Below are 115,343 nucleotides of genomic sequence, written 5' to 3'. Positions count from 1 at the left end.
TGTGCGCAGCACACGGTCGACGAGGGTGTTGAGTTCGGCCCTAGGCCGTGATGAAGGCGGCCCACAGCAACGCCGTGATCGCGATCAGGACCGGTGTGGTGATCCGCGCGACCCGCGCTCGCTGATGGCGAGCGACAACGAAGGGGACAGCCACCGCGGTGACGAGCGCGGCGGGCACCGACAGCACGGTTCCCGCGACGAGTCCGTATCCATGGGGATCGAAGCCGGGGTCGGTCACGAGGCGAAATGCGAGCACGACGTAGATGCATCGCAACCAGACCAACCCGGCGGCAACACCCACAGCACCGGCCATCAGCCGAACTACCCAGCGCAGAGCGGACGGTGGGGAGGAGGCGGGTGGGTTCATCGGACCGCGACCCGGCCACAGAGATTCTCGTGCATGGTCGCCCTCCCGGTGACAATCACAGCACAGCGCCCGAGTCGATGGAAATAGTGTGGCAGAGATCGGCGTCAGCGAGCGGCCTCGTTCAGAACGACTGCCCAGGTAGCGGCAATAGGCCCAGGTTGGCGTCGAGGCCGCCGTCGACGACGAGGATGGTGCCGGTGATATATCCGGCGGCGGGCGAGGCGAGAAAGCAGATCGCCTCCGCCTGTTCTCGGGGCTCTGCGAATCGTCCGAGCGGAATCCGGCGCTCGATCGCGGCGAGCAGCGCCGGGTCCTGCTGGACCCCTGCGGTGATCCCGGTGCGGGTGAGGCCGGGGCGATGGCATTGATCCGAACGCTTTGGGCCGCATAGTCGATCGCGACCGCGCGGACCAGATTGATCAACGCGCCTTTGGACGCGTTGTAGGCCCAGTTTCCGGCATCGCCCCGCAGACCCGCCACCGACGCTGTCAACACCGCCGAGCCCCCGAATCGACGCAACGGCAGGTGCGCCTACGGCCGGTCGCCCTTACTTTTCGTCTCCGGGATCGGTCGTGTGGTGATGATCCAGCGGCGGGGTGAGTTCGTCGACCACGACCAGATTCCCGCCGGACTGTTTGGCCCGGTACATCGCCGCGTCGGCGGATTGCAGCAGTCGGTCCGCAGTCGGGTGGGGACATCGCGGACAGGCTGTCGCGTCGAACACCGCCACCCCGACGCTGGCGGTAACCCCCACCGCGGCCTCTGCGGGTTCGGCGACCGCACAGCGCAACCGCTCGGCTTCGCCGCGCGCGGCAGCCGCGGCGGCGGGAACAGCGACGACGAACTCCTCGCCCCCTGTCCGGGCCACCACCGCCGTCTCACCGGCCGCATCGCGCAACCGCCGCGCCGTCCGAACCAGGACGATGTCGCCGATGCGGTGGCCCCAGGTGTCGTTGACACTCTTGAAGCGGTCGAGATCGAAACAGATGACACAGATCGAGAGGTTGCGGTCCATCAGCAGCGGGAGTTGGTTCTCGAGGCCGCGTCGGTTCAGTAGTTCGGTCAGCGGGTCCGACAACGATTCCGTGCGCAACAGCCAATAGAGGAACTGGAACGCGGGGACCGCGATGAATACCGACGAGAGCAGCAGCGCGACCGCGACCGCCAGGTGGATGCCTCCGCCGCCGGTGGCGATCCGCACCGACAACACCAGCACCGACAGCAGCGACCAAGCCGAATGCACGGCCAGCGCCCGGGTGTTGTGGAAAAAGCTCAGATAGCTGCCGGTGCCGAGGAGTAGTACCGTGCCCATTGCCCCGAACAGCCGATCCTGCAACTGCAGGAACTCCATCGTGAACAGCACATCGGCACAGGCGATCAGCACCAGCGACTCGGTCCTGCTCGGCCAGGGCAGCAGCCACCAGCGCAGCGCCCACAGGGTCCCGGACAGCACCCCGATCGTCGAAGCGATGCCGGGATGACCGGGCGGCCCCACCGGTGTTCCCGCGATCACCGCGCCCATCACCGCGATCGTCGCTCCCGCGAGGCCGATCAGGAGCTTCAGCGGCAGCAGCGCCGATCTCGCCGCGAGGGTGCGCACCAGCCATCGGTAGTCGGCCTGGTCCACCCACCAGGCCCGCAGCGTCTTGCTGTCATTCATCGACTCACCCTTGGTCCCGACCGCATCGCCCGCCTCGTTTCCTCGTCGAGAGCGAGAACTCCAGGAGATCCCACCAGCTGATCGGCAGTAGTCTAGGTCGGACCTGCGCATACCCGACGCCTGCGTACGTGTCACAGCAGGCGCGGACATGCCCGGGCGCGCTACGTTGCAGCTCGTGACAGAAATTTCAGGAAGCGCATCCCGTGATGAACGGCGACCGGACGTCGAACGACGGCTGATCGCGGCCGTCTCGGATCTCTGCGCTGACGGTGCGCGCTTCGCCGATCTGAGCATTTCGCGGATTGTCAGGGCGGCGGCGATCGGACGTGCGACGTTCTATCTGTATTTTCCGGATCGATCGGCGTTCTCGCTGCGCCTTGTCGATCACGTTCGCGCGGAGTTGGCCGGGAGTGTCGCAGCAGTGTGGCGAGCCGCCGGGGATCGCGGTGCGTTGGAAGCGGCCCTCGCCGATTTCGTCGAGATATTCGCGCGCGAGTACCCGTTGATCACCGCGGTGATGGATGCGGCTGTCACTGATGCACAGGTGGCCGGGCGTATGGAGGACAACGTGCAAGCGTTCATCGCCGAATCCGCTCGCACTATCGAACTCGCTCAACAGCGGGAAACTGTTCGCGGCGATCTGCCTGCCGTCGAGACCGCCTCGGCACTGGTCTGGATGGTGGAGCGCACCTGCTCCCGAATGATCGGTGGCAGCGATGAGCAGGAACGTGCGCGCCTGACCCGAGCGCTGACGACCATTATCTGGCACAGCCTCCATGCGTGAGGATTTGAGGTTGGACAGTGTGTCTAACCCCTGTTAACGTCGTAGTGCATGACGACCACGCGCTTTCTGAACCGAGACCTCGCGCACAACCGTTTCGATCCTCGTCTCGTGCGGCGGTTGGAACAGGGTCTCGAAGAGGCGGACTCGCTCGCCGACGCGGTGGTCGCTTCCTTCGGCTCGAGTCCGCAACACTCGTTCCGCGCCGTCAACGCGTGGCTCGATGATGAAACCGGTGTTCCGGACAGTCTCGCGACCATGCTGGAGCCGATCGCCGAGCTCCCTGATTGGCTCGATGGGGACGCGCTCGAGCGAGGTTCGACGGCGTTGTGGCGCAATGGGATCCTGTGGATCGGGCTGAGTTTCAACTGCGCGGCGCTGGCGGCCGGATATCAATCGGGGGCAGGGGTCAAACCACTCACCTTCACCGGCGAATTGAACTACCGGTCTCGCCGACGAATGCAGGAGACCGGACGGTGGTTTCTCGCGGCGACGTCACCCGGGGCATTGCGACGAAACGGTCCAGGCTTTCGGGAGACCGTGCGCGTCCGATTCATGCATGCCGGCGTGCGCAAACGCATTCTCCAGTCCGGCGAATGGAATCAGGAGGCGTGGGGGGTGCCGATCAACCTCACCGATACCGCCTACGGCGTGTCGGGGGAATTCTCGACGATTCCGCTGGCGGCCATGCGCGATGCGGGAGTGCACTTCACCGAACGCGACCTCGATGACATCCAACATATGTGGCGCTATATCGGTTACCTGCTCGGCGTACCCGACGACCTGCTGCCCTACAACGCGGCACGAGCCAGGGAAATCATCGCGATCAAAGACCTCACGGATACACCCGCCGACGCAGATTCGCGACAGCTGGTGAAGGCGTTGATCGAAAACGGGTTCGACCCGGCTACCGTACTGCCGAAGTCGATGATCGGCATCGGCACCCGCCCTCTCGTCGCGACGCTGTATGCACTGACCCGACGATGGGCCGGCGAGGAAGTGGCCGACAGTCTCGGCCTGCCGAACACGAGTCTGAAGTACCTACCGACGCTCCTGCGCCCCGCGGTGCGGGCCGGCGAGGTCGCGCGGCGATGGGGCCTGCGTGACGAACAGCGACTGGCCCGCCGGACCCGGGCGAGCTTTCGAGAGCTGCTCGACGACGCCCGGGCACCATCGACCGTCGCCGCCGAAGCCGTTGTGCAAGCCGCCCTGTGAAACGTCGGTGGCAGTCTCGGAATAGTCGCGAGGAGGCCCGCGTTGCCTTCGGCATGACCGGTGATGATCTCGGAAAATTCGGTGTGTGGCGGCATTACAAGGGGTTCACCCCAGCGGCGGCCCGCGAGATCGAAGAATTGGGATACGGCGCGTTGTGGCTCGGCGGTTCGCCGCCCGCGGATTTACCGGTGACCGAATCGCTGCTGGAGGCGACGGAGTCGCTGACTGTCGGCACCAGCATCGTGAACATCTGGACGGCACCGGCGGACATCGTCGCCGAATCCTTTCACCGGATCGACCAGCGATTTCCTGGCCGCTTCCTGCTCGGCATCGGGGTCGGCCATCGCGAGGCCAACGGCACGGAGGCGATCAAGCCGTATGACGCGCTAGTGGCCTACCTGGACGAACTCGACGCGGCGGGTGTACCGAAGGAGCGCAGGGCATTGGCGGCGCTCGGCCCCCGCGTCCTGAAACTCGCCCGAGACCGGACCGCGGGCGCACTGCCCTACCTCGCCCCGCCCAGCCACACCGCGATCGCCCGCGAAACCCTCGGCGGGAGTGCGCTACTCGTCGCGGAGCAGAAGGTGGTCCTGGATGAGGACGCGGCGCGGGCGCGTGAGGTTGCCAGGGGCACGCTGTCGATGTATCTGGGCTTGGTGAACTATCTGGGCAATCTGCGCCGCTCGGGATTCTCCGAGGAGGACATCACCAAGCCAGGCAGCGACAGGCTCGTCGATGCCCTCGCCATCCACGGCACACCCGCCGAGGTCGGAGCCGGGTTGGTGGCGCACCTGGACGCGGGTGCCGATCATGTCGCGGTCCAGCCGTTGAACGAGGACTACCTCGCGGCACTCCGCGCGCTGGCCGCGGTGCTGCCCTTCGAGCGGTGAAGTACAGTACGGTCAGCCACGCCGCCGGTCTCGGGGTCCCGCCGACCACGCTGGTGCACCACCCCACATCACGCGGAAGGCGTCACTGCGAGTGGACAGTTCGCCGATCAGGTTCGACAGCTCCCGGTCGTAGGGGTTCTTCCCCGCCTCGATGCGCAACGCGCCCACCGCGAACCGGGCCATCTGATCCCAGTCGGTGTAGAACCGCCAGGCCGCGGGGCTGAGAAACGCGAACCGGGCGACGTTCGCACCGCAGGTCGCATCGGCGTACATCTCCGAGTGCAGGGCCCGCCCCAGCGCGTTGGCGGCCAGCGTAGCGAGGCGGTTGTTCAGGCCAGCGGTGGCGGGAGAGCAGTTGAGGTCCGTCGTCTTGGGGGGAAGTGCTACAGGATCGGTTGCAGATCACCGGGCTTCCACGTCTGGTCGAAGAACTCTTGGCCAGGTCCGTACAGGCGCAGGATCGCGAAGTATCCCTTGCCGGGCACCGTGCGTAGCCAGTTGCTGTCCTCGGCTGCCGCGGGTTTGTCCGGGCCGAAGTAGACGTCGTGGGAGCCGTCGGGATTCGCGATCGGCTTGTCCATGGCATTGATCGAGGGGAAACGCTGACCGTTGTCGAGGCCGGAGGCGGTGACGCTGTCATAGACCGCGATCGACCAGAACAACGCGGCCGGGATGTCCGGCGGCAAGCGCAGGACGTAGGCGCGGGCACCGTCGAGCCAGTCGCCATTGGCGTCTTTCATGGTCGCCGGATACTTCGCGCCCTTGCCGACCAGGTCGACGACCATCCCGGGTGAGTCGGAGTACGCGGCTGTGAAGAACGCGCTTCGCTGTTCGAGGTTGGTGAACGTGGTGCTGGACTGGAATTCGGTGTTCTGCCCGGCGAAGGTGTTGACCCACGGCTGCCCGGGATAGTAGGTCCCACCGGGCTCGAGCGGCAACAGACTCGTCACCGTCACCTTCGAGAGTTTGAACGCGGTGCGAGCCGCCTTGTCCAAGAGCTCACGGTCGGGTGGCGTCGGTGCGAACTTTCGCCCTTTCTCGATTCCCAGGGTGTGCAGGAACCCGCGCAGGTCCAGGTCGTAGGGATCGACGGCCTCCCGCTGGATGAAGCGATCGAGCAGCTCGAAATACGTTCCGTCGCTGGGGAACAGCATGTCGCAGGCGACGCCCGAGGCGTGCGGGAACCGCATCGGTTGTGCGTCGTCGCGAGCGCCCATGGGGTAGACGACAGTCTGCTCGATGCGGGTGACAGCGTCGGACAGGTCGGCAGGGTCGGTGAAGAAGGCACGCCAGAACAGGAAGACGTTGTTGGTCCGCGAGCGGTAGACGTAGCCGTCTTCCGGTTGCGGACCTTGATAGCCGGGTGGCAGCAGGACATAGGTGCCACCGGCCCCTCGGTCCGGTCCGGCCAGGCCGACATCGCCTTTCCAGGTGTGGCCGTCGATTGTCGGGCCGACGATCGGGCGCTGCCAGAAGTCGTCGAACATGCCCTGTACTCCGGCGGGGGCTTCGACCACCAAAGGACCGTATTCGCCGAGATCGAGGTATCCCATCGCGTAGACGACGTCGAAGTTCGGTGTGGTCACCAAGGTCTTGGCGTCGATGCGGTCTTGCCAGATGGGCAGAACGTTGTAGCCGCCGCCGAAGGTAGCCTCCGAGGCTTCTTTCATCGCCCAGATATTGATGGCGGGCAGGGCCCACAGGTAGCTCTGGACCGCGCGCTGGAAGATCAGTTCGTCACGCAGGCTCCGGGTGGTCTGCGCAGTCGGGAAACCGCCCTCGAACGCGGCGTTGGCGAGCTCATCATAATGGTCCACGCTCGGGGCTCCTCCGTTCCAGAAAGTCCGTTCGCTGACCACGCAACCTTCGGCCGCGGCCGGAGTCCTCACCCACAGGGGATGAAATGCGGTCAGGGCCATTGCCGCGCGCCGACCGAGGAGCATAGGCGTTCGGGGATGGGTGGGTGCTGCACTCTTCCATCATGGCGCCTCAGAGTTGTGGCGGTGCGCGGCCCAGCGGGTCGAAGTCACCCCGGACGGGTGATGCGCGGTGGCGCGCGCGGGGTGATTGTCGGGAGACCGTACACCCGAGTTCACAGGAGCGCGCATGTGCCAGGTTTCCAAACCTGCCAGTTCGGCTACCGCGGCTATCAACCGTGCGGCGACGCAGAGCTATGACATGGATAACCGGGACGACTTCATCGACGCGCAACGTGGCCTGATCGCTGCGCTGCCCGTTCCGGTGTACTCCGACGTCGACAGCTCCCACGTAGTCTTCGATCCTGCCGAGTTCGACTATCTGCGCGGTGACCCACCGACCCCGGACTCGGTGAACCCGAGCCTGTGGCGACAGTCGCAGCTGATCAGCCTCGGCGGACTGTACGAGGTGACCAAAGGCGTGTACCAGGCACGCAACAACGATATCGCCAACCTGACCGTGGTCGAGGGCGAGGACGGGATCATCGTCATCGACTGCATGGCCGGAGTCGAATCCGCCAGGCAGGCAATGGCGCTCATCCGTGAACACGTCACCGACAAACCGGTGAAGGCGGTCATCTACACCCACACCCATATCGACCACTACGGCGGTGTGAAAGGTGTGGTGTCAGCGGAGGACGTAGCTTCGGGCAAAGTGCCGATCATCGCGCCGGGTATGCAGTTCGACAAGTACGCCATCGGGGAGAACGTCATCGCCGGAAATGCGATGGCGCGCCGAAGTTTCTACGCCTTCGGCTCCCTGCTGCCGCCTGGTCCACAAGGGTTCGTCACCTGCGGTATCGGTATCGCCTCCACCCACGGCCCGCAGATCTCCTATATCTCGCCGACCGACCTGATCACCGAAACCGGCTCCCGCCGGGAGATCGCCGGTATCGAGTTCGAATTCCTCTACGCGCCCGATACCGAGGCGCCCGAGGAGATGCATATCTGGATTCCACAGCTCAAGGCCCTCACCTGCGCGGAGAACGCGAACCATTCGCTGCACAACATCCAGACGCTGCGCGGCGCCCGCACCCGCGACGCCCGCAACTTCGCCCGCTACCTCGACGAGACTCTGCAACGCTGGGGTGACGAGGCCGAGGTGCACTACGGGCCGCATACCTGGCCGGTGTGGGGCAACGCCAACGTCACCGGTTTCCTCGAATCCCAACGCGACACCTACAAATACATCCACGACCAGGCGCTGCGCCTGGCCAACAAGGGCTACACCCCGCTCGAGGCGGCCGAGGTGATCGAGCTGCCGGAAGAATTGGGACGTAACTGGGCCAACCGCGGCTATCACGGCACCCTGCATCACGACGTGCGCGCTGTGTACACGAAAGAACTCGGTATGTGGGACGGCGACCCGGTCTCGCTGCACCCGCACCCGCCGGTCGAAGCCGCCGCACGGTTCGTCGAATTCGCCGGTGCTGACAACATTCTCGCTGAAGGTCAGCGCGCAATCGACGCCGCCGACTACCGATGGGCCGCGGAGATCCTGCACAAACTGGTATTCGCGCAACCGGACAACCAGCGGGCCAAGGATTTACAGGCCGACGCCTACGAACAGATGGGGTATCAGGCCGAAGGCCCACAATGGCGCGGCATCTTCTTGTCCGCTGCACTGGAATTACGCGAGGGTGCCCAGCCACCCCCGTACGTGACGGCCAGCCAGGACAGCATCCTGGCCATGCCGATCGACATCCTGTTCGACTTCGTCTCGGTGCACATCATCGGTGAGAAGGCGGCGGACGTGGATCTGCGGATCGACCTGGACTTCACCGATGCCGCCGAGCAATGGACGATGTGGATCCGCCGCGGTGTACTCAACGCCCGGCGCGGCAAATCCGGCCGGGCGCAGCTGACGGTGGCTGGGCCGAAGCCGTTCCTGGTCTCGGTGCTGCTCGAGCCCGATACCGCGGCGAAATTGGCCCAAGCCGGCAAGATCGCCCTCACCGGCGACGCGACGGTGCTCGGCACCTATGGTCCGTTGCTCGACGAGTTCGATCCGGCTTTCCCGATTGTCACTCCCTGAGAGGAACGAGCCGGACCAGCTTCCCTACGGCGGCTTACACCATGGCCGCGAGGTATTCGTCGAGTCGATCCTCGGCGCGATGATGGGCTACGCCGGCGTGGCCATCACCGATACCGAGGTGTACGAGGGGCCGGCCGGCGTCATCGGAACCCTCACCGGAACGCTCACGGTCCACACCACCGGTGAGCAGTACCCGCTGACTATGGTAGAGATCCACCAGGTCGACAACGGCACCGTGCGAAAGATCGACGTCTACACCAAGAACCCCGACGAGCTCGCCGCGTTCTACGCACGCGCCGAGGCGGGCACCCACTAGCGCCCGTCAGGGCGACGAGCACGGGGTGGGCCACCGCCGTCAGCGGTCGAGCCGGGCATCAGCCGCCGAATCCGCCGTCGATGTTCAAGCTGGCGCCGGTGATGTAGGCGGCCTCGGGCCCGGCGAGGAAGGAAACGAAAGCGCCGACCTCCGCCGTGGTTCCGAATCGGTCGACCGCCATCACGCCGAGCATGGCCGACGCGGCTGGTCCATCGGCCGGGTTGGCATCGGTGTCGACCGGGCCCGGCTGCACATTGTTGATCGTGATTCCGCGCGGAGCGAGCTCGCGGGCGAGTCCACGGGTCAGGCTGGACAGCGCGCCTTTGGTCATGGCATAGATCGAGCCGCCGGGAAAGGGCATGCGGTCGGCATTGATGCTGCCGATATTGATGATCCGCCCGCCCTCGCCCAAGTGCGCCAGCGATTCTCGGATGGCGACGATCGCCGAGCGCACATTGACCGTCAGCATCGCGTCGATCTGCGCCATCGTCATGTCGGTGATCTCGGTGAAACTGCCGACACCGGCATTGTTGACCAGGATGTCGAGGCCGCCGAACCGGTCGACGGTGTACGCCACCGCGGACACCACATCCTCTTCGGCCAGGCTGTCCGCACGGATCGCGTGCGCGACGCCTCCTGTCGCGGCAACGGCGTCGGTCACGTCTTGCGCGCGCTCCTTGGAGTTCGCGTAGGTGAATGCCACCCGTGCCCCGTCGGCAGCCAATCGGGCGACGATGCCCGCGCCGACGCCCCTGGATCCGCCTGTCACCAGCGCGGTCTTACCTTCGAGCGGTCCTGTCACCATGTGCGGCATCCTTGATTTCGAGTTATGGAGTGATTGATCAAAAATTGCAGACGGTGACGCGTCTTGTCAATTATTGAACGTTCACTCCATAACTGGTACGGTCGAAAGATGGCCAGGCCGAGGAAGTTCGATGAGCAGGCTGTGCTCACTGCCGCGAGATCGACGTTCTGGCGCGATGGCTACGCGGCCACGTCGGTCCAGGACCTCACCGACGCGACCGGGGTCGGCACGCAGAGCCTGTATGGGGCGTTCGGCAACAAGCACGACTTGTTCGTCCGGATCCTGGAGGACTACTGCGCGCGCCAGTCCGCCGGGCTCGAAGCCGCCATGGCGGCCGACCCGAGCCCATGGCACGGACTCGCCTCGGCGGTCACCTTCGAAGACGGCGGCCGTCTGGATCTACCGCCGCAAGGCTGCCTGATGGCCAACAGCGCCGCGGCTCTGAGCTCCCAAGACGAGCAGGTCAAGGCCATGGCCTGCCAGGCATACGCCGGGACGCTCGAACTGTTCGTTCGACAGATCGATCTGGCCAAAGCGGCGGGTGAGATCGATGCGGGCATCGATGCCGAGCAGACTGCCCGCGCACTGATCGCTGTCATGCAGGGAATCGAATTCCTGCACAAGTCAGGCATCGGTGACGACGAGCTACGTCGTGCGAAGAGCGCGGCGCTGCAGATGATCGAGAGCGCCCTCGCGCGCTGACGACTCACCCATCCGCCGACACCATTTCCAGGGAAGAAACCGTGACAACAATCGCCATCATCGGCGCAGGCGAGGTCGGTAGTCAGATCGCCCGTGCGGCCATCGCGAACGGCTACGACGTCGTCATCGCCAACTCGCGCGGACCCGAGACCCTCCGTGACTTGATCGCTGAACTCGGCCCCTCGGCGCGCGCCGCGTCAGCGGCCGAGGCAGCGGCGGCCGGTGAATTCGCCGTGGTGGCCGTGCCGCTCGAGCTGATCAACAATATGCCCGTCGACCAGCTCGCGGGAAAGGTCGTCCTCGACACGAACAACTACATGGCGTGGCGCGACGGCCGGTTCCCGGTGGTCGAATCGGGCGCGAAGACAGTGCACGAGCTGCGCCAGGAACATCTCCCCACGTCCAAGGTGGTCAAGGCATTCACCCATATCCAAGCTCCCCGCATCACCACAGCGGGTCGACCCGCGGGGACGCCGGGGCGGCTGGCGTTGTCGGCGTCGAGCGACTTTCCCGAGGCGATAGAATTCGTGACACGCCTGTACGACCAGTTCGGCTTCGACACCGTCGACAACAGTCCGCTCAGCGAATCCTGGCGCAGTGGTCCCGGCCAGCCCGCATGGGTCGCGCACGAGTCCCAGACTCGTCCGGAGTTGATCGCCAACCTCGCCGCCGCGCGACGAGATGTTGTGGTCTGAAGGCTGACCGACATCTGCGGGTGTACGAGGAGCTATTCCGGGTCCGCGGCAGAGCGGCTCTCGGCGGTGGTGGCGAGGTATTCGCCCAATTCCTGGGTCAACGTGCGGTCGAGCGCTTGGACGAGACTGTGCTGCACGGCGGCAACGGCAACGTCGCGCAGGTGATTGATCATGGTGGTGGTTTCGGCGATCTCGGCGTCGGTGGTCGGTAGCCAGCCGGGGCCGTGCAGTTCGACGAGATGGTCGCGGGTGACGGTGAACATCTGATGGGCGATGTCGTCGAGACGATGCTGGACCACTGCCTGTAGGTCGGCCAGGCGGCGTAGGTCGAACTTGTACTCGCGTAAGTCGACGAAGGTCTCGAGCAGGAGCGGATCGGTGAATTCCACCATGTCGCCGCGGACTCGGAGCACCCCGAGCTCGCTGAGGCGAGTCAGCATCGTCGGGTCGTTCGCCTCGGCGCCGAGGAAGGTCGCGACGAGTTCGAGGGGGACCTCGAGTGAGGCGTCGACCGGGTCGGGGGTCGCCGTACGCGGCAAACCGAGGACATCGACGAGATCCTTGCCGGTTTCCCAGCTGGTGATGAAGTCGGCGATGTGCGCGGTGGTGAAGCCGCGTTGCAGCAGCGCGTCGATGAGTTTCAGGCGCTCGAGGTGGGTGTCGTCGTAGATCAGGGCGCGCCCGGCGCGGGCGGTCGGCACCGGGAGCAGTCCGCGCTCTTGATACGAGCGCACGTTGCGGGCGGTGGTTCCTGCGGCGCGGGCGAGATCATCGATGCGGTACTCCGACACCCGTCTCGTCTCCTGTTCGTCTCGCGGCCACCGAGCAGGCACCGGCTTGTGTCCATGTCCCCGGGATGCGTCCTCGGGGACATGGACACAGGGATCGTTGTCACCCTAGCCGAGCGGGACCACGGCATGGTCGCTGGTTCCGATCACCGATTCCGCGTCGGCGGGGGTGAACAGGAAGTCGTCGGGGTCGACGTCAGCCAGTTGCCGAACGTACTGGGTGCCGAAGCCGGGGAACATCGTCGCGTTGAAGCCGTCCTCGGTGAGATACCAACTGCGGCAGCCGGAATTCCACGTCGTCGCCGTCAGACGCTGCTGTAGCTGCTCGTTGTACCGGTCCTGTTTGTCGCGGCGCACTTCGAGGGTGCGCAGATTCTGCGTCAGGATCATGCCGATGGCGTCGGTCAGGTAGTCGATCTGCGCTTCCATGTACACCAGCGCCGAATTGTGGCCGGGTCCCGAATTCGGTCCGAACGTGAGGAACAGGTTCGGGTATCCGGCCACGGCGACACTCTTGAACGCGTAGGCCCCCTTGCTCCATTCGTCAGCGAGGACCCGTCCGTCGCGGCCGGTCACCGGGATCGGGCTGCCGGTCTTGGAAACCTCGAATCCGGTGGCGAAGACGATGGCGTCGAAACGGTGCTCGATACCCTCGGCGGTGCGGATGCCGTGTTCGCTGATGCGGGCGATCGGCCAGGTGACCAGCGTGCAGTTGTCCTTCTGCAATGCCGGGTAGTAGTCGCTGGTCATCAGCAGCCGCTTGCAGCCGGCGCGGAACCCCGGGGTGAGCTGGCGGCGCAACCACGGGTCGCGCACCTGGGAACGCAGGTGCAGCTTGGCCACCGATTCCACGACCCGGGTCAGCGGCGTGTTCCAGACGACCCCGAGCGCCACCGACTCATGCCCCCAGAACCAGCCTCGGCGGGCGAGGGTCTGGGTGACCGGCAGCCGACGATACATCTGCTTGGTTCGCCGACTGGTCGGTCGGTTGACCCGAGGTAGCACCCACCCCGGAGTCCGCTGGAATACCTTCACCGTCGCGGCGCGACGGACGAGTTCGGGAACGATCTGCACGGCACTGGCGCCGGTGCCGACCACCGCGACCCGTTTACCGGTGAAGTCGTAGTCGTGATCCCAGCGTGCGCTGTGGATCTTGTGCCCCTGGTAGTCCTCGATCCCGGGAATACTGGGAAGACTGGCATTGGACAATGGTCCAGAGGCGATGACGATCGTGCGCGCCTGCACTGCGCGCTTACGCCCTGCCATGGCGATGGTCCACAGGCCGCTCACCTCGTCGAAGGTGGTTCCGGTGACGTTGTGCCCGAACCTGATTCGGGCCCGCAGGTCGAATTCGTCGACCATCGACTCGATGTAGTCGAGTATCTCGGAACTGCCGGAGTAGGTGTGCGACCAGTCGGGATTGGGCGCGAAGCTGTAGGAGTACAACCGCGAGGGAATGTCACACGCGGCGCCGGGATAGGTGTTGTCGCGCCAGGTGCCACCCACCTGTGACCCGCGTTCGAAAATAGCGAAGTCGGTGATCCCTTTCTGGCGCAACCGAATCGCGGTACCGATGCCCGCGAAACCCGCGCCGATGATCGCCACATCCAGCGGCTCGGCGGCGCTCACGCGACCGGCTCGTAGGTCAGTTCCTTGGACCAGGTCGGCTGTGGTCCGAGGAAGCGGTCGGGAACACGTGCGGTCAGTTTCACCAGCGCGTCGGCGAGCAGATGGTAGGGGTGATCGCGGTTGATCACCCAATTGGCGTGCATCTTGACGATGCGGTACATGGGTACGCGGTTGGCGATCGGATTGCGTTCACCGACAGCCCTGAAGCGTCGCATTGCCGTGTACAGGCGTTCCTCGTCCACGCCCAGGTCGACAACATTATCGCGCATCTTGTTCAACAGCGGCACATAGCTCAGAACGCCGATGAGGAACGAGGGCTTGGCCCAGCCGCCGACCAGATCGATGAGCAGTTTGCGGGCGGGGGAGTGGCCGAGCAGTTCCATGACCGCGTAGTCGGTGGCCAAGTGCCGGGATTCGTCGGCATTGATCTTCTTGAACGCGTCCTGCGCGACCGGGTCGGTGACCTCGTCGGTGATGAATTTGATCAGCGCGCCGTCGAGAGCGACCTCGAGCATCGGAATGACCGTGCCGAGGAAGGAAAGCGACATGCCGTCGGCGTGCTTGTCGAGGAAGTCGATCACCAGTTTGACGTTGATATTCGGTTCCGGGATCTCGTCGCCGTCGAGCATTCCCCAGCGGCGCATCAGCGCCAGTTCGGCGTTGGCGTGGCGCTGTTCTTCGGCGTGGAAGTAGCGGTAGATCTCACGCAACGTCTCGGTGGGCGCCTTTTGCGCCATGGCGGCGAATCCGCGGGCGCCGACGTTCTCGATCCACATCAGGTCGGCCATGAACGGCTTCAGTTTGGCGTGCAACGCGGGGTCGACGAGTTCGGCGCCCGGTGCGTCCCAGTCGATATCGGCCAGTGCCCACTGTCGGGCCTTGATCTTGGCCAGCATGTCGTCGAAGTCGAAGGACATCTCAGACTCCTGTCTTCTCGGTGTCGGTGGTCGTGACGGGCTTCGGATTCGAATCTGCTTGCGGGAGCAGGCGATTGAGGGTGCCGAGGCCGCGGGTGTAGAGGGTGGGGAATTGCCGCTTGAGTAGCCAGATCAGCCGTGCGTCGAGCTGGGGCAACACATAGAGGCGGCCTCGGTCGTTGGCATCGAGGGTCATCCGGGCGACGCGCTCGGGGGAGTAGCCGGTCCAGCGCATCAGCGTTTCGGCCAGGTTCATCGCCGTGGCGTCGATGCGGCCGTCGCGGGCGACATTGGTCTTGACGAAGGTCGGGCACAGCACGGTGACCGCGACTCCGCTACCGGTGAGCTCAGCGGCCAGTGTTTCCGACAGCGACATGACCGCGGCCTTGGAGACGTTGTAGGGCCCCATGGTCGGTGCGGCGGCGAATCCCGCCGCCGACGCGACATTGATGATGCCGCCGCGTCCGGCGGCACGCAGTTGCGGGGTGAACAGCTCACAGCCGTGGACCACACCCCACAGGTTGATGCCGAGTGCCCATTGCCAGTCGTCGAGACCGATGTCGCCGACAGGGCTACCGCCGATGCCGACGCCGGCGTTGTTGATCACCAGGGTGGGTGGCCCGCCCAAGAGCAACTCGGTGTGCAGTGCCAGGCTCTCCATGTCGCTGCGGGAGGCGACATCACAGAACAGGGCATGCGCGGTCGCGCCGTGCACGCGTTCGATCAATCGCACCGTCTGCTCGGCCCGGTCTTTGTCGATATCGGCGCACACCACCTGGCCGCCGCGGGCCGCGAGTTCGAGCGCGAACGCCCGCCCGATGCCGCTGCCCGCCCCGGTGACCACGGCCTTGGCGCCATAGGATCGACGGCTGTTGCCCGGTAGATAATCCAGTATTCCCACGGTCAGCTCACTCGCTCTCGGGTCGAGGTATCGGATGCCGCCAGTGCGTCGGCGATGAAGCGGGCCGCTCGGCGCAGCGCCGGTGCGGCCTCTGGCACCAACAGCGGCAGGGCCTGGAAGACATGGACCTGTCCGGGCCACAGCTCTAGTTCGCAGGAGCTGCCGGCCGCAGTCACCATCTCGCGCAGGTGCACGGCATCGCCGACCAGCATTTCCGTGTCGCTGGCCTGCACGAACAGCGGCGGCAGCGCCGTGCCGGGCGGGATTGTCAGCCGCAGTCGCGGCGAGTCGGCCGGTTCCTGCGCCATGTACAGCTCGGCAGCGCTGCGGCCTACGCGCGCCGAGGCCATGGCTTCGGTGCCGTGGCGCTGATGGTGCTCGGCCAACCTGAACGAAAGATCGATCAGCGGCGAGAACAGCACGGCACCGGCGGGCTGCGGGGTGGTGGTCCTGGCGTTGTCCAGCAGGAGGTCCATCGTCAGATGGCCGCCGGCGGAGTCGGCCGCGATGAGCACATCCGTTGCGCGGTAACCGTTTCCGAGCAGCCACCGATACCCGGCCCCGACATCGTCGGCGGCGGCCGGGAACCGGTGCTCCGGCGCGAGCCGGTAGTCGATCACGAATACCGGCAACCCGGTCTCCCGTGACAGTCGGGCCGCCAGACCGCGGTGTGTCCGCGCCGAGCAGAGCACGTATCCGCTTCCGTGGACGAAATAGATTGCCCGGTCGCCGAATTCGACATCCGCGGCCCGAACCCATTCCCCGCGCACCGCGCCGGACCGCACGGGCGTGACCCGGGTTCCACTAGGGGGCGGTCCGCCCACGGCCATGATCGCGGCTGTCATCGTTCTGGCCGCGGCTATGCCGAGTCGATTGTGCGGAAGTGCGCAGTTGATCGGACGGAGCACGTGGTGGCCCGCTGTCAGTGCCAGCCGGGATCGTCGTGAAGGTGGCACCGCCACCACGTTCGCCAACCGTGAGGTCGCCGTTGACCTTGTTGTTGTCATGACCTCAGTGTCATCAGCTTATGTGCCATTTGTCAATGGCACATTTGTGGTCCACGCTGTGGCTGCAGGGGCGCCGAGACTCGATACCCGCCACGAGGGAGTTGCACGACGATGTCAGCCACAGGGCTCGAACAGCACATCTACCAGGTGAAAGTCCGCGATGTCATCCGGGAGACAGCGGATGCGGTGTCGTTGACGCTGGATGCGGTGGCGGGTCCGGAAACCCCGTTCGACTACCAGCCGGGACAGTTCCTGACACTGCGGGTGCCATGCCCGAACGGGTCGCTCGCTCGTTGCTACTCATTGTCGAGTTCGCCGCATCTACCGGCCCGCCCGACCATCACGGTCAAACGCGTCCCTGACGGCCGCGCATCCAACTGGATCTTCGACAATGCCTCGCCCGGAACGGTTTTCGACGTTCTCGCGCCGGCTGGCAGCTTCGTCCCTCGGGACTGGACCGCGCCGTTCCTGCTGGTGGCCGCGGGAAGCGGAATCACCCCGATCATGTCCATCCTGCGGACTGCCCTTGCCCTGCACCACAATCCGATCACGGTGGCCTACGCGAACCGCACCGCCGAATCCGTCATCTTCACTCGCGAACTCGATGCGCTGGCCCGATGCCACCCCGATCGTCTCACCCTCACGCACTGGCTGGAATCGGAATCCGGCCGCCCCACCGAGGTCGCGCTACGGTCCTGGCTCACCGCGCCCGCGGAGTCACACGCCTACCTCTGCGGTCCGGCGCCCTTCATGGCGGCAGCTCGCGGCGCACTGGTCGCCAACGGCCTTGCCGCGCAGCATATTCACGCCGAGACCTTCCTGTCGCTGACCACCGATGCTTTCAGCCCACCCGCCCAGGCTGTCTGCGACAGTGCGTCGAGCTCGACAGCGACGGTCGAACTCGACGATGAGATCCATTCCATCACCTGGCCGACTGACGCCGTGCTCCTCGATGTGCTGCTCGCTCGCGGATTGGACGCGCCCTATGTGTGCCGCGAGGGAACCTGCGGCGGCTGCGCGTACACCCTGCGCCGAGGCGAGGTGCACCTGCGCGAGAACCACACCCTCGACGAGCACGATCTGGCCCGCGGTACCCGACTTGCCTGTCAGTCACTGCCGCGAAGCGAGATTCTCGACGTCGCATTCGACCTATGACCGGGCTCGAATGGGTCGCGCTCGATCGGCGTCAGCGGGCGAATTCCTGGTAGAGCTGCGGCAGGAATCCGGCCAGATGATTCATCTCCTGACCGCAGTGCAGGAGTAGTTCGCGGGCGAGGTCGACATCGAGGACGAGGTCTCGGGGGTCGACGGCAGGCCCGCGTTCGATTGCTTGCGCGGCCTGGGGCAGGTCGGGTTGGTGGAGGCCGTGGATATTGAGGTAGAAGCGACTGCGCATCTCGCATCCCGCGGGTATCGGCCTCACCTGGTGCGCCAGCCAGCCGAGGTCGACCGGTGCGACGATGCTGCCGACCCGTCCGAGAATGATCGTGTGCTGATCGGGGACGTGGAAGCCATGGGCGCGCGGGTCGGTGAAGGCAATCGCCAGTTGCTGGAGTTTCGGGCCGATGTACTCGTCGACGTAGGCGATGTTGCCGATGTACTTGTCGCGGTCGGGGATGCGTTCCGCCGACCGGTCTCGGGCGATGGCGCAGTAGAGGTGCGCGTCGGGGTGCCAGAGTTTGTAGCGTGCGGATTCGACGGTGTGCCAGGCGAACCACCAGTCCCACATGGCGGCGGTGACGCCCCGCATCTCGGTATGCACCGCGACCCAGATCGCGCCGGATGCGGTTGTGCCGTAGCCGGTTTCCACCGCGGCGACGCCGTGCGGTGAGAGGTCCGTCGGAAGTGCGGAAAACTCGGGAATCTGCTCTGGTGGTGTCGGGCCGCCGAGATAGGCCGCAGCCACCGACGGCAGAACGGGAGCAGTTTGCGCGGCCATGAATTTCGCGTACGGTTCGGCGCGGTCCTCGGCGGAGTATCCACGGTATCGAACGTTCGGATCGGCGGCGGCGGAGACCGGGAGACCGGACAGTGCCAAACCTGCGCCGACGACCGCCGCCAACTGGATCGCGCCGCGCCTGTTGGGTTTTGGTTGACTCGGCATCCGTCGACCCTATGGTCACCGAGAACGGGTACCGAGGCCTTGGATCAGGTCTGTGAATTGCCACAATTTGCGGAGGTGGCATCGGGGCCGAGCCGACCTTCGGCCACAGTGAACAGAGGATCATCGATGAAGTTGCGTCGTATTCGGACCGAGGATGGATTGCAGACACAGTCTTTCCGTGATGGGCAGTGGTCTGCGCATCCGGAACCGATGGTGGGCACGGTGTTCAGTGATCAGTGGGAGCTCGGCGTCGCTGACGGGCACTTGCGGGAGTCCGAGCTGTTGCTGCCGTTCAACCCGGCCTCATTTCGGGACTTCATGTTGTTCGAGCAGCACAATATCGACGCCAGCCGCGGTCTGGTGCGCCGATTCCATCCGACGCAGTACCGGTTGGCCGCCGCGGTAGAACGGCTGAGCGGTCGGAGTTTTCCGCTGTTCAAGCCGAAGCCGTTGTTCTATCAGCAGCCGATCTACTACCTGGGAAACCATCTGACATTCGTTCCGTCGGGTACCCCGATCTGCGCACCGGCCTACTCGTCGGCTTTGGATTACGAACTCGAGATCGGATTCGTTCTCGCTGAGCCGCTGTACTGTGCGACGCCGGAGCAGGCCGCCGCCGCGATCGGCGCGTTCGTCCTGCTCAACGACTTCAGCGCGCGAGACATTCAACGAGCCGAGATGGCCAGCGGATTCGGGCCACAGAAATCCAAGCATTTCGCCAGTTCGATGTCGGCGACAGCCGTGACCGCGGACGAAATCCTGCCACGCATCGACAATCTCACCGGGTCGGTCAGAATCAACGGAGACACCGTCGAGACGGTGTCGAGCGCCGGGATGCGATGGAGCCTCGGTGAAGTCCTCGCCCATGCTTCCCACAGCGAACATCTCTATCCCGGAGAGTTGTTCGGAACCGGCACGCTGCCCTGCGGCAGCGGTATGGAAACCGGCCACTGGCTCGAACCGGGAGACGTCCTCACTTTGACTCTCGACGATATCGGCGAGGTCGAACACCTCATCACCGGCTGATAGGTATCCGCTGCGGCGAATCCCACCCGCTCAACCCTGTTCGAGTTCCCCGCGCACGGTCGCGGCGATGCGGGTGAGTGCTGTCCCGAGGTTGCGGCGCTGAGCGGTGGTCAGCGGATCGAACACGAGCCGCTTCACGTGCGCGACGTGCTCCGGGGCGGTCTCGACGAGCTTCCGGCGGCCGCCGTCGGTGAGGGTGGCGAAGGTGTATCGGCCGTCGCTCGGGTCGGGTCGGCGGGTGACCCAGTCGCGGGCTTCGAAGCGGTCCATCGCTTTCGACAAGCGGGGCTGGGTGCTGTCGCAGACCCGGGCGAGGTCGCTCAGGCGCATCGTGTCGTCGTCGGCCATGGACAGCTGGGCGAGCACCCCGTACTCGAAATTGGAGATGCTCGCGTCGCGTTGTAACTGGCGGTCGAGAGCTGCCGGCAGGGCGATGACGACCGTCAGCAGTGCCTGCCACAGCTCCTGTTGTTCGTCATCGAGCCAGGGTGAGGGGGTGTTCATGCGCTCATCGTACTTGCCTGGGAAACCTTGACTTGCTTGGGCAAGTCAAGATGCGCTACATTTTGACTTGCCTGGGCAAGTAAAAACACTTTCCCAGGCAAGCTGAGGAGCTGATTTCTATGACTACGAGCCGAGGGCCTTCCACGAACGACCGAGCTTCCAACAGGCCCGCCGCGGCCTACGCGGATCTCCTCGCTCGCGTTGTGCCACAGGCGCGCGACCAACGCCTGTGGAGTCCGGCCGATGGGCCACTGCCGAGCCTGTTCGTCAGCCACGGCGCCCCGTTCACCCTCGACGATCCGCAATGGCTCGGCGACCTCTACGCCTGGGCTCGATCGATGCCCAAACCCCGTGCGATCGTGGTTGTTTCGGCTCACTGGGAACAGGCACCGGCCGCGATCACCGCAGCCGCGGCAGGTACCCCGCTCTACTACGACTTCAGCGGCTTCGACCCCCACTACAAGACCCTTCCCTACGCGACCCCGGACGGCACCGACCTCGCTCGCCGACTCGCAGGTCTGCTGGGCTCCACGCCCGTGCACGAGTTCGCCGACCGCGGCCTGGACCACGGCGCGTTCATCCCGCTCATGGCCATGTACCCCGCAGCCGACGTCCCGGTCGTGCAGCTGTCGATGCCCAGCCTCGACCCCCGCGCGCTTCTCGAACTCGGCGCACGCCTACGGCCGCTGCGCGAAGAAGGCGTCCTCGTACTCGGCTCGGGCTTCATGACGCACAGCTTCGCCGTCTTCCGCCGACCGGAGCTCGTCACCGAGACAACAGCTTTCGACGAATGGGCAACCGATGCTCTCGCTCGCGGCGACGTCGATGCCCTCACCGATTACCGCGTGAAGGCACCCGGTGCCGCCGTCGCCCACCCGACGGCCGAACACTTCGTCCCGCTGCTGCTCACCGTCGGTGCCGCTACCGACCCCGCCAGCGCGGTGAGCGCGATCGACCGCCTGGTCATGGGCAACTCCATCCGCTCGGTCCAACTGACCTGAGCCGGAACGACTTTCCCTTCCCACTCGATCGCCCATCTCGTGGCGACGACATCGAAACACCCCGGAGGACAGTTCCATGAAGGCAATCCGTTTCCACGAGTTCGGCGCCAGTGAAGTCCTGCGTTACGAAGACGTCGACCGTCCGGTTCCCGCACCCGAGCAGGTGCTCGTGCAGGTCGAGGCCACATCGTTCAACCCGGTCGACGATCACATCCGCGCCGGGCACCTGGCGGAGATGATCCCGATCGCGCTGCCCTACGTGCCGGGCATCGACCTGGCAGGCACCGTCGTCGAACTCGGCGCGGACGTGACGAGCTGGGCAGTCGGCGACCGGGTCGTGGCGATGCTGCCCCTCGACTCCGCTGGCGGCGCAGCCGAATTCGCGCTGGTCCCCGTCGAGTCCCTGGCCACGGCACCGCAGACGATCGAGTTGGTCGACGCCGCTGCGTTGCCGCTGACCGGCCTCGCCGCCTGGCAGTTGGCGTTCGAGCTCGCCGAGCTGAAACCGGGTCAGACGGTCCTGGTCAACGGGGCGGCGGGTGCGGTGGGCAGTCTCGTGGTGCAGCTCGCCGTCGATGCGGGAGCGCAGGTGACCGCAGTGGACGCGCCGGAACACGCCGACCGGCTCCGCGGCTACGGCGCGGTCCGGGTCGAAGGCCCCCTCGACCTCGCCGACGGTCCGGACGCGGTGGGTGGTCCGTTCCAGGTCGTGGTGAACCACGTGCGGGTTTCCCCAGAGGAGCTCGCACAGCTGACGAACTATGTCGCCGACGGCGGGATCGCCACAAGCTCGGCAGGCCCGATTCCCGAGGACACTGCCCGCGGGGTCCGCAGCGAGAGCCTGTGGGTCCGCAGCGACGGAGCGCAGCTGAGCGAGCTGGTCACCAAGGTGGACGCAGGCAAGCTCCACCTCCACATCGCCGAGCGTCGCCCGGTGGCAGAGTTGGCCGACGTGCACGCGGACGCAGGAGCAGGCCGCCTGACCGGAAAGACCGTCCTGCTCGCCCCCTGATCGTCGTCAGCCGAGGTGAGGTGCGCACCCTGCGGGAAGGTACGCATGCTCATGTACCGACCTGCAGAGAGGAGATCCTGGGACGAGCGGCGGTCGCCGGGGGAGAGCCCGTCGGCTCAGGCCGCCACTACCTCGGCGGCGCCGTTGAGTCGGGCGTAGCGTCCCCCGCCGTCGACCAGCGTCGTGTGATCGCCGAGCTCGACGACCCGGCCGTGGTCGAGTACGGCGATCTGGTCGGCGTCGCGGATGGTGCTGAGCCGGTGGGCGATCGTGATAACCGTGCGGCCCTGGGCCACCACGTCGATGGCGGCCTGCACCGCACGCTCGGTCTCGTTGTCGAGGGCACTGGTCGCCTCGTCGAGCACCAGCACGCGCGGGTCGCGCAGTAGGGTTCGGGCCAGGGCGATGCGCTGCTTCTCACCGCCGGAGAACCGGTGTCCACGCGACCCGACCACGGTGTCGTAGCCCTGGGGCAGCGAGGCGATCAGTTCGTGGATCTGCGCGGCGCGGGCCGCGCGCTCGATCTCGGCGTCGGTGGCGCTCGGCGCGGCGAAGCGGAGGTTCTCGCGAATGGTCGTGTGCAGCAGGTACGACTCCTGCGACACCACACCGACGATCCGAGCCAGGGTGCCGAGCTCCAGGTCGCGGACGTCGACGCCGTCGATGCTCACCCGCCCGGCGGTCGCGTCGTGCAGTCGCGCGACGAGCGAGGCGAGGGTGGTCTTGCCGGAGCCGGTCTCGCCGACCAGGGCCAGTGTCGACCCGGCCGGCACGACGAGCGAGACGCCGTCGAGCACGTCGGGGCCCGCCGCGTCGTAGCGGAAACCGACATCTTCGAACCGGACCTCGCCCACGACATCGCGCGGGTCGAGGTCGACCGGGTGGGTGGGCTCATCGATCTCGACCGGGAGGTCGAGGTAGCCGAAGATCCGGCTGAACAACGCCATCGAACTGGTGACTTCGACACCCACGTTGAGCAAGGCCATCAGCGGCCGGAAGAGCCCGGCTTGCAGCGTGGTGAACGCGACCAGCGTGCCGATCGTCATGCCGCTACTGGTCGCCGGAAGGCCGGCGGCGAGGTAGAGCAGGGCGGGGATGGCCGCGAAGAGGATGCTCATGGAGGCCATCCGCCAGCGGCCCGCGAGCTGCGAGCGCACTTCGAGGCCGACCAGATCGTGCGAGGTCTTCTCGAATTGGGCGGAGGCGAGGGGACCGGTGCCGAGGGTCTTGCCCAGTTGCACGCCGCTCACCGAGAGCCCTTCCTCGACCTGACCGTGCAGGTCGGCGAGGTGGCGTTGGCGTTGGGCGGTGATGTCGCGGCGAAGCAGGGCGACGCGTCGGGTCAACCAGATCGCCGGTGGTAGCACCACCAGCGACAGCAGCGACAACCGCCACGACAGCACGGCCATCGCGACGGCGGTGCCGACCACGGTGGTGACGTTGCTCGCGATGGAGGTCGCGGTGCTGGTGACCACCGACTGCATGCCGCCGACGTCGTTGATCAGGCGGGACTGGACCTCACCGCCGCGCGTGCGGGTGAAGAACGCCAGCGACTGCCGCTGCAGGTGGCGGAACACATCGGCCCGCAGCACGTGCATGACCTGCTGCCCGACGGTGGTGGAGATGAGCGTCTGGCCGACGCCGAGTACCGCGGTGAGCACGGTGACGGCGAGCATGCCGCCCACGGCCCAGAGCAACAGCGACACGTCCTGGTGGGGCAGCGCGTCATCGATCACCAGTCGCAGCAGGAACGGTGAGGCGAGGCTGATCGTCGAACCCGCCACGATCAGGACGGTCAGCACGATGAGCTGAAGCCGGTACGGCGCGAAGAGCGCGGCGATGCGGCGCAGAGACACCGGGGACTCGCGCAATTGTGCGCGGTCGGCCGGGTCGGGTCGGCGGGTGCGGCCGCCAGAGACTTTCACTTCCATATGCAACCCCCTTGGGTTGTGTTTATGCTGAGGTTACCTCACTATCTGGTAGGGGAAACAAGGCGAGAGGCGGGTTTATGCCCGACAACGAGAGCGATCTGCTGATGCAGGTGGCCAGGACGCTGCGTCGGCGCTGGTCGGCGATGTACGCGCCGATGGGGCTGACCCCGCACCAGGCCCGCGCGCTTCGGGTGGCAGGCGAGCACGACGGACTCCGGTTGTCGGCCATCGCCGACGCGTTGCGGATCAGCCCCCGGTCGGCCACAGAGGTGGTGGACGCGCTCGAAAAGGCTGAGTTGGTCACGCGCGAGCCCGACCCGACAGACCGCCGCGCCACTCTCGTGTCCGTGACCGCACGGGGTAGGCGAACCCTCGACACCCTGACCGAGGCCCGGACGAAGGACGCCGACGATTTCTTCGGAAGACTCACCGACGTGGAGCGTGCCTCGCTGCGGGACATTCTCGGCAAGCTCGTCTCCTGAGCGGGGCGCGGCGAGAAGTGCAGATGCCCGAGCGGTTCGGCCGCTCGGGCAGTCTCCCTCGAGGATCAGTCGAGCACTTCGTTCAGTTTCCCGGTTGCGACGTCGAAGACGAATCCGCGCAGGGAAGTGGTTTCGGTGATGAAGGGGCTGCGTTCGATCCGGCGCAACGAGTTGCGGACGTCCTCGTCGAGATCGCCGAAGGCCTCGGCGGACCAGGTCGGCTTGATGCCGATCTCGTCCTGGATGGCCCGTTTGAAATCGTCGTCGGTGAAGGTGAGCATGCCGCAGTCGCTGTGGTGGATCAGGATGATCTCGGTGGTACCGAGCAGCCGCTGGCTGATGGCCAGCGAGCGGATCTCGTCATCGGTGACCACGCCGCCCGCATTGCGGATGACGTGCGCCTCACCGTCCTGTAGACCCAGGATGCGGTAAACGTCGAGGCGGGCGTCCATGCACGCCACCACGGCGACGTGCTTGCTGGGCGGCAGGGGGAGCGGGCCCTTGAATTGCGCTGCGTACGCGGTGTTGTTGCTCAGGTATTCGTCTGTGACGGTCATGGCGGCGTCCTCGGGTCGATGGGTTGCGACATACGAATCTCCGCATTCATGGTTGGTGCAGTGCCGGAGAGCGGCCAGAGATTCGCGCAGATCGAGGAGAAGGGTCGTTCGCAGCGATGCGAACGAGTAGAAGCGCGCATTCTGCGGTGCCCGATCTGCGAGTCCGTGCTTCCTGATGGCGCTGCGCCGATCAGTCCGTCGTGACATCGCGGCGGGAAAGCCTCCTGAGTTGACAACGTCGGCCGAACGCTCACCCGGATCTAGAACACGTTCTACAATCCGGCCATGGACCTTGTCGCGATCGAGGAGATCAAGCGTCTCAAGCACCGCTATTTCCGCACACTCGACCTGAAACTGTGGGACGAGTTCGCGGACTGCCTCGCCGAAGACGTCTCCGCGCGCTATGGCACGCAAGCCATGGGCGAGCCGCTGCACTACGACAACCGGGCCGACGTCGTGGCGTTCATGGAGAAGAACCTCGGGCCCGGGATCATCACGATCCACATCGCCAATCACCCCGAGATCGAGGTCGACGGCGATACCGCGAAGGGTTCCTGGGCCTTCGAGGACACTGTCCTCGTGCCGAGCGCGAAGGTTCAGATCCGCGGCGGCGGATACTATTCCGACACCTATCGTCGCGACCGGGACGGGGCGTGGCGGATCGCCTCGACGCGGTACGAGCGCATCTACGAGGCACTGACCTCGCTGGAGGACCTGCCGAGCTTCACACTGCTCGCCAACCGCTGGGATCCCTCGCTCGAGCACTGACTTTCCGAACGTCATGCCGGACTGCGCATGTCGGACATCGTTTCTACAATCTCAGCGTGACGCTCACCCTCGCCGACCTCGTCGGCTACACCGATCGTGGCCTCGATGCCGATCTCGCCCGCTGGTTCCCGGATAGCGAACCGGTTGTCGTCGCCGGCGAAACCCGTTCGGTGGAGCCATTTCTCGAAAGATTGGCTCCTGTCGACGCTGCCGCACTCGCGGCCTTCGATCGCCGGGTCCGCTCCGGTCGGCTGCCGGAGTTCCTCGACATCTTCGACTGGTCCTACGCTTTCGACTTCGCCGACAACGGCTGCAGGATTCTCGATGCCGACTACGCCACCGAGCTGACCGACGAGGACGTGTTCTCCGTCGGCGCCGATGGCAGCGGCAACCTCTATGTCGTGCTCACCTCCGGTCAGGTCGCGGTGTGGTTCCACGAGGAGGAGGTGCTCGAGGGCGGCACCCGCTTCGACAACCTCGACGTCTTCCTCTGGTCGTATGTGCGCTACCGAGCGGTGCGCGCGGGCAAGCTCGCCCTCTCCGACGTCGAGGCCGACTTCACCGCGCTCGGCCAGGACGGCGCGCTGGCCGAGGACCTGGGGTTGCTGAGTCTGATGGCCTAGGGCACGGTTGACCCTGACGTAGGGTAAACCCCGCAGCATGGTCGGCATGACTACGACAACCGATCACTTCACGGTCCGCCACGACGGCGTCACGATCCCGGTGTCTCGCGGTGGCGAAGGACGACCCTTGGTTCTGTGTCCTGGTCTGGCTTCGACACAGGCCGACCTGCACGAACTCATCGACCTGTTGCGGCGCGACTTCGACGTGGTGACCTTCGACCTACGGGGCCACGGCCTTTCCTCTGCCGGGGACCGCTATTCCTTCGAGGCGTTCTTCGGCGATTTCGTCGCCGTGATGGCGGAGCTGGGCCGCCGCGGCCTGCCCGCTGCGCCCGTGCTCGCCGGTCACTCATACGGTGCGGATCTGGTCGTGCACTACGCCGGCGAATATCCCGACGCTGTCAGCGAACTCGTTGTCATCGACGGGGCGAATCCGATCCCCGAACCGTTCATCACCGAGATCGACCTGCCGGAATTTCGCGTGCTCTGGGAGGACCTGGCGGCCTGGCTGGAGACCGTCGAAGGCACTGCGCGCCAAGTGCTGCTCACGGCACAGGAAATCCTCGACCTCAATCTCGAGCTCGATGTGATCCGGTCCGGAATTCTCGACCGGTACCGCCGGATCGACCGTCCGATCCGCGTGATCATGTCGACCTCGATGGCCGGTGACAGCGTCGAGGGGCGAGCGCCGCGGCACAATCGGCTCTGGCGGGCAGGCATCGACCGGCTGGTCCGCGAGCGGCCGGACATCTGCCCCTCCTGGCTCGATGCCGGTCACGCGCTGGTCCTCACGCACGCTCCGGACATCGCCCGGATCATCCGGAGCGAGCGAACTCCCGCCGACCAGGCGGCTTCTTGAACTGGTCTCGGGCCGGGGAGACTGATCCGATGCTGACGATCGGCGAGCTCGCATCGTATGCCGGAGTGACCGTGCGTGCTGTGCGGCACTATCACGCCAAAGAGCTACTGCCGGAGCCTGAACGAGACCACTCCGGGTATCGCAGGTACGACGCGGGCACCGTGGTGGAGCTGATAAGAATCCGGACCCTCGCCGGAGCGGGGGTTCCGTTGGCGCGCGTGCGACAACTGCTCCAGGCCGACGCCGAAGAATTCGCGGCGGCGATCGCGGAGATCGATACGCGGTTGCGGGCGGAGATCTGGCAGCGGCAGCGACACCGCGAACGGATCGCCCGCCTCGCCGCGGGGGACAGTCTGGCGTTGCCGCCGGAGGTGGTGGAGTTTCTCGACCACCTGCGGGCACTCGGTGTCGACGAGCGGATCGTCGAGGTCGAACGCGACGGCTGGATCCCGCTGGTCGCGCACTCACCCGAGCGAGTTCCGGAGTTGATGGCACGCAAGCGGGCGCAAATCGCCCATCCGCAGCTCGTCGACTTCTACCGCACCCTGGGCGAAGCCCTCGACCGAACCGACAACGACCCGATGCTGATCGAACTGGTCGACAATATGGCCGCCTACCTCACACAGCTCGCTGATGAGCAGGGCGAGGACTACGTCGGCGGCGGCTTCGAGCCGTCTCTGGTCGAATTGCTCGACGCGCTGGCATTCGACGCCGCACCACCGACCCGTCGACTGATCGAGTTGCTGAAGCAGCGGGGCTGGACCGGTTGGACCAAGCTCGAGCGCGTGGATCCGAGACGGAGCGGTGTTCCAGCCACTGAGAGCGCTCGATAGGCGGCCGCACAGCGCATCGGAGCCGGTCCGGGCGAAGCTGCCTGTGCCACTTGTGATTGCGCTGGCGCGGCTCCCGTGTTCGAGCCCCTGAAGCGCCTAGAGTGAACCTTGCCCCCGCGACGTGGCGGCGGAGTGTGGGTGCATGGGGAAGGGTTCGCCTCGGTCGGCTGGCCGGTCGAGGCGAACCGCATCGCCCCGCATCGCCATGCGCGAGCGATCAGCTTCGGGTGGCGCGCTCCCGCGCTACTTCGGGGGCAGTGCCGGGTGGGTCTTCCAGCGCCACCGCGCTGATCCAGAGCCCGATCATGTCGGCGGTCTGGTCGATCACCGCGTCGCGGTCCATGCCCTCTTCTTCCATCGGCCACCAGAGCCCGCACGAGTGGGCCGTTGGCCACGAGGATCTCGACCGCGACGCGGATGATCTCGGCAACCGTGTCGCGCCGTGGTCTGTCGACGACCGACATGGTGAGCAGCCGAGCGTATTCCTCCTCCGCCTGCACGAACAGACTGTCGGTGAGCTCGGCGTGGATCGGCATCAGGTTGACCTCGCGACAAAGCGGAACCAGTGAGCGGGAACTCGATACATCATCATCACGCCGACACCGAATCGGTCAATCCCCCATTGTCGCGAGAGCCCCGGGCAGATCGACGCGTCGGCGAAGTGCATGTCGTGACAGATGTCATGCCGCATCCGTGGCGTTATCACTCGAAACGGTGTTGGGGCGCACTGTTTTCCGGCCTCCGCGGCGACGAACGTTGGAACTGTGCCTCGCACAACACCTTTCTCGCGCAACAGCTCGGAGAACACCATGCTTCAGCCCGAATCCCACCGCACACTCGGCAGCGTCGACGAGACCGCAGCCCCACGCGTAGCGCCGACCGATCCGACGCAGAGCCTGATCGACCAACTGGGCGGTACGACAGGCATGATCTACACGGCCATCCCGGTCGTTGCCTTCGTCGTGGCGAACGCGCTGGTCGCACTACCGATTGCCATCGGGTCGGCCATCGCCATAGCCCTCGGCATCATGGGGCTCAGGATCGCTCGCGGCGAGCCTGTGGTGCAGGCGAGCGGTGGGCTCGCCGGGGTCGTCGTCGCGGGTGGGGTCGCCGCGTGGACCGGCTCGGCAGGCGGGTTCTTCCTGGTCGGCATCTGGGCCAGTCTGGCCGGTGCCGTTGTCACACTCGTCTCGCTGCTGGTACGTCGGCCGCTGACCGGGTTGCTGTGGAACGTATTGCACGGCAACAAGTTCGACTGGCGACAGGATCGTCCGTCACTGCGCGGGCACGATCTCGCCACCCTCGCTCTCACCGTGATGTTCGCGGCACGCTACTTCGTCCAGGACTGGCTCTACGACATCGAAGCCACCGGCCGACTGGCCACCGCCAGGATCGTCATGGGCACCCCACTGCTGGCGCTGGCTCTAGTGGTTGTCGTCTGGGCGTTTCGTCGCTCGACCAAGCGACTGACCGCATGAGCGATGCGAACGGTTGACATCACTCCGTTTGTAGTACTACGTTCTTATCACTACAAACGCAGTGGTTTGGTTGACAGCTAGGAGACGCAATGCGAGCCGTGACTATCTGGAGTGAAGAGTTCGGACTGGAAACGGACGCGCCGGTCCTGTTGATCATGGGGTCGATGTCCCAGGGAGTCCTGTGGCCGGACGAGTTCGTGGACCTGATGGTGGCCGGGGGTCGCCGGGTGGTGCGTTACGACCATCGCGACACCGGAGAATCGGAGACCGTCGACTTCGCGGCGCAGCCGTACACCTGGCACGACATCAAGGACGACGTCTACCGCGTGCTCGACGCGCACGGCATGGAGAGCGCGCACCTGGTGTGTCATTCGGCGGGCGGGTTGCTCGGCCAGTTCGTCGCGGTGGAGCGACCCGAGCGGGTGCGCTCACTGACCGTCATCGGATCTTCGCCGCTGGGTGGCGGCGAGGGGCAGGTGCTCATGCGGGCACTGCTGGGTCAGCCGCAACCGGAAGGCAGTCTGCCCGAACCGGCACCGGAGTTCGTGGCGTTCTATCGCACGCTGATGGCCGCCGCTCCGCCGGCGGAGCGAGAAGCACGCATCGAGGGCATGATCGCCGAACAGCGTTTGCTGCACGGTGCCGAGTTGCCGTTCGACGAGGACGCGGCACGTGCGCTGCAGGAGCGGATCCACGATCGGGCCCGCGACCTGTCGGCGGTGGTCAACCACCGACTGGCCGCCGCGGCCGACCCCGACTTCGAACCGGTGGGCGTCCTGTCTCGGATCCAGGCGCCCACGCTGGTCATCGAAGGCGCTCAGGAGCCCGTCAAGCGTGGCCACGGTGTGTTCATCGCCGAACAGATCCCCGACGCGCGCTTGATGATGGTGGCGGGCATGGGTCACACGCTCCCGAGCGAAGTGCTCGCGGAACTGTCCGCCGCCGTCCTCGCGCACACTGCCGGATGATCCATTCTTCGGGCGGCATCAGCGGATCGCTAGGGTCAGTAGCGGGTAGGGGAGCAGGGATCCGGAAGGGCCGAGAACGTGGCCAGATCGCAGATGCCGCCGGTCAGCATGTGGATCGGGGTGATACCGAGCAGGACTATCAACCCGATGATGTCGCCGCGCTCGACGAAACTGCCGGCCGACTGCACTGCCGACGAGCCGTAATCGACTGCCGCCGAGCCGGTTTGCCCTTCGGCGACAGCGGTCGCGGTGCCGACAAGCGCCGCTGCCGCGACAGTGACGGCGGCGATATTCAAGGTGGTACGCATCATGTGGTCCTTGGTTTCAGTGGGTGAGGCGAACGGTGGACGGGGTCCTCGGTCACGGGCCCGAGCAGATGTCATCGGCTAGCGGTGACACCACGGCAAGGATCTGCGCCAGCAACTCCGACCGGACTCCGGCGACAGTCATGGCATCAGCGAGGTGCCCTGCGACGAGATCGAAGTGGACCTTCGTGATGCCGCGGCCACGATGTACCTGCTTCATCGCAGCGCCGATGTAGGGGTCCGGACCACCGAGGGCGGCGGACAAGAACTCGACCTGACGACCTTTCATGCGAGTCATGTTGGTGCCGGCGAAGAATGGGCCGAGCGCCTCGTCGGCGAGTACTCGCGTGTAGAACGCGTCGACGACAGCCTGTAATGCCTCATAGCCGCCGACCTGCTCGTAGATCGACGAGGCCTCGCACGGTTCGGGGGTTTCGGACGGTAGCGGGTAGAACATCATTGCAGCGCCTGCCGTAGTTCAGCGGTGGGGTTGGTTCATGTCGCGGTTCATCGTCGGAATCTCGATGCTGATCGGCATCCGCAGTTCGGCCAGATAGACCAGGGCGGCCTTGCGCAGGAATTCGTCGAGGAGCCAGTAAGGGTCGCCCAGGGGCGGGACCGCGGTCAGCAGACCCTCGCGAACGGCGATGAACGGACCCCAACTGAACCGCAGTAGCGGGTCCCAGACCGGTTCCCGCGGAATCGCGAGTCCGTCGGCGATGGCGTCGCCGAGCAGGAAGCGGGTGAACGCGCCGAGGATCGGCTTGCTCAGCAGCGCGAAGTCGATGTTGGCGCCCAATCCCAGCAGTCGATCGGCGAGCTTCGCCCCTTCCGGCGTTGCCTCGATGATGGGGTCGAGGACCTGTGCCGCTTGGGAATTCGCGTCGGGCCACATCTTGGGGATGTATTCGTTGCGGACGCCGAGCAGATGCGCGGCCACCTGCCACGAATGCAGGAACGCCGCCGATTCGTGCGCCGGGATCGGCACGTTCCAGGCGGTCAGGTGCTTCATGACGGTGGTGGGCAGGCTGTGCCAGGTGACCATGATGTCGTTCTGGCTGATCGGGATGTCCTCGGTGGCCGACTGCACCCAGTGCGGTGACTGCGGCAGCAGGTGGCGCACCGCGGCATGAACGAGCCGGGTCTTGACGCAGGTGACGATCATTTCCCCGTCGGCGGCATAGGCATTCGCGCTACCGATGTCATAACCGAGTTTCGCGGTCTTGGTAATGCGGTCTTTGAGGTCGTGGCCGCCCTTGGAGTAGTAGACCGCTCGCGCTTCCTTCGGGATGACGGTGCTCATCATGCCGCTGGCGAACCCGTAGAGGACACCGAGATACAGTCCGCGCTTCTTGTTGAACTCGATCGCGGTCCCCAGTGCGCCCAGATCGGTCCATTGCGGCAGTTGGCGGGCGTACTCCATGAAGTCGCGCAGCTCTGTCGGTAAACCGTCCGGCAACGTTTGACCGTTTCTGGTCCAGGTCCGCAACAGTTCGTTGACCCTCGGCACTTCCCCGCGATCGATCAGTCCGGCGACGAGCTCGTCGACTTCGGGATCCCACACGGTCATCGGGTCGACGCCGGACCCGCTCCCGGCCACCGACCCTTGTGGAGACCAGGTCCACGGCTCGGCTCGCACGGGCGTCACGATCGACAGCGCGCCGATCGCACCCAGGATTCCGCCGGTTTTCAACGCGTTGCGTCTATTCAGGCCGTCCATGAAATTACTCCTCATTGAGTATGCGCAGGCCCGGCGGTGTGATGAAACTATCCCGTGTCTCAGCTGGTCGAGCCTCAGAATAGGTAGTAACTTAACAAGGTTTATGGATGCGGTCGAGGTTTTTGCCGAACCCGCTGGGCTTCGCTGCTCATGCTGGCGGCATCGTCGCTGGTTGGCAGGGAACTGACTGGACAGCGTATTATTCAGTCCCCTTGCCGTCCGCTGTTCTCCGCTCATATGCGCGGCGCGAGTGTGACCATCGAAGCGATTCGTTGGAGAGTATCGGCAAAATGTTGAGTAACTTACAAGCTGCCCGCCGCGTGGTTGTGGACGGCGCAGCGTGTCCGTTTGTTGGTGCTGCAGAGGTCGCCGGTGGGTCGCGACGAGCTCGCCCGCCGTGGCGCGATCGGCGTCAGCGCTTGTTCGAGGTCACGATGCGCACCCTCGGTCGCGCGCTGTCAGTGCTTTCCGAACGCCGGCGGCTGTATCCGTTCGAGTCGTACCTGGCGGGAATGCACCGCCGCCGTGCCCTCGGTCGGTCGCTGGTGTGATGACCGCGCCAGCTCGAATGCGCGGGCGATCACCGCGGACTTCAGCTGCCACAGACCGGAAGCGTGCATCGCGTCGAGCCCGGTCAGGCTCGCGATGCGGTGCAGTCGGTAGATGATGGTGTTCGTATGGATGTGCAGGAGTCGGGCGGTGCGCTGGCGGTTCATGTCATTGGCGATGAGGATCTGCAGTGTCTGATAGAGATCGGGATGGTTGTCCAGCGGCGCGAGTAGCTCGCCGAGCTTGGTCAGGCCGGGGCCGGGCCGCGTGAGCTGGTATTCGAGCGCCAGGTCTTCGAATCGATAGAGGCGCGGGGCGTAGCCGAGCCTCGCGATGATGTCGAGAAGGTCATGAGCGACCTGTGCGGTGTCCGGGATCTGGCCGGTTGTGGTCGTTATCAGGGTCGCCGTGATGTCGACCCTGGCGGCGCGGGAGAGCGCCTCGATCAGGATGTCGAGTCGGGTGTCGTCGGTATCGGCACCGGGAACCAGGACGGTTCCGCCGTCGACCGACAGCATGGCGAGAGCGTCGTCGCAGTGCTCCGCGAGGGCGGTGTGGACTCTGCGGAGCTTTCGCCGTGCGACGATGTCGTCGTCGATCTGCGGGTCTTGATCGTCGGGGTCTCGGGGGATCGACACCGCCAGCACCGCATAGGTATCGGCGACGCTGACGCCGCAGTCGCGGGCCATGCTGGTCGTGGCTCGGCCTGCGAGGAGGGCGGCGGTCAATGCGCGCGTCGCGGTGAGGTGTTCGCTGACCACCCCGCGGTACTCGCGGAGGTAGGCATTGATCATCGTGGTGGACATGAGGTTCGAAATCGCCATGGTCGTGCGGAGTCTGTCGATCAGCGCGTCGCGATCGTAGGCCGCGTCGGAAGTGCAGATCCGGTCGACGCTCACGCGCAGCGATTCGTAGAAGGCATCCAAGATGGTGTCGATCGGCACGGCTTCGCGGGCCCAGCCCGCTGCGGCAGCCGAGAACCAGTCCAGCTGGTCGGAGACGTTGCGGCCGGCGATGACACCGTCGCCGATCTCCAGGCACTTCTTCGTCACCGTGGCGATGTCTTCGTGGATCGCGTCGCCCAATTGAGTGTCGCGGGTGGCCACATTGTCGATGAAGTGGCTGACGAGCTGGCCTGCGAGGCTTGCCGTATCAGGCAACGGCGCCCGCATCGGCGAGCAGTCCAGTTCGATCGACATCGTGGCTCCTTCGGGTCGCGACCCACACGGCATCGGTCGTCGACCGCCTGTCCCGAGAGCGGCCGTCCGCAGCATCCTTCTTCGTCGAGAGCCCACGGACCCCGATCGTGCGGTCGACGACCTCGTCGGCCGTTGTGCGTGGATCAAGAATGGATAGTAACTTATCAAGCCCGCTTGTGAGTTGTCCCCTGTTCGTCGATCTGAGTACAGTTCGTAATCAAGGGGCTAATCCGGTAAGTGCTCGCCACGCCTGCTGGCTGCTAGTCTTTGCGAAGAAGAACCACAAGTAACTTCTGTTCGTCCTGCAGTGTAACCTCAGCGGCCCGTAGTGGTCGGTCCGGCAGGGCTGGTGGGTGAGGTCGTCGCGTCGGTGCTCGGTGCGGCGGGATTGCCCGGCACCGCCTCGGGACCGTAGAAGGTCGGCAGCATGCCCTTGACCAGCACCAGCGCCGACCCCTCGCCCGACGGCACCGTCGCGAGGTTCGTGGCGACCACGATCGTGAGGTCCGAGGCGGGGTCATGGCCCATGAAGGTCATGAATCCCGGCATCTGACCGTCGTGCCCGAACAGATGTAGACCGAATCGGACGATGCCCAGACCGTATCCGGCGACATCGGGAGCGGCGGGATCGATCGGCTGGATGCTGTCCATGCGAACCCGCTGCATCTCGTCATCCAGGAGGTCGCCCTCGACGAGTGCCCGCACATACGTGGCCACATCATCGACGGTCGATATCGCGGCGCCCGCGGTCCAGGTCCACGACGGGCTCTGGTCGGTCGCGTTGCTGGGTTGCAGCGTGCCCGCGAGCGCGGCCGCCTGTTCTTCGGGCGGCAGGGCGTAGGTGTCGATGGTGGAGACATTGGTGCCGAACGCGTACCCCTGCGGGTGCGGATCGGGGATCGAGGGGTCCGCCGCCGCGGGCAGTGAGGTGTGCTTCAGGCCCAGCGGCTCGAAGATCCGCTTCTGGAAATTCTCGGCGGCCGACATCTTCGTGATCTTCTCGATGACGAGGCCGAGCAGGATGATGTTGGTATTGCAGTAATCGAATTTCTCGCCCGGCGCGAAATTGACAGGGTGCGAGAAGGCGATCGCGAGCAATTCCTCCGGCGTCCAGACCTTGTTCGGGTCACTGTCGAGCAAGGCGTTGAATTGCGGATCGAACGTGTAACTGTATAGGCCGCTTCGCATTTCGGACAGCTGAGCGATGGTGATGCGATCGCCGTTCGGAACGCCGGGCCAGTATTTGTCGATCGTGTCATCGAGGGCGAGCTTGCCCTCCTGCACCAACTGCAGGATCACCGTCGACGTCATGGTCTTGGTGTTACTCGCGATACGGAAATAATCGTCCACCGACATAGGGTCGTCGGTCCCGATGACGCGAGTGCCGAATGTCTCGGTCCAGTTCCCCTTCGTCGGCGATTTGACGACCACGACGGCGCCGGGAATGACATTGTCCTTCATCAGCTGGGTGATCACCGGCCGGAGAGTGGCGGCGTACGCGGGCTCGGCCTGCGAGGGGACCGGCGTGCTCGTGGCGCTGTCACCGGAGTCCGACGACGTGCCGCAGCCCGTGGCGATCAACAAACCCGCGGTCGCGACCAACACTGCGATACTCGTCCGGTGTCCCATGATTCTCCGATCGGCGTTTGCTCAGGAGGGGAAATGCCGCGCGGTGCAACTTTAACTCGGCCCCTACGAATTCGAGGGAAATGAGTGCCTGGGTCCGGCATATTCCCACCGGTCGGCGGTGGGGGAGTCTCACTATTTCACCCCAGCGACCTCAGTTCGGACTGTCGGCCCTAGCGTCCACGTACCCGCCCTCGGCGAGATCGGCGAGCCGTGACAACGACTCGCGATTACGTGGCGCGAGTAGCAGCGCCTGCGCCGCATGCGGAATGAATCGACTCGGTCCGCGAACGGCTCGTTCGGTCATCACGACCTCACACGAGGTGGGGCCGAGGGTGCGTAGCTCCAGCCGAACAATTGCGCTGCCGAATGGCCAGAGCCTGGCATCGAGTTCTATGCTGTGCGGCGAATCGACGGCGCGAACGGCGGTCGTGTCCTGGATCGTGCCCGGCCACGGCCCGACGCTGTGATGAATGCGAGCTCCCACGGCCGGCCAGGCGTCGTCCACTCCGCGGATATGCGAGGCGCCGACGACCCAACTCGCATAGGACCATCCGTCGGCGAGCACAGCGAACACTTCGTCCACCGGGGCCTTGATCGTGCGCGTCACCTGAACCATGTCGTGGATCGTCTCCTCGGTTCGGTCATCCTCGCTGGTCACAACGGCGCTTACCCGGTCCCGCGACTCCGAACCGGCAATCGATCACTGACCTCGCACAGTGCGGGCTCGCCGCGGATCACGGCTGTCCGCGGGCGCGGCCCATCGCGCACCCTATTCCGGGTCGTTTTCCCTTGACGACGGACGGTCCGGCGGCTTTTTGGTGCGGTTGCTTCTGAGCAGGACAACCGCGACGAACACGACCAGGGCGACGATCACGAGGAGTTCCATACGGCGCGCGTACCCACGCTGGGGGAGGTCAATCTCGCGTAGTCCGCAGAAGACGACAGAACCGTACGAGCGCTGCGGTGTATCGAGCGCTCGTACGGTTCTGTGGCAGATACCGAGGTCAGGCGGTGGGGGTCAGCAGCTGGTCGAAGAACGCGCGGTAGCTGCGCAGCGCGCGCCGCAACGACTCGGTGTCCGGGCTCTCCGACCACCGGCCCGCGATGATCTTCTGGCGTTCGGCGTAGGTGCTGGTCAGCTCGTGGATCAGTTCGGCGACCAGAGTGTCGGCCTGGGACACGGCATCACGGGGATCGTCGACGAAGGAGCCCTGCAGATCACGCCAGCGTCCCCGCAGCTGTTCCAGGGACTTTTCGTCGAACAGCGGAACGACGTCGTCCTCCACCTCGGTAGCGGGGCTCTTCTGCGTTACTGCCGGCTGCCCCGCGTGAACGGAGTCGGTCTCATCGGCGACCGCGTCGCGTTCGGTGCCGACCTCTGGCCGGGTACCGGTGAGATCCGCATCGGCCTCGCCTGAGGTGGCGGCCGCCACGGGAGCGTGCTTGCCGTCTGCGCGCTTCCCGGCGGCGGTTTCGTCGGGACGGCGATCCGGCCGCGTCTCGTCCACGGTGCCGGAGGCCTTCGGATCCCGTCCGGAATCCGGATCGATGACCTCGGCGTCGATCACCTGGTGATCGACGTGCTTGCCTGCCGTGAGGCGATCGCGTTCGCCGAGAGGGGCGTGCTCGACGTCGTCGGTGCGCGCATCGGTCTTGATTCGGTTGTGTTCGGTGCTCATGACACTGTGTCCTTCTTGTGCGTGGTGTGGCCGTTCGTCAGATCGAGGAACAGCGCGCGGTAATGCACGAGGGCGGTCCGAAGGTCTTCGGTGCTCGCCTTTCCGTCCGCGTGCTTGATCGCGATGTCGTGGGCGTCGCGGTAGTGACCGAGGGTCGCGGCATGCTCGACGGAGAGGTCGGCGGCCTGCTGGTCGAAACCTTCGGTGGGATAGCCGCGTTCGGCCATCACGGTCGTGACGAGCCGGTCGGCCTCGCTGACAGCGTCGGCGGGCTTGTCGACGAAGCGTTCCTGCACGTTCGTCCAGGCCGCGGTGAGCTCTTGCTTGCGTTCGGAGGTCAGTTCACGCAGCTCGAGCGAGTGGTGCCTGCGCTCACGTTCCACCAGTTCGCGTTCGGCGGCGCGGCGATCGTCGGTCTGTTCGAGCGCCCGGTCGTATTCGGACCCGAAGCGGCCTCGCAGACGCCTCCGGCGTAGGTACGGCTGGGCCAGAAAAGCCGCACCGGCGAGTACGACCACGATGACAATGACAGCTACCAGAATTCCGGAAGTCACAAGTTCTCCTTCTACGAGCCTCTTGTCCCGGAATGCCTCGACAATCGAATCTCAAACAGGCCGAGCATCCGGATGATCACGGAGAGCAGCAGATTCGGGCTCGCCGCCGCAATTTCCGCGGACCGAGATCCCGATCTCGCGGCTGCGTGTGGCGTGCTGCGTATCCTGGTCGAAACCCTTTCGAGCGGAGGACAATTCGTGATCAGCGCGCAGGTCGGATCGTCGCCGGAGTCGGGCGAGCAGGAGATCCTGGATCGGGTGGCCGAACTGGCGGTGGGTTTCGCCGCCGACGCGGCCGACTACGACGAGCGGGCCGAGATTCCGGTCGAGGAGCTGACCGCGCTGCATGATGCTCAGGTCGATCGGGCGGTGCTGCCTCGCCGACTGGGTGGGCTCGGATTGAGCTATCAGTCGTTCGGGACAGTGGTCCGGATACTGGCGAAGGCCGATCCGTCCATCGCCACGATCTGGGTGATGCATGCTGGCGCGGGCGTCGCGTTGGCGGAGTTGACCGGCGATTCGGTCGGGTCGTTCTTCGCCGACGAGTTCCTCGCGGGTAAACGGTTCGCCAACGCCTTGTCCGAACCGGGCAGCGGCAACCGCTTTCTGCAGCCGCAGCAGGTGGCCGAACCCGCGGTGGGCGGCTGGTCGCTCGCCGGTGCGAAGCGGTTTGTCTCCGGTAGCGAGATCGCGGACTACTTGCTGGTGAACGCGCTGGTCTCGGGAGTGCCGACGTTCTTCGGAGTGATACCGGACGAGTCCGTATCGATCATCCCGATCTGGGACACCCTCGGTTTGCGAGCGACCCGCAGTCAATTGCTGGCCTTCGACAACACCGTGTTGCGCGCCGAATATCGCGGTCGCGCACCGGGACCGGGCGATTTCGCGGTGATCCCGGCCGGGTTGCCTGCCATCTCCCTCGGTATCGCCGACGCGGCGCTTGCCGCGTTGGTCGCGCACGCGCGCTCGCGAGTGATCCTCGGCAATCCGCTGGCCGACCAACAGTGGGTGCAGCACGAGGTCGCCGACGTGCAGATCCGGCTCGCCGCCGCGCACGCCCTCTACGACCAGGGTCTGCGCGAAGCCGACAGCGCCAACCCCGCCTTTTTCGCCACTCTGTCGCGGGCGAAGTACCTGGCGAACAAGGTGGCCGTGGACGTCGCGCAATTGGGCGTGCGCGTGGGTGGAGCGTCGGGCTATCTGCGCGGGTCGCCGATCCAGCGACACCTACGCGACGCCGAGGCCGGGCAGCTCATGGCGTACTCGACGGAGGTACTGGCCGGCGAGATCGGCCGGGAGGTGCTCGGCGTCGCTTCGACGCCGCCGAGCCCTTGATCGACGTCGAGCTGTCGGCGGTCACCAGCCCGCCATCGCATCCCTGCGCCGTGCGGTGCGGTAGGCGGCGGGGGTTACCCCGTACTTGGCGCGGAAGGCTCGCGAGAGTTGGTCGACCGTGCGGAAACCGCAGCTGTCGGCGATATCGCGGAGCCCGCGGGTGTCGTCACTGAGCGCACTCGCCGCGGCAGCCAGTCTGCGGGTGCGGATGAGCCGCCCGACGGACATGCCCTGGAGTTCGAACGCCCGGAACAGGGTTCGCCTGCTCACGTGCAACCGAACCGCGACCGCATCCGGGTTCACGGCCGGGTCGGCGAAGTTGCGGTCGATGAAGTCGGCCGCGCGGCGGCGCAGCACATCCTCGGCGGTGAGTTCCTTTGTCGCATCGGTGAGATCCCGTTCCAGCAGAGCGACGACCGCCGCCCGGAACAGGATCTCGTCGATGCGCGCGACTATCCGCAAGCTGCCGGGAATCGTTGCGCCACAAGCTATATCGCGAGCAACCATCAGGGCAGACACTGCCGCCCGCGACAGCGGCCACGACCGGCCGCCCGCCGCGGCGGCGTTCAGACCCCAGGCGGTCAGCGAATCCACCGGGAGATAGAGGTACAGCACGTCGGTGGCCGGGGTTTCGCATCGGGCGAGAGTCGAGCGGAACGGGCTGTCGAGGCACAGCGCGAATGCCTCCCCGGCTACCGCGGTCGATCGATGGCCCCGTTGCTCGAGCGTGGCTCGTCCGGCCAGCACCAAACCCAGTTGTAGGTACTGGCTGTAGTGGTCGTCGTCGACACCGATACCGCGCTCGGCGGTGATGTCCGAGGACCGCAGCCGGGCGACCAATACCGACCCGGTGCTAGAGGTCCACAGTGTGGCAGCGAAATCCTCCCGGGCACGTAGGTCGCAGCCGAACCCCACCCGCTGGAGATCGCGCGATCCGCGCAGGGCCACACCCTGGTCATCGGCGGGGCCGGGGCGTTCCAGCGGACAATTTGTTTCCGGTCGGATCAATTCGCTCGTCGATTGCCCCAATCCGAACAAAGCGGACTTCTTTCGGGTCGAGGTCCTCGGATCGACCTTGGCCCGGGCCGAGCGCTGTCCGCCGGGCTCGGTCGGCCGTCCGGCCTCGATCTCGTGCGCGTCCGTCTCGCTGTGCATATCCCACCTCCGCGCAGGGGTGCGCGGTCGCCGGGAACGGGTAGGACGCGGATCCGTCACCGGTTGCCTGCACCTGTCGACAATCTGGAATCGCTCTCGAAAGATCAAGGATAACAGCGTAATTCGGTGCCTCTGTGCGGTCGGGTCGATCTCGGTATCGACGCGTGGACGACACTCGCATTCCGTGCCAGGTTCGCCGGGATGTCGTGCCAGGACCGTCTGCGAGAGGAGCGCGGTCGACTGCCTCGAAGGAGGGTCCCGCCTGCCGATTTCGGTCATCCGGCGGTCGGTGTGGGAGCTCGTCGACGGTTTGCTTGGTCATTGCGGCACTCGTATCCGCGGCCTAATCTCGACACCGTTGGCTCCCTTGCTATTCCGTGGTTGTCGGTCGCAGGATTCCTCATCGTGTCCTCCCTTCCTCGGAGGTGGTCCACACAAATCTTCAGTGATTTCCGGCGCGCATCATCGCCCACCTCGACGACGAAGGACTACCGAGACATGCTCTGGGAAGCACTGCTGTGGGTAATCGTGGCCGCCGGACTGGCCGGGACCGCCGCCTACTTGCTGCGCAGGCGCGGCAAGGGCCGCGACGGCGAGGCCACCAACGAGTCGGTGGGACAGGTCTTCACCCTCGTCGGCGGTCTGCAGGTGGTGCTGGCGTCGTTCCTGCTCATCGGCGTGCTCGATACCAACGCGAGCGCGGCGAAGGCCGCGTCCGACGAAGCGGACCGATTGCTCGCCCTGCAGTGGGCGGGCGACGCGTTGTCCGAACCTGCCCGCGGCACCGTCACCAGGGCCGTGCATGCCTACACCGGCCAGGTGATCGAGGTCGAGTGGCCCGCCATGACCTCCGGCGAAGATGTCGACGACAAGGCGTGGAACCAGCTGTCGACGGTGCGCACCGCCATTGCCGCCACCCCCGCCGCCGACGAATGGCAACGTTCGCGCCAGATCGCGGCAGCCGATCGGCTGTGGGAGGTCTACGAGGCCAGGCAGTCCAGGATCGAGGCCGCGGGCAGCGCGTTGTCGCCGATGATGTGGCTGGCACTGGCGCTCGGCGCGATTCTGTCGGTGGGTTTGTCACTGCTGTTCTCCGGCACCAGCGCGCGCATTCATGTCGTCGTGGTGGCCAGTTTCGCGGCGGTGGTGACGTTCATGATCTTCACCATCTTCGAGCTACAGAATCCCTACGGCCGCGCCGCTGCGGTCGCACCGACGGCCTTCGACGCCGTGCTGGCGCAGCTGAGGTGAAAATGACTGTGCGGAGGGGGATCTGGGCTGCCCTGCTGTCGGGGGTCGGCCTGTTCGCGCCGGGGTCGGTCGGTGCGACTCCGATGTCCCCGTCGGTCGAGCCGCCGAGTGTCGTCCTACCCCGAAGCACGCCGCGAGCTGGAACGCTCACCACCGCCCCGGCGGAACCCGTTGATACGCCTCGCGTGCCGCCCGGCGCCACGACCGTGCAACCGACGCCGGGCGGGATTCCTCGATCGGTGCCTCGGTTCGAGGAACCGGATGCCCCTGACACCCGGCGACCGTTCGCGGAACCCCTGCTCCCCGGTCACGGTGAACGGCCCGATCGACCGGAGACAACCACGCCGAGAAGGGCATTCGAGAAGCCGGTCGTTCCCCCGTACGACGGGCTGGAGATACCCGTTCCTGAACGCTCGTACGAGGTGCCGGTTGCTCCGGAGCGGGTACCGCCCCGCGGGGGTCTGGAGTTGCCGGCTCCAGCCCGCCCGTTCGATGGACCGGAAGTGCATGTTCCGGCGCCCCGGCCTCCGCTCCCGCTGCCTGTTCCAGCGCCCCCACCCTTTCGGTTGCCTGCTCCCGCGCCGCCGCCGCTGCCCGTACCGATGCCATTGCCCTCGGCCCCGCCGCTGATAGTGCCGCCTGCACCCGAACCGTCACCGGTCCGAGAACCACCTCCGCCACCACCACCGAGCGTGTCGGTCAGTCCCGCGCCGCCGCTTCCGTCGCCCACGCCAGAGGCGCCCAGCCCACCCGTCCCGGTCTCCACGCCGATGAGGTTTCTTCCGCCCCCCGAGCAGGAACCGGAGGCGGTGGTTGCCCAGCCGGTGGCCGTCGAACAGCGGCGCTGGGCGCTGACCGCCCTGGTGCTGATCATGGGAAGTGCGGGTGCGGCCAGGGCGGCGTTGCGACGTTCGTGAGCAGTAACAGCAACTATTTCGCATCCTCGTGGCAGTGTCACGAGGGCTGCTCCGACCTGGGTTGCCGCATGCCGCGAATCAGTCCATGGCTTTGAATCTTATTAGCGCACAACGGAATTCAGCTGAATCGTCCTCGAACATCGCATGCTTTCCGCTACAGTAGTTTTGCCGCTATCGATAGCCGGTGGATAACTGATTCGTTCGTTTCCCCGTGGTGTGTCATCTCGTTTCTCCCATGTCTCTAGAAGCAGGAAGAACTCATGACTGAACTGGCTGAACCTTTCTCTGGAACCATTGCCGCCGCCCAGCTGAGCCTCAGCACTGTGGCCGCGCGAAACCTGGCAACCACCACCAAATCCGTGCCGCAGATGCAAGGCATCACCTCTCGGTGGCTGCTGAAACTGCTGCCGTGGGTGCAGGCCGACGGTGGTGTGTACCGCGTCAACCGTCGCCTCACCTACACGGTCGGTGACGGCTTGATCACCTGCTACGACACCGCGGGTCAGGCCCGGGTTCTCGCACCCGATCTGCGTGAGCTGCGCTATCTGCGCCAGTACTCCGATGACGCTGCCCTGCAGGTGCTTGCGGACTCCTTCGTCGAACGGCAGTACGCGCCCGGCGACGTCATCGCCGAAGCCGGTCAGCCGGCCGAAGAGCTGGTGGTGCTCGCCCACGGCAAGGCCGACAAGCTCGGCACCGGCGCCTACGACGAGTCGACCGTTCTCGAGATCATGACCGACGGCCGGTTCATCGGCGAACGGATCCTCGGTGCCGACGCGCAGCCGTGGGACTTCACCGTCAAAGCCGTCACCGCGTGCACCTGCCTGGTCCTCACCTCCCGCGCTCTGGCCGAGGTCAGCGCCCGGATCGAAGGATTGCGCGAGCACGTGCGGGTGGCCCAGCTCGACGACGCCGTCGCTGATGAGCGGGCAAATCCCTACGGCGAGAGTTCGATCGAGCTCGCCTCGGGCCACGACGGCGAGCCGCAGTTGCAGGGCACCTTCGTCGACTACGACCTGTCACCGCGCGAATACGAATTGAGCATCGCGCAGACCGTGCTGCGGGTCCACAGCCGAGTCGCCGACCTCTACAACAAGCCGATGGACCAGATCGAACAGCAGCTGCGGCTGACCATCGAGGCCCTGCGCGAGCGCCAGGAAGACGAGATGGTCAACAACCGCGACTTCGGTCTGCTGCACAACGCGGCACCACGTCAGCGGATCAGCACCCGCACCGGCCCGCCGACACCGGACGACCTGGACGAATTGCTGGCACTGGTCTGGAAGGAACCCACGTTCTTCCTGGCCAATCCGAAGGCCATCGCCGCCTTCGGCGCCGAGTGCAGCCGCCGCGGCATCTACCCGACGAGCACCGAGCTGAACGGGCATCGGGTGCCGTCGTGGCGCGGCATCCCGATCCTGCCGTGCAACAAGATCGGCACCTCGGCCAGCCGCACCACCTCGATCATGCTGATGCGCACCGGTGAAGCCGCCCAGGGCGTGATCGGCCTGCGCCAGATCGGGATTCCCGACGAGTACGAGCCCGGACTGAACGTGCGCTTCATGGGCATCGACGACAAGGCGATCATCTCCTACCTGGTCAGCACCTACTACTCGGGCGCCGTGCTGGTGCCCGATGCCCTCGCCATTCTCGAGAACGTGCAGCTCGGCGCCGAGGCCTGACATCGTGCAGCCCTTCGAGCTGCCCGAGTTCTACGTCGCTCATCCCGCGCGGCTGAACGCGCACGTGGAACAAGCACGGGCACATACCAAACAGTGGGCCTACGAGATGGGAATGCTCGGCGACACCGTCGGTGGCGACGTGGTGTGGGAGGAGGCGAGTTTCGACGGCATGGACTACGCCGGCCTGTGCGCCTATACCCATCCGGAGGCAAGCGCACCGGTGCTCGACACCGTCACCGACTGGTACACCTGGGTTTTCTACTTCGACGACCACTTCCTCGACGCGTTCAAACGCACCGGTGACATGGACGGCGCACGGCGGTATCTCGACCGCCTGGCCGCGTTCATGCCGCCCGACGGTGCCGCGATGCCCGAACCGACCAACCCCGATGAACGCGGTCTCGCCGACCTGTGGGCGCGGACGGTGCCGTCGATGTCGCAGGGCTGGCAGGAACGGTTCCGCGAAAGCACCCGGAACCTGCTGCTCGACTGTGTCTGGGAGATCGGCAACATCAATACCGCCCGGATTCCCAACCCCATCGACTACATCGAGATGCGGCGCAGGGTCGGCGGCGCACCGTGGTCGGCCGATCTGGTGGAGTACGCCCGCGGCACCGAGATTCCCGAAGCCGTCGTCGGCACCCGGCCGATGCGCGTGCTCAAGGACACCTTCTCCGACGCGGTGCACCTGCGCAACGACATCTTCTCGTATCAGCGCGAGACCGAGGAAGAAGGCGAGGTGAACAACGGAGTCCTGGTGGTGGAGCGGTTCTTCGACTGTTCGCCGCAGCAGGCCGCCGACATCGTCAACGACCAGCTCACCTCGAGGATCCACCAGTTCGAGAACACCGTGCTCACCGAGCTGCCCCTGCTGTTCGACGAGCACAGGCTGGACGCGGTGCAGTGCGCGGCGACGCTGTCGTATGCGCAAGGTCTGCAGGACTGGCAGTCGGGTGGCCACGAATGGCATCTGCGGTCCAATCGGTACATGAACGGCTCCGCGGCGGCGGGACCGATGTCGTTCGGTCCCGCGGGGCTCGGCACCGAGCTGGCCAGACCCGGGTTCTGGAAGGGTCTGGCCGGGCCGGGCGGAGCGCGTAGTCACCGCCAGATTCCGTTGCGCCGCACCGGGCAGTTGCCGCTGCCGGACTTCGATGTGCCGTTCGAACTGAGTCTGTCGCCGCACCTGCCCGTGGCGCGCGCGGCCAGCATCGAGTGGGCGCAACAGGTCGGATTCCACGATCCGCTGCCCGAGCTCGGTGGGCGGCAGTTGTGGGCTCGCGAGGATACGGTCGGGTTCGATTTCGCGCTGTGCTCAGCCGGTTTGGATCCCGACGCCGATATCGAGGCGCTGACGCTGTCGGCCGAATGGCTCACCTGGGGGACCTGGGGCGACGACTACTTTCCCACTGTCTTCCCACCCACCCAGGGTGCCGCCGCGATGGCCGGGGCGAAATCCTGCAACGCCAGACTGTCGACGTTCATGCCGTTGGACCTGAAACCTGTAGGGACACCGGTAAATCCACTGGAACGATCGTTGATGGACCTGTGGTCGCGCACCGCGGGGCCGATGTCGCCGGCAGCTCGGCGTACGTTCCGGCAAGCGGTGGAATCCATGACCGAAAGCTGGTTGTGGGAGCTGGCCAACCACATCCAGCATCGGGTCCCCGACCCGGTCGACTACCTGGAGATGCGCCGTCGCACCTTCGGCTCGGATCTGACGATCGCGCTGTCGAAGATCGCCCGCGGCGGCCTGATACCCGATGCGGTGTTCGAGTCCACCACCATGCGCGGCATCGAACACGCCGCGCAGGACTACGGCTGTCTGATCAACGACTTCTTCTCCTATCAGAAGGAGATCGAGTACGAAGCCGAGTTGCACAACGCGATCCTGGTGGTCGAGTCGTTCTTCGATTGCGACCGCGACATCGCCGCCAAGGTCGTCGACGACCTGATGCGGGCCAGAATGCGACAGTTCCAGCGACTCGTCGACGACGAATTGCCCGTCTTGTTCGAACACCACGGGCTCGACGCCACCGCTCGCGCGGCGCTGACCAGCTACATCGACGAACTGCGTGATTGGATCGCGGGCATCCTGCACTGGCATCGCGGCACCAGCCGCTACAGCCCGGAGAACCTGCACTACCCGGTCGGCAGGCAACCGCACACTGCCGCCCGCCCGGTCCACACGTGGGGACCCTCGGGTATCGGCACCGCCGCCGCCCGCATTCGTCCGCGCGTCGCCACCCATGCCACCTCGCCGGGAAGGACTTCCTCGTGACCAGCACCGCCCAGAACCCACCGACCGCCTTCGGTGTCGCCGCCGCCCGCACATTGGCGACCACCACCAAATCTGTTCCGCAGATGCAAGGAATCACGCCCCGCTGGCTGCTGCGCATGTTGCCCTGGGTCGAGGTCGACGGCGGAACCTACCGGGTCAACCGGCGCCTGACCTACACCGTCGGGGACGGATACGTCACCTGCACGCTGGCCAACGGCCGCTATCAAGTGATCCCGGCCGAACTGCGCGAATTGCGGGCGCTGCGCGATTTCGACGACGACGACACCTTGGTCGAGCTCGCCCGCCTGTTCACTCAGCAGGAGTTCGCGGCGGGGGAGACGATCTGCGAGTTCGGCAACGAAATCGATGCGGCCTATGTGCTCGCCCACGGCCGGGTCGTGCTGACCGGCCCCGGCGAATACGGCCAGCAGGTGCAGCTCGACGTGCTCGACGACGGCAGCCACCTCGGCGCCGCCACTCTTCTCGGTGGACAAGCGATTTGGGAATACACGGCGACCGCGAACACCGCCTGCACGGTACTGGCGTTGCCGCGCGCGGTGTTCGACGCACTGTGTGCCCGTGAACCCCGTCTGGCCGCCCACGTCGCCGACCTCGGGACCGCGGTCGCCGCCGAACGGACCGGTGCCGACAAATACGGTCAGGCGGCGATCGGACTGCTGTCGGGCCAGCAGGGCGAGCCGACCCTGCCCGGGACCTACGTCGACTACGACCAGCAACCGCGCGAACTCGAGCTCAGCATCGCGCAACTGCTGCTGCGCGTACACACCAGGGTCACCGACCTGTACAACAAGCCGATGAACCAGCTCGACCAGCAGCTGCGCCTGTCGATAGCAGCGCTACGGGAACGCCAGGAACGCGACCTGCTGACCCACCACGACTACGGCCTGCTGCACAACGTCGACCCGAGTCAGCGGCTGTGTTCTGCCACCGGCCGCCCGACACCCGATGACCTCGATCGCCTGCTGGCTCGCCGTCGTAAGACCGCGTTCTTCCTCGCGCACCCTCGCGTGATCGCCCAGTTCGGCCACGAATGCACGGCCCGAGGCATCTACCCGGATCCCACCGAAGTCGAGGGAAAGCGGGTGCACGCGTGGCGCAATGTGCCGCTACTGCCTTCGGACAAGATCCCGATCTCGCCGAGCGGGACCAGCACGATATTGGCGATGCGGATCGGTGAATCCGACGACGGGGTGATCGGCCTGCGCCAGACCGGCCTGCCCGACGAAGTCGAGCCGGGCATCAACGTACGCTTCACCGGCATCGATGACCGAGCGATCGCCTCCTACCTCATCAGCGCCAATCACGCTGCGGCCGTTCTTGTTCCGGACGCCCTCGGTGCACTGACCGAAGTGCAGGTGAATCGATGAGCACTCCGCAGGCCGCGAGCACACCGATCCTGGCGCAGGCACCCGTGACAGCACCCGCGGTGTCACCGAGCTCACGCACGGCCGCCGACGTACTCGATCAATGTCGCGAGGCCTGCTCCGCCACCCTGCACGCCGCCGTGCAGATGATGCCTGCCACGGTGCGCACTATCGTCGGGTACCACTTCGGCTGGTGGGACCCGACAGGGCGGCCGGAAAAGCACGACGGTGGCAAGGCGATCCGCCCCGCGCTTGTTCTGTCGGCCGCCCGGTTGACCGGCGGTGACGTGGCGGCTGCCGTGCGCGCGGCCGTCGCGGTCGAACTGGTGCACAACTTCTCGTTGCTCCACGACGATGTGATGGACCGAGACACCACCCGACGGCACCGCCCGACCGCGTGGACCGCTTTCGGTATCGGTCCTGCCATCCTCGCCGGCGACGCGCTGGTCGCCCAGGCCTATTCCCTGCTCGCCGCGGAGCCGAACACACCGATCGTCGAAGCGACGAACCTGATGAGCCGCTCGGTGCTGCACCTCGTCGAGGGCCAGTGCGCCGACCTGGGATTCGAGCGGCGCACCGATGTCGAGGTCGACGAATGCCTCACGATGGTCGACCAGAAAACCGGGGCGCTGTTCGGATGTTCGGCCGCCCTCGGTGGCCTGTTCGGAAACGCGGACTCCGGTGAGCTCCTGCACCTGCAAGAGTTCGGCAGGCGCCTCGGCCGTGCCTTCCAGCACACCGACGACCTGCTCGGCATCTGGGGCGACCCGCACGTCACCGGCAAATCGGTGTTCTCCGACCTGCGCAGTCGCAAGAAGTCGCTGCCGGTGGTGTTCGCACTGCGCTCGAACACCCCTGAAGCAGGCGCGCTCGCCGACCTCTACCTCCGCGAAAAGCCGCTCGACGACAGCGAATTGGTCCGCGCCGCCGAGCTGATCGAAGCGGCAGGCGGGCGGGAATGGAGCCGCCTGCAAGCGCGACAGCTGTACGAGGAAGCGATGTCGGCGATCTCGCAGGTCGGGTCCGACGCAGGAGCCCTGGCAGATCTTGACCTGCTCGCGGCGCTGGCCGCGGACCGAGACTGCTGACGCCACGCGCGATTGTGTTGCATGCCACCGCCCGGCCACGGCTACGGCCCCGGCCGGGCCGTGGCCGGTCTGGCGGCCCGTCAGACCGCCGTAGAGCTGACGGGAGTCTTCGAGGGTGCCCGTGTAGTACTCATAGTCTCGGGCCCTGAGACGGCTGCGGGTCTGTGACGGTTGTGTCCGGGAACGAGTGGTGTTCGTGCGCGACAACCCAGCGTCCGTGGTCCTTGCGAAGGCCAAGAGTGAGACGCAATCGTGTATCCGGTTGTGCGGCAAAGTCTTCTGGAGTACCGCAGCGCAGCAGAGCGTTCGCGTAGGCGACGTCGGCTCCTGCGGTCACGTCGAGTTCGACGATGTCGAACTCCGCGCCGCGCGCCAGCCATTTAAAGAAGGGGGGCCAGGTTTCCCGGTAGGCGTCGATGCCGCGGACCCCGTTCTGCGGCGGCGGAACATCGAACATGACGATGTCGGCGGTGTGGTCGGCCAGTACGCGGTCGAGGTCGCGGTCGCGGATGGCGCTCGCCCACGCGTGTACCAGTGTGCGGATCCGGGCCTGGTCTTCCGACATGTCGGTCTCCCTTCGATGTGCCGAGGCGCTCGGGTCTCGGCCGGTGGGAACGTCCCACTGCCCATATGACCCTGCGATGGGTGCCGAAATAATCGTCGGGCGGGAAATCAGTCGGACACGGTGCACGGAAGGTCGAAACGGGGGAAGAGCGTCGGGTCGAGGAACGACACCACGTCGGTGATCGCGCCGTCGCGCACCACCAGCACATCGAGTGCCATGGCAGTGAAAACGCGGCTCTCGGCATCCCACGAATAGGTGCCGAAGGCTGGTTGGCCATTGGCCACGGTGGGCAGGAAACGCCAGCGCCAGCGCAACGGCTCGGCCACCAGGAAGTCTCGGATGGCCGCCTGCCCGGCATACCATCCGGGTAGTGGTGGCATGGCGTACCTGGCGTCGGCGGCGAGCAGTTCGACGATGCCGTCCACGTCGGCAGCCTCCCACGCGGCCGCGTAGCGCTGGGCGAGGTGGCGAGTCCGCGGATCACCCGGGTCTTGTGACGGAGTGGAAGCGTTTTGTTCGGCGTGCGCTCGAGCGCGTTGCAGGGCACTGTTGGCCGACGCGACGGTCACGTCGAGCAATTCAGCTGTCTCGTGTGCGGTGAAGCCGAGGACATCGCGCAGGATCAAGACACCGCGCTGGAGTCCTGGTAGCTGCTGGATCATGGCCACAAAAGCTAATTCCACGGCCTCCCTCGCCGTGTAGCGAGCCTCCGGTCCCGGCTCACCCGCACCGAGACCAGGAAAGGGTTCGAGCCAGAGCCGTTCGGCCGCAAGCTCATTCGGTGCGCTGTCCATCGGCAGTTCCCGGCGTCCGCGCTGCTCGAGCATGGTCAGGCACCGGTTCGTAGCGATCTTGTACAGCCACGGCCGGAACTTCTGCGGGTCGGTGAGATTCGCGCGGGAACGCCAGGCGCGCAGCATCGCCTCTTGCAAGGCATCGTCGGCGTCGTGCACCGAGCCGAGGAGCCGATAGCAGTGCACGTGCAACTCCGCGCGCAACGAGCCGACGAGCTGATCGAACTCGGCTCGATCGAATGCGAAATCGCCCCCATTGTTCACCTGCCGATCATGGCACACGGCCGCCACCTCGACAGTCTCCGAACGCGGGCTCGGGACAGGCGGCAGTACCGGCTCAGGCGTGGGGCGCTTCGGGGTCAGTCAACAGCGAGCGGGTCCATGCGTCGACAATCCAGTCCCGGAAGCGCTCTGCCGTCCAACGGCGTTCGCCGACAAGGAGCACCCAATATTCGGTCGCGTTCATGCTCCAGAGGATGTCGGCTACCTCGTCGTCGGACAGATCCTCGCGCAGCTGCCCCGTGCTGCGCAGGTCGGCCGCGAACTCGCGCATGTTGGCGGCCCGTCGATCGCCGATTTCCGCCCATACCCGGGCGCAGGACGCGTCGGTCGTCGCGGCATCGCGCAGGGCAAGGAAGATCGGCGCGAGCCGTTGCTGGATCGCGGCCAGCGCGTGGGCGTAGATCGCGATCTTGTCCTCGGCCGATCTCGCCTCACCGATCGCGCGAACGTACTCCCGCTGCCGGGCCGGAATCGCTTGGTCCGTGCCGGAGAGGGCGGTCTCGACGAGCTCTCGGAGCAGCACCGGTTTGCGACCGATGGACGCATAGACAGTGTCGACGGAAACGCCGGCCTCCGTGGCGATCTCGCTCACGGTGGTGGCGACGTACCCGTTCTGAACGAACAAGCGCCGCGCGGCGTCGAGGATCGCATGACGCGTATCCGCCGCCTGCGCGGCGCGCCGCGGAGCGTTGTATCGACGCTTGCCGACCTTGACGTTCTCGTCCATGGACGCTTATCCTACCCACTATTGATCCGAACCAGATTCGGATCAATTCAGAAGGGATACCGCCATGGTCTACGCCTACATTCAAGACGTCCCTATCGGTGAGGAGCTCTACCGCCGGATCATCGAAGAGCTCGGCCCCGAGCCGCTCGATGGCTCGCTCCTCCACCTGTGCGTGCGCCGCGCCGACGGCGGGCTGCGCTACATCGACGTGTGGGAATCCGAGGCGCACTGCTCTCGTGCCTTCGAAGATCGCATCCATCCCGCCGTCGACACCGCCTTCGCCGGCCACCGCCCGGGCGAGCCGGTGGTAGAGCATCTCGATGTCCTACACGCGACCGGCACGCTCATCGACGCGCAGACCATGTGATGAGCAGTCCCTACGATGCGTTGCGATGGTTCGTTGTCTTTGCGGCACTGGGCATGTCGGCCGCGTGCGCGAGCACATCGGACACCTCGACCGGGGTACCGGCATCAGCGTCGTCTCCTGCGAGTCTCCAGCCGACCGGCGACGGGTGCGGCGACGTCGATCAGATCAGGAACGCCGTTTCCGAGTTCGCCATCACCGGAGTCTCGGTAACCGGCCAATGCACCGCCGTCGACATCGAGACGAACCTGGCCGACGATCCGACCGGTGCTCAGACCGCACTCCGAATCTGTACCGCAGCAGCGACTGTCGCCTACACCGAGGACGTGAACAGCGTCTCCGTTGTCTCCGCCGATGGGTCCGAACTCGCCGTCGGTATCAAAGGAGCAAGCTGCATCGGAGACTGATCAGCTCATCGAGCAATACGTCCGGCGACCAACTCTTCTCCATGAGCGTGAACAACTTCTGCGGGCAGCCCGGCTCCGGTTTGCACGCCTTGTGGCCGACGACCCGGGCCCGCCCTGCCGTGGCAGGGCGGCGTTCGGCGGACTGCCGGGGCCCAACGCCGGTCACGGAATCGACTGGTAGGCCAGTCGAAGTGACGCCCGAGGTCACTGCTGAATGGATTCGCGTATCTCATCTGCGAGGGCTCGATTGCCGGCGGCGATGAACTTCCGGCGTGTACCCATCGTCTTGTTGATCTCGGGCGCGCTGTTGAGTCCGCAATCCAGCGGGATCGGATTACCATCAAGATCGATCGCCACGCCCCCGGCTGCATGCAGAATGTAATGTCCGGGCGACAGATCCCAAACGGCAAATCCCTTGGCGAACTCCACGGTTGCATCAGTGAATCCGGCAGCGACGTGGCACAGACTGGCAGAGCCGAAATCAACCCCGATGCGCCCTCTTCTTTTACCATCGTCCGATGCCGCGCTCAGCGCATCAAAAAATCGTTGCTGCTTTGCCAAGGGGTGAAATCGCTCATCTGGGCGCATCATGTAGTTCGTAACCAGCGCATGGGAAAGTCGGGCGTTCGAAGGCCTGTTCAGCGTGTGGCGGTCTCCGCTCGCAGTGACCATAAAGGCGCGATCGGAACCATCGCTTTCTCGCAGGGCCACGTATAACTGAACATGATGAAAAATGTCGCCGACTACCGCAATGATAGGTCGCTTCAGCGACCGTGAGTAGACCATGATGTGGGTGTAGCCGTGCAGGGATCGAACGGCCAATTCGCTTGTATCCAACGGATCGACGAGGACGCACAAGTCTGGTTCCGAGTCACTTCCAATGACTTGCGGATCGGCCTCTTCCGATGCGTATATGAATGACGGTAAATACTCGGACAGAAGTTCCTTGTAGCGTCGGTGCATCCACAAGTCGTACTCCGACAAGAAGTTGTCCTCGTGGCGGACATTTTCAGTCTCCGAGCGGCGCCCTGTCAGTGCGGCTTCCACCAGGCGGGGCCGTATCTCGGCCATCATGGTTGTCACCATGCCGGTAATGTGCTGCGCCAGCTCGGTCGTGTTCTGATCACTCATGCGAAGGTCACCTTTGCTCGAATCTAGCGCAACTCCAATGGTGGTTCAATGCCGGGCGGGCCCATCGTTGCGGCAATGAAAATGGCTTCGAATTCTGCCGCACGCATAATCTTAGCGCCGGTCAGGTCATCGAAGCTATCGACGTCCAATCGGCGGTCTTTGGTCATTGCGCCAAAGACGGCGAAATACAGCTCGGCCTTGGGGTAGCGGTCGCGCAGTTGCCGGGTGAGGTAGCCGATTACGTCGGCGTGCTTGACCTCGAAATCGCAGATGACAATCGTAGGAGCGTCTTTGGCTTCCGGGTAGAAAGATGCACTATCTAGGTCTATGCCGTCACGCATTTTGTTGCACCGCAAGTACCCGATTCGACATCGGGAAAATCGGGATGAAGCAAGGAATGTTGCCATAACCAAACCGGCCTCATTGACTCCGAAGCAGATATCCATATCTAGGCGTTTGCCCAGGTTCTTAATCTGTTGCGACAAGCGTTCCACCCCATACCCGAAGGTCTCCCAAGTGAGATCGATCAATCTGCCTGGCTGAGGATTGGGTAGGGTGAACACATCTACCTCGGGGTTCCCGTATTCGACAGTTGGAACCGTCAATATGAACTCCGGGCCGACTTGACCTCCTCGAATGTGTGGGGCGGGGGACTGACTCCATATCGCACCATGCTCAAGTGCCGATTTTTGTCCACCGGCTGGAACCTTCTCCTGTGTAAAGGTTTTCAGCGCTAGCTGATCTTCGATAGGCAGCCGCTCGTAGGCTTCGGCGATGAGCTCTGTTGGGCTGATGCTCTCCTCCGCGACCCCCAGTGGCCCCCGTCCGTAGGCTGCGCACAAGATCAGCAAACCTGACATCGGAGGCGGAGAACCCTGCCCCCTGCGACGCGCCCAGGACTCCCAGGCATTGACCGATGTGCCACCAAGGCTGGTTTGGTTTCCCGTCACGTCGTTATAGCGCGCTGCCGCCTGATCCTGGGATAGGCCCGCCGCATAGCGGTACGCCTGCAAACTCGGCACGTCTGGGTACCGGGCCATCAGCTCAGCCGCCGCGCCTTTCACCGACCCCAACTCGGTCCACAGCTTCTTGCCCTGCGCGGCCAGCTCACGACCGCGCGCCTGTGGACTCATCTGGTGGCTCATGCGTGCGTTCGCGCCCGGTGACCTCGACGACGTTCCCATGACCGACAGCCCTTCACCCCAGGAGCAGTAGTTGCCAGGAAGATTACCCATCGCAATGGGCAACTTGCGTAATTCACCATATCTTCGCAGGTCAAGCTACCCAAAAACCCGTTGGCGCTTGTACCGCCCAGCAGGTGTGAAGGCCCGTGACCTGCTGGGAGGGTGATTAGCAGCAACCACCTTCTTCATAGGAGTCAGCAGCTATGACGGTCTTCGTGCACTCATCAGCGCCCGACAAGAGGCGGCGTGTTGCCGACCGTTTATGGGCCGACCCGACTCGCAACGTTGCCACCGTGACTATCAAGGGGGGCCGATGAGCAGGGAGGATCTGACCGATGTCGAGCAACGGGTGCTCGATGTCCTCGCCCCGGGTGGTCTGCTCACCGCCGACACGATCGCCCGCAACCTGAACATGTCTCCGTGGCGAGTAGCTCGTGCTCTGAATTCGTTGCGCCGCAACGGTGACGCCTTTCGGAACCGGCACGCCCAGTGGCGGGTAACGGTCGGGCAGTGTCGCTCGGAAAGGCAGGGCTCGCGATGATAAGCCCTGTCCCCGTTGCGCCCGCGGAGTCTTTGCCCGAACTTCGCCGAACACTCGAAGCTATGCGGGAGGCCGGGTGGCTCACGAGTACGCCGACCACACTCGCGGCCGAAGCCAGCGAGCCAACCGCTCCTGCATCCGGGCTGCCCGAGGAGTCCCGATGACCCATACCAGCCTGCCTATCTCGGCATACGCCGAAACCCCCCGATCGCGCTGTGAGTTCTATCGGAGCGTGTGTTGCCTGCCCACTGTGCTCGACCCCTGCACGGGACGGATCACCATGAGGGCCGGGTTGATAGGGGCAGTGATGATGCCGACATCGTTGGCTCATCGGGTCAAAACCAGCCTCGACATTCGTGGGGTTGCTCCGCTGTCGATCATCGGTCATCCACGTGCGGACGTGTGGACCTTCTTGGTCAGGGCTGATATTCGGCCGATCGGTGACCCCGCCGAAGTGGCGCGGTTGTGGGAGGCGCGGGTGGTGGTGATCCGCGATGGCGATATCGCGTTGCCGTCCCCAATGCCGGACCCGCTGATGGTCCGCACGTGGGTGTCTCCAGCTACCAGCGTGTTCCGCCCGTCGGGGGCCGTGGTGATCGAATGCGCGCAATCGACCTCGAGGCAGGCCCGGTGATGAACAACGGCGGTCGGTCACCGTGCCCTGATGAACCCGACATCCATCTCGCGGTCCAGTTTCCCAGTGTGCGAATAGATTTCGCCGCGTGCCTGACTGCCGCGCTGGTGTTCGTCTGCGATGTGACCGCTCGCCGCCCCGGCACCGTCGCCGTCTACGCCGGCCACTGCGGCGGATTGCCCCGCCTGCCCAACGAGCGGCTGTACCTGCAGCCCTGACACTCCCGAAACCCGAACGCTGTCGTGGAGTTCCGCGGGCGACGCACCCAGTTTTTAGAGCTTGCCAGATCAAACGGCAGCTCGAACCCCGCGCATCGGGACGGGCGCGACGAATGCGCGTTTGCTGGATACACCTCTGGTTCTCGGAGTTGCCCGATCCCGCCGACATGGACCCAGGAACTACTTCCGATCGCGCGCGGTGCGGCCGACCGACGAACGAACGGCGATGGCATCGATCCGCTCAGCAGGATGACGTCGACAGTCGGGTGGTCAAGTCGTCGATGTAGGTGCGGAAGAGCTCTGCCATGTCGACGCGCTCGGGGTCGAGGAGCCATTGCAGTTGCAGGCCGTCCATCATGGCCGAGATCTGACGGGCTACGGCGGCGGTATCGATGTCGGGGCGGAAGGTGCCGTCGGTGACGCCGCCATCGAGGGCGCCGGCCAGGTAGGTCTCCAGGATGCGGTAGCGATTGACCACCCAGGCGCGGGCGGGGTGGTCGCTGGTGACTGCTTCGCTGGTGACCACGGTGAAGAGTTGGACGAGGCCGGGGACGTGCATGTTGTGCTCGACCAGCTGGACCAGTTGTTGCAAGGCTTCTTTGCCGCGCAGTTGGCGGTTCATGCCGAGGCGGTCGTAGTCGAGGCGATCGCGGTAATCCAGGACCGCGGCGAGGAGGGCCGCCTTGTTCGGGAAGTAGTGCAGCAGGCCGGGCTGGGAAAGTCCGCAGCGCGTGGCGATGTCGGCGATGGAGGAGTTGTGGTAGCCGTTCTCGGCGAAGCTCCCGAGGGCCTGGTCGATGATCTGCGCGCGGCGGTCCTCGCCCCGTCTCCGGCGTTGGGGATGCGGCGTCATGAGCAGCGACAGTAGTCGAACGGGGGAACCAGCAAAACCAGCGAGATAACGAACAGGTAACAGTACCGAGTGACCACTCGGTAGACTGGTTGTCCGCTGGCACACTCGTGCCAGCCGTACCGAGACGGGACGTGCGAGGAAGGACAGCCGATGACTCAGGGCACCGAGATGCCGATCGAATCGATCACGCTGCGAGGGGGTGCGGGTGCGCTCGCCGGATGGGAGGTCAACCCGCCCCTCGGTACGCCGAACCTCGGCACCGTGGTGCTGGTGCCCGGCTTCACCGGTTCCAAGGAAGACTTCGAACTCATGCTCCCGCTGCTCGCGGCGGCCGGTTATCGCGCGATCGCCTACGACCAGCGCGGCCAATGGCAGTCCGAGGGACCCGACGATATCGCCGGCTACACGATGGCCGATTTCGTCGCCGACCTGCGCGGTGTTGTCGATCAGGTCTCGCCGGACGCGCCCGTGCACCTGGTGGGGCACTCCTTCGGCGGTTACGTCTCCCGTGTCAGCCTGGTCGACGAGCCCACGCGATTCCGCAGCCTCACGCTGCTGGCCTCGGGCCCCTCCTCGGTCGAGGACATCAAGTTCTCGCCGCCACAGCTCGTGGCGCAGGTGGTGGAGTCCGCCGGCCAGGAGTTTCTCTGGCAGCAGATGAGCGATGCCATGGACGCCGCCGGGCAGACCCCGTCGCCCGAGCGCGCCGAATTCCTGCACAACCGCCTCGTGCAGACCAAGAAGGCGAACATTCTCGGCATTCTGAAATGCATGGAGACCCCGCCGCTGGCTGATCCCGCCGCGCTGCGCGATGCCGGCGTGCCGTTGCTCATCGCCTATGGCGACACGAACGATCTGTGGGATCCCGAGGTCCACGAAAACTTCGCTCGCCGGCTGCGGGCCGAGACCGCGGTGTACCCGGGTATCGGACATGTGCCGAACGAGGACGTCCCCGCACAGGTAGCCGCCGATCTGGTGAACTTCTGGAAAGAGCTGGCATGAGCGACAACATCGAAGAGCTGCTGGAAAAGCTGGACCTGGAGGCCAAGATCCGGCTCATCTCCGGATCCAATGTCTTCCGCTTCGCCGGTGACGAGAGCATCGGCCTGACCGAGATGCCTGTGTCCGACGGTCCCTCCGGTGTGCGCGGCGAGACCTGGGACGAGCGCGACCCCTCGGTGAGCCTGCCGTCCGGTTCGGCGCTGGGCGCCACCTGGGATCGCGAGCTGCTCGCCGAGATCGGTGGGCTCATCGCCGCCGAGGCGCGCCGCAAGAACGTGTACGCGGTGCTCGGCCCGACCATCAACCTGCACCGGTCCCCGCTCGGCGGACGGCATTTCGAATGCTTCTCCGAGGATCCGATGCTCACCGCTGAGATGGCCGCCGCCTATGTGACCGGCGTCCAGGATCACGGCGTCAGCGCGTGCCCGAAGCACTACGTGGCCAACGACTCCGAAACCGAGCGCTTCACCGCCGATGTGATCGTCGACGATCGCACCCTGCGCGAGCTGTACCTCTACCCGTTCGAACGATCCGTGGACGCGGGCGCGTGGATGATCATGGACGGGTACAACTCCGTCAACGGCGCCACCATGACCGAAAACCCGTTGCTGGATGAGCCTTTGAAGGGCGAGTGGGGCTTCGACGGTGTGGTGGTCTCGGACTGGACTGCCGTGCGCTCCACCGAGGGCGCCGCCATGGGTACCGACCTGGCCATGCCGGGCCCGTGGGAACTCTGGGCCGCGCCGCTGATCGAGGCCGTGCGCAGCGGTACGGTGCCCGAGACCGCGATCGACGAAAAGGTCCGCCGCATACTGCGATTCGCGCAGCGAGTGGGCGCGCTGAACGGAACCCCGCGGCGAACACCGGCTTTCACCGATGAAGCGGCGCGCCGGTTGGTTCGAGACGCGGCCGCCAAAGCGATGGTGCTCGCCACCAACGACGGCGTGCTGCCGCTGGGCAAGCCCACCCAGGTCGCCCTGCTGGGCGCGGCCGCCGCGGAGCCGCGCTTCGGTGGCGGTGGTAGCTCGACAGTCGTTCCATCACACACGAGTTCGCCGCTGCAGGGCCTGCGCGAGGTGCTGCCGGTGGTGTACACGCCGGGCGTTCACCTCAACGAGAACATGATCGCGGTGCCGCTGGATCTGGTCACCGATCCGGAGACCGGTACGGCGGGCGTGAACCTGCGCTTCCTCGACGGTGAGACGGTCTTGAATTCCGAGCACCGCACCGCGGGCAATCTCATGCTCTTCGGCACACCCTTCGCCGTGCAGGCCAAGTCCTTCGAGATCCGTGGTCGGCTTCGTGCCGATGCGGCGGGGGAGTGGCGGATCGGCTACGCGGGCGTCGGCACGCTGCGTCTGGAGCTCGACGGTGAGACCGTGCACAGCGAGACCGTCTTCCCCGAGGGCGGCGATCCGGTCGAGATGCTGCTGAATCCGCCGCAGCGCTGGGTCAGCCGCACTCTGGCCGAGGGCGAAGAGGTCGATGTGCTCATCGAACTGGTTCCCGCGCTCGACAAGGGTCTGCCCGCCATGGGCCTCACCTTCGGCATCGGTCGCCCGCGCCGCTCCGCCGACGAAGAGTTCGCTGCCGCGGTGGAACTGGCGCGCACCTCCGACGTCGCTGTGGTCGTGGTCGGAACCACCGAGGCGATCGAATCCGAGGGTTACGACCGCAAGGATCTGTCGCTGCCCGGCCGCCAGAACGAACTGGTGGCGGCGGTGGCCGCGGTGAACCCGCGCACGGTCGTGGTCGTCAATTCCGGTGCGCCGGTGGAGATGCCGTGGCGTGACGATGTCGCCGCCGTCCTGCTTTCGTGGTTCCCGGGCCAGGAATTCGGTGATGCGCTCGCCGATGTCCTCACCGGTGCGACCGAGCCCGGCGGCCGTCTGCCCACCACCTGGCCCAAGGTCATGACCGACGTGCCGGTTCTGGACACCAAGCCCGCCGCCGACAACACCCTGCCCTACACCGAGGGCATTCACATCGGCTATCGCGCCTGGCTGAAATCCGGGGTAACTCCGGCCTATCCGTTCGGGCACGGGCTCGGCTACACCAGTTGGGAACTGGTGGACCTGACCGTGAGCGGTCACACCGCCACCGTCACCGTCCGCAATATCGGCGAGCGTTCGGGCCGCCAAGTGGTGCAGGCGTACCTGTCGCGCGCGGACAGCGCCATCGACCGTCCGGTGCGGTGGCTCGCGGGCTTCGCCGCGGTCGAGGCCGACGCGGGCGAAACCGTCACCGCCACCGTCGAATTGCCACAGCGGGCCTTCGAGCACTGGACCGACCAGGGTTGGGACGTCGAACCGGGTGCATTCACCCTGCACGTCGGCACGTCGGTATCCGCACTCCCGCTCACCGCTGAAATCAGCTGATACACCCCTCGTCTCTGTGGCGAGCCACCTCGTCGTCCCGGCCACGCAGTCCCGGGATGACGAGGTGGGCTGAGGCGAGGGACCTTCGCGTCGATCGTTCTCGATGAAGCCGCGGCGAACTTCCTGTTCACGCTTTCTCTCACACCCTGGATTTCACCGTGGCGAACACTGATGCCAATTTCTCTGTCGACGAAACACCTTCTACTGCAAACGCTCCCACCAAGGGCCTGCTGCCTCTTCTCTTCGTCGGCAATGCCGCGATGTACGCGCTGTACTCCGGTGTCGGTGGTGTGCTGCTGCCCCTGCAGATCGAGCACATCGACCCGGCGAACAAGATCGCCAACCTCGGGCTGGTCGCCGGTGTCGCCGCGGTCTTCGCCACCGTGTTCAACCCGATAGCGGGTGCATTGTCGGATCGCTCCGGTCGGCGCAATCCGTGGATTCTCGCCGGTGGCCTCGGCACCATCGCCGCTATGGCACTGCTCGGAAATATGCACACCGTGCTGCTGGTAGCCATCGCCTGGTGCGTGGGGCAGGCGGTGATGAATGTCTATCAGGCCGCCATCACCTCGGTCGTCCCGGATCGAGTGCCCCTCGAACGCCGTGGAACGGCCTCGGCGGCAGTCGGTCTCGGCGTCCCACTGGGGTCGGTGATCGGCGTGGTGCTGGCCTCTGTCGTCGCCGACCGTTACAGCGCCGGTTATCTCGCCCTCGGCGTGTTGGTCGCCGTGGCGGCGGTGATCTTCACCGCCGGTGCGCGCGAACAACGAATGGCACCCAAACAGCCTGTGCCCCTGCGTGATCAGGCAACTGCCTTCTTGAGCGTGTTGCGCGAGCACGACTTCCGCTGGGCGTTCATCGGCCGTGCGCTGCTCGTACTCGGCTACTTCTGCGTGGTCGGCTACCAACTCTACATTCTGCAGGACCATATCCGGCTGCCAGAGGGCATGAGACCCGCTACTGCGGTAGCCATCCTCACGCCCATTTCCGCGGTGGGAATGACGCTGTCGACGATCGTCGGTGGCGTGCTGTCCGACCGGCTGGACCGGCGCAAACCCTTCGTGGCGATCTCCTCGCTGCTGGCGGCGGTGGCGCTGCTCATTCCGGTGTTCAGTCCGACCTGGGGCGGCATGCTCGCTTTCGCCGTGCTCAACGGCGTGGCCTTCGGCTGCTTCATGGCCGTTGACACTGCCCTGGTCACCATGGTGCTGCCCAAGGCCGAGGATGCCGCTCGCGACATGGGCGTGCTGAATATCGCGAGCGCGGGCCCGCAGATTCTCGGGCCGTTCGTGGCGTCGGCGGTGGTCAGCCTGGTCGGCTACGCAGCGCTGTTCGTTCTGGGTGGTGTGCTCTCGGTGCTGGGGGCGCTCGCCGTCGCTCCGATTCGCTCCGTGCGGTGATCTGCGCACGGGCTTTCCGCCGACGCTGCACGTCCCCGACCTCGTGGTGGGCGCGTTCGGCGGCGTCGAACAGCTCGCGAGTCTGAGCCGATTGAGCTCCGTGGAGGCGTAGATTCGGCATCGCTGCTGATCGTGAGCGTTCCTCGACGAAGGGATCTCTGTCATGAGCAAGTCGCCCAGGCATCGCCGATGCCGCAGAGCAGGTGCGGTGCTCGCGGTCGTGCTCGCCATCGCCGCGGGCGGCTGCTCTACGCAGGAGAAGTCCGACGGCTCCTCGCCGGTCGACAATGCCGAAGTGGCGAAAATCGCCGACATCGTGCGCGCCGAGATGAGCGAACTCGACCTCAGTTCCGTGGTCTACGGCGCATGGCGAGGCGAGGATCGGATCGCTCTCGGGGCCCTGGGCGGATCACCGCTCGGTGTACCCGCGACCACGGATATGCGATTGCGGGTCGGCCAGCCGATGGAACCCATGCTGTCCACGGTCCTGTGGCGACTCGACGGACACGGCGTGCTGAAACTCGACGAGCCCATCGCTCGCTGGCTGCCCGAGTTCCCCCGCGCCGACAAGATCACCCCGCGGATGCTCGCCGACAGCACCTCCGGGATCTCCGACTATGTGACCGAGCCGGAGTTCCTGAAGATCTTCGGCGAGAACCCGATCCGCGAATGGACCGCACCGCAACTGCTCGAACGCGCCAATGCCCGTCCACCACTGTTCGAGCCGGGTACCAGCTTCGCCTACGCCCACAGCGACCTGGTCGTGCTCGGCGAAGTGCTGCAGAAGGCGGCAGGCAAGCCACTGGGCGAGCTGATCGCCGAACACATCACCATCCCACTGGGGATGCACGCCAGCACAGTAGTACTCAACCCGCAGATCGATGAACCGATCCTGCACGGCTACACCAACGAACGAAACTTCTTCGAAGACTCCACCTTCTGGAACCCCACCGCCTTCCTGCACAGCGGCAACATGAACTCCACCGTCGCCGATGTCGGCCGCTGGGTCCGCGCCCTCGGCACGGGCGAACGACTCACCCCCGACCAGTTCCAGCAGATGATGGGCCCGTCGACCGCCGGCCTCGGCCCCTTCACCACAGAGAAATACTTCGCCTTCGGCGTGGTCCATCTCGCCGACTGGCTGTTCATGAACCCGTCCTACGGCGGCTACGACGGCGTCGCCTTCTACGACACGAAAACCGAGACGACCGTCGTCGTCTACGCCACCCTGGGCCCGACGTCCAACTCGAACCAGAACAACGCCGTCGGCATCGGCTCGGCGATCAGCACCCTCCTGGTCCCCGAGCGTCCACCGGCGGTTCCCTGAGCAGTCACCTGCTCGGATCCGCGCGCACGGTGGCCAGAACCTTCCACGCCTGCAACGCCGCACCGAGGTCGCGCACCGCGGCGGGATCGGTAAGGGAGCGGCCGGTGAGTTTCTCGATATGGCGAAGGCGATAGCGCACAGTATTCGGGTGCAGATAGAGGCGTTCGCCGGTGGTGGCCGCCGAACCGCCTGCGGCGAACCAGGTTTCGAGGGTTTCCAGCAGGCGGAGGCGGTCGTCGTGGGGGAGGGCGAGTAGCTCGCGCAGGCGCATGTCGACCATGTGCGCCGCCTCCAGTGGCGCGGCGGCGACCACCATGCCCAGCGGATTGTCGTCGAATCGGGCGACACCGGCGGCGCGATCGCCGAGACCGACCACCGCCAGCCGGGCGAAATGTAGGGCCTGCGGAGTATCGGTGAGTGACTCGTACGGTGGGCTCATACCGATCCGCGCCTGGTATTTGCGCAGCGCGGCCAGCGTGGTGGACTCCCGATTCGCCGGGAGCGCGAGAACGCCGATCTGCTGATCCGGCCGGAGCCGCCAGGCGGAGGTGATCTGGGCACGGCGCAGCGTGGTCTCGATGCCGGGCAGCGCCTCCCGGCCCGCGACGCTGACCTCGGCGGCGACCACCACGTAGCGCCCACGCGGCGGCAACCCGAGGACGCGCGTGGCCTCACCGAGCGTGGTCGGATCGGCGATCACGCCGGTGAACAACGCCTCGACCAGCACCGACCGCTCGTGCTCACGCTGCAGCATGAGCTCCGAGCTCATCTCCCGGTACGCGGCCGCGACAGCGACGGAGTACTCGCCCGCCAACGCCCACACCTCGGCCGCCAGGTCGACCAGGACCGCGTCGGTGACCGCCGGATGACGTCTGGCCTCGGCGACCAGCTCCGACCACAGGAATTCGAACCCGATCCGGAAGGCGTGCAGGGTCTCGGCCAGCGGCACGCCCTGCTGGGCGCGCAACCTGCCGGTCTCTTTCGGCGGCTCGGGATCCACTGGTTCGGCGGTGGTGAAGTGCTGCACCATCAGCGTCAGATTGCGGGTGCAGGAGGTGCGGATCGTGTCGAAGGGCACCTGATTCTCGTTGCGGTAGGTCTCGAGTTCGTCGAGGAAGCGCTCGGCCAGCTGGAGCCCGAGTTCGTCGATGCGCGCGAGCAGCGCCGCGGCGACGTCGACGATCGGGCCTGGCGGCGACTTTCGAACCATTTCCGCAGCTTACCGGGGGTGCGATTGTTCCCGGGGACAATGCTCTCGCGGCGATGCTGTCCGGCGATCCATGGGATCGGCGTCACAGCGGTGCGACGATTTTCGCGTTGTCGACCGCTATCGTCCCGAGGATCTGCCGATGCCCGCTCTGAGCGAGAACCTGCTGCACTCCGCGCTGCGCCACCCGAACCGGCCCGCGCTTCGCTCGGACACCACCGTGCTGAGCTACGACGAGCTCGAGGAGCGCACCGCTCGGGTCGCCGCGTTCCTGCACGACCGTGGCATCGAGCCGGGGGATCGGGTGGCGCTGATGCTGCCGAACGTGCCGGAATTCGTCGTGCTGTACTACGGCATCCTGCGCTCCGGTGCGGTGGTGGTGCCGATGAACCCGCTGCTCAAATCGCGCGAAGTTGCCTATTACCTGCGGGATTCAGCGGCGGTGCTGCTGTTCGACTGGGTCGACGGCCCCGGCGAGGGTCCGCATGGTGCGCGGGAAGCCGGGACCAAGGCGCTCACGATCGACGCCGACCTCCTGGCCGAGTTGCTCGCCGGACACGTCCCCCGCCGTGCCGATCACTCGAGCATCGCCGAGGAACCGGCAGTCATCCTCTACACCTCCGGCACCACCGGCACGCCCAAGGGTGCGGCGCTGTCGCACGCCGGGTTGGTCCACAACGCCGACATCTATGCCACGACCGTGCTCGATATCGGCACCGACGACGTGATCCTGGGCTGTCTGCCGCTGTTTCACACCTTCGGCCAGACCTGCGCCATGAACGCGGCGATTCGCAGCGGCGCCTGCCTGACCCTGGTGCCGCGCTTCGAGCCCGCGGCGGTCTTCGAGGCGATCGCGCGCGATGGTGTCACCGTGTTCGCCGGTGTGCCGACGATGTATTCGGCGCTGCTGCACGACCCGGGCGCCGCCGAGGCCGATGTCTCGACCTTGCGCCGCTGCGTCTCCGGCGGTTCCTCGCTACCGGTGGAGCTGTTGCACGGCTTCGAAAAGCGGTTCAGCTGTGTGATTCTCGAAGGATACGGGTTGTCGGAGACCAGTCCGGTGGTCGCGTTCAACCATGCGGGCAAGCCACGCAAACCGGGCTCGATCGGCACGCCGATCCGTGACGTCGAGGTCGAACTCGTCGACAGCATCGACGGAATCGGCGAGATCGCGGTGCGCGGCCCCAACGTGATGCTGGGGTACTGGCGCCGTCCCGCCGACACCACCGCGGCGATCCCCGACGGCTGGTTTCGCACCGGTGACCTCGCCCGCCGCGACGAGGACGGCTACCTCTACATCGTCGACCGCAAGAAGGACATGATCATCCGCGGCGGCTACAACGTGTACCCCCGCGAGATCGAGGAGGTGCTCTACGAGCACCCCGAGATCACCCAGGCCGCCGTCATCGGGATCGCCGACGCGCATCTGGGCGAGGAGATCGTGGCCGCCGTCGCCCTCCGCGTCGGCGCGACCACGACCGGCGAGCAGATCCAGGAATTCGTTCGCGACCGGGTCGCCGCCTACAAGTACCCGCGGCAGGTGTGGGTTCTCGATGCCCTGCCGACCGGGCCGACCGGCAAGATTCTCAAACGCGCCATCAGCCAGCGCATCACACAGGAGTGATTCATGTTCAGCTATCTCAGCAGTGACGGCACGACCATCCACGTCCGGTCCTGGCTGCCCACCGGCGACGATGTCACCGGCGTGGTCCAGATCGCGCACGGCATGGGCGAACACAGCGCGCGCTACAGCCATCTCGCCGAGCGGCTCGTCGCGCTGGGCTACGCCGTCTACGCCGCCGACCATCGCGGACACGGTCACAGCATGGTCGGCGCGCCCGGCGACCTGGGCGACAACGGCTGGAATCTGCTCGTCGAGGACATGACCGCGCTCACCACGATCCTGCGCGAGATCCACCCCGAGCGGCGGGTGCTGTTGTTCGGGCACAGCCTCGGCTCGTTCGCGGTCCAGCAGTACCTGCTCGATCACGACGCGCTGGTCGACGCCGCGGTCCTGTGTGGCACCACCGCGGTGGACGAACTGTTCGTCGAGATCGCCGCCGCCGAAGGTGATCTGCTCGGCCTGTTCAACCGCCGATTCCAGCCGACCCGCACCCCCGCCGACTGGCTCAGCCGGGACGAAGCCCAGGTCGACGCCTACCTGGCCCACCCGTGGTGCGGATTCGAGATCGATGCGGTCAATATGGCCTTGCTGGCGAAGCTGGGCAACGAACGGCTCGCCCGGCCCCGCGGCATCAGAACAGACCTGCCGCTGTATGTCATGGTCGGCGGCAGCGACCCGCTCAACGACGGTGCGCGACTGAGTGATCTGCAGGTCCAGCGCTACCGCGATGCCGGGCTCACCGACATCACCTACCGCGTCTACCTGAACGCGCGCCACGAGATCCTCAACGAGATCAACCGCGACGAGGTGGAGAACGAACTCCTCGCGTGGATCTCACGGGACTCTGTGCAGGCGGTCTAGGTGCCACGCCGTCCGGTGATGTGCCTCGATCCGCATCGCTACGGCACTTCGGTGTCGATACCGAAGTGCCGTAGCCGGTCCGGTCACGATCGCTTTCGTCGCGGAACTCAGTGCACAGCAGCGACTTCCGGCGTGGAAACCAGGCTGAGCAGTGCGTCGACGAGGGTGTCGATCAAGGCGTCCGCGCGTTCGGACGACAGCAGTCCCTCGATATAGCCGAGGTTCAGCGACAATTCGTCGGTGCCGTGGCCGACGGTCAGCATCATCAGACCGCTGATCGACATACCGGAGACGACCTCGGCGCCGGAGACCTCCCATGCACCGATGCGGGCGGGAAAGTCGCGGGTGTCGACGAAGGTCAGGCACAGGTTGCCCGGCCCACGAGCGTCCAGCAGGCCCACCACCTTGTCCGGCTGCGCCGGTGTCTTGGGCAGCATGAAGCCGATTCCACCCAGGTTGGCCAGGTGCTGGCGCTCTTCGATACGACTCGCGAAGTCGGTGGTGAACGCGGCGGCGGTCTTCCAGAGTGGCTGTCCTGCCGGCGTCGGCAGCGCGATCATCGCCTGGTAGGCGCCGGTGTGGGTGGCATCGAGCGGTCGCTCGAGTTGCTCGCGGAACAGCACCGAGACACCGACCGGGAAGTGGGCGTCCGGCGCACCGGCATCGTTTCCCGCCGCCCGGGCGAGTGCGGCGGCGACCACACTCGACAGCGGTACGTCGTGTTCATCGCAGGCGGCCAGGAGCGCTCGGTACTCGGTCCCGTCCACTACCCGGTGCGTCAGCTTGGTGAAACGCTGGGTGGGTGCGACTTCGGCGTCGGCGCTGACTCGCATCGGTTTGACTCGCAGGTCGCGCAACCCATCGGCCGCCAGCCGGGCGATGGCCTTGCGCTTGCCCCGCCAACCTTGGAAAGGCCGGGGGAACAGGGCTTCCGGGGAGGGCGGCGCGGGCACCTCGGCGACCCAGCCATCAGCTTCGGCGGCGAGTTCGAGCACCTGCCGGGCGAACGACAGCACGGTCACCGCGTCGGCGATGGTGTAGGTGGAGGTCAGCACCAGGTCGTGGACGCCGGGCGCGGCGGTGACCAAGGTGGCGCGCAGAAGCGGTGCCGTCGGGTCGAATCGTGTCCGCAACTCGGTGTCTGCCTCGGCTGTCCAGTCCCCGGATGTCACCTCGCGCAACGGAATCGGCCGCATCGCGATCGGAACGAAGCGTGGCCGACGGCCGTCCTCGCTGCGCACCACGGCGCGCAGCATCGGATGCCGCCGAGTCAGGGCGGCGAGCCCGGCACGGATCGCGTCCGCGTCGAGATCGCCGGTGACGCGCACCCGCGACACGATGTGCAGCGGCGCCACCTGGTCCACGGTCCAATGCCAGCGTTCGAGGGTGGACAACGGCCGGGGCAGCGTGGCGACGGGTTCCGGATCGCCCAGGCCGGGCCAGGTCATCGGTTCGGCCAGACTGGCCTGCAGCTTCGCCTCGTTGCCCTTGGCGATGAAGCCGTCGCGAACGACGATCAGCGCGCGATTGCGGGTCTGTTCGAGGCGGCCCAGCTTGCGGGATCCGTCGACGAGCATCGTGGTGCGCGGAATTCGCCGCTGTTCGTAGACCCGCAGCGCGGTGCGGGCGTCGTCGTGGGTGGCCAGCGCGTGCGCGAGCACCACCGCGTCCTCGATCGCCGAGTTCGCGCCTTGGCCCAGGCTGGGCAGCATCGGGTGGGCGGCGTCGCCGAGCAGGGTCACCCGACCGCTGCCCCACTCGGTCAGCGGCGGCCGGTCCTGCGCGGGCAGCGCGAGAATGTCGGATTCCGGCGTGGCGGTGATGATGTCGATGATTTCCGGTGCCCAGTCCGCGAATCTGCTGAGCAGATCGTCCTTGCCGTGCTGCCAGTCGGCGGCCTGCTCGGCGGTGGTGGTCAGGGTGGCCCACCAGTAGACATTGCCGTGCCCGATGTCGTGGATGCCGAAGCGCATGCCCCTGCCCCAGTAGTGGATCGAGGCGCCCGGCTCGATCGCCGGGTGCGCGAACGGCACCAGCGCCAGCCAGCACACGAACTTGCCCGGCCGTGGTGCCTCGGTGCCGTGCAGCTGGGCGCGGATCGCGGAGTTGATGCCGTCGGCGCCGATGAGTACATCGGCGCTGAGGGTGCGGCCGTCGGCGAACTCGACCTGCACCGCGTCGGCGGTCTCGGTGAAGCCGACCGCCTCGGCGCCGAGTTCGACCCGCAGATCGTCGCCGCATGCCGCCAGCAGCACATCGTGGAGGTCCTTGCGGGCGAGTGCGACTGCGGGAGCGCCCAATTCGGCGTCGATCGCGGTCACGTCGACCCGTCGCATGTCCGAACCGTCGGGTCGGCGGAAGGTGAACGATCGAGCCTGTCCGCCGACGCGCAGCAGTTCCTCGTCGATGCCGAGGTCGAGCGTGCGCAGTGCGTTCATGGCGTTGGACTGCACCGACAGGCCGAATCCGGCCGCGCGTAGTTCCGGGCCGCGCTCGCACAGCACGACATCGATTCCGGCCCTGCGCAGGGCCGCGACGGCCGTGAGACCGCCGATGCCTGCGCCGACCACCAGTGCCGATTTCACGGGAGAGTTCACTGAAATTCCTTGCTGTGTAGCGGGATTCGACAGGATCATGATGCGGTCGCCGCCGCTTGTTCGAGCAATCGAGTGAGTCGGGCGGCTACCTCGGCGACATGAGGGGACTGGATCAACGTCAGGTGATCACCCGGCACCTCGATCACCTCGAGATGGCCTGTCGCGTAGGTGTCCCAACCGTTGGTGGGATCGCGATGCAGGGTGCCCGCCCGGTCGTGGGCGGGACGGAGCACCTGCGGCAGCGGCTCCGCGGCGCGCAGCAGGGTGATGTCACCGTCGTAGGCCTGCGGCCGGTAGGCGTCGATCGCTCGCCACCCTGCCACGAACACCTCGAACAAACGTCGGACCAGCGCACGGGACCCGGTCGGCGGTAGCACGCCTGCTTCGACGGCGGTGGCGAGGATGAAATCGAAGACGGCGTCGTCGGTGTCGAGCTCCTGCGGGATCTCGATCACGGCGGTGTCGGCGCCGCGCGCCAGCCACAGCAACTCCCACAGGAAGAACTCGTAGAGCGCGTGCTCGGGCACCGGCATGCCGTCGCCGTGGCGCACGGTCATCGTGTCGATGAGTGCCAGCGTGCCCACCTCGTGACCGGCCTCGGCCAGTTGGCGGGCCATTTCGAAGGCGACCATCCCGCCCAGTGACCAGCCGCCCAGATGGTAGGGCCCCGCAGGTTGGACGCGGCGCATCGCGGCGATGTAGTTGCTCGCCATCTCCGCGATGGACTCGGCCGGGGTGCTTCCCGTCTCCAGACCCGCTGCCTGGAGGCCGTACAGCGGCTGGTCATCGGGCAGGTATCTGCTCAATTCGAGGTAGCAGAGCACATTTCCGCCGATCGGGTGCACGAGGAACAGTGGCGTCCCGGTACCCGGTCGCAGCGGCACCAGCGGATCGAAACCCACCTCGGCTCGTTCGTCGAGCTGCGCGGCCAGCGCGGCCACCGTGGGACCGGTGGCCAGGGTGGAGACCGGCAGGGACACGCCGTAGCGCTGTTCGATGGACACGATCAGCCGCATCGCGGTGAGGGAGGTACCCCCGAGAGCGAAGAAGTCGTCGTGCACGCCGATCTCGGGCAGTCCCAGCGCTTCGGCCATCAGTGCCGCCAGCCCTGATTCGGCGGGTGTGCGCGGGCGAACCCGACCCGCCGAGGTAGCGGCGGGCAGTGCCATGCCGGCCAGGACGGCGTCGGCTCGCTTGCCGCTCGGTGTCAGTGGCATCGCGTCGAGCCAGACCAGGCGACTGGGAATCATATAGTCCGGCAACCATTCCCGCAGCGCGGCAGCGATCTCGGACTCGTCGATGTCGCCGCGGGAGCCGACCAGGAAGGCCACCAGCAGTGTCTGTGCGCTGGAAGTCCCCGCGGCGGTGTGCGCCACTACGGCGACCTCGCTGAGGCCGGGCGATTCCGCGGTGACGCGGTGCAGCGCCAGCTCTACCTCCATCGGCTCCACTCGATGCCCGCGAATCTTGACCTGGCCGCCGCGTCGACCGTCGCTGATCACCGCACCGCTGGGCAGCCTGCGGCCGATATCGCCGGTGCGATAGAGCCGATTCCCCGGCGCGAACGGGTGTGGCACGAAGGCCGCCTCGGTGAGATCGGGCCGGTGCTCGTAGCCGTCGGCGAGTGCGGCGCCACCGAGATAGATCTCGCCGGGCACGTTGTCGGGCACCGGGCGCAGTCGGTCGTCGAGGAGGAGGATCTCCACCCCGTCGATGGCGGTGCCGATCGGTGGCAGCGCCGGGAACAGCGCCGGGTCGCCGGTCATGGTGTATCGGGTGGCGACATGGGTTTCGGTGGGACCGTACTGGTTCTCCAGCAGGACCTCGGTACCAGCCGCGCACAGCGCCCGGATCTCGTCGGTGACGCGCAGCTGCTCGCCGGAGGAGATGATCACCCGCAGCCCGGGCGGTGCCGTGCCGAGCCGGATCGCGGCCTCGGCCAGCTGCTGCAGTGCCACGTAGGGCAGGAAGATCCGTTCGGCGCCGGTGCTCGCCAGCAATCGCGCCAGCGCGGGTAGATCACGGCGCTGCTCCTCGCTCAGCAGGATGAGGCGACCGCCGCCACACAGCGTCGAATAGATCTCCTGGAACGACACATCGAACGACAACGGGGCGAATTGTGTTGTCGCCGGTGCGGGCAGAGAGCCGCTGGCGGTCGAGAGCTGCCAGCGGATCAGATTGGCCAGCGCGCGATGTGGCATGGCCACGCCTTTCGGCGTTCCCGTGGAGCCGGAGGTGAACAACACGTACGCGATGGCGTCGGGATCGTCCATCGGCAGTGCGACGGTGTCACCCGGAGCGATCAGTTCGTCGACGGTGAGTCGCGAATACCGTGGTGGCACCAGGGTTTCGTGGCCCGCGCCGGTGATCACCGCGAACGGCCGCGCCTGTTCGAGCATCGCGTGCAGACGCGAGGGCGGATAGCTGACATCGAGCGGTACGCAGGCCGCGCCCGCCTTGGCGATGCCGAGCACCGTCGCGATCTGTTCGGGCGATCGGTCCAGTGCCATCGCGATGCGATCGCCCCGGCGTGCCCCGCGCGCCACCAGGCTCACCGCGATACGGTCGGCAATCGACAGCAATTCCGCGTAAGTCATGGTCCAGCCGCAGAATTCGACGGCGACCGCATCGGGTGTGCGGGCCGCGCAGGCATCGAACAGCTCGATCACCGTGCCGGGTGCGGGCGCGGCGACCAGTGGTTGCGGGGCAGGGCCGAGCGAGCCGAAGTCCACCGTGGCCGAGGGATCGCCGGTGAGCAGGTCGAGGACCCGCAGGTAGGTCTCGCCGACGCTGACCAGTTGATCGCGGGTATAGGACGCGGGGTCTCCGTCGACGCGCAGGGCCAGCGTTCCGTCGAGCGGGTTGCGGACGGCGTTGATCAGCAGGGCGAAGTTGGTGTCCTCGCGAATGTCGATGCCGAGCAGGGTCACGTCCAGCGCGTCCATGGCCGCGCCCGCGGCATGGAAGTGCACGTAGTTGAACGCGGTGTCGAGGACGACGCCCACCTCACGCTGGATGTCGGTGAGCGGGAACCGCTTGTGCTGTGCGCTGTTGCGCTCGCGCTCGAAGACGCCTGTCAGCACCTCGCGCCCGCTGCGGCCGGTGAAGTCCAGCCGCAGCGGCATCGTGTTCAGGAACAGCCCGGCCATGCGCTCGGCATCGATGCGCTCGGGCCGCCCGTGGGTGACGACGCCGGTGGTCACATCCGTGCGACCGGACAGCAGGCCCACGGTGCACAGGTGCGCGGCCAGCAGGACTGCCTTGACCGGGATATGCGCGGCGGCGGCCACCGCGTCGGCGCGGGCCAGCAGATCGGCGCCGACCGGAACCGACACCGAAACACGCGCCTGCGGCGGACCCACGGGAGGCGTCGCATCGACGGGCACGTGGGGACGCGATCCGGGGACACGGATCGTCTCCGCGCCTTCCAGTTCCCTTGTCCAGTATTCCCGGTCGGCCGGATCGTCCAGCGAATCACGCTCGGCGCGAACGTATTCGGCGAAGGACGGTAGCTCGGTGGGGAAGGTGCCCGCGCCCCGATAGTCCGCCAGCAGTTCCGAGATCAGCGTCGCCACACTCCAGCCGTCGAGGATGGCGTGGTGGAACGAGAGCACCAGCTCGATCCGATCGGCGAGCCGGAACACCGCGAGGTCGAAAAGGCCCGGCTGCTCGAAGACGTACCGGCGCAGGCGTCGTTGCTCGACATGGTCGCGAATCGAGGCGCCGGCCTCGTCGGCGTCGGTCGTGCGCAGGTCGACGATCGTCAGTGGCGGATCGAGGTGGGCGTGCACGAGTTGTAGTGGCTCGGAGTAGCCGGCGAGCTCGAAGGAGGTGCGCAGCATCGGGTGCCGGGCGACCGATCGCCGCAGTGCGGCGCGCAGGGCGGCCTCGTCCCACGGCATCCGCAGCGAATACCGGAAAACATCGTGGTAGAGCGATGATTCGGCGCGTTCGCGGCTGTGGAACAGCATGCCGAGCTGCAATCTGGTCAACGGGTACGCGTCCACCACGTGCGGTAAGCGGGCCCGGTCGATGCCGGCCACCAGCTCGAACGGTGCGAGGGCCGCGGCGGCGACAGCGCCGGTGCCCGCCCGCTCGGCCAGTTCGGCGATGGTGGGGCATTCGGCGATGTCACGGGCGCTGATCACCAGCCCCCTGGCCTCGGCCCTGGCTCGCACGCGTAGCAGCAGGATCGAGTCGCCACCGAGGTCGTAGAAGTTGTCGAACACCGACACCGACTCGCGGTCGAGCACCTCGCGCCAGATGAGCGCCAACTGTTCCTCGGCCGGTGTCCGTGGCGCGGTGTGCCCGACGGTCGGGTTCTCGGCGGTGATCGCTGCGAGTGCGGCGCGGTCGGCCTTGCCGCTCGGGGTCAGCGGAATCGCGTCGACCCGAACGAACAGCGACGGAATCATGAACTCCGGCAGAGTCTTCGCCAAGGCCGCACGCAGCGCGGCGGGCTCCGGTGCGGAGGCCGCCACACAATAGGCGGCCAGATAGGTGGCACGCTCGGGCGACTGACGGTCGATGACCGTGGCAGCTGTGACGCCGGGCAGCGCGGCCAGCGCGTTCTCGACCTCGCCCAGTTCGACCCGGTTCCCGCGGATCTTCACCTGCCGGTCGATGCGGCCCAGATACTCCAGTTCTCCGTCGGCGAGGCGGCGAGCCAGATCGCCGGTGCGATACATCCGCTCGCCCGGATGGAAGGGGTCGGCGACGAACTTCTCCGCCGTCAGTTCCGGGCGGTCACGGTACCCGCGCGCCAGACCGGCTCCGGCGATGCACAATTCGCCCGCGACGCCGACCGGTTGGGGCTGGTCGGTGGGGTCGAGCACATAGAGGCGGGTGTTATCGATCGGTCGGCCGATCGGCACCCGGGTCACCGTCTTGGCCGGGTCGACGGGGCAGTCGTAGTAGGACACGTCCACGGTGGCCTCGGTCGGGCCGTACAGGTTGACCAGCCGGGGTGCGGTGGCACCCAGTCCGGCGAAAGTCTGATTCCACCGGTTGACCTGATGGGGGAGTAGCGCTTCACCGCTGCAGAACACCGTCCGCAGTCCGGCGGCCTTGTCCACCGCGGCCGGGTCGGATTCCAGCAGATCCAGGAAAGGCGTCAGCATCGACGGCACGAAATGCATGACCGTGACACCGAAGTCGGCGACGGCGGCGAGTAGTTCGCGGGGATCCTTCTCGCCACCGGGCCGCAACAAGGCCACCTGGGCGCCTTCGACCGCCCACCAGAACAGCTCCCACACCGACACGTCGAACGAGGACGGCGTCTTCTGCAAGATCACATCCGTGGGGCCCAGCGGATACTGTCGCTGCATCCAGCCGATGCGATTGATAACCGAATGATGCTCGACCACAACGCCTTTGGGGTGACCGGTGGAGCCGGACGTGTAGATCACGTAGGCCGGGTCCGAGCCCGTGGGGACCGGAGTCCGCGCCGGCGTGTCCGTCGACCAGTTCTCCGGTGACAGCACGACGGCCCCGCTGGACAGCTCGGTGTCGGTCAGCACCACCTTGGCGGCGCTGTCGGCCAACAGGTAGGCGATCCGGTCGGCCGGATAGCCGGGGTCGATCGGGACGTAAGCGGCTCCGGCGTGCAGGGCGGCCAGGATCGCGACGAGCATGTCCGGACCGCGCTCGAGCAGCACCGCGACCAGATCGCCCGCCTCGACCCCGGCATCGCGGAGCACGCCGGACAGGGCGGCGGCACGGTCGGTGAGAGCGCGGTAGGTGATCGTGGCTCCGGTCGCGGTGTGTACCGCGACCGCGTCCGGCGTGCGCTCGGCCTGGGCCGTGATCCGGGCGATGACGGTGCTCTGGTCCGCGTAGGGGCGCGCCGTCGCGCGAGCGCGGTCGACCAGCAGGTCGTGCTCGGGCGTGGACAACATCGGCAGCAGCGACGGATCGGTGTCGATGGCGTCGATCCCGGCCTCCAATAACGCGATCAGGTGATCGGCGACGGACTCGATCGGGTAGTCGACATCGAAGATGTCGGCGGCGTGATCGAGCCGGATCAGCAGCGGCCCGTCGTCATCGATCTCGGAGATCGTCCAGGCCATGGCCAGTGGGCTGTACCCCTGCGAGGGTGTCTGCACCTCCTCGAGCCCGTCGATCAAACCGGCGGCCGAAGGCAGGCGCGGATAGGCGACCGTCACATCGAACAGCTGTCTCGCCGGGCTGCCGAGACGACGCAACTCGCCCATGAGATCGCCGAGCGGATAACGCTCGTGCTGCTTCAGTCGGCGCACATCGGCTTTCACCGTGGACACCAATTCGCGCAGGGTGCGATGGCCCGCGGTTCGGATGGGCAGCGGAAGAGTGTTGGCGAAGTTACCGATGGTGGCCTGCTCGGTGGGGTTGACACGATTGCCGAAGGGGATGCCGATGGCGATCTCCTCGGCGCGCAGGGTCCGCGACAGGTAGAGGCCGAGCATCGCACAGAAATACGGGTACAGCGACAGGCCGGCATCGCGAATTCGGTTGACCAGCAAGCGATCCAACGTGAACTCGTAGGCTGTGACCGGTGCCAGCCCATCGGTGGCGCGGGGCCGGTCGAATAGCGCGGGGGTGATGGCGTTCAGCCCACTGACCACAGCGTCGCGGTCGAGCAGGTACTGATCGCTCGCCCGATAGTCACGTTCGAACGGCAGGCACCCCAGAAACGACGACCCCGGCAGCTCGATCGGATTGCCCGCCATCGTGGTGGCGTAGTCGGTGAGGATCTGGGCGCCGATGTGGAACAGCCCGGTCGCGTCGGCGGCGACGTGGTGAGTGGTCAAGACGAGGTAGGAAGACTCCGCACCGGCGCGGATGACGTGCGCCCGGAAGGGCACCGCCCCGGTGAGGTCGATCGCCGAACCGGTGAGCAGCTCGATCCGACGCTGCGCCTCGGCCCGCGGATCGGGGGCGTCGCCGACGTCGATCACCTGGACCGGCGGCATCGGTTCGGTCGAAAGTTCCTGGTAGGGAACACCGTCGAGGACGCGGTACCGCAGCCGGAGGCCGTCGTTGCGTGCCCAGGTCCGCTCGATCGCGGCGACCATCGCGGCGACATCGACGGCGAGCGAGAAGCGGCCGACCACGCTGGACAGATAGCTGGGCAGACCGGGAAAATGTTCCACGATCGTCCAGATGTCGCGCTGATAGGCGGTGAGTGGATAGCGCATGGAAACGGACATGGATGTACCCCTGAGGTGAAGAGCTGAAATGTGCTCGATCGCGCGGCGCTGCTGCGATCCGAATTCCGTCCGGTGGCGATCTTCGCCCGGCTGATCGGGCGATTTCACGAGTGGTCCGTGCGCCCAAACGGCGCTCCGATCACTGTGTCATTCGGGCTATTCGATAGCCAATGTTGTTGTGCCGTAACGGAAGTCACTTACACGCATAATCGACCGGTCCGACGTCGAATTGTCCGGATAATTGGTTCCGTGAAACGAATACGACGACGAAAAACTGCATCGGGAACCAAACCGTCGCGCAGGCGATGAGTCAGTTCTCACGCACCGCGATGTGACGGTGGACTCGTCGCAGGAATGCCGGTGCCCACCAGTTCGCGGTTCCCAGCAGGCGCATGAAGGCGGGCACCAACACGCCACGGACCACCGTGGCATCCATCAGCACCGCCAACGTCAAGCCCACGCCCATCAACTTGGTGAAGGCGACCTCTGAAAACGCCAGTCCCACACAGACAATCGCCATCAGCGCGGCCGCGGCGGTGACGATGCGGCCGGTGCGCTCCAGCCCGTAGGCGACTGCGTCGGCCGTCACGCCCCGCGCCCGGTGCTCCTCGGCGATCCGGGACAACAGGAACACCTCGTAGTCCATCGACAGCCCGAAGGCCAAGCAGAAGACGAGCACCGGCACCGGGGCGGCCAGATAACCGGTTTCGGTGAAATCGCCGACCAGCCATTTCAGGTGCCCGTCCTGGAAGATGTAGACCATCGCGCCGAAGGTCGCCGACAAGCTCAACGTGTTGAGCAGCACCGCCTTCAGCGGGATCACCACGCTGCCGGTGAACGCGAACAACAGCACGAGCATCGCGACCGCGATGAGGGCTACGACCAACGGAAGTCGCCCCGCCAAGCCGGATTTGGTATCGGCGTTCTCGGCCGTGGCGCCGCCGACCAGCAGCGGAGCGGGCGAGTCCGTTCGCCGGATGTCGTCGAGCAAGGTTTCGGCGGCCAGCGAGTACGGGTCGAGGTCGGGGATCACCGTCAGATGCGCGCCCTCGGGCCCGGGCATGCTACGAACCAGCCGTACATGGTCCAGGTGTTGTACGCGTTGTGTCAGCTCGGCCAGTTCGGTCGTGGTGATCGGCCCGTCGACGATCACGTCGAAGCGGCCCGCCGCGGTCGCGGGGAACTCGGCGCGCAGGACGTCACCGACCTGACGGCTCTCCACCGTCACGGGCAAGGCCCGATCGTCGGTCAGGCCCAATCTCAACCCGGCGAACGGCACGCCGAGCAAGATCACCACCAGCAACGCGGCACCACCGAAGGCCCAGGGGCGCGCGGTGACTCGCCGCGCGGTGCGATACCAGAATCCCTCTTCGGGCCGGTGGGGTGCGGGATCGGGTCGGCCACGCAGCCGCCGTACGCCTCGGCGTAGGTCGAGCGCGTCGATGCGGTGCCCGAACAGCATCAGCAGAGCCGGCAGCAGTGTCACGGTGGCGAGCGCGGCCAAGAGCGTCACCGAGAGGCAGGCCGCGGCCAGGGAACGCAGGAACGGCATCGGGAACAGCAGCATCGCCAGCATCGCGATGACGATCGTCGCGGCGGAGAACAGCACGGTGTGCCCGGCGGTCGTCACCGTCACCCGCACCGCGGTCGGCACGTCGCGGCCCCCGTGCCGTTCCTCGCGGAATCGGCTGACCAGGAACAGGCTGTAGTCGATGCCGAGACCGAGACCGAGCACGGTGGTCAGATTCAGCGCATAGCTGGAAACCTGGGTGAACTCGGTGAGCAATCGAAGGATTCCGAGCGTGCCGATGATCGAGACCAGGCCGAGCACCAGCGGCAGTCCCGCGGCGACCAGACTGCCGAAGACCAACACCAGCAGCACCAGCAGGATCGGAATCGTCACCGCCTCACTGACCTTCATGTCGTGCGAGAGTTGTTCGGTCACGTCGTGATAGCTCACCGCGGCCCCACCCAGGCGCAGGTGGAGCTCGCCGTAGTCCCGATCCCGGTAGCTGTCGAGCAGTCGCGACACCACCGCGTCCACCACGATCTCGTCACCGGGAACATCCACGGCGACCAGCGCCTTGCCGCGATCGGCACTGCGCAGGAACTCCGGCGATCCGGTGGACCAGTACGAGCTCACCGAACGCACGCCCGCCACCGCGGCCAACTCGGTGCTCAGCCGAAGGCCGGTGGTGGCGACCGCAGGCGTATCGACGGTTCCCGATGCGGCCGCGACGTCCACCAGCACAATGACGTTCGGTGTTCCGGTGGTGTACTTCTCCGCCAGTACTCGGGCGGCGCGCGCGGATTCGGCATCCGCGTTCCAGAACCCGCCGCCGGACAGTCGCTGCTGTAGCGAGGCCCCGCCCGCACCCGCGAGGACGAGCACCAGCGCGATCACCGCGACCACGGTTTTCGGTCGACCCACAGCCATCCGCGCGAGTACTCGCACCGTCCCTCATCTCATTGCGGGCACCGCACGTGCACTCCGGCGCCGTTTCGGCGCGACGGACATCTCCACCGCCGCGGCTCGGGCAGGTAGGGTCGGCGCCGGTGCCATCCCGCAACCCGGGTCGGTGCAAGTATCGGTGCCACGAATGGCTTGTGTCACTGCATCATTCGGAGAATTTTCCCCTTCGAATTTGTCTCGCGGACAGAACGCCTCGGCCTGTCGGGCGGCGTGATCACCGGTGGCGGCGGACCTCGAGCCGACCGTTGATCGGTACCAGGCTGCACCCGGCCCTGCTACCGAGCAGCAGGAGGTTGGCGACTTGGAGAAGCAGAACGAGGCACGGCTTGCCCGGATGGGACTGCCGGGGCCATTCATGCCAGTAGCGCGGTGAGTCGAGGCGGCTGTCGGGTCCGGTGGGGAGCTGTAGCCGATCGCCGGGCACGAGGACGGTGACGTGGAGATCGGCGAGGACTCCGGTGGCTTCGTCGGACAGGGGCGCGGTCCTGGTGAGCATCGCCCACCGGTGCAGCGGAACATACGGTGGCGCCGTGGCGAGGGTGGGGACCGCCAAAGCGTTGTGGTCGTAGGTCGCGGCGGCGAGTCCGGCGGGGACGAGCAAAGCGGTGACGGTGTCGTCGCATACCAGCTCGACCCCGGACCCGTCGGCGGTGATGTCGGTAGGTAGACCTCGCTGTCGATAGGCATCCATCCAGTCCCGGGGGTTCTGGAGTTGGGCTGCGTGCGGCCACGGGATGCCACGGGATCCGGTCAGGACCTCCCACGCGGCGGCGCCGAGCTCGCAATCGTGGCGGCTGTGCTCGGACCAATACCGGCGGGCATCGTCGGGGGAGACCGCCAATGGTGGGCTGTCACAATCGAACTCCTCGTTTTCGAAACCCATCGGTGTTCCTTCGGTGTCGGGCCGAGCGGCTAGGCGAGCGTCGACTACACGGTAAGCGTGCGGATCAGCGGCGCGCCCGGGCGTAGCGTCTGGCGTTATGGCAGCGAGAACCAAGCACACCCCGATCTCAGCGGGTACGAGGCGGTTGGTGGCTGCGTGCCGAACCGATATCCCGGTGCTCACTCGGCAGCTGATCGCGGCGATCTTCACCGACATCCCGGAGTGGACGGACTACTCGCCGGTCAGCCGGGATGACCTGCACACCGCGTGTTGCCGCTATCTGACCAGGGTGCTGGATCTGGTCGCCGGTGAGGTGAGCGTCCCCGGTCGTGATGATGTCGCCGCTGCCATCGGCCGCAATCGTGCGGCGCAGGGCGTGCCGCTGGAGGTGATGTTGCGGACGTTCCGGCTCGGCGGTCAGATCGTGTGGGAGGCGCTACTCGACAAGGCAGGCGAACTCCCGCCCGCCGAGGTCCGCAAGATCGGTGTGGCCACGTGGTCGGCTATCGACGGCATGTCGTCGGCGCTGGTCACCTCCTATCGCAGCACCGAATTGGAGCAGGTACGTCGCGACGAGCGTCGCAGGCACGGCTTGATCGAGGATCTGCTGGCGGGTAGTGCCCGCGACGCGACCTTCGCCGCGCGTGCCGCGCGGGAGCTGAACGTGCCCGCCCACGGCGGGTACCTGGTGGTCGCGGTGCGCGGAGAGCGCCCGAACGTGGAGATAGGTACCGAGGCCGCGTTGGCGGCCTTGGGTATCAGGTCGGTCTGGCACGACCGCGTCGAGACCGTGGTGGGACTGGTCTCGCTCGAGCAGCGGGACGGTTCCGCTGTGCTGGACCAGGTGCGGAATCGGATCCGTGGTCGAGCAGCGGCGTCACCGGTGGTGCAGGGACTGGCGCAGATCGAGACCGGGCACGCGTTGGCGATGCTCGGCTTGGAGACCTTGCCGGACACAGAGCGGGGGTTGGTGTCGTTGGAGCAGCGCTACCCGGAAGCGCTGTTGCTGCGCTCGCCCGACCTGACCGCACTGATGGTCGCTCGCACCCTCGGTCCCGTGCTGGAACTGCCGACGAAGGAGCACCAGATCTTGTTGCGCACGCTGTCGATCTGGCTGGAGGAGAACTGTTCGGCGGCGAATGCCGCGCCCCGGCTGCACTGCCACCGCAACACCGTGATCAACCGGCTACAGCGGATCTCGGCCCTGTTGGGTCGACGCCTGGAAGGGCAGCGGTCCTACCTGGAGCTTTCCCTCGCCCTGGCCGCGCTGGAGATGGGCGTGCGGACACCGGGCTGAGTGCCACACCGCCAGGAACGATTGGGCGCTGCGCCCATTTTCGAGCCCATAATTCTGGGCTGTCGGTAGATTGTTTGTGCATTTGTGGACCGTGAGACTCGACAGATGATCCAAGCCACGACCGTGGATGGGTCGATCGTCGAGCTGAGGAGCACCACGAGTGCCGGAATTCGATCTATTGGTGATCGGTGGTGGACCGGGCGGATATGTAGCCGCCATCCGCGCCGCGCAACGTGGCCTGAAGGTCTGCGTTGTGGAGAAGGAGCGCCCCGGCGGTGTCTGCCTGAACTGGGGTTGTATCCCCACCAAGGCGATGCTCCGCTCGGCGGAGGTCTTCCACACCCTCGCGAGCGCAGCTGAATTCGGGGTGTACGCCGACAATGTGCGCTACGACTTCGCCGCGGTCCGGCAGCGCAAGGACTCCATCGTCAAAGAACTGACCGACGGTGTGGCGGGTCTGCTGAAGGCCAACGGGGTCGTGGTGATCGAGGGTCACGCCCGGTTCGTCGAGTCGACCGTGGTGGAGGTGCACGAGGTCGGCGCGTCGCCGATCTTCGACGGCGGCCCCCGCTACGCGGCCGCCGCGGGAACCGCGATTCGCCGGGTGAGCGCACGCGACGTGATCATCGCGACCGGTTCGGTGCCGGTTCAGGTGCCGATTCCGGGCGCGGGATTGCCCGGCGTGGTCACCTCCGACGGCGCGTTCGGGCTGACCGAGGTGCCACAACGGTTGGTCATCATCGGCGGCAGCGCAGTCGGGGCGGAGTGGGCCAGCCTGTTCGCCACGTTCGGCAGTCAGGTCACCGTCGTGGAGATGCGGGATCGCCTGGTTCCGTTGGAGGACAAGGAGATCGGCGACGCGCTCGGGCGCTCGTTCCGCAAGCGCGGCATCACCGTCCTGACCGGGGCCACGGTCACCGCTATCACCGAGGGCGACGTACTGCGGGTCTCGGTCGGCGGTCCGGCGGCAGCCGACCTGGATGCCGACGTGGTGCTCGTCGGAGTCGGGCGAGCACCCAATACCGCGGAACTCGGGCTCGATGTAGCCGGAATCGCTACGGACGCACGCGGTTTCATCGAAGTCGACGATCGACTGCGGACCGGGGTCGAGCACGTGTACGCCATCGGCGACGTGACCGGTCGGGCGTTGCTCGCCCACGTCGCCTCGCACCAGGGCATCACCGCGGCCGAGGTGATCGCCGGGCACGAGGCCCACATCGATTACTCGGTCATCCCGGCCGCGACCTTCACCCACCCGGAGATCGCGAGCGTCGGGCTCACCGAAGAAGCCGCCCGCGCCGCCGGACACGAGGTGATCACCGCCAAGTTCCCGTTCGCGGCGCTCGGCCGGGCCAAGACCTTCGGCGAGACCGACGGCTTCATCAAAATCGTTGCGGGGCAAGCACATCAGGAAGTGCTCGGCGTGCACATCATCGGCCCGTCCGCCAGCGATCTGATCGCCGAGGGCGCACTGGCGATCTCGCTGGAAGCCACGCTCGACGAGCTGGCCGACACCATTCACGCCCACCCCACACTCGGCGAGATCGGTATGGAGGCGGCCATGGCCGGACTCGGACTGCCGGTGCACGTCGCGCCACGCAAGCGTTGAGGAGCTAGACCATGACCACGACTACCGCGCGGAGCACGCCCGCCCGCGAGCAGACCCAGACCGCTTCGGACGTCGACTCCGCTGTCGCGGCCGAGAATCCCGAGATCCTGCGTGGTCTCTACCGCGACATGCTGTTCATCCGACGCTTCGAGGAGCGCACCGCGCAGAGCTACCAGCAGGCCAAGATCGGCGGCTACTGCCATCTCAACCTCGGCGAGGAAGCCACCGTGGTCGGGCTCGGCGCCGCGATGCGCCCCACCGACTACCTGTTCACCAACTACCGCGAACACGGCTACGCACTGGCCAAGGGCATCGAACCCGGTCGAGTGATGGCCGAGCTCTACGGGCGCTCCACCGGCACCTCGAAGGGCTGGGGCGGCTCGATGCACATGTACGACACCGCGACCCGGCTGCTGGGCGGCTACGCCATCGTGGGCGGACAGGTTCCGCTGGCCATCGGTGCGGCGCTGGCCATCGACTACCGCGACGGTGACGACGTCGTGGTGTGTCAGATGGGGGAGGGCACCACCAACATCGGCGCCTTCCACGAGTCGCTCAATATCGCGGCGCTGTGGCGGCTGCCGGTGGTGTTCCTGGTGATCAACAACCAGACCGGCATGGGCACCACGGTCGAGAAGTCCTCGGCCGAACCGGATCTGTGGAAGCGCGCCGCCGCCTACCGCATGCGGGGCGAGCGGGTCGACGGCACCGATGTGCTGGCCGTGCGCGACCTGGCGAGCGAGCTCATCGAAGACGCCCGCCGCGATGGCAAACCCGCGCTGCTCGAAGCGGTGAGCTACCGGCTCAAGGGCCACTCTGTGGTCGACCCGGCGAAGTACCGCAGCACCGATACCGTCGCCGCGGCACGCGAGCACGATCCGATCGAGCTGTGGCAGCGGCGATTGCTCGCCGCCGGGGTGCTGACCGAACAGGCGCTGGCCGATGTCGACCGCGAGGTGGCCGACGGAGTCGCCGCCGCCGTCGAATTCGCCGATTCGAGCCCGCATCCGGAGCCGTCGAGCCTGTTCGACTACACCTACGCCACTCCCGTGCCGGGCGATTCCCGCCGTCTGCCCGCCGATCCGCTCTTCACCCACTGAGGACTTCCACTGTGCCTGTCATGACCTATCGCGAAGCGCTGCGCGAAACCCTGCGCGAAGAAATGCGCCGCGATGACGATGTTTTTCTGATCGGTGAGGAGATCGGCGTCTTCGAAGGCTCCTACAAGATCACCGCCGGTCTGCTCGAGGAGTTCGGCGAGAAGCGGGTGCGCGACACCCCCATCGCCGAGGAAGGGTTCGTCGGTGCGGCGATCGGCGCCGCGATGCTCGGTTTGCGCCCGGTCGTGGAGATCATGACGATCAACTTCTCGCTGCTGGCGCTGGATCAGATCGTCAACCATGCCGCGAAGATCTACGGCATGTTCGGCGGGCAGACCAATGTGCCCATGGTGATCCGGACTCCCGGTGGCGGCGGGCAACAACTCGGGGCGACGCATTCGCAGAATATCGAGTTGTACTACGCCTTCGTGCCCGGCCTGAAGGTCGTGGCGCCCAGCACTCCCGCTGATGCGCGGGCGTTGCTCAAGGCGGCGATCTCCGACGACGATCCGGTGTTGTTCCTGGAGAACCTGTCGCTGTACAACACCAAAGGCGAAGTCCCCGAGGATCTTCCACCTGTCCAGATCGGTAAGGCGGCGGTCACCCGAGAGGGCACCGACATCACGCTGATCGGTTACTCGCGGATGGCCACTGTCGCGACCGAGGTCGCGCAACGTCTTGCCGGGGAGGGCATTTCGGTCGAGGTGATCGACCTGCGCAGCCTGCGTCCGCTGGACCGCGACACCATCGTGGCATCGGTGCGCAAGACCGGTTGCGCGGTGATCGGCGAGGACGACTGGCTGACCTACGGCATCGGCGCGGAGATCGCGGCGTCGATCTCCGATGGTGCGTTCGACTACCTCGACGCGCCGGTCCGTCGCGTCGCCATGGCCGAGGTTCCGCTGCCCTACGCCAAGCCGCTCGAGAAACTCGCCTTGCCGTCCGCGGAATCGCTCTACACCGCGGTGACGGAAACCCTGGCGGCCGTCGGCCGGCGGCGCTGAGAACCAGGAACAGGACGGACGCAATCATGCCCGAAATCGTCATGCCCCGGCTCTCCGACACCATGGAGGACGGCGTCGTCTCCGCCTGGCTCAAGCAGGTCGGCGACCAGATCACCCGCGGCGAGATCGTCGCCGAAATCGAGACCGACAAAGCCCTGATGGAACTCGAGGCCTACGACGACGGGGTTCTCGAGAAGATCCTCGCCGAGCCGGGTGTTCGCGTCCCGATCGGCGAACCGATCGCGATCGTCGGCGATGGCACCACATCGACTGCGGCACCCGCGGATCCGAAAAGTGTTGCGGTGACGCCCTCGACTGCCCCGACCGCTGCGCCACAGCCCGGTGCGCACGCGGGCCTGCGCCGGACCGGGGTGGTCAAGTCCTCGCCTTTGGCCCGCAAGATCGCGCGCGAGATGCGGGTCGATATCGACGCTGTCGTCGGCACCGGTCCGGGTGGGCGGATCACCAAACGTGACGTGGAGGCGGCCCACAGCGCCGTGACCGCCGCACCCGCTGAGATCGCGACTCCGTCACGTGACGCGAGTGTGGCTGCTGTGCAACCTGTTCCGGCCTCAGGGGAGTTCGAGGAGGTTGCGCTGACGAACATTCAGCGCGTCTCCGCGGTCCGGCTCACCGAGAGCAAGCAGCAGGCGCCGCACTTCTATCTGACCAGCGCGATCGACGTGACCGAGTTGTTCGCCTTCCGGGCGCAGATCAACGCGACGTTGGACGTGGCGGGCGAGAGCAAGGTCAGCGTGAACGACCTGCTCGTCAAGGCGGTCGCCGTCGCGCTGCGAAAGGACGGCTCGGTCAATGTCAGCTTCGCGGGCGACAAGCTGTTGCGTCACAAGGGAATCCACCTCGGTGTAGCGGTAGCGACCCCGGCCGGGCTGCTCGTGCCGGTGATTCGGGACGCGGACCGCAAGAGCGTGTCCGAGATCGCGACCGAGAGCCGGGACAAGGCGATTCGCGCCCGTGATCGCAAGCTGCGGGCGGAGGAGATGTCGGGCGGTACCTTCACCATCTCCAACCTCGGCATGTTCGGCATCGAGCAATTCACCGCGGTCATCAACTCGCCCGAGTCCGCGATCCTCGCGGTCGGGGCGGCGGCCGACGAGCTACGCCTCGACGGCGAGAAGGTGGTTGCCCGCAAGATCCTGCGCGTGACCCTGTCCGCGGACCACCGCGCCATCGACGGCGCGGTGGCAGCCCAATTCCTGGCGAACCTGAAGATCCTGCTCGAGAGCCCGCTCAGAATTGTGGCGTGAGCGGCTGGGTACCGATGGTCAGTGGTGTTCCGGTGGCGCGGCGCACCTGCTCGACGCTCACACCGGGCGCGGTCTCGCGCAGGATCACCTGGCCGTCGGCGATATCGAGGACAGCGAGGTCGGTGATCACCCGCTGCACAACGGCTTGGCCGGTGAGCGGCAGGGTGCACGCATCGACGATCTTGGGTGAGCCGTCGCGGGTGGTGTGCTCCATCAGCACGATCACCCGGCGGGCGCCGTGGACGAGGTCCATCGCGCCGCCCATGCCTTTGACCATCGCGCCGGGCACCATCCAGTTCGCCAGATCACCGTGACGTGAGACCTGCATCCCGCCCAGGACCGCGGTGTCGATGTGTCCGCCCCGGATCATGCCGAACGAGAGCGCCGAGTCGAAGAACGAGGCACCGGGTTCGACCGTCACGGTCTCTTTGCCCGCGTTGATCAGATCGGGGTCGACGTCGCCCTCCCGCGGGTAGGGGCCGGTGCCGAGGATGCCGTTCTCGCTGTGCAGCACCACCGCTACGCCGTCGGGCAGGTGGTTCGGGATCAGGGTGGGCAGGCCGATGCCGAGGTTGACGTACTCCCCGGGCGAGAGTTCCTGCGCCGCGCGGGCGGCCATTTCGGTGCGCGTCCAGCTCATCGGGTGGTCTCCTGTCGAACGGTCCGCTTCTCGATGCGTTTGTCCTGGGCGCCGGTGTGCACGATGCGCTGGACGAACACTCCCGGCAGATGGATGTGTGCCGGGTCGAGTTCACCGGCGGGGACGAGCCGTTCGACCTGGGCGATGGTGATCCGACCGGCCATCGCGACCAGTGGGTTGAAGTTCAGGGCCGACTTCTCGAAGACCAGGTTTCCCTCGGTGTCGCCGATGGCGGCGTGCACGAGGGCGAAATCGGCGACGATGGATTCTTCGAGGACGTAGTGGCGGTGTCCGAACTGCCGGACTTCTTTCGGTGGCGAGGCCAGCGCGACCGACCCGTCCGGTCCGTAGCGCCATGGGAGGCCGCCGTCGCTGATCGGGGTCCCGACCCCGGCGGGGGTGTAGAAGGCGGGTATGCCCGCACCTCCCGCCCGTAGTCGCTCGGCGAGGGTTCCCTGCGGGATCAGTTCCACCTCGAGTTCACCGCCGAGGTACTGGCGCGCGAACTCCTTGTTCTCACCCACGTACGAGGCGGTCACCCGTGCGATCCGTCCGGCCGACAACAAGATTCCCAGGCCGTAGTCGTCGACGCCGCAGTTGTTGGAGAACACTGCGAGGTCGGTGGCCCCGCTCTCGGTGATCGCCGTGATCAGCGCGTCCGGGACACCGCACAACCCGAATCCGCCGACGGCCAACGTCGCCCCCGAGCCGATATCGGCGACGGCGGCGACTGCCGTATCCACCACTTTCGAGTTCATTCCTGAGGTGCCTTTCGTCTTACCGTTCATTCCTTGGACGCTTGTTTCCGTCGTGCTCACACAACACTCCAGTAGCTCGAACTGGCAAGATGGAAATCCATGGGAGCCGAAATTGCTCGGCGAGTGAACAGGTTGGGGTCATGTCGTCCATTGAGTGGACGTAGGATGCGGGCGTGAGTGGAGAGCCGAATCCATCTGTGCTCGGGCGCGCGGCGTCGCTGCTGCGTGCGGTTGCCGCCGGTGGCGATGTGGGAGTGTCGACCAGTGATCTGGCACGTCGGGCCGATCTCGCGCGGCCTACCGCGCATCGGTTGCTCTCGTCGCTGGCCGAGGAGGGCTTTCTCGACCGCGACGCGGGCTCGGGTCTGTGGTTTCTCGGACCGGAACTGTTCCTCATGGGTTCGCTCGCGGCCGAGCGCTACGACATCACCGATGTGGCGCGTCCCGTGCTGCGCGAGCTCGCCCGTGAGACCGGGGAGAGTGTGTTCCTGTCCGCCCGGCGTGGTGACGAGACGGTGTGTCTGGCGGGCGAGGAAGGCAGCTTTCCCCTGCGCTCGCACGTGCTGCACGTCGGCATCCGCTTCCCACTCGGTGTCGCCTCGGCAGGCCTGGCGATCCTCGCCCACCTACCAGACCGCGATATCGAGGACTATCTCGGCCGCACCGATCTGAGTGCGCAGTGGGGTGCGAGTCATACCCGTGACGAGCTCGTGCCGCGTATGGACGCGACCCGAGAAACAGGCTGGTGCGTGAATCCGGGTCTGCTGGTCGAGGGAAGCTGGGGAATGGCAGCGGCGGTGTTCGACCGCCGCGACGAGCCACGGTGGGCCTTGAGCCTGAATGGGGTCGAGAGCCGTTTCCGCGCCGAGCGTCACGAGGTGCTGGGTACGCTGTTGCTCCGCCACGCTCACGAACTCTCTCTGACGCTGAAACGCCGTGGCTCCGGACCCTTCAATCGATGAACGCATGTCATGCCATTCTGCGACCGGATAAGCGGGCTCGGACCCGGGTGTTCGTTGTGATGCGCTGCGCTTCGTTCGGCCCGCCGTTGTGATCGAAAACAGGCGCGGGCCTATTCCTGTCACCTCACAGTGGGACAGGGTTCGATATCGATGACCGTGAATGAAGGAATGTTCGTATGCGACTTCGGCGAAACAGCGTCTCGGCATTGGTGACAGCAGTGGCGATGGCCGCGATCGGGGTGTCTGCCGCGACACCGGTCGCGAGTGGTGAGGTGCCCGGCCGCACGGAGACGGTGTACCCGACTTCGTCGCCGGTGACGTCGGTCGTCGCGTCGAAAGTCACTCTCGCGGTGCCGTTGCCGCCGGGCAGTCTGCCGCATCCGCAGGCGTGCGACACCCTGTCGTATCTGCGGTGGCGAGCGGTCGGCGGACCGCGGTCCTCGGCCGACGCCGAGCGTGTCCTGGTCGCGCAACCCGGTGTCTTCGAGGGTGCGGGCGCCTTCGACAGTGTGGCGCGCAATACCGTCGCGCTGGCCGCCGACTCGGGACGATATATCGAATTCTGGGCACTGGATCGTCGGTCGAACTGCTTGGAGGACCACACCGGGGTCGCCGCGGCCTTACAAACCGGATCGTTCGATACCGCGGCGGACTACTACTTCGGCGGCGCCGAGGCCGACGGTCGCCGGTTCAGTGGGTACGCCGAGGGCGCGGAAACAGCGTGGTTGCGCGATCAGGGACTGGCACAGACCCTGCGCGACGAATACGACGTGCTGCGGATCGAATTCCCCGACCAAGCGGTGCGCAAGCAAAAGGTGCTGTGCGGCGGGCATTCGCTGGGCGGCTTCGTCACCGGCTATTTCGCGGAGTGGGATTTCGACGGGAATCCGGCAACCACCGAGGACGCCGGATACAACCAGTGCTCCGGCTATTTCGCGCTCGACACCACCATTCAAGCCGGACTGAGCCTGCGTGGCCTCCAGGTCCCCGAGCTTCCCGCATCGATCGCCGGAGTGGTGGAAGCCGGTTCGCTGCAACTCGATACCGCGCTGCCGGTCCTACGTCTGCCCGCGGTGATCAACCCCGAAACCACCAACCTCCTCGCCCTGGCGGGCCTCGCGGCCAGACTGAGTCCCGACGGCGTCAACGACCTCGTCCGACGACTGCCCGACAATCCCAACGTCGCCGCGACCCTGCGAACCCTGCTCTCCCAGGACGCCGCGATGTTCGTCACCGGACAACCGGATGTGCGTGATCTGAACGCCACCAACGAAGCCGTGCTCGGGGCGATCCTCGACGACAATTCCCAACCACTCGGATTCCTCCAAGCGAGTGTGGGTTTCCCCGTCGGCGGCCCGATCGGCCCGAAATCCTTTCCGCTCCCGGACTCGATCGCGCTGAGCCCACTGGCGATGGGCATGTTCGGCGACGCACCGAAGGTCTCGCCGACCGTCTACCGTCCCGACACCCTTTACCGCTGGGCGGATTACGACGACACAGCGGAACTGACCGCCCCCTACACATCCCCGACCAGCGAAGTGACCGCCATCGGTGAACTGGCCCGCAGTCTCTGCGAACCGCCCCTCGACTTCACCGAATGGTATTTCCCGACCCGTCTCAGCCTCGACCTCCAACAGACGACTGCGCCGTCGTTCGCCGGTCAGCACATCCACCTCGACGGCGTGGATCGCAACCCCATCCTGACTTTCCGCAGCAGCGGCGGTATTCCGGTCGCCGACTCGGGAAGCCCCCGCGACGAAGTGATCCACCTCCCGGGCTATAACCACATCGACGTCCTCACCGCCGCGGCTCATCAGAACGACGGCCGACCCGAGGTGGTCTCCACTCGTCTCGCCAAATTCGCCACCGGGGCTTTCTAGTACAGGTGCGGTGAAGGCGCTGTCGATCGACGGGGGTCGAAGGCGCGGTTCAGCCGTGCCAGCGCCGGTAGACCTCGACCGCGCCCGGATGTAGCGGGACGGTTCCGGTGCCGATCAGGGATCGACCGTCGAGGAACTGGGTGCCCGCGGCCTCGTCGGGGACGAGGGTGTCCGCGTGCCGGACCAGCAGTTCGACGATGGCGGCTGCTGTCTCGTCGGGCAGGGTCGCGGCGGCGAGGAGCAGGTTGGCGACGCCGATGGTGTGGATCGCCGGGCCGGCGGGATAGGCGTCGGCGGGGACGGCGACCCGGTCGTAGACGGGTCCGTACTGTTCTCGCATCGGTGCGGCGTGGGCGCCCAGGTCGATCAGTCGCATCGGTTCGGGCACGGTGAGTGCGGCGGTCGGCACGCCACCGGCCCACAGCAACGCATCGATGGTGCCGTCCGTCAGCGCCTGCGCGGCCTCGCGCAGGGGACGATGCTCGACCACGACATCGACGGCGGGATCGAGACCGGCCGTCGCCAGCAGTCGCCGACCGGTGACCGCGGCTCCCGAGCCCGCGGCGCCGAGATTGACGCGGCGTCCACGCAAGTCGGCGACCTCGTTGACCGGGCTCTCGGTGCGGACCGCCAGCTGTAGGTAGTTCTCGTACACACGGCCGAGCGCTACCACTCGACCCCCGAAGTCGCTCGCCGAATCCGCCAGCGCCAGTGCGGTTTCGACATCACCGTCGGCGACCATTCGCAGATTCTGTTGCGAGCCTGCGGTTTCCACCGTTTCGATGCGCAGGGTGTCGGTTTCGCGCGCGGCCGCCGCGGCCAGTAGTCGACCGAAAGCGAAGTAGAAGCCGCCGTCCTCGCCCGAGGCCAGCCGCACCGTCGCCGAGCCGTTCGTGCCACATCCGAATACGCCCGCCGACACGAGCGCGGCCAAGGTCAGCATCCGGCGACGCGACATCGGCGCATCGCCCCTCATCGCGACACCGTGGGCACCCGGACCGCCACGGCGAGGCCGTGCGGCGGCACCGCCTCGACCGTCAACGTCGCACCCCATGCCGTGGCCAATGCCTGCGCGATCGACAGTCCCAGCCCTGTGCCGCCGGAGGCCGCGGTCGACCCGCGGAAGAACCGGGCGGTGAGCTTGTCGAGTTCATCCGGTGGGACGCCTGTCCCGTTATCGGCGACGCGGATCGTCACCCATCTCGGCTCGACCGTCACACCGACCACCGTGCATGCGCCGGATCCCGCATACCGGCACGAATTGCTCAGCGCCACATCGAGAATCTGGGCGAGAGCCGCCGAGCTGATCGCGGCCTGGGCGCGAGGGCCGGAAACCGCACTTTCGCCGGGCGGGGGAGTGCGAATACTTGTCGCCGAGCCGTCCTCGCCGGACCGCGGTGTGTGGTCGGTGGGTGCTGCGGTCAGCTGTACTGCTGCCTCGTCGAACGCCGATGCCCAGGCATCGATCCGGTCGGCCGCGACCTGCGTCGGGTCACAGTGTTCCTCGGCGGATGCCGCGGCACCGAAGGATGCGGGTGCTTGTGCCACGGCCAGCTCGAGCAGATCGTCGAGGAGAGCGGTCAGCCGCTCCACTTCCGCGCTCGCACCGCGGAAGGTCGCCGATGCACTCTCGGAGACGGCCGATTCCAGGGAGTCGAGTCGAATCGTCAAGGCGGCGAGGGGATTGCGCATGGCGTGCGCGGTATCGGCGACGAGTTGATGTTGCGCGTCGGTGGAATCGGCTACGGCCGTCGCCATGGCATCGACGGACTCGGCGAGGGCTCGGATTTCGGGCGGCCCGCCGTATTTTCGGGTGATCGCCGCCGGGGTGCGACCCCGTGGCTTCGGCAGTGTCGCGGTGAGTTCGGCGACCGCGCCCGACATCGCGGCCAGTGGGCGCAGCACCCATCGACTGAGGACCAGCGCCAACAGCACGAAGACGACCATCGCACCGAGCGCGCCCAGCACGATCACCGCCCACGTCCTAGCGATCGCCGAGCGTGCCGCCGTGGTCGACGCCTCGATCACGACCGCGCCGTTCACCTGCACGCCGGTGCCGACAGGACGCGCGATGAGCATGATCGGTGCGCTCCACGGCGTCAGCCGATCCACCTGCTGCGGGCGCTGGTTGCGGCGAGCCGCGGCCACCGCGGCCCTGATCCGCGGATCGCTCACCTCGACCCCGGCATTGACGATCGGCGCCCCGCGAGCATCGACGACCAGGACGTTCTCCCCGTACAGCTCGTGATAGCGGCCGACCTCGTCGGCCAGTGCCCGCACGCCGCTCGCCGACCCGGCCGCGTCGGCGAGGGTCGCGAAGCGGTCGGCGTCACCGGAACGGCCTAGCACGAACTGCTGCGTACGGCTGGTGGCGGCGGTCAGCGACAACGGAACCGCGAAGGCCAGCACCGCGAGTGCCGCGAAGACGGTGAGCGCTGTCAGCAGTCTGCGGCGCATGCCCGTGCTCCGGCCCTCACGCGCCCCACCGATATCCGTAGCCGCGGATGGTGGTGATGAGTCCGGGCCGGTTCAGTTTGGCGCGCAGCCCGGTCATGTGGACATCGAGCGATCGCGAGACCGCCACGAACGCGTCGCCCCAGATGCGGTCCATGAGCTGTTGCCTGCTCACGGCGGCGCCGGGCCGTTCCACCAGCACCTCGACGAGCTCGAATTCCTTCTGGGTGAGCGAGATCGGGCTGCCTGCCACCTCGACGGACCGGGCGCGCAGATCCACCCGGACATCACCGGTGACGACTTCGGTCCGCGCTTGCTCGGCGGCGGCCGCCGAGCGGCGCAGCACGGTCTCCAGCCGCGCCATCAGCTCGGCGATTCGTGGTGGCTTCACCACATAGTCGTCGGCTCCGCCACGCAGGCCGCGCACGATGGAGCGTTCGTCACTGCGGGCGGTCAGGATCAGCACCGGGATGGTGCTGATCTCGCGCAGCTGTCGCAGGATCTGCAGCCCGTCGGCATCGGGCAGGCCGAGGTCGAGCAGCACGGCGTCGAAGTCGCGGTGGGCGATGAGCAAGTCGGCCCCACGGCGGAAGCGCTCGGCTCGGTAGCCGCGCGCGGTGAGCGCCTCTACCAGGGCGTCGCCCACTCCGTCGTCGTCCTCGACCACCGCCAGCCGCACGCGCCGATCCTCCCATAGCCCGAGGACCGGCGCGTGCTCCGGACGGTCAGCCACGCACGGTGGCCATCGTCGGCTCCGGCTCGACCGCATCGACGACGGCTTCGGCATCGATGGTCGACTCGGCCGACGTCTCCCGCATGAAGTAGTAGGTGACCAGCGAGACGGCGATACATCCGGCGACGTAGAAGAAGTACAGGGACTCGAGGTCGGCCTTCTTCAGAGCGAGGGCGATCATCTCGGCGGTACCACCGAACACGGCGACGGTCAGCGCGTACGGCAGGCCCACACCGAGCGCACGGATCTTGGTGGGGAACAGCTCGGCTTTCACGATCGAGTTGATCGAGGTGTAGCCGGTGACGATCACCAGCGCGACCATCATCAGGCCGAAGGCCGCGAGCGGGTTGGAGGTATGCGCGAGGGCAGTCATGATCGGCACCGTCAGCAGCGTGCCCGCGACACCGAAGAAGATGAGCAGTTTGCGGCGCCCGATCCGGTCCGACAGACCTCCCGCGATCGGCTGGAGCACTACGAACACCAGCAGCGCGACGAAGTTGATCCAGGCCACGGTGTCCTTGGAGATGCCCGCGGTATTGATCATGAACTTCTGCATGTAGGTCGTGTAGGTGTAGAAGGCCACGGTTCCGCCCATGGTCAGGCCCACCACCAGCAGACATTCCCTGGGGTATTGCAGCAGCACCCGCAGCGAACCGCGGGAGCTGCTCGCGGTCGCCTCGCCGGTCGTGCTCGTGTTCTCCATGGCCTTGAACGAGTCCGATTCGTCCATGCCGCGCCGCAGCAGCATCACCACGATCGCGCCACCGGAGCCGATCAGGAACGGAATGCGCCAACCCCAGCTGTACATCTGCTCGGACGAGAGCACCTGCTGCAGCACGATCTGCACCCCGAGCGCGACGAGCTGGCCCGCGACCAGCGTCACGTACTGGAAGCTCGAGTAGAAACCACGTCGACCCGGCGACGCGACCTCCGACAGATACGTCGCGCTGGTGGCGTATTCGCCACCCACGGACAGTCCCTGCAGCAGCCGGGCCATGAGCAGCAACACCGGAGCCGCGATACCGATGGTCTGGAATCCGGGTGTCACCGCGATCATCAGCGAACCCGCGGCCATCACCGTCACCGAGAGCGTGAGGGCGGCGCGGCGGCCGAACCGGTCGGCGTAGCGCCCGAGCGCCCAACCGCCGATCGGGCGCATGATGAACCCGACCGCGAACACCGCCGCGGTCGACAGCAGTTGCGCCGTGGGGTCGCCGTCGGGGAAGAACGCCTTCGCGAAGTACACGCTGAACGCGGCGTAGACGTACCAGTCGTACCATTCGACGAGATTGCCGATCGAGCCGCGCAGCACGTTCGCCACTACTCGCCGTTCACCACCGGCCTGTGTCGTTGTCACCTTGGACCCTCCTCTATCGGCGCGGCATTGCGCCGTCGGAGACCACTGTGTCGGCTGTCACAAGTCGAAGGAAGCCACACGGGCGGTTCCTAACCTTCCCTTAGGACGATCGCCGCGCCGGAGACTCGGGCTGGTGCGGACCACACACGGCGGCGGTGCGTTAACGTCGGCGCTGACCTGGCAAGCCGTATCAGGGAGGAATCGTGGACATTACCGAGCTGATCCTTGATGACCACCGCGAGCAGCGCCGACTGTTCGCGATCTTGGAACAGATCAACCGCACGGACACCGGCGCGCTGTCGGCGATCTGGGACAGGCTCGCGGCCTTTCTGGAGCTCCACGCGCAGGCAGAGGAGGAGATCTTCTACCCCGCGTTGCTGCAAACGGGGATCGCGGCGAAACGCACGAGCGCGGTGGAGGACGAGACGCTCGACGCCATCCATGACCACAACGACATCAGGGACGCGGTGGCCGACGTGGCGCGTCATAAAGTCGGCACCGACGACTGGTACGCCGCCGTGGCGGCAGCCAACCTCGCCAACAGCGACCACATGGCCGAGGAGGAACGCGAGGGCCTCACCGACTTCCGGCGCCTGGCCGGACTGTCGCAGCGCCATCAGCTCGCCGTCACCTTCGCCACCTACGAAGCCCGCAACTATGCCGGCGTGCGGGCCGTCGACAAGGATCCCGACAGCTACGTCCGCGCGGTGGAGAAGGGACAGACCCCGGCGAGCGGATCGCTCACGGTGGGCAGCCTGAAACAGAACTGACCACCGGTGCGGGGAGGCGGATCCGAACCGGCCATTCCGTGATGCAAAGAGAGAGTTAGCGATACATTGCATCAATGGTGGATGCACATGACCCTCGTCGGTTCGTCGTCATCGGGGGAGGCCTGGCGGGCCTGGCCGCCGCGGTGTGGCTGGCGGAGGCAGGCAAACAAGTGACCCTGCTGGAGCGGCGCGCCCGATTGGGTGGACGCACGCAGGCCATGCACGTCGCCGAGGTGAACGATCTCCCCGACAACGGCCAGCATGTGGTGGCCAGCGGATATCGCAGCCTGTGGCGGTACCTGGACAGCGTCGGCACCCGCCAGTACGTGGAGTTTCCCGGCGCGGGGAGTCTGCGCTGGCCGGGTGGGCGCGCGGTGATGTTGTACACGAAGGGGTTCGGGGCCTGGCGCACGCTGATGGGCGCCCATCCCGACGCGAGCCCGCTCGAGAAGCTGCGTGCGTTGCGGTCCGCGCTGCAGCTGGTTCGTCAGGCGCTGTGGCAGCCGAAGGACCTCGCCGACATCACCACCGAACAGTGGTTCCAGCGCGTCGGCATGCCCGCGAAAGCCCGTGAGGCTCTGTGGGATTGGCTCGCGCTCGGCATCGCGGCGGAGCCGGTGCACATCGAGTCGGCGAAGGTGTTCGCCGATGTGCTCGCTACCGGGGTTCGGATCGGGATGCAGGACCGGTCGGGGGTCACGATCGGCTATCCCACCGTGGACCTGGACACCCTCTACATCGCCGGGGCGAAGCAGGTCTTCGAGCGCTATGGGGTCGACGTGCGCTATCGGGCGGTGGCCCGCAGGGTCGTCATCGCCGACGGTAAGGCGACCGGTGTGCAGCTGGCGGACGGCTCGGTGATCGAGGCCGACGCGGTGATCTGTGCCGTCCCGAACTCCAATATCGGCGGCCTTCTCGACGACCTGCCCGAACATGCCGAAATCTATGCCGCCGCAGACAAACTGGGCGTCACTCCGATCGTGAGCACGAACCTGTATCTGGACCGGCCGCTGAAGACGAAGTCGGCCATGGAGGCGCTCATCGGCGGCACCGGCGTGATCGATCAGGTCTTCGACCGTCAGCGCATGCACAACCGCACCCCCGACGGAACCTGGCTGTACTGCCTGACCACCAGTGGCGCCTACGAGCAGATCCACAAGAGCAACGACGAGATCGTCACCGAGCAGATGGATCTCATCCGCCGTTACTACCCGGAAGCCGCCGACGCGAAAGTCGTGGCCGGCCATGTGGTGAAGATGCCGAAGGCGACCTTCTCGCAGGTTCTCGGCACCGACGATCTGCGCCCCGGGCAGCGCACCTCGGTCCCGAATCTGATGCTCGCCGGCGACTGGACTCGCACCGACTGGTCGGCCACGATGGAAAGCGCCGTCCAGAGCGCCGAACGTGCCGTCGAAGCGCTTCTGGGGCAGTCGAAGTAGACCCTGTGGGCGTCGGGGGAGGGGTGTGCGGCGGTGGGTGACCGCCCCGTGGCGGTTTCTACGGCGTCTTGCGGGGCGGGTGCCCGTACTCTGTTGAGTGCGTGCATGTTTGGTGACCGTAGACCGTAGGATGGAGCCTGATGGACCACACGGACCCTTTCCCCCGCCCTATTCCAGTCACGGTGCCGAAGCTGCTAGTGGGCTTAGGGTCAGCGTTGGTTGTCGCTGCCGCGATCGCATCCTTCACCTTCACCTCCACCCTCGCTCGGGTGGCGGGCGTCGCCGAGCACCTGACCTGGTTGTGGCCGGTGGTGGTCGGTCTCACCGTCGCGCTGGTCGCCTGCACCTTCATCACGCTGGTAGGTATCCGCGACGAGAAGGCCACCTCCCTGGTGCGGGTCTACGAGTTGCTGCTCGTCGCCGCCGTGCTGTCCAGTATCTGCGGAAACCTCCTCGCCATCTCCCGCGATCCGATCGAGATGGGAACCCTCGGGACCGCGATCGTGGTTTCCATTCCGCCGATCTGTCTGATGATCTGCGTGGGTAACTACCTGCTGCTCACGGCAGTTGTTCCCGTCCGGATCGTGGCCGCGATCCGTGAGGACGACTGGCGACTGCGGGTCCTCGGCATACCGAGCACGTCGATGCCGCCGAAGGACCCGAACCCCTCCCACGATGACGGCCCCTCCTGGTGGGACCAGCATCGCAGCGAGGCACGGACTCCGTCGGCGACACCCACGGCACCGAGAACCCGGTAATAGCGGAACTGCCCGTTCAGCTCGCAGAGGTGGCCGGGAGGCGGGTCCAGCCCGCGTCGAGGGCGGCGGCGTAGAGCGCGTCGAGGCCGAACGCGTCGACCGGGCCCAGCGCGCCGGAGCGGAGCAGGCCGCCACCCAGCGCCGTATCGGCCGCCCAGGCCAGGATCGCCGCGGTGAAATCATAGGGGTCGCCACCCTCCAGGGTGACGCTCGCCAAAGTCTTCCCGGCGTCGTCGCGCGCTTCGGCGACGACCCAGGTGCGGTTGCGGCCGCGAGTCTCGGCGCCGGGACCGCCGGTGGAGCCCTTGACGATGCGGGACAGGGCTTCGTCGAGTCCTCGCTTGAGCGGCGGCACCTTCGCGACGACCGCGGTCAGTCGCGAGCTCGCGCGCAACCCCTGTGCGGCCAGCGGAGGCAGACCGAGGAATACGTCGACCTCACGCAGGTTCGGGTAGGAGCGAGTCAGCGCGAAATGCTCCGAGCCCGGGATCGAGGTACCGGTCAGGTTCTTTCCCGCCACATCGAAGGAACGCAGGCGTGCGCCGGTGCGCTGCGCGACGACCTGACCGGCGCGCAGGGCGAAGCCGGGTTCGAACAGCATTCCCGCCATGGACGCGCGGGTCCCGCCACTGGTACTCGGCTTCTCCATGAAGTAGCCGACGTCGACCCGAACAGCGGTCGGCGCCTCACGCAAGGCCAGCCCGGCGGCCAGGTTGCCCGGCACGTAGTCGAACCCGAACGCGCTCAGCAGACCTGACCCGGCCGCGCGGGCTTGCTCGTCGTGCTCGAACACGGTGCGGATGAAGGGACCTTCGCCGGTGGAGTCGAAGTAGTGCGCGCCGGCGGCGATCGCCGCGTCCAGCGCGGGACGGCCGTGGCGCAGGAACGGGCCGACCGTCGTCACCAGAACATCGCCGCGACCGAGCAGAGCCCGCACGGAAGCAGGGTCGGTGACGTCGGCGACCGCGGTCTGCGCGCCGCCGAGGTCGGCGGCGAGCTTGTCGAGCGCGGCCCCGTTGCGTCCCGCCAGCACCGGCGAAGCGCCGCGTGCGGTGAGGGCTTCGGCTGTCAGGCGTCCGGTGTACCCGGTTGCCCCGAACAAAACAATCTTCGGCATCGCCGTCGTCTCCTCGTAGTTGGCCACTTGCCAACGTTACCGACCTACCCGTGTCGATGGGAGTTTCCAGCCGACCCAATATGCGCCCGCGTCCAGTTCAGCCCACCAGGGACGGAAGGACCAGATCTCGGTAGCGCTGTTTCATCGTCTCGATCACGTCATGGCCGTCGGCGGCCCAGACCGCGGCATTGAAGATTTCGACCTCGACGTCGCCGCGGTACCCGGCGCTGCGAACCCACCGACCGATAGTCGCGAAGTCGATGACGCCCTCGCCCATCATTCCCCGCGACAACAGCGGATCGGCGGTCATCGGGTTCAACCAGTCACACACCTGATACGAGCTGATCCGCCCGGACGCGCCGGCGTGGGCGATCTGTTGTTCCAGGGTCGGATCCCACCAGAGATGGAAGGTGTCGACCACGACACCCACGGTCTGCGCCGAATACGGCTGCGCCATCGACAATGCCTGTGCCAGTGTGGAAATCACCGCTCGGTCCGCGCAGAACATCGGGTGCAGCGGCTCCAGGGCGATGCGGACGCCGCGTTCGGCCGCATACGGAACCAGCACGGCGAGCCGCTCTTCGACCCGTGCCCGCGCGGCGGCGAGGTCGCGGTCGGGAATGCCGCCCATCACCATGACCAGTTCCCGCGTGGCCAGCGTCGCGGCGTCGTCGATGGCGCGGCGATTGTCGTCGAGTGCCGCCTGGCCGTCGCCCGGCTCGGTCAGGAAGCCGCCGCGGCACAGACTGGACACCCGCAACCCCGCGTCGGCGACGATCTTCGCCGCCGCGGCGACCCCGATCTCGTCGACCCGGTCGCGCCACAGTCCGACCGCGCCCAGCCCGGCGCGGGCGGCCCCGTCCACCGCCTCGGCGAGGGTCCACCTCTTGGTCGTCGCCGTGTTCAAGGACAGCGACCGATACGGATCGGCCAGGTCGTAGGGCATGTGCTGTGCCGCAACCGATGTCATGAGCCGAGTCCGTTCAGTTCGAGGTATATCCGCATGCGGTGCGCGGCCAGTTCCGGGTCCGACAGCAGCCCGGCCTTGTCCGCGAGCCGGAACAATTCGACCAGATGCGGCACGGATCGACCGGTGGACAGGCCCGCCACCATCGAGAAGCCCGCTTGCTTACCGTTGAGCCACGACAGGAACGCGATCCCCGTCTTGTAGTAGTACGTCGGTGCGGCGAAGATATGGCGCCCGAGTTCCTGTGTGGCGCCGAGGATCTGCGACGCGCGCGCCGCATTGCCGTTGTCGAGTTCCTGCAGCGCGGTGGACGCGGCCGGGTAGATCGCCGCGAAGATGCCGAGCAGGGCATCCGAATGTCCCTGCGCGTCACCGATGATCAGCTCGGGGTAGTTGAAATCGTCGCCGGTGTACAGCCGTACCCCGTCGGGCAGCGCGCGTCGCAGTGCGACCTCGTGGGCCGCGTCGAGCAGCGAGACCTTGACCCCGTCGATCTTCGACCTGTTGTTCTCGATGAGCGTGCGGAAGGTCTCGGTGGCGGTGTCGATGTCAGCGCTGCCCCAATAGCCGTGCAGTGCGGGATCGAACATGGTGCCGAGCCAGTGCAGGATCACCGGACGATCGACACCGGCCAGCAGTTTCTCGTAGACGGAGAGGTAGTCGGCCCTCGACTGCGCGACCTGCACGAGTGCCCGCGAGGCCATCAGGATCACCTGCGCGCCGGCCTCGGTCACCACGTCGATCTGCTCGCGATAGGCATCGACGATCCTGGCCAGCCCCGCCGATCCGGAGGGAAGTCCGGCGAGGTCGAGTTGATCGGTTCCCGCACCGCAGGCGAGTCTGCCGCCCACCGATGCCGCCTCGCCGCCCGATCGGCGGATCAATTCCGCGGTCGCCCGCCAGTCCAGGCCCATCCCGCGCTGTGCGGTGTCCATGGCATCGGCGACACCGAGTCCGTAGGACCACAATTCGTGCCGGTAGGCCAGCGACGCTTCCCAGTCGACGGCAGCGGGCGCACCCGGTGTGTTGTCGCCCGCCGCACGCGGAATCACATGCGCGGCAGCGAAAGCCACGCGGGAGATGATCGGTTGCTTCGGTCGCGTCCACACACCCGGCGCACCGAGAACGTACGGTTCGAGTCGGCCGTCGATGGGCAGCACCACCGACACACCCGTGGCTGTCGAGGTCACAGGGTGACCTCCGGGATCTCGATCCGACGGCCTTCGGCGGAGCTGCGCAGTCCCAGTTCGGCCAGCTGAACCCCGCGCGCGGCCGACAGCAGCCCGTAGCGGTGCGGCCGTTCGTTCACCACGTCGGTAAGAAACTCCTCCCACTGCAGCTTGAAGCCGTTGTCGAGCTCCGCGTTCGCGGGGACCTCCAGCCACTGATCGCGGAACGGCTCGGTGACCGGGAGATCGGGATTCCAGACCGGCTTGGGCGTATGCGAGCGGTGCTGGGCAACGCACTTGCGCAGGCCGGCGACGGCGGAGCCGTGTGTTCCGTCGATCTGGAACTCGACGAGCTCATCGCGGTACACGCGCACCGCCCACGACGAATTGATCTGGGCGACAACGCCGTTCTCCATCTCGAAGATCCCGTAGGCGGCATCGTCGGCGGTGGCCGGATAGGGCTTGCGCTGTTCGTCCCATCGGGTGGGGATGTGGGTCGTCGCCTTCGCGGTGACCGCCTCGACCTTGCCGAGCAGGCCCTCGAGCACGTAGTTCCAGTGGCAGAACATGTCCACGACGATGCCGCCGCCGTCTTCGGCCCGATAGTTCCAGCTGGGTCGCTGGGCGGGTTGACCGTCGCCCTCGAAGACCCAGTAGCCGAATTCGCCGCGCAGCGACAGGATTCGACCGAAGAAGCCTTCGTCGACGAGCCTGCGCAACTTCACCAGGCCGGGCAGGTAGAGCTTGTCGTGCACGACCCCCGCGGTGATGCCCGCGTTCGCGGCGACCCTGGCGAGTTCGACCGCCTCGGCCAGCGTTTCGGCGGTCGGCTTCTCGGTGAAGACGTGCTTGCCCGCCTTCATCGCCGCGGTGAGTGCCTCGGCGCGACGCGAGGTGACCTGCGCGTCGAAGTAGATATCGATCGACGGGTCGGCGATGACCGCGGCGGCGTCGGTGCTCCATTCGGCGATGCCGTGTTCGTCGGCGAGTTCGGCCAGCTTGGCGGCATTGCGGCCGACCAGGATCGGCTCGACCTGGACGCGGGTGCCGTCCACGAGCAGCAGGCCACCGCCGTCACGGATCGGCAGGATCGACCGCATCAGGTGCTGGCGGTAGCCCATGCGACCGGTGACGCCGTTCATGGCGATGCGGAGCGTGCGCGGGGGAGTGGTGGAATCGGGCATTGGTATGTGCCTCTTCTGATTTGCGTGGCTGACGACCGCAGAATGGGTCGTGGACGGTGCGGATGGACCCGCACACATCGAGTGGACAAGTCAGCGTCGGAATGCGCTTTCCAAGCTATGCTAGTCACGAAGTTCGGTCAACCCCCGCGCACCGAGAGAACGAGGCACCAAGCCATGGCGGCTGTGAGATTGCAAGACGTCGCGACCCGGGCCGGCGTCTCCCAGGCGACCGCGTCCCGCGTGCTCAACGGATCGTCGCGGGTGCCCGGCGAAGGCGTCGCCGACCGGGTTCGCGCGGCCGCCGCCGAATTGGGTTATGTGGCAAACGCCCAGGCCCAGGCACTCGCGCGGTCGTCGACCGGGCTCATCGGACTGGTCGTGCACGATATCGCCGATCCCTACTTCTCCTCGATCGTGCAGGGTGTGCAGACGGCGGCGCGCCGGGCGGGCAAACTCGTCCTGCTGGCCAGCACGCAACGCGATTTCGATATCGAACGCGAATCCGTGAGCACCTTCATCTCGCACCGCGCCGATGCGATCATCCTGGCCGGTTCACGTCAGAGCGGCGATCTCGACCGCGATCTCGAGAAGGAATGCGCGCGGTATCTGGACAACTGCGGCAAGGTGGTCGTGATCGGTCAGCCGCTGTCCTTCGGCGCGGCCGTGGAGCCCGAAAACCGTTTGGCATCAGCGGAATTGGCGCATGCGCTGCTCGCTCAGGGGCACCGGGACTTCGCCCTCATCGGCGGGCCCGGCCACATCAGAACCGCTGTCGACCGGCGCAACGGCTTCGTCGAAGCGCTCGCGACGCAGGGCGTGACGCCGCTGGTGGAGATCGCGGGCGACTTCTCCCGCGACGGTGGTTTCAGCGCCGCTCGACGCCTTTCCGCGGCGTTGGAACTACGTCCCGGCCAGGTCGACACCGCCGCGCCCTGTGTCTTCGCCGTGAGCGACGTGATGGCGATCGGGGCGATCGCGGCATGGCGTGAGCTCGGCCTCGCGGTCCCCGATGACGTCTGCGTTGCCGGGTTCGACGATATCCCGACGCTGCGTGACCACGTGCCCGGCCTGTCGACCGTTGCGCTGTCGCTGGTCGACATCGGCGAGCGCGCCGTCGCGCTCGCGCTCGACGACTCGGCAACGGCCTCGCAGGCACACGAATTCGCGCCCGGTCGCGTGATCCTGCGCGACAGCACCGTTTTTCGGCCTGCCTGACCTGCGACAATTCGAAACCCTTGACACTGTGTGGCCGGTCACACTAGCCTCGGTCCCAGCTTCGGAAAGCGCATTCCCAGCGGGTGCAGTTCGAACCCCGCTCCACTACTAGCTTTAGGACTCCAGATGGCGGTAATCACGTCCGTCGAGGCCAGTTCCTCCGCACCGAAAGCGACGCAACCCGTCCGCACTCGGCGCCGAAAGCTCCCATCCCTCGCCACTGTGTGGTCGACCGTGTGGCGGCCGCTCGCTCTGGTGGCAGCGCTCATCGCCGCATGGTGGGCCGTCACGAAATTCGAGCTCGTCGAGCCCTACATCCTGCCGTCGCCGGCGGATACCTGGCGCACCACCGTCGACAACTCGACCTACCTGCTCGAGAACACCTGGGTCACCACCTACGAGACCGTGGTCGGGTTCGTCATCGCCGCGCTGATCGGCGAAGCCGTCGCCCTGGTGATGATCTACTCACGCGGCATCGAGCGAACGATGTATCCGCTCATCCTCTTCGCGCAGGTGATCCCGAAAATCGCGATCGCACCGCTGTTCATCGTCTGGCTCGGCTTCGGCACCAGCCCCAAGATCCTGGTGGCCGTGCTGATGGCGTTCTTCCCGATCGTCATCTCCGGCATGGCCGGACTTCGCTCGGTGGATCCGGAAATCCTCGAACTCACCTCCACCATGGGCGCGAGCAATTGGAAGACCTTCGTGAAGGTGCGCTTTCCCGCATCGCTGCCGCAACTGATGTCCGGGCTCAAGATCGCCGCCACCCTCGCGGTCACCGGCGCCGTCGTCGGCGAATTCGTCGGCGCCAACGAGGGACTCGGCTACGTGATCCTGCAAGCCAACGGAAATATCGACACGGCGATGCTTTTCGCCGCACTGATCATCATGTCCATGCTGGGCATCATCCTGTTCGCGATCATCGAAATCGCCGAGCAGTTCCTCATCCCATGGCACGCCTCCCGTCGATCCACGGCCTCGGTCGTCGGTGGCGCATGAGCAACTGGAGAACTCGCATGAAATTCCGAACTCGCACACTCACGATGATCGGCGCCGCCGCGGTGGCCTCGATGGTGGTACTGACCGGCTGCGGAGGCGGCGGCAACGAGGCGAAGGATCCCGGGACCGACGGGAAGACCACCGCAGTGTCGCTGATGCTCAACTGGTACCCCTACGGCGAGCACACCCCGTTCTATTACGGGGTGCAAGAAGGGATCTTCGCCAAGCACGGCATCGACCTGAAGATCTCGGCCGGGCAGGGCTCGACCAAGACCGCGCAGGCCACCGGTTCCAAGCAGACCGACTTCGGCTGGGCCGATACCCCGGCCGTCCTCAGCAATATCGACAAGGGCGTCAAGATCAAGAGCGTCGGCGTCTTCCTGCAGACCACGCCGTCGGCGGTGCAGGTGTTCGCCGATTCGAATATTCGGACGCCGGCCGATCTGGCGGGCAAGACCATCGCCGTCTCCGCAGGCGACGCGCCGACCACCACCTTCCCGGTCTATCTGGACAAGGCGGGCGTCCCGGCTGATCAGGTGACTCAGCAGAGCCTCGACTCGGCGGGCAAGATGTCGGCGATGCTCTCGGGTCGCGTCGACGGGCTGATCGGCTTCGCGCACGACCAGGGCCCCACCATCGCGAACAAGAGCGGCAAAGAGGTTCGCTACCTTCGGTATTCGGACCAGGGGCTGAACTTCTTCAGCAACGGCCTGATCGCCAACCAGGCCACCATCGAGTCCTCGCCCAAGCTGGTACAGGCCATGGTGGACGCGACGAGTGAGGCTTTCGCGGCCGCTGTCGCGAAGCCTGAGGCTGCCGTCGCCGCGATGGAAGGCAAGGATCCGCAACTGCCGCCGCAGCAGGTACTGCTGCAGCAGTGGCAGCAGACCATCCCGCTGCTGAGCACCCCGGAAACCGCCGGAAAGGCGCCGGGAACCAACGTCGAAGCGAATTGGCGCGCCACTGTCGATGTTCTCAGCCAGGCGAAGCTCCTCGACAAAGCCGAGGACCCGGCCAAGTACTGGGACTCGAAATTCACGCCGACCAGCAAGCCGTGACCGGAACAGGTGACGATATGAGCACACCCACCGATACCATCGCCCGCACCGATACCGCAGTCGCGGTCGATGACCTGACCGTGCGGTTCGCGTCCAAACGCGGCGAGGTCACCGCCCTGCACAAGGTGGATCTCCAGGTCCGCCCCGGCGAATTCGTGTCGATCGTCGGCCCGTCGGGCTGCGGCAAGTCGACGCTGCTGAAAGTCGTTGCCGGTCTTACCGAAGCGAGCGGGGGCAGCGTCGAACTCCGCGGCGCCCCCGTGCGCGGGCCGCAGCGCAATATCGGCTACGTCTTCCAGCGAGCCGCACTGCTGGAATGGCGGACCGTCCGCAAGAACATCCTGCTCCAAGCCGAGATGCGGGGCATGAACAAGCGAGCCGCCGAGGCTGAATGCGCGCGTCTGATCGAGATGACCGGACTCAGCGGGTTCGAGAACGCCCTACCGCACGAACTCTCCGGCGGTATGCAGCAACGGGTTTCGCTGTGCCGGGCCCTGCTGCACGAACCGGAAGTGCTGCTGATGGACGAGCCGTTCGGCGCACTCGACGCGCTCACCAGGGAACGGATGAACGTCGAGCTGCATCGGATCTGGCGGGAAACGGGCACCACGGTTCTGTTGGTCACCCATTCGGTGGCCGAGGCCGTGTACCTCGCCAACCGCGTGGTGGTGATGAGTCCGCGGCCGGGCCGGATCATCGAATTGCTCGACGTCGACCTGCCCGCGCACCGGGATTACGCCACGACAATGGAGACTCCGGAATTCATCACGGTGGCCAACCGGGTCCGGGATCTGCTCGGCTCGGTGGCGCAAGCGGACTGATAGGAAGTCATTCGCGTGAGGGTTCTGGTTGCCCCGGACAAATTCAAAGGAAGCCTGACCGCCGCGGAGGTGGCCGACAGGTTGGCGGAGGGCTTGGCGTCGGCGGGCGTCGACAGCCATCGAATGCCGCTGGCCGACGGCGGTGACGGGAGCGTCGACGCCGCGATAGCGGCCGGTTTCGCTGCTCATCCGGTGACGGTGGCCGGGGCCGCTGGTACCCCGAGGTACGGGCGGATCGCGGTCGCCGGCGGCACCGCCGTGGTCGAGGTCGCCGATACCTGCGGCTTCGCCACCCTGCCGAGCGGTCGCATGCTCCCGTTGGATGCGAGCAGTCTGGGTATGGGACAGGCCATCTCGCAAGCATTGCGGTTTCGGCCGCAGCGGCTGGTCCTCGCCCTCGGCGGCAGTGCCAGCACCGACGGCGGGATGGGACTGCTCGCCGCACTCGGCTTCACCTTCGCCGATGCCAGCGGTAGGCAACTGCGCGCGTGCGGACGGAATGCAGCCCGCGTCCACACCGTCGACTGCTCCCGGGCGGTAAGGCTGACCGGGGTCGACATCGTGATCGCCAGTGATGTCACCAATCCCTTGCTGGGACCGGACGGTGCGGCGGCCGTATACGGGCCGCAGAAGGGGGCGACCGACGCCGAAGTGGCGTTCCTCGACACCGCTCTGACGAATCTCGTCCGAGCGTTCGGCCGGAGTGGCTACCCGGACGCGACGGCTGTCGCGGCCGCCGCCGGGGCGGGCAGCGCGGGCGGGATCGGTTTCGCCGCGCTCTTGCTCGGCGGCAGGATCGTGTCCGGTGCCGAGTTCTTCCTCGAGTTGTTCGAGTTCGATCGGCACCTGCCCGGATTCGACCTGGTGATCACCGGGGAGGGAAGTATCGATGAGCAGACAGCGAACGGCAAACTGCCTGCGGTTCTGGCCCGGCGCGCCCACCCCGTTCCGGTGGTCGCCGTAGCGGGTCGGAGCACGTTGTCCCCGGATCGATGGAACGCGGCGGGATTCACCGGCATCTATTCCCTCGGTGACTACACCATCAGGGATACCGCCGGTGACCCCGAACTGACTCGACAGCTGCTGACCCGGATCGGCCGCCAGATCGGCCGCGCCACAGCCGTGTCGGCGGTTCCCGTTGTGCGCCCCAGCAATTCGGGGCGTGCGCGGCGCGAGGACGCACGGCACGGTTGAGCCATGAACAAGCTCGCGGCGTCGTCCGCCCTCGCTCTCTTCCTGCTCGCATCCGCCGTCGGCGCGAGCTCCGCGCATGCCCAGCAGCCGGTGGCAGACAGCGGCTCGTCGAGTCTGGACGTGCTCTGCAGCCCGGTCGGCGGCCTGTTGGTCGCGGCGGGCAGTGCCGAGAATCGGTATGGTCCGCTGCTCGTTATGGTGTGCCTGAACCGATAGCCCGGACTCCGTGACGGCGCGGCCGGGCTATCCGCCGAGCTGTCCGACGACGAATGCCGCGGCTTGGTCGCGGGTGTCGTTGAGGAAGTACGCGACATGGCCGTAGCTCGCGGCGTTTCCGAACCCGGCGGCCGGGTCGCCGCCCTGGCAGACGCGGTCACCGGCATTGCAGAAGTCGCGCAAGCGGTCGGCGAATTCGGTGAGCGCGCCCCCGCGCAGCGCACCGGTCCCGGACAGGGCCGGATCGAAGTTGCCACGGTTGTAGGGCTCCGCGCCGTTGAACAGCGGGCTACCGAACAGGGCGATGGCGTCGACTCGCGCGGCCGCCTGGTCTGTCAACGCGGCTCGCGCGGTGAGGGAGTTGCCGATAACGCGCGCACCTTGGGAGTAGCCGAGTAGGACGAGCCGCTGGTCAGGGCACGCGGCGGCGGTCTCGTTCAGCAGTGCGGTCAGATTCTCGACACCGCGCACGGCGCTGTTGGGGGCCATCGAGGCCGGATACTCGAGTTCGGTGACTGTGGTGCGGCGGCCGGATTCCTGGGCGATCCGCCCGCCCAGCGGAGTGAGCAGCAGGCTGCCGAACTGCGGTTCGAGGGTGCCCCGCACGGTGACGACCCGGACCTCCGCGCAGCCGTCGGGATGGGGGGCCGGCTCGGCTGCCGCAGTCGGGAGGGTAGGCAGCGCTAGTGCTGCGGTGACTGCTGCGGTCGAACACAGCAGAATTCGAAATTGTCCACGCACCCGGCCACTGTATTGCGCCCACAGGCCGCATTCAGTGGTTTCGAACTGTTCGGGCAGGACACGGTTTCGCCGACGGCGTCGAGCTTTCCGTCTCGGGTGATCGGTAGCGGGCGTCACTATCAACCCCTCGGGGATCTCATCCCAAAGGGGTGAGGACTTCGGGTTAGTGCCGGTTGAGACTCGAAACGAGCATCGCTGGGGTCAAGGACTGGTCGCACTCCACGAGGTTTGTCGGCACGGCGGTTCGGCGCTCACCGAAGATCCTCGGCATCGCAGCTGAAGTGGAGTACCCCCGAATCTACCGAGCAGAACCAGGAGCCGACCATGGCGGAAGAACTGAGAGCGGGTCGAGAGAACCTACCCATACCCGATCGCCAGCACCTGGGTTTGGTGACTTATGACGCCAAAGATCCCCAGACGTCCTTTCCGCCGATCGAGACCCTGCTGCCGCCGGAAGGTGCACCGAATGTGCTGGTGATCCTGCTCGACGATGTCGGGTACGGTGCCAGCAGCGCGTTCGGCGGGCCCGCGGCGACACCGACGGCCGAACGCCTGCAGAACGGTGGCTTGACCTACAACCGCTTCCACACCACAGCGCTGTGTGCTCCGACCCGCGCGGCGCTGCTCAGTGGCCGCAACCATCATTCGGTCGGCATGGGCATGATCACCGAGACCGCGACCGCGGCACCCGGTTCCTCGGGTCTGCGACCGAACACCAAGGCCGCGCTGCCGATGACGTTGAAACTCAACGGCTACTCGACTGCCCAGTTCGGCAAGTGCCACGAGGTACCGCCATGGCAGACCTCACCGGTCGGCCCCTTCGACTCGTGGCCCACCGGCGGTGGTGGCTTCGAGCACTTCTACGGATTCATCGGTGGCGAGAACAACCAGTACTACCCGGCCCTCTATGAGGGAGTCACCCCGGTCGAACCGCCCGGGACGCCAGAAGAGGGCTACCACCTCACCGAAGACCTCGCCGATCGCGCCATCGACTGGATACGTACCCAGAAGGCGCTGGCGCCGGAGAAGCCGTTCTTCGTCTACTTCGCCCCGGGCGCCACCCACGCGCCTCACCATGTCCCCGCCGAATGGGCCGATAAATATGTCGGCAAGTTCGCCGACGGCTGGGATGCCCAGCGCGAAGCGATCATCGCCCGGCAAAAGGAACTCGGGGTGGTTCCGGCTGATGCCGAGTTGACGCCCCGACCAGACGTGATCCCGTCGTGGGCGGAGATGAGCGACGAGCTCAAGCCCGTCCTGGAACGGCAGATGGAGGTCTACGCCGGATTCCTCGAGCACACCGACTTTCACATCGGCCGTGTCATCGATGCGGTGGAATCCGTCGGTGCCCTCGACAACACGCTGATCTACTACATCATCGGCGACAACGGTGCTTCGGCAGAAGGCACTGTCAACGGTGCCTTCAACGAAATGGCCAACTTCAACGGGCTGGCCGCTATCGAAACTCCGGAGTTCATGGCCGAGGTCAAGGACAAACTCGGCGGGGCCGATGCCTACAACCACTATTCAGTGGGGTGGGCGTGGGCGATGTGCACGCCCTTCCAATGGACCAAACAAGTCGCCTCACACTGGGGCGGCACCCGTAACGGCACCATCGTGCACTGGCCCGACGGGATCACCGGCAAAGGTGAGATCCGCTCTCAGTTCACCCATGTCATCGACGTGGCGCCCACGATTCTCGAAGCGGCGCGGATTCCTGAGCCGATGTTCGTCATGGGCGTTCAGCAATCGCCGATCGAGGGCGTCAGCATGAACTACAGCTTCGATGACCCCGATGCCCCGGAACGGCACGACCTGCAGTATTTCGAAATGGCCGGTAACCGGGGCATCTACTTCCAGGGTTGGAGCGCGGTCACTCGACACAGCACGCCGTGGCTCCCCGACGAAGAACTCCCGGCCCTCGACGACGACGTCTGGGAACTCTACGACGGGAACGTCGACTGGACTCAGGCCAGGGACCTCGCTGAACAAGACCCGGAGAAGCTCGCCTACCTCCAGCGATTGTGGTTGATCGAGGCCGTCAAATACAACGTCCTACCCATCGACGACCGTCGGTTCGAACGGCTGAATCCGACCATCGCCGGACGCCCGGAGCTGATCAAAGGCACCACGCAGGTGCTGTTCCCTGGGATGAAGCGACTCAGCGAGCACAGCGTCATCAATATCAAGAACAGGTCCTTCAGCGTCACCGCCTCGATCGAAATACCCCGAGAGGGTGTCACCAGCGGTGTGATCATCGCCCAAGGTGGCCGATTCGGTGGTTGGGCGCTGTATTTCAGAGACGGACATGCGGCGTTCGTCTACAACCTACTCGGCATGACCGAGTTCACCACTGTCGCAACCGAACCCGTCACCCCCGGGGTCCATCAAGTTCGCGCCGAGTTCGCCTACGACGGAGGTGGGCTGGCGAAAGGTGGTGATCTGACTTTGTTCCATGACGGCGTTCCGGTCGGGAACGGCCGAATCGAGCAGACTCAGCCGATGATTTTCTCCGCGGACGAGACCACCGATATCGGCGAGGACTACGGGATGCCCGTCAGTGCCGCCTATGCCGGTGCCAGCAAGTTCACCGGCCGAATCGATGTCGTCCAGATCGACGTCGGCGACGACGACCATTCCCACCTCATCGATCCCGCTGATATCTCCCGGGTCGCGATTTCGCGGCAGTAGTCCACTGATCTCACCTTTCGCTCTCACCTTTCGCACAGTGGGGATTCGTCCGTGGACGGGACGCCACATCGAAGGAGCATCGTGAATGCCTCATCCGGAGCTGATGAACCTCTGAACGCTTCCGAGCGCGAGGAACTCGAGCGTCTGCGGCGGGAACGCGCGGAGCTACTCGGCAACGAAACCTCGGCCGCGGGCCGCACACAAGCGTCCGGCCACCGGAAGTTGCGGTGGACGGGTGCGGCGATCCTGCTGGTGCTGGTCGTCGTCCTGTCTTTTTTCGCGGTCCTGGCCCGCTACACCCACAACGAGGTCCTCGATTCCGACCGCTATGTCCAGAAGATGGCGTCGCTGGGATCGAATCCGGTGCTGCAGGGCGAACTCACCGATCGGATCACCAAGGAGATCGTGACCCGCCTCGACGTCGAGGCCGTCACCGCCGACGCGCTGCGGTCGATCGCCGAAGAGGCTCCTCGGGTGCCGCCCGCTGTGGTCGGTCTGGCGCCGGTGATCGCCGATCAGGCCGAGACGTTGGTGCACCGGACGGTGGAATCGTTCGTGGCCTCCGACCGATTCGAAGCCCTGTGGATCGAGGCCAATCGGAAGGCGCATCAGCGGCTGGTCGCGGTGTTGACCGGGGATACCCGACCCGGCGTCGAGATCAGTGACGAGGGCGTGGTCAGCATCTCGCTGGCCCCGATCATCGACCGGGTCCGCGCCGCGTTGATCGATCGGGGATTCGCGTTCGCGAACGAGATCCCCACGATCGACAAGTCGTTCGTGCTGTTCGAATCGTCCGAACTCGCCACGGCACAGCGGGCGACCTCAGCGTTGGACAAGGCCTCCTCGGTACTGCCCTGGTTGGTGCTGTTGGTTGCCGCGGCTGCGGTGTGGGTGTCACCGAAAGGCGCACGCCGACGGGCCATTTCGCTGGTGGGAGTCAGTATCGCGGTGGCGATGGCGCTGCTGGCCGTGGCGATCGCGCTCGGCCGGTCGCTGTATATGGGGGCCATCCCGGCGGAGGTCCTGTCCCAGCAGAGTGCCGCGGTATTGATCGACACGATGCTGGTCCCGCTGCGAACTATGTTGCGGGCGGTTTTCGTGCTGGCGGTGGTGGTCGCTGTCGTCGGCTATCTCACCGGATCGTCGGGATCGGCGGTCGCGGTCCGTGGCGCGGGTGTGAAGGCACTCGACGCGCTGCGTGTACCGAAGAACGGTCGGGCACCGTATCCGTTCGAGTCCGCGGTCGCGCGGTTCAGGGTTCCACTGCGGGTGGTCATCATCGTGATCGCGGTGGCGACCCTGGTGTTCTGGCCGTACCCGTCGGGCGTGGTCGTGGTGGTGACCGTGCTCGTCGCGGTAGCGGCCCTGGTGGTGGTGGAGTTGATCGCTCGACCGGCGCTGGTGGAACACGACACACCGGATGCGGCGGCGGTGCTCACCCGCAACGAGTGAGCACCACCGACGTCACGAGATCGGCTTCATCGCCCCCGCCTCCAATGCCGAACGGATCACCGTGGCTCCGTGCTCGACGGATTCGGCGATCGGTGCGGCGAGCGCTTCGGGAAGAACATCGGTGTGCCAGATGAACCGGGTCCTGCCGTCGGCCTCCGGTACGGCCTGCATCCAAGCATGGTGATGCGAGGGGTGCAGACTTCCGCCGACCACGGTGTAGGCGACACGCCTGCTCACCGGATCGAGGTCGACGAGCCGTTCGGCGACGACGGTCCCGTCGGCGAAGGTGACTGTGCGGGTGTCGGCGTCGAGCCGGGTATCGGTGACGAAGCCCGGAGCGAGTCGTTCATGGACAGCGCCGAAGTCGCGCAGTACATCCCAGACCTCGTCCGGTGCGGCGTCGACGAGAAACTCTTTGTGAACAGATGCCATGGTGTCCTCCAGGTCAGGCCGCGGGGTTCGTGCCCACTCAGCATTCAGTCCCGACCGGTCCCCGGTCTTGAAGATCTTTGCGGGGTCGATGTGTCGTAGCCTCGGCGTACGGTCAGTCCATGCTGTGCGCCGTACCCCTTGCCGCCCGGCCGGATTTCACCGTGACCACGGTGACCTGCCATGCCGACCACACCCGATGGTCGGCGCCGGAGGCTTGCGGGGAGCACCGCCTGGTTCTCGTGCGGCGCGGTAGATTCCGGCGTCGAGCCGACGGGGTCGAGGCAGACCTGGATCCGACTTTCGGCTACCTGGGCGCACCCGGGGAGGAAGAACGGTTCGCCCATCCGGCGGGTGGGGACGTCTGCACCTCGGTGAGCATCGCGCCCGAATTCTGGGAGGGACCGACGGCCGCGCGAGCGGTGTACATCGACGCGCGCGTCGAGCTGGCCCATCACCGGTTGCTCGGTGCCGCCACCCTCGGCGATATCGATTACGCGCTGACCGAGGAGCTGGTCCGGCTCGTCGCTCTCGCCACCGGCCGGTCGGCCCCGCGTCCCCGTCCTGCCGACCAGGCGATGGTCGCCGCCGCGCGCCACGCGATCCTCGCCGGTGCGCCCGAAGCCGCTGGGTTGCGGTCGCTGGCCGGACTGCTGATGGTCTCGCCGTACCGGCTGAGCCGGGTGTTCTCCCACCACATGGGCGTCTCACTGACCCACTACCGCAACCGGGTACGCGTCGGCCAGGCCCTCGATCGGCTCACCCACGGCGACACCGGCCTCGCCGATCTCGCCGCCGACCTCGGCTTCGCGGACCAACCCCACCTGACTCGAACCGTCCGCGAGCACCTCGGCCACACTCCGGTCGCGCTGCGCCGACTACTGACTCGGCACGCGGCCGGGCTCGCCGGGCAATGATTTGCAGTTTCTGAAATATTGCAGTTTGTGCTAATTTATTGACGTGACTCAGGAGCCGGCCAAACAGGCCTCGATCGGGCTGCGCGAACAGAAGAAGCAACGGACTCTGCTCGATCTATGCCTGGCCGCACGGCGGTTGGCGGTCGAGCACGGGCTGGATGCGACCAACGTCGACGACATCGCCAAGTCGGTGGGTGTCTCCTCGCGCACCTTCTTCAACTACTACGACACCAAACTCGACGCGGTGGTCGGCCCGATCGAGGAGATCGGCACGCCCGAAGCCAGGCGGCAATTCGTCGCAGGCGGTCCGACCGGTGTGCTCATCGAAGACCTCACCTGGCTGCATGCTGCGGGCTTTCAGCCGGAAGACGAAGTGCGCGAAGGTATCTCGCTGATCACCAAGCTGGTGATGGCCGAGCCGAGGGTGCTCGCCGCGTTCATCGCCTCCGGCGCTCGGATGGAGGCCGCTACGGCCGAACTCCTCGCGGCCAGGCTCGGGGCCGACGTCGCTCCCGAATTCGCCTCGCTCACTGCGGGAATCATGACCACCATCACCACGCGGGCGGCGATGTCGCTGGCCGCGGACCCGAACGGGTCGCTGGCCGCAGCGCTGCACGAGCACTGCGCCATGGCCGCCCGGCTGTTCGATCGGCCGGACGACAGCACAAGGGAGACGCTCCGATGACCACGACGGCCGACTCGCCGCCCACCCCGATCGTCCTGACGCAGAAGCGGATCTGGCTGATCTTCTCCGCTCTGATCGCGGGCATGTTCCTGGCCAGCCTCGATCAGATGATCGTCGGCACCGCGATGCCGACGATCGTCGGCGAACTCGGCGGGGTCTCCCACATGGCCTGGACCGCCACCTCGTATCTGCTCGCCACCACGATCGTGATGCCGATCTACGGAAAACTCGGCGATATGTTCGGCAGGCGCTGGCTGTTCT

The 115,343-nt window shown here is 66.4% G+C and carries 104 protein-coding genes and 1 pseudogene (1 of these 105 only partly in view); 57 read left to right on the top strand and 48 right to left on the bottom strand.

Annotated elements, in window-relative coordinates; translation table 11 throughout:
• Window positions 1–40: 40 nt before the first annotated feature.
• From ASD42_RS35395 to ASD42_RS24360, 3 genes and pseudogenes are all read right to left on the bottom strand, one after another.
• Window positions 41–367, bottom strand: a complete 327-nt coding sequence (locus ASD42_RS35395) for a hypothetical protein (protein WP_156677567.1) — start codon at window positions 365–367, stop codon at window positions 41–43.
• 121 nt (window positions 368–488) lie between these two features.
• Window positions 489–847: pseudogene (locus tag ASD42_RS35390) on the bottom strand (SDR family oxidoreductase).
• Between the two features lie 67 nt (window positions 848–914).
• Window positions 915–2,027 carry a GGDEF domain-containing protein gene (locus ASD42_RS24360; RefSeq protein ID WP_056820822.1) on the bottom strand — a complete coding sequence of 371 codons (1,113 nt, stop codon included), beginning with the start codon at window positions 2,025–2,027 and terminating at the stop codon, window positions 915–917.
• Window positions 2,028–2,202: 175 nt separating this feature from the next.
• Between ASD42_RS24360 and ASD42_RS24355 the strand changes: the two genes are divergently transcribed.
• The 3 genes from ASD42_RS24355 to ASD42_RS24345 are packed head-to-tail and all read left to right on the top strand — an operon-like array spanning window position 2,203 to window position 4,913.
• Window positions 2,203–2,811, top strand: coding sequence for a TetR/AcrR family transcriptional regulator (locus ASD42_RS24355; RefSeq protein ID WP_062982128.1), 609 nt, complete (start codon window positions 2,203–2,205; stop codon window positions 2,809–2,811).
• Window positions 2,812–2,859: 48 nt separating this feature from the next.
• On the top strand, window positions 2,860–4,023 hold the full coding sequence (locus ASD42_RS24350; RefSeq protein WP_056820819.1) for an oxygenase MpaB family protein: 1,164 nt from the start codon (window positions 2,860–2,862) through the stop codon (window positions 4,021–4,023).
• 53 nt (window positions 4,024–4,076) lie between these two features.
• Window positions 4,077–4,913, top strand: coding sequence for an LLM class F420-dependent oxidoreductase (locus ASD42_RS24345; protein ID WP_056820818.1), 837 nt, complete (start codon window positions 4,077–4,079; stop codon window positions 4,911–4,913).
• A gap of 12 nt (window positions 4,914–4,925) precedes the next feature.
• On the opposite strand, the gene ASD42_RS24340 is transcribed toward ASD42_RS24345, so the two are convergent.
• Both ASD42_RS24340 and ASD42_RS24335 read right to left on the bottom strand, forming a co-directional pair.
• Entirely contained in the window at window positions 4,926–5,246 is a 321-nt protein-coding gene (locus ASD42_RS24340; RefSeq protein WP_200950512.1) for an MmyB family transcriptional regulator, read from the bottom strand.
• Window positions 5,247–5,296: 50 nt separating this feature from the next.
• Window positions 5,297–6,730, bottom strand: coding sequence for a DUF1254 domain-containing protein (locus ASD42_RS24335; protein ID WP_235569809.1), 1,434 nt, complete (start codon window positions 6,728–6,730; stop codon window positions 5,297–5,299).
• Window positions 6,731–7,091: 361 nt separating this feature from the next.
• Here ASD42_RS24335 and ASD42_RS24330 point away from each other — a divergent pair, with 361 nt between their 5' ends.
• A complete protein-coding gene (locus tag ASD42_RS24330) occupies window positions 7,092–8,924 on the top strand; it encodes an alkyl/aryl-sulfatase (RefSeq protein WP_235569808.1) in 1,833 nt (610 codons plus the stop codon).
• A gap of 79 nt (window positions 8,925–9,003) precedes the next feature.
• The gene (locus tag ASD42_RS24325) at window positions 9,004–9,240 is read left to right on the top strand and encodes a hypothetical protein (protein ID WP_200950503.1); all 237 of its coding nucleotides are present in this window, start codon (window positions 9,004–9,006) and stop codon (window positions 9,238–9,240) included.
• Between the two features lie 58 nt (window positions 9,241–9,298).
• Here ASD42_RS24325 and ASD42_RS24320 read toward each other — a convergent pair whose 3' ends face one another.
• Window positions 9,299–10,042, bottom strand: a complete 744-nt coding sequence (locus ASD42_RS24320) for an SDR family oxidoreductase (RefSeq protein ID WP_200950510.1) — start codon at window positions 10,040–10,042, stop codon at window positions 9,299–9,301.
• A gap of 111 nt (window positions 10,043–10,153) precedes the next feature.
• On the opposite strand from ASD42_RS24320, the gene ASD42_RS24315 reads away from it, so the two are divergent.
• Window positions 10,154–10,747, top strand: coding sequence for a TetR/AcrR family transcriptional regulator (locus ASD42_RS24315; protein WP_056820813.1), 594 nt, complete (start codon window positions 10,154–10,156; stop codon window positions 10,745–10,747).
• 41 nt (window positions 10,748–10,788) lie between these two features.
• The gene (locus ASD42_RS24310) at window positions 10,789–11,442 is read left to right on the top strand and encodes an NADPH-dependent F420 reductase (RefSeq protein ID WP_056820812.1); all 654 of its coding nucleotides are present in this window, start codon (window positions 10,789–10,791) and stop codon (window positions 11,440–11,442) included.
• Window positions 11,443–11,474: 32 nt separating this feature from the next.
• Here the strand turns inward: ASD42_RS24310 and ASD42_RS24305 are convergent, their stop codons facing one another.
• The 5 genes from ASD42_RS24305 to ASD42_RS24285 form a co-directional block, all read right to left on the bottom strand.
• The gene (locus ASD42_RS24305; RefSeq protein ID WP_056820811.1) at window positions 11,475–12,233 is read right to left on the bottom strand and encodes a MerR family transcriptional regulator; all 759 of its coding nucleotides are present in this window, start codon (window positions 12,231–12,233) and stop codon (window positions 11,475–11,477) included.
• A 105-nt stretch (window positions 12,234–12,338) separates the two neighbouring features.
• The gene (locus ASD42_RS24300; RefSeq protein WP_084787285.1) at window positions 12,339–13,859 is read right to left on the bottom strand and encodes a flavin-containing monooxygenase; all 1,521 of its coding nucleotides are present in this window, start codon (window positions 13,857–13,859) and stop codon (window positions 12,339–12,341) included.
• The gene (locus ASD42_RS24295; protein ID WP_056820993.1) at window positions 13,856–14,776 is read right to left on the bottom strand and encodes a hypothetical protein; all 921 of its coding nucleotides are present in this window, start codon (window positions 14,774–14,776) and stop codon (window positions 13,856–13,858) included. Before ASD42_RS24295 ends, ASD42_RS24300 begins: the two co-directional genes overlap by 4 nt.
• Window position 14,777: 1 nt before the next feature.
• Window positions 14,778–15,677 carry an SDR family NAD(P)-dependent oxidoreductase gene (locus ASD42_RS24290; RefSeq protein ID WP_056820809.1) on the bottom strand — a complete coding sequence of 300 codons (900 nt, stop codon included), beginning with the start codon at window positions 15,675–15,677 and terminating at the stop codon, window positions 14,778–14,780.
• A 2-nt stretch (window positions 15,678–15,679) separates the two neighbouring features.
• Window positions 15,680–16,684 carry an alpha/beta hydrolase gene (locus ASD42_RS24285; RefSeq protein ID WP_084787284.1) on the bottom strand — a complete coding sequence of 335 codons (1,005 nt, stop codon included), beginning with the start codon at window positions 16,682–16,684 and terminating at the stop codon, window positions 15,680–15,682.
• Window positions 16,685–16,795: 111 nt separating this feature from the next.
• Between ASD42_RS24285 and ASD42_RS24280 the strand changes: the two genes are divergently transcribed.
• The gene (locus ASD42_RS24280) at window positions 16,796–17,839 is read left to right on the top strand and encodes a ferredoxin--NADP reductase (RefSeq protein WP_056820807.1); all 1,044 of its coding nucleotides are present in this window, start codon (window positions 16,796–16,798) and stop codon (window positions 17,837–17,839) included.
• A 31-nt stretch (window positions 17,840–17,870) separates the two neighbouring features.
• On the opposite strand, the gene ASD42_RS24275 is transcribed toward ASD42_RS24280, so the two are convergent.
• Window positions 17,871–18,788, bottom strand: a complete 918-nt coding sequence (locus ASD42_RS24275) for a DAPG hydrolase family protein (protein WP_084787283.1) — start codon at window positions 18,786–18,788, stop codon at window positions 17,871–17,873.
• A 126-nt stretch (window positions 18,789–18,914) separates the two neighbouring features.
• Between ASD42_RS24275 and ASD42_RS24270 the strand changes: the two genes are divergently transcribed.
• Complete coding sequence (locus ASD42_RS24270; RefSeq protein WP_056820806.1) at window positions 18,915–19,814, top strand: fumarylacetoacetate hydrolase family protein; 900 nt, start codon at window positions 18,915–18,917, stop codon at window positions 19,812–19,814.
• A 30-nt stretch (window positions 19,815–19,844) separates the two neighbouring features.
• Here the strand turns inward: ASD42_RS24270 and ASD42_RS24265 are convergent, their stop codons facing one another.
• Window positions 19,845–20,318, bottom strand: coding sequence for a MarR family winged helix-turn-helix transcriptional regulator (locus tag ASD42_RS24265; protein ID WP_056820805.1), 474 nt, complete (start codon window positions 20,316–20,318; stop codon window positions 19,845–19,847).
• 119 nt (window positions 20,319–20,437) lie between these two features.
• Between ASD42_RS24265 and ASD42_RS24260 the strand changes: the two genes are divergently transcribed.
• The gene (locus ASD42_RS24260; RefSeq protein ID WP_174551952.1) at window positions 20,438–21,319 is read left to right on the top strand and encodes a DODA-type extradiol aromatic ring-opening family dioxygenase; all 882 of its coding nucleotides are present in this window, start codon (window positions 20,438–20,440) and stop codon (window positions 21,317–21,319) included.
• A gap of 76 nt (window positions 21,320–21,395) precedes the next feature.
• A complete protein-coding gene (locus ASD42_RS24255) occupies window positions 21,396–22,331 on the top strand; it encodes an NADP-dependent oxidoreductase (RefSeq protein WP_056820802.1) in 936 nt (311 codons plus the stop codon).
• Window positions 22,332–22,447: 116 nt separating this feature from the next.
• Here the strand turns inward: ASD42_RS24255 and ASD42_RS24250 are convergent, their stop codons facing one another.
• Window positions 22,448–24,262, bottom strand: a complete 1,815-nt coding sequence (locus tag ASD42_RS24250; RefSeq protein WP_056820801.1) for an ABC transporter ATP-binding protein — start codon at window positions 24,260–24,262, stop codon at window positions 22,448–22,450.
• A 77-nt stretch (window positions 24,263–24,339) separates the two neighbouring features.
• Between ASD42_RS24250 and ASD42_RS24245 the strand changes: the two genes are divergently transcribed.
• Window positions 24,340–24,744: a MarR family winged helix-turn-helix transcriptional regulator gene (locus ASD42_RS24245; RefSeq protein WP_056820800.1), complete on the top strand. Its 405-nt coding sequence runs from the start codon at window positions 24,340–24,342 to the stop codon at window positions 24,742–24,744.
• A gap of 65 nt (window positions 24,745–24,809) precedes the next feature.
• Here the strand turns inward: ASD42_RS24245 and ASD42_RS24240 are convergent, their stop codons facing one another.
• Window positions 24,810–25,301: a beta-class carbonic anhydrase gene (locus ASD42_RS24240; RefSeq protein ID WP_056820991.1), complete on the bottom strand. Its 492-nt coding sequence runs from the start codon at window positions 25,299–25,301 to the stop codon at window positions 24,810–24,812.
• A 285-nt stretch (window positions 25,302–25,586) separates the two neighbouring features.
• On the opposite strand from ASD42_RS24240, the gene ASD42_RS24235 reads away from it, so the two are divergent.
• From ASD42_RS24235 to ASD42_RS24220, 4 genes are read left to right on the top strand one after another with little or no spacing between them, the layout of a single operon-like run.
• Window positions 25,587–26,069 carry a nuclear transport factor 2 family protein gene (locus ASD42_RS24235; RefSeq protein WP_056820798.1) on the top strand — a complete coding sequence of 161 codons (483 nt, stop codon included), beginning with the start codon at window positions 25,587–25,589 and terminating at the stop codon, window positions 26,067–26,069.
• Window positions 26,070–26,125: 56 nt separating this feature from the next.
• Entirely contained in the window at window positions 26,126–26,692 is a 567-nt protein-coding gene (locus tag ASD42_RS24230; RefSeq protein WP_056820797.1) for a hypothetical protein, read from the top strand.
• 46 nt (window positions 26,693–26,738) lie between these two features.
• Entirely contained in the window at window positions 26,739–27,551 is an 813-nt protein-coding gene (locus ASD42_RS24225) for an alpha/beta fold hydrolase (RefSeq protein ID WP_056820989.1), read from the top strand.
• Between the two features lie 29 nt (window positions 27,552–27,580).
• On the top strand, window positions 27,581–28,384 hold the full coding sequence (locus ASD42_RS24220) for a MerR family transcriptional regulator (RefSeq protein WP_056820796.1): 804 nt from the start codon (window positions 27,581–27,583) through the stop codon (window positions 28,382–28,384).
• Between the two features lie 217 nt (window positions 28,385–28,601).
• Here ASD42_RS24220 and ASD42_RS34545 read toward each other — a convergent pair whose 3' ends face one another.
• The gene (locus tag ASD42_RS34545) at window positions 28,602–28,742 is read right to left on the bottom strand and encodes a hypothetical protein (protein WP_156677565.1); all 141 of its coding nucleotides are present in this window, start codon (window positions 28,740–28,742) and stop codon (window positions 28,602–28,604) included.
• A gap of 451 nt (window positions 28,743–29,193) precedes the next feature.
• On the opposite strand from ASD42_RS34545, the gene ASD42_RS24210 reads away from it, so the two are divergent.
• Complete coding sequence (locus tag ASD42_RS24210; RefSeq protein WP_084787282.1) at window positions 29,194–29,862, top strand: DUF3159 domain-containing protein; 669 nt, start codon at window positions 29,194–29,196, stop codon at window positions 29,860–29,862.
• 89 nt (window positions 29,863–29,951) lie between these two features.
• On the top strand, window positions 29,952–30,830 hold the full coding sequence (locus tag ASD42_RS24205; RefSeq protein ID WP_056820793.1) for an alpha/beta fold hydrolase: 879 nt from the start codon (window positions 29,952–29,954) through the stop codon (window positions 30,828–30,830).
• Between the two features lie 35 nt (window positions 30,831–30,865).
• Here ASD42_RS24205 and ASD42_RS24200 read toward each other — a convergent pair whose 3' ends face one another.
• From ASD42_RS24200 to ASD42_RS24165, 8 genes are all read right to left on the bottom strand, one after another.
• Window positions 30,866–31,138 (bottom strand): hypothetical protein, encoded by a 273-nt coding sequence (locus ASD42_RS24200; RefSeq protein WP_131816546.1) that lies wholly within the window; start codon window positions 31,136–31,138, stop codon window positions 30,866–30,868.
• A gap of 52 nt (window positions 31,139–31,190) precedes the next feature.
• Window positions 31,191–31,592, bottom strand: coding sequence for a group I truncated hemoglobin (locus ASD42_RS24195; RefSeq protein ID WP_056820986.1), 402 nt, complete (start codon window positions 31,590–31,592; stop codon window positions 31,191–31,193).
• A 21-nt stretch (window positions 31,593–31,613) separates the two neighbouring features.
• Window positions 31,614–32,855: an oxygenase MpaB family protein gene (locus ASD42_RS24190; protein ID WP_056820791.1), complete on the bottom strand. Its 1,242-nt coding sequence runs from the start codon at window positions 32,853–32,855 to the stop codon at window positions 31,614–31,616.
• Window positions 32,856–33,313: 458 nt separating this feature from the next.
• Window positions 33,314–34,603: a PucR family transcriptional regulator gene (locus ASD42_RS24185; protein ID WP_063893726.1), complete on the bottom strand. Its 1,290-nt coding sequence runs from the start codon at window positions 34,601–34,603 to the stop codon at window positions 33,314–33,316.
• 315 nt (window positions 34,604–34,918) lie between these two features.
• Window positions 34,919–36,208 carry a serine hydrolase domain-containing protein gene (locus tag ASD42_RS24180; protein WP_235569806.1) on the bottom strand — a complete coding sequence of 430 codons (1,290 nt, stop codon included), beginning with the start codon at window positions 36,206–36,208 and terminating at the stop codon, window positions 34,919–34,921.
• Between the two features lie 175 nt (window positions 36,209–36,383).
• The gene (locus ASD42_RS24175) at window positions 36,384–36,890 is read right to left on the bottom strand and encodes an SRPBCC family protein (RefSeq protein WP_442938663.1); all 507 of its coding nucleotides are present in this window, start codon (window positions 36,888–36,890) and stop codon (window positions 36,384–36,386) included.
• 346 nt (window positions 36,891–37,236) lie between these two features.
• Complete coding sequence (locus ASD42_RS33980) at window positions 37,237–37,911, bottom strand: hypothetical protein (protein ID WP_056820789.1); 675 nt, start codon at window positions 37,909–37,911, stop codon at window positions 37,237–37,239.
• Window positions 37,908–38,465: a hypothetical protein gene (locus ASD42_RS24165; RefSeq protein WP_056820787.1), complete on the bottom strand. Its 558-nt coding sequence runs from the start codon at window positions 38,463–38,465 to the stop codon at window positions 37,908–37,910. Before ASD42_RS24165 ends, ASD42_RS33980 begins: the two co-directional genes overlap by 4 nt.
• 198 nt (window positions 38,466–38,663) lie before the next feature.
• Between ASD42_RS24165 and ASD42_RS24160 the strand changes: the two genes are divergently transcribed.
• Window positions 38,664–39,800: an acyl-CoA dehydrogenase family protein gene (locus ASD42_RS24160; protein ID WP_056820982.1), complete on the top strand. Its 1,137-nt coding sequence runs from the start codon at window positions 38,664–38,666 to the stop codon at window positions 39,798–39,800.
• Between the two features lie 21 nt (window positions 39,801–39,821).
• On the opposite strand, the gene ASD42_RS24155 is transcribed toward ASD42_RS24160, so the two are convergent.
• Window positions 39,822–40,955, bottom strand: a complete 1,134-nt coding sequence (locus tag ASD42_RS24155) for a helix-turn-helix domain-containing protein (protein ID WP_056820786.1) — start codon at window positions 40,953–40,955, stop codon at window positions 39,822–39,824.
• A 498-nt stretch (window positions 40,956–41,453) separates the two neighbouring features.
• Between ASD42_RS24155 and ASD42_RS24150 the strand changes: the two genes are divergently transcribed.
• The 6 genes from ASD42_RS24150 (at window position 41,454) to ASD42_RS24130 (ending at window position 49,559) form a co-directional block, all read left to right on the top strand.
• Window positions 41,454–42,206 (top strand): bestrophin-like domain, encoded by a 753-nt coding sequence (locus tag ASD42_RS24150; protein WP_056820785.1) that lies wholly within the window; start codon window positions 41,454–41,456, stop codon window positions 42,204–42,206.
• Between the two features lie 770 nt (window positions 42,207–42,976).
• Window positions 42,977–43,123 carry a hypothetical protein gene (locus ASD42_RS34540; protein ID WP_156677563.1) on the top strand — a complete coding sequence of 49 codons (147 nt, stop codon included), beginning with the start codon at window positions 42,977–42,979 and terminating at the stop codon, window positions 43,121–43,123.
• A gap of 260 nt (window positions 43,124–43,383) precedes the next feature.
• Window positions 43,384–44,805, top strand: a complete 1,422-nt coding sequence (locus tag ASD42_RS24145) for a family 2B encapsulin nanocompartment shell protein (RefSeq protein WP_056820784.1) — start codon at window positions 43,384–43,386, stop codon at window positions 44,803–44,805.
• 4 nt (window positions 44,806–44,809) lie between these two features.
• Window positions 44,810–47,086, top strand: a complete 2,277-nt coding sequence (locus tag ASD42_RS24140) for a terpene synthase family protein (protein WP_056820783.1) — start codon at window positions 44,810–44,812, stop codon at window positions 47,084–47,086.
• Complete coding sequence (locus tag ASD42_RS24135; protein WP_056820781.1) at window positions 47,083–48,474, top strand: family 2B encapsulin nanocompartment shell protein; 1,392 nt, start codon at window positions 47,083–47,085, stop codon at window positions 48,472–48,474. The genes ASD42_RS24140 and ASD42_RS24135 overlap by 4 nt, the downstream gene beginning before the upstream one ends.
• A complete protein-coding gene (locus tag ASD42_RS24130; protein WP_082844212.1) occupies window positions 48,471–49,559 on the top strand; it encodes a family 2 encapsulin nanocompartment cargo protein polyprenyl transferase in 1,089 nt (362 codons plus the stop codon). Before ASD42_RS24135 ends, ASD42_RS24130 begins: the two co-directional genes overlap by 4 nt.
• 130 nt (window positions 49,560–49,689) lie before the next feature.
• Here the strand turns inward: ASD42_RS24130 and ASD42_RS24125 are convergent, their stop codons facing one another.
• The 3 genes from ASD42_RS24125 to ASD42_RS24115 all read right to left on the bottom strand — a co-directional run bounded on the left by ASD42_RS24125 (window position 49,690) and on the right by ASD42_RS24115 (window position 51,927).
• Window positions 49,690–50,124, bottom strand: a complete 435-nt coding sequence (locus tag ASD42_RS24125) for a YybH family protein (RefSeq protein ID WP_056820780.1) — start codon at window positions 50,122–50,124, stop codon at window positions 49,690–49,692.
• A 107-nt stretch (window positions 50,125–50,231) separates the two neighbouring features.
• The gene (locus ASD42_RS24120; protein ID WP_056820978.1) at window positions 50,232–51,182 is read right to left on the bottom strand and encodes an RNA polymerase subunit sigma-70; all 951 of its coding nucleotides are present in this window, start codon (window positions 51,180–51,182) and stop codon (window positions 50,232–50,234) included.
• Between the two features lie 73 nt (window positions 51,183–51,255).
• Window positions 51,256–51,927 carry a TetR/AcrR family transcriptional regulator gene (locus ASD42_RS24115; RefSeq protein ID WP_056820779.1) on the bottom strand — a complete coding sequence of 224 codons (672 nt, stop codon included), beginning with the start codon at window positions 51,925–51,927 and terminating at the stop codon, window positions 51,256–51,258.
• A gap of 64 nt (window positions 51,928–51,991) precedes the next feature.
• On the opposite strand from ASD42_RS24115, the gene ASD42_RS24110 reads away from it, so the two are divergent.
• Both ASD42_RS24110 and ASD42_RS24105 read left to right on the top strand, forming a co-directional pair.
• Window positions 51,992–52,294: a hypothetical protein gene (locus ASD42_RS24110; RefSeq protein WP_056820778.1), complete on the top strand. Its 303-nt coding sequence runs from the start codon at window positions 51,992–51,994 to the stop codon at window positions 52,292–52,294.
• Window positions 52,294–52,698, top strand: coding sequence for a hypothetical protein (locus ASD42_RS24105; protein ID WP_056820777.1), 405 nt, complete (start codon window positions 52,294–52,296; stop codon window positions 52,696–52,698). Before ASD42_RS24110 ends, ASD42_RS24105 begins: the two co-directional genes overlap by 1 nt.
• 204 nt (window positions 52,699–52,902) lie before the next feature.
• On the opposite strand, the gene ASD42_RS24100 is transcribed toward ASD42_RS24105, so the two are convergent.
• Both ASD42_RS24100 and ASD42_RS24095 read right to left on the bottom strand, forming a co-directional pair.
• Entirely contained in the window at window positions 52,903–53,829 is a 927-nt protein-coding gene (locus tag ASD42_RS24100) for an inositol monophosphatase family protein (protein WP_056820775.1), read from the bottom strand.
• 23 nt (window positions 53,830–53,852) lie between these two features.
• A complete protein-coding gene (locus tag ASD42_RS24095) occupies window positions 53,853–54,962 on the bottom strand; it encodes a hypothetical protein (RefSeq protein ID WP_156677562.1) in 1,110 nt (369 codons plus the stop codon).
• Between the two features lie 364 nt (window positions 54,963–55,326).
• Here ASD42_RS24095 and ASD42_RS34535 point away from each other — a divergent pair, with 364 nt between their 5' ends.
• From ASD42_RS34535 to ASD42_RS24085, 3 genes are all read left to right on the top strand, one after another.
• Complete coding sequence (locus ASD42_RS34535) at window positions 55,327–55,554, top strand: hypothetical protein (RefSeq protein ID WP_156677561.1); 228 nt, start codon at window positions 55,327–55,329, stop codon at window positions 55,552–55,554.
• Window positions 55,555–55,714: 160 nt separating this feature from the next.
• Window positions 55,715–56,188 (top strand): hypothetical protein, encoded by a 474-nt coding sequence (locus ASD42_RS24090; protein WP_063893725.1) that lies wholly within the window; start codon window positions 55,715–55,717, stop codon window positions 56,186–56,188.
• Window positions 56,155–56,406 carry a hypothetical protein gene (locus tag ASD42_RS24085; RefSeq protein WP_156677560.1) on the top strand — a complete coding sequence of 84 codons (252 nt, stop codon included), beginning with the start codon at window positions 56,155–56,157 and terminating at the stop codon, window positions 56,404–56,406. The genes ASD42_RS24090 and ASD42_RS24085 overlap by 34 nt, the downstream gene beginning before the upstream one ends.
• Before the next feature lie 241 nt (window positions 56,407–56,647).
• On the opposite strand, the gene ASD42_RS24080 is transcribed toward ASD42_RS24085, so the two are convergent.
• On the bottom strand, window positions 56,648–57,259 hold the full coding sequence (locus ASD42_RS24080; protein WP_056820770.1) for a TetR/AcrR family transcriptional regulator: 612 nt from the start codon (window positions 57,257–57,259) through the stop codon (window positions 56,648–56,650).
• Between the two features lie 96 nt (window positions 57,260–57,355).
• On the opposite strand from ASD42_RS24080, the gene ASD42_RS24075 reads away from it, so the two are divergent.
• From ASD42_RS24075 to ASD42_RS24060, 4 genes are all read left to right on the top strand, one after another.
• A complete protein-coding gene (locus ASD42_RS24075) occupies window positions 57,356–58,261 on the top strand; it encodes an alpha/beta fold hydrolase (RefSeq protein WP_327153459.1) in 906 nt (301 codons plus the stop codon).
• Window positions 58,258–60,639, top strand: a complete 2,382-nt coding sequence (locus ASD42_RS24070) for a beta-glucosidase family protein (RefSeq protein WP_056820767.1) — start codon at window positions 58,258–58,260, stop codon at window positions 60,637–60,639. The genes ASD42_RS24075 and ASD42_RS24070 overlap by 4 nt, the downstream gene beginning before the upstream one ends.
• 158 nt (window positions 60,640–60,797) lie before the next feature.
• Entirely contained in the window at window positions 60,798–62,039 is a 1,242-nt protein-coding gene (locus tag ASD42_RS24065; RefSeq protein ID WP_056820766.1) for an MFS transporter, read from the top strand.
• 163 nt (window positions 62,040–62,202) lie between these two features.
• Window positions 62,203–63,366, top strand: a complete 1,164-nt coding sequence (locus ASD42_RS24060; protein WP_056820765.1) for a serine hydrolase domain-containing protein — start codon at window positions 62,203–62,205, stop codon at window positions 63,364–63,366.
• Window positions 63,367–63,370: 4 nt separating this feature from the next.
• Here the strand turns inward: ASD42_RS24060 and ASD42_RS24055 are convergent, their stop codons facing one another.
• Window positions 63,371–64,576, bottom strand: coding sequence for a PucR family transcriptional regulator (locus ASD42_RS24055; protein WP_056820764.1), 1,206 nt, complete (start codon window positions 64,574–64,576; stop codon window positions 63,371–63,373).
• Between the two features lie 139 nt (window positions 64,577–64,715).
• Between ASD42_RS24055 and ASD42_RS24050 the strand changes: the two genes are divergently transcribed.
• Both ASD42_RS24050 and ASD42_RS24045 read left to right on the top strand, forming a co-directional pair.
• A complete protein-coding gene (locus tag ASD42_RS24050; protein WP_056820976.1) occupies window positions 64,716–66,197 on the top strand; it encodes a long-chain-fatty-acid--CoA ligase in 1,482 nt (493 codons plus the stop codon).
• 3 nt (window positions 66,198–66,200) lie between these two features.
• Window positions 66,201–67,058: an alpha/beta fold hydrolase gene (locus ASD42_RS24045; protein WP_056820763.1), complete on the top strand. Its 858-nt coding sequence runs from the start codon at window positions 66,201–66,203 to the stop codon at window positions 67,056–67,058.
• Window positions 67,059–67,165: 107 nt separating this feature from the next.
• Here the strand turns inward: ASD42_RS24045 and ASD42_RS33505 are convergent, their stop codons facing one another.
• The 4 genes from ASD42_RS33505 to ASD42_RS24025 all read right to left on the bottom strand — a co-directional run bounded on the left by ASD42_RS33505 (window position 67,166) and on the right by ASD42_RS24025 (window position 80,198).
• A complete protein-coding gene (locus ASD42_RS33505) occupies window positions 67,166–69,655 on the bottom strand; it encodes an FAD-dependent monooxygenase (protein WP_162256230.1) in 2,490 nt (829 codons plus the stop codon).
• A gap of 35 nt (window positions 69,656–69,690) precedes the next feature.
• Window positions 69,691–76,842, bottom strand: a complete 7,152-nt coding sequence (locus ASD42_RS24035) for an amino acid adenylation domain-containing protein (protein WP_063893723.1) — start codon at window positions 76,840–76,842, stop codon at window positions 69,691–69,693.
• A 310-nt stretch (window positions 76,843–77,152) separates the two neighbouring features.
• The gene (locus ASD42_RS24030) at window positions 77,153–79,273 is read right to left on the bottom strand and encodes an MMPL family transporter (protein WP_162256229.1); all 2,121 of its coding nucleotides are present in this window, start codon (window positions 79,271–79,273) and stop codon (window positions 77,153–77,155) included.
• 256 nt (window positions 79,274–79,529) lie between these two features.
• Window positions 79,530–80,198: a hypothetical protein gene (locus ASD42_RS24025; protein WP_056820760.1), complete on the bottom strand. Its 669-nt coding sequence runs from the start codon at window positions 80,196–80,198 to the stop codon at window positions 79,530–79,532.
• A 97-nt stretch (window positions 80,199–80,295) separates the two neighbouring features.
• Between ASD42_RS24025 and ASD42_RS24020 the strand changes: the two genes are divergently transcribed.
• The 5 genes from ASD42_RS24020 to ASD42_RS24000 all read left to right on the top strand — a co-directional run bounded on the left by ASD42_RS24020 (window position 80,296) and on the right by ASD42_RS24000 (window position 86,476).
• Window positions 80,296–81,495 (top strand): PucR family transcriptional regulator, encoded by a 1,200-nt coding sequence (locus ASD42_RS24020; RefSeq protein WP_056820759.1) that lies wholly within the window; start codon window positions 80,296–80,298, stop codon window positions 81,493–81,495.
• Window positions 81,496–81,655: 160 nt separating this feature from the next.
• Entirely contained in the window at window positions 81,656–83,104 is a 1,449-nt protein-coding gene (gene lpdA, locus ASD42_RS24015; protein WP_056820758.1) for a dihydrolipoyl dehydrogenase, read from the top strand.
• Window positions 83,105–83,115: 11 nt separating this feature from the next.
• Window positions 83,116–84,204: a pyruvate dehydrogenase (acetyl-transferring) E1 component subunit alpha gene (pdhA, locus tag ASD42_RS24010; RefSeq protein WP_084787278.1), complete on the top strand. Its 1,089-nt coding sequence runs from the start codon at window positions 83,116–83,118 to the stop codon at window positions 84,202–84,204.
• A gap of 20 nt (window positions 84,205–84,224) precedes the next feature.
• On the top strand, window positions 84,225–85,208 hold the full coding sequence (locus ASD42_RS24005) for an alpha-ketoacid dehydrogenase subunit beta (RefSeq protein WP_200950501.1): 984 nt from the start codon (window positions 84,225–84,227) through the stop codon (window positions 85,206–85,208).
• Between the two features lie 26 nt (window positions 85,209–85,234).
• On the top strand, window positions 85,235–86,476 hold the full coding sequence (locus ASD42_RS24000; RefSeq protein WP_200950500.1) for a dihydrolipoamide acetyltransferase family protein: 1,242 nt from the start codon (window positions 85,235–85,237) through the stop codon (window positions 86,474–86,476).
• On the opposite strand, the gene ASD42_RS23995 is transcribed toward ASD42_RS24000, so the two are convergent.
• Window positions 86,460–87,116, bottom strand: coding sequence for a CoA transferase subunit B (locus ASD42_RS23995; protein ID WP_056820755.1), 657 nt, complete (start codon window positions 87,114–87,116; stop codon window positions 86,460–86,462). The two genes, ASD42_RS24000 and ASD42_RS23995, sit on opposite strands and share 17 nt — an antisense overlap.
• Window positions 87,113–87,874 (bottom strand): CoA transferase subunit A, encoded by a 762-nt coding sequence (locus ASD42_RS23990; protein ID WP_056820754.1) that lies wholly within the window; start codon window positions 87,872–87,874, stop codon window positions 87,113–87,115. Before ASD42_RS23990 ends, ASD42_RS23995 begins: the two co-directional genes overlap by 4 nt.
• A 173-nt stretch (window positions 87,875–88,047) precedes the next feature.
• Here ASD42_RS23990 and ASD42_RS23985 point away from each other — a divergent pair, with 173 nt between their 5' ends.
• Complete coding sequence (locus ASD42_RS23985) at window positions 88,048–88,836, top strand: IclR family transcriptional regulator (protein WP_235569805.1); 789 nt, start codon at window positions 88,048–88,050, stop codon at window positions 88,834–88,836.
• A 176-nt stretch (window positions 88,837–89,012) separates the two neighbouring features.
• Complete coding sequence (locus ASD42_RS23980) at window positions 89,013–90,716, top strand: hypothetical protein (protein WP_084787277.1); 1,704 nt, start codon at window positions 89,013–89,015, stop codon at window positions 90,714–90,716.
• Window positions 90,717–90,765: 49 nt separating this feature from the next.
• Here ASD42_RS23980 and ASD42_RS23975 read toward each other — a convergent pair whose 3' ends face one another.
• Genes ASD42_RS23975 through ASD42_RS23960 form a run of 4 tightly spaced genes read right to left on the bottom strand, consistent with a single transcriptional unit; the run spans window position 90,766 to window position 95,260 of the window.
• Window positions 90,766–91,692: a TAXI family TRAP transporter solute-binding subunit gene (locus ASD42_RS23975; RefSeq protein ID WP_056820751.1), complete on the bottom strand. Its 927-nt coding sequence runs from the start codon at window positions 91,690–91,692 to the stop codon at window positions 90,766–90,768.
• A complete protein-coding gene (locus ASD42_RS23970; RefSeq protein WP_056820750.1) occupies window positions 91,689–93,173 on the bottom strand; it encodes a sensor histidine kinase in 1,485 nt (494 codons plus the stop codon). The genes ASD42_RS23975 and ASD42_RS23970 overlap by 4 nt, the downstream gene beginning before the upstream one ends.
• Window positions 93,174–93,189: 16 nt before the next feature.
• A complete protein-coding gene (locus ASD42_RS23965; RefSeq protein ID WP_056820966.1) occupies window positions 93,190–93,849 on the bottom strand; it encodes a response regulator transcription factor in 660 nt (219 codons plus the stop codon).
• Window positions 93,850–93,895: 46 nt separating this feature from the next.
• Window positions 93,896–95,260: an MFS transporter gene (locus ASD42_RS23960; RefSeq protein ID WP_056820749.1), complete on the bottom strand. Its 1,365-nt coding sequence runs from the start codon at window positions 95,258–95,260 to the stop codon at window positions 93,896–93,898.
• Window positions 95,261–95,463: 203 nt separating this feature from the next.
• Between ASD42_RS23960 and ASD42_RS23955 the strand changes: the two genes are divergently transcribed.
• From ASD42_RS23955 to ASD42_RS23945, 3 genes are all read left to right on the top strand, one after another.
• Complete coding sequence (locus tag ASD42_RS23955) at window positions 95,464–96,030, top strand: hemerythrin domain-containing protein (RefSeq protein ID WP_056820748.1); 567 nt, start codon at window positions 95,464–95,466, stop codon at window positions 96,028–96,030.
• Window positions 96,031–96,104: 74 nt separating this feature from the next.
• Window positions 96,105–97,469, top strand: a complete 1,365-nt coding sequence (hpnE, locus tag ASD42_RS23950) for a hydroxysqualene dehydroxylase HpnE (RefSeq protein WP_056820746.1) — start codon at window positions 96,105–96,107, stop codon at window positions 97,467–97,469.
• Between the two features lie 215 nt (window positions 97,470–97,684).
• Window positions 97,685–98,227 carry a DUF2637 domain-containing protein gene (locus tag ASD42_RS23945; protein WP_056820745.1) on the top strand — a complete coding sequence of 181 codons (543 nt, stop codon included), beginning with the start codon at window positions 97,685–97,687 and terminating at the stop codon, window positions 98,225–98,227.
• 16 nt (window positions 98,228–98,243) lie between these two features.
• Here ASD42_RS23945 and ASD42_RS23940 read toward each other — a convergent pair whose 3' ends face one another.
• The 4 genes from ASD42_RS23940 to ASD42_RS23925 form a co-directional block, all read right to left on the bottom strand.
• Entirely contained in the window at window positions 98,244–99,344 is a 1,101-nt protein-coding gene (locus ASD42_RS23940; protein WP_056820965.1) for a saccharopine dehydrogenase family protein, read from the bottom strand.
• A gap of 97 nt (window positions 99,345–99,441) precedes the next feature.
• Complete coding sequence (locus ASD42_RS23935; protein ID WP_082844278.1) at window positions 99,442–100,314, bottom strand: sugar phosphate isomerase/epimerase family protein; 873 nt, start codon at window positions 100,312–100,314, stop codon at window positions 99,442–99,444.
• A complete protein-coding gene (locus ASD42_RS23930) occupies window positions 100,311–101,501 on the bottom strand; it encodes a dihydrodipicolinate synthase family protein (RefSeq protein WP_056820743.1) in 1,191 nt (396 codons plus the stop codon). Before ASD42_RS23930 ends, ASD42_RS23935 begins: the two co-directional genes overlap by 4 nt.
• Window positions 101,498–102,664 (bottom strand): Gfo/Idh/MocA family protein, encoded by a 1,167-nt coding sequence (locus ASD42_RS23925; RefSeq protein ID WP_056820742.1) that lies wholly within the window; start codon window positions 102,662–102,664, stop codon window positions 101,498–101,500. Before ASD42_RS23925 ends, ASD42_RS23930 begins: the two co-directional genes overlap by 4 nt.
• A 174-nt stretch (window positions 102,665–102,838) precedes the next feature.
• Here ASD42_RS23925 and ASD42_RS23920 point away from each other — a divergent pair, with 174 nt between their 5' ends.
• The 6 genes from ASD42_RS23920 to ASD42_RS23895 all read left to right on the top strand — a co-directional run bounded on the left by ASD42_RS23920 (window position 102,839) and on the right by ASD42_RS23895 (window position 108,167).
• Complete coding sequence (locus ASD42_RS23920) at window positions 102,839–103,879, top strand: LacI family DNA-binding transcriptional regulator (RefSeq protein ID WP_056820741.1); 1,041 nt, start codon at window positions 102,839–102,841, stop codon at window positions 103,877–103,879.
• Window positions 103,880–104,005: 126 nt separating this feature from the next.
• Entirely contained in the window at window positions 104,006–104,878 is an 873-nt protein-coding gene (locus ASD42_RS23915) for an ABC transporter permease (protein ID WP_056820739.1), read from the top strand.
• Between the two features lie 17 nt (window positions 104,879–104,895).
• Complete coding sequence (locus ASD42_RS23910; protein WP_200950499.1) at window positions 104,896–105,936, top strand: ABC transporter substrate-binding protein; 1,041 nt, start codon at window positions 104,896–104,898, stop codon at window positions 105,934–105,936.
• 17 nt (window positions 105,937–105,953) lie between these two features.
• Complete coding sequence (locus ASD42_RS23905) at window positions 105,954–106,757, top strand: ABC transporter ATP-binding protein (RefSeq protein ID WP_056820962.1); 804 nt, start codon at window positions 105,954–105,956, stop codon at window positions 106,755–106,757.
• A 15-nt stretch (window positions 106,758–106,772) separates the two neighbouring features.
• Window positions 106,773–107,951, top strand: coding sequence for a glycerate kinase (locus ASD42_RS23900; RefSeq protein WP_056820738.1), 1,179 nt, complete (start codon window positions 106,773–106,775; stop codon window positions 107,949–107,951).
• Window positions 107,952–107,954: 3 nt separating this feature from the next.
• Window positions 107,955–108,167, top strand: coding sequence for a hypothetical protein (locus ASD42_RS23895; RefSeq protein ID WP_056820737.1), 213 nt, complete (start codon window positions 107,955–107,957; stop codon window positions 108,165–108,167).
• Window positions 108,168–108,194: 27 nt separating this feature from the next.
• Here ASD42_RS23895 and ASD42_RS23890 read toward each other — a convergent pair whose 3' ends face one another.
• Entirely contained in the window at window positions 108,195–108,908 is a 714-nt protein-coding gene (locus ASD42_RS23890) for a cutinase family protein (RefSeq protein ID WP_162256228.1), read from the bottom strand.
• Between the two features lie 324 nt (window positions 108,909–109,232).
• Between ASD42_RS23890 and ASD42_RS23885 the strand changes: the two genes are divergently transcribed.
• A complete protein-coding gene (locus ASD42_RS23885; RefSeq protein ID WP_056820732.1) occupies window positions 109,233–111,599 on the top strand; it encodes an arylsulfatase in 2,367 nt (788 codons plus the stop codon).
• 81 nt (window positions 111,600–111,680) lie between these two features.
• Complete coding sequence (locus tag ASD42_RS23880; protein ID WP_235569804.1) at window positions 111,681–113,051, top strand: hypothetical protein; 1,371 nt, start codon at window positions 111,681–111,683, stop codon at window positions 113,049–113,051.
• Window positions 113,052–113,063: 12 nt separating this feature from the next.
• Here ASD42_RS23880 and ASD42_RS23875 read toward each other — a convergent pair whose 3' ends face one another.
• Window positions 113,064–113,483, bottom strand: a complete 420-nt coding sequence (locus tag ASD42_RS23875) for an SRPBCC family protein (protein ID WP_056820731.1) — start codon at window positions 113,481–113,483, stop codon at window positions 113,064–113,066.
• 119 nt (window positions 113,484–113,602) lie between these two features.
• Here ASD42_RS23875 and ASD42_RS23870 point away from each other — a divergent pair, with 119 nt between their 5' ends.
• The 3 genes in view from ASD42_RS23870 to ASD42_RS23860 are tightly spaced (at most 43 nt apart) and all read left to right on the top strand, a layout consistent with a single transcriptional unit that may run on beyond the window.
• On the top strand, window positions 113,603–114,397 hold the full coding sequence (locus tag ASD42_RS23870; protein WP_056820728.1) for a helix-turn-helix transcriptional regulator: 795 nt from the start codon (window positions 113,603–113,605) through the stop codon (window positions 114,395–114,397).
• Window positions 114,398–114,440: 43 nt separating this feature from the next.
• Window positions 114,441–115,082: a TetR/AcrR family transcriptional regulator gene (locus ASD42_RS23865; RefSeq protein ID WP_056820726.1), complete on the top strand. Its 642-nt coding sequence runs from the start codon at window positions 114,441–114,443 to the stop codon at window positions 115,080–115,082.
• A protein-coding gene (locus ASD42_RS23860; RefSeq protein WP_056820725.1) for an MDR family MFS transporter crosses the window boundary here: on the top strand, window positions 115,079–115,343 show its beginning. It continues 1,328 nt past the right edge of the window; the window shows 265 of its 1,593 coding nt (coding positions 1–265); it begins with the start codon at window positions 115,079–115,081; its stop codon lies off the right edge, out of view. The genes ASD42_RS23865 and ASD42_RS23860 overlap by 4 nt, the downstream gene beginning before the upstream one ends.

The organism is Nocardia sp. Root136 (assembly GCF_001427185.1).
Classification (GTDB): domain Bacteria; phylum Actinomycetota; class Actinomycetes; order Mycobacteriales; family Mycobacteriaceae; genus Nocardia; species Nocardia salmonicida.
This window is presented reverse-complemented; position numbering and strand designations above follow the sequence as displayed.

Coding starts and splice junctions, on each gene's coding strand:
- ASD42_RS35395 (WP_156677567.1), bottom strand. CDS start 367: ATGAACCCACCCGCCTCCTCCCCACCGTCCGCTCTGCGCTGGGTAGTT.
- ASD42_RS24360 (WP_056820822.1), bottom strand. CDS start 2,027: ATGAATGACAGCAAGACGCTGCGGGCCTGGTGGGTGGACCAGGCCGAC.
- ASD42_RS24350 (WP_056820819.1), top strand. CDS start 2,860: ATGACGACCACGCGCTTTCTGAACCGAGACCTCGCGCACAACCGTTTC.
- ASD42_RS24345 (WP_056820818.1), top strand. CDS start 4,077: ATGACCGGTGATGATCTCGGAAAATTCGGTGTGTGGCGGCATTACAAG.
- ASD42_RS24330 (WP_235569808.1), top strand. CDS start 7,092: ATGGATAACCGGGACGACTTCATCGACGCGCAACGTGGCCTGATCGCT.
- ASD42_RS24325 (WP_200950503.1), top strand. CDS start 9,004: ATGATGGGCTACGCCGGCGTGGCCATCACCGATACCGAGGTGTACGAG.
- ASD42_RS24315 (WP_056820813.1), top strand. CDS start 10,154: ATGGCCAGGCCGAGGAAGTTCGATGAGCAGGCTGTGCTCACTGCCGCG.
- ASD42_RS24295 (WP_056820993.1), bottom strand. CDS start 14,776: ATGTCCTTCGACTTCGACGACATGCTGGCCAAGATCAAGGCCCGACAG.
- ASD42_RS24285 (WP_084787284.1), bottom strand. CDS start 16,684: ATGACAACAACAAGGTCAACGGCGACCTCACGGTTGGCGAACGTGGTG.
- ASD42_RS24280 (WP_056820807.1), top strand. CDS start 16,796: ATGTCAGCCACAGGGCTCGAACAGCACATCTACCAGGTGAAAGTCCGC.
- ASD42_RS24275 (WP_084787283.1), bottom strand. CDS start 18,788: ATGCCGAGTCAACCAAAACCCAACAGGCGCGGCGCGATCCAGTTGGCG.
- ASD42_RS24270 (WP_056820806.1), top strand. CDS start 18,915: ATGAAGTTGCGTCGTATTCGGACCGAGGATGGATTGCAGACACAGTCT.
- ASD42_RS24265 (WP_056820805.1), bottom strand. CDS start 20,318: ATGAACACCCCCTCACCCTGGCTCGATGACGAACAACAGGAGCTGTGG.
- ASD42_RS24260 (WP_174551952.1), top strand. CDS start 20,438: ATGACTACGAGCCGAGGGCCTTCCACGAACGACCGAGCTTCCAACAGG.
- ASD42_RS24255 (WP_056820802.1), top strand. CDS start 21,396: ATGAAGGCAATCCGTTTCCACGAGTTCGGCGCCAGTGAAGTCCTGCGT.
- ASD42_RS24250 (WP_056820801.1), bottom strand. CDS start 24,262: ATGGAAGTGAAAGTCTCTGGCGGCCGCACCCGCCGACCCGACCCGGCC.
- ASD42_RS24245 (WP_056820800.1), top strand. CDS start 24,340: ATGCCCGACAACGAGAGCGATCTGCTGATGCAGGTGGCCAGGACGCTG.
- ASD42_RS24240 (WP_056820991.1), bottom strand. CDS start 25,301: ATGACCGTCACAGACGAATACCTGAGCAACAACACCGCGTACGCAGCG.
- ASD42_RS24235 (WP_056820798.1), top strand. CDS start 25,587: ATGGACCTTGTCGCGATCGAGGAGATCAAGCGTCTCAAGCACCGCTAT.
- ASD42_RS24225 (WP_056820989.1), top strand. CDS start 26,739: ATGACTACGACAACCGATCACTTCACGGTCCGCCACGACGGCGTCACG.
- ASD42_RS24220 (WP_056820796.1), top strand. CDS start 27,581: ATGCTGACGATCGGCGAGCTCGCATCGTATGCCGGAGTGACCGTGCGT.
- ASD42_RS34545 (WP_156677565.1), bottom strand. CDS start 28,742: ATGGAAGAAGAGGGCATGGACCGCGACGCGGTGATCGACCAGACCGCC.
- ASD42_RS24210 (WP_084787282.1), top strand. CDS start 29,194: ATGCTTCAGCCCGAATCCCACCGCACACTCGGCAGCGTCGACGAGACC.
- ASD42_RS24205 (WP_056820793.1), top strand. CDS start 29,952: ATGCGAGCCGTGACTATCTGGAGTGAAGAGTTCGGACTGGAAACGGAC.
- ASD42_RS24200 (WP_131816546.1), bottom strand. CDS start 31,138: ATGCGTACCACCTTGAATATCGCCGCCGTCACTGTCGCGGCAGCGGCG.
- ASD42_RS24195 (WP_056820986.1), bottom strand. CDS start 31,592: ATGTTCTACCCGCTACCGTCCGAAACCCCCGAACCGTGCGAGGCCTCG.
- ASD42_RS24190 (WP_056820791.1), bottom strand. CDS start 32,855: ATGGACGGCCTGAATAGACGCAACGCGTTGAAAACCGGCGGAATCCTG.
- ASD42_RS24185 (WP_063893726.1), bottom strand. CDS start 34,603: ATGTCGATCGAACTGGACTGCTCGCCGATGCGGGCGCCGTTGCCTGAT.
- ASD42_RS33980 (WP_056820789.1), bottom strand. CDS start 37,911: ATGAGCACCGAACACAACCGAATCAAGACCGATGCGCGCACCGACGAC.
- ASD42_RS24155 (WP_056820786.1), bottom strand. CDS start 40,955: ATGCACAGCGAGACGGACGCGCACGAGATCGAGGCCGGACGGCCGACC.
- ASD42_RS24150 (WP_056820785.1), top strand. CDS start 41,454: ATGCTCTGGGAAGCACTGCTGTGGGTAATCGTGGCCGCCGGACTGGCC.
- ASD42_RS34540 (WP_156677563.1), top strand. CDS start 42,977: ATGAGGTTTCTTCCGCCCCCCGAGCAGGAACCGGAGGCGGTGGTTGCC.
- ASD42_RS24145 (WP_056820784.1), top strand. CDS start 43,384: ATGACTGAACTGGCTGAACCTTTCTCTGGAACCATTGCCGCCGCCCAG.
- ASD42_RS24130 (WP_082844212.1), top strand. CDS start 48,471: ATGAGCACTCCGCAGGCCGCGAGCACACCGATCCTGGCGCAGGCACCC.
- ASD42_RS24125 (WP_056820780.1), bottom strand. CDS start 50,124: ATGTCGGAAGACCAGGCCCGGATCCGCACACTGGTACACGCGTGGGCG.
- ASD42_RS24115 (WP_056820779.1), bottom strand. CDS start 51,927: ATGGACGAGAACGTCAAGGTCGGCAAGCGTCGATACAACGCTCCGCGG.
- ASD42_RS24110 (WP_056820778.1), top strand. CDS start 51,992: ATGGTCTACGCCTACATTCAAGACGTCCCTATCGGTGAGGAGCTCTAC.
- ASD42_RS24105 (WP_056820777.1), top strand. CDS start 52,294: ATGAGCAGTCCCTACGATGCGTTGCGATGGTTCGTTGTCTTTGCGGCA.
- ASD42_RS24100 (WP_056820775.1), bottom strand. CDS start 53,829: ATGAGTGATCAGAACACGACCGAGCTGGCGCAGCACATTACCGGCATG.
- ASD42_RS24095 (WP_156677562.1), bottom strand. CDS start 54,962: ATGAGTCCACAGGCGCGCGGTCGTGAGCTGGCCGCGCAGGGCAAGAAG.
- ASD42_RS34535 (WP_156677561.1), top strand. CDS start 55,327: ATGAGCAGGGAGGATCTGACCGATGTCGAGCAACGGGTGCTCGATGTC.
- ASD42_RS24090 (WP_063893725.1), top strand. CDS start 55,715: ATGACCCATACCAGCCTGCCTATCTCGGCATACGCCGAAACCCCCCGA.
- ASD42_RS24085 (WP_156677560.1), top strand. CDS start 56,155: ATGCGCGCAATCGACCTCGAGGCAGGCCCGGTGATGAACAACGGCGGT.
- ASD42_RS24080 (WP_056820770.1), bottom strand. CDS start 57,259: ATGACGCCGCATCCCCAACGCCGGAGACGGGGCGAGGACCGCCGCGCG.
- ASD42_RS24070 (WP_056820767.1), top strand. CDS start 58,258: ATGAGCGACAACATCGAAGAGCTGCTGGAAAAGCTGGACCTGGAGGCC.
- ASD42_RS24060 (WP_056820765.1), top strand. CDS start 62,203: ATGAGCAAGTCGCCCAGGCATCGCCGATGCCGCAGAGCAGGTGCGGTG.
- ASD42_RS24055 (WP_056820764.1), bottom strand. CDS start 64,576: ATGGTTCGAAAGTCGCCGCCAGGCCCGATCGTCGACGTCGCCGCGGCG.
- ASD42_RS24050 (WP_056820976.1), top strand. CDS start 64,716: ATGCCCGCTCTGAGCGAGAACCTGCTGCACTCCGCGCTGCGCCACCCG.
- ASD42_RS24045 (WP_056820763.1), top strand. CDS start 66,201: ATGTTCAGCTATCTCAGCAGTGACGGCACGACCATCCACGTCCGGTCC.
- ASD42_RS24035 (WP_063893723.1), bottom strand. CDS start 76,842: ATGTCCGTTTCCATGCGCTATCCACTCACCGCCTATCAGCGCGACATC.
- ASD42_RS24025 (WP_056820760.1), bottom strand. CDS start 80,198: ATGGGTTTCGAAAACGAGGAGTTCGATTGTGACAGCCCACCATTGGCG.
- ASD42_RS24020 (WP_056820759.1), top strand. CDS start 80,296: ATGGCAGCGAGAACCAAGCACACCCCGATCTCAGCGGGTACGAGGCGG.
- pdhA (WP_084787278.1), top strand. CDS start 83,116: ATGACCACGACTACCGCGCGGAGCACGCCCGCCCGCGAGCAGACCCAG.
- ASD42_RS24005 (WP_200950501.1), top strand. CDS start 84,225: ATGACCTATCGCGAAGCGCTGCGCGAAACCCTGCGCGAAGAAATGCGC.
- ASD42_RS24000 (WP_200950500.1), top strand. CDS start 85,235: ATGCCCGAAATCGTCATGCCCCGGCTCTCCGACACCATGGAGGACGGC.
- ASD42_RS23995 (WP_056820755.1), bottom strand. CDS start 87,116: ATGAGCTGGACGCGCACCGAAATGGCCGCCCGCGCGGCGCAGGAACTC.
- ASD42_RS23990 (WP_056820754.1), bottom strand. CDS start 87,874: ATGAACTCGAAAGTGGTGGATACGGCAGTCGCCGCCGTCGCCGATATC.
- ASD42_RS23980 (WP_084787277.1), top strand. CDS start 89,013: ATGCGACTTCGGCGAAACAGCGTCTCGGCATTGGTGACAGCAGTGGCG.
- ASD42_RS23975 (WP_056820751.1), bottom strand. CDS start 91,692: ATGAGGGGCGATGCGCCGATGTCGCGTCGCCGGATGCTGACCTTGGCC.
- ASD42_RS23970 (WP_056820750.1), bottom strand. CDS start 93,173: ATGCGCCGCAGACTGCTGACAGCGCTCACCGTCTTCGCGGCACTCGCG.
- hpnE (WP_056820746.1), top strand. CDS start 96,105: ATGGTGGATGCACATGACCCTCGTCGGTTCGTCGTCATCGGGGGAGGC.
- ASD42_RS23940 (WP_056820965.1), bottom strand. CDS start 99,344: ATGCCGAAGATTGTTTTGTTCGGGGCAACCGGGTACACCGGACGCCTG.
- ASD42_RS23935 (WP_082844278.1), bottom strand. CDS start 100,314: ATGACATCGGTTGCGGCACAGCACATGCCCTACGACCTGGCCGATCCG.
- ASD42_RS23925 (WP_056820742.1), bottom strand. CDS start 102,664: ATGCCCGATTCCACCACTCCCCCGCGCACGCTCCGCATCGCCATGAAC.
- ASD42_RS23920 (WP_056820741.1), top strand. CDS start 102,839: ATGGCGGCTGTGAGATTGCAAGACGTCGCGACCCGGGCCGGCGTCTCC.
- ASD42_RS23915 (WP_056820739.1), top strand. CDS start 104,006: ATGGCGGTAATCACGTCCGTCGAGGCCAGTTCCTCCGCACCGAAAGCG.
- ASD42_RS23910 (WP_200950499.1), top strand. CDS start 104,896: ATGAAATTCCGAACTCGCACACTCACGATGATCGGCGCCGCCGCGGTG.
- ASD42_RS23905 (WP_056820962.1), top strand. CDS start 105,954: ATGAGCACACCCACCGATACCATCGCCCGCACCGATACCGCAGTCGCG.
- ASD42_RS23895 (WP_056820737.1), top strand. CDS start 107,955: ATGAACAAGCTCGCGGCGTCGTCCGCCCTCGCTCTCTTCCTGCTCGCA.
- ASD42_RS23885 (WP_056820732.1), top strand. CDS start 109,233: ATGGCGGAAGAACTGAGAGCGGGTCGAGAGAACCTACCCATACCCGAT.
- ASD42_RS23875 (WP_056820731.1), bottom strand. CDS start 113,483: ATGGCATCTGTTCACAAAGAGTTTCTCGTCGACGCCGCACCGGACGAG.
- ASD42_RS23870 (WP_056820728.1), top strand. CDS start 113,603: ATGCTGTGCGCCGTACCCCTTGCCGCCCGGCCGGATTTCACCGTGACC.